Source organism: Streptomyces typhae, from assembly GCF_009755605.1.
Lineage (GTDB): Bacteria > Actinomycetota > Actinomycetes > Streptomycetales > Streptomycetaceae > Streptomyces > Streptomyces typhae.
In genome coordinates this window covers 197,435-311,603 of record NZ_WPNZ01000011.1, presented here as the reverse complement: position 1 = coordinate 311,603, position 114,169 = coordinate 197,435, and the positions used below count along the sequence as shown (strand labels likewise).

The following is a 114,169-nucleotide window of genomic DNA, read 5'->3' as shown; positions in this document are numbered from 1 at the left end:
CCTGGCCGCGACCTGGCGGCGCCTGATCGCCGAGGCCGAGGCCGCGGGCGGCACCGACCGCACCGCCCAGATCGAGGCCGCCCGCACGGTGTGGCGCACCGGTTTCATCGCCGAGGCCCTGGTGCGCCAGGCCACCCGTCCCACCCTGGACACCAGCGGCGAGCACCACACCGGCACCCTCACCGCCGCGGACCTCGCGGCCTGGTCCGCGGGGTACGAGGACCCCGTCACGTACGACTGGAGGGGCTGGACCCTGTGCAAGGCGGGCCCCTGGAGCCAGGGCCCCGCCCTCCTCCAGCAGCTCGCCCTGCTGCCGGACGAACTGCCGCCGCCCGGCTCCGCCGCGTACATCCACCTGCTCGTCGAGGGCTGCAAGCTCGCCATGGCCGACCGTGAGGCCTGGTACGGGGACGCCGCGCCGGTCCCGCTCGCCGAGCTCCTGTCCGAGGACTACAACACCGCCCGCCGGGCCCTGGTCGGAGAGCACGCCTCCCACGAGCTGCGGCCCGGCCGCCCCGGCGGGCGCGAGCCGCTCCTCTCCGCCCACGCACGGGCCGTCGCCGCGGGCGAGCGGCCCGACCTGCGCGCGCCCAACGACACGGCCGCCGCGGGCGCCGGGGAGCCGACCGTCACCAACGACGGCGGCACCCGGGGCGACACCTGCCACCTGGACGTCGTCGACCGCTGGGGGAACATGGTCGCGGCGACCCCGTCCGGCGGCTGGCTCCAGTCCAACCCCGTCGTCCCCGAACTCGGGTTCCCCCTCGGCACCCGGCTCCAGATGGCCTGGCTGGAGGAGGGCCTGCCGGACTCGCTCACCCCGGGCCGCCGCCCCCGCACCACGCTCTCGCCGTCCCTCGCGCTCAAGGACGGCGAGCCCGTCCTCGCCTTCGGCACCCCCGGCGGGGACCAGCAGGACCAGTGGCAGACCCACTTCTTCCTGGCCGTTGCGCTGCGCCCCGCGATACGCGGCGGGCTCGACCTGCAAGGCGCGATCGACGCCCCGAACTGGCACACCGAGTCCTTCCCCGAGTCCTTCTACCCGCGCGGGATGCGGCCGGGCAGCCTAGTCGTGGAGTCCCGCACGGACCCCGGGGCCGTGGCGGAGCTGCGGCGGCGCGGTCACGAGGTGACCGTGGGCGGCCCCTGGTCGGAGGGGCGGCTGTGCGCGGTGGCGCGGGACCCGCGGACCGGCGTCCTGTCGGCGGCGGCCAATCCGCGGGGGATGCAGGGGTACGCGGTCGGGCGGTGACCAGGGGGCGCGGGGGCCGCGCGAGGCGGCGGGCGGAGAGAGGAGTTCGTCCGGATTCCGTCCGTTGTTCACCCCTGGAGCCCGCGATGTCAGTGGCACGTGCTCTCATGGAGACATGATCGAAACACAGGCAATCAAGGAAAGCATCGACGACTTTCTCGCACGACAGACCGCCGACGTGGAGCGCGTGATCCGCAAGGCGGCCGCAGAAGAGATCACCCCGCGGTTCCGGCAGCTCGCCGACGACGACGTCACCCAGAAGAGCGCCCCGCACGACCTCGTGACCGTCGCCGACCGCCGCGCCGAGGAGTTCCTGACCCGCGAGCTGCCGGCCCTGCTCCCCGGCTCCGTCGTCGTCGGCGAGGAAGCGGTCCACGCCGACCCCGACTCGTACGGCGCCATAGCCGGCACGGCACCGGTGTGGATCGTCGATCCCGTCGACGGGACACGGCAGTACGTGCACGGGGACCCCGGCTTCTGCACGCTCGTCGCGCTCGCCCTGGACGGCGTGGTGCTCGCCTCGTGGACGTACGCCCCCGCGCTCGACGAGTGCGCGGTGGCGGTCCGCGGCAAGGGCGCCACCCTGAACGGCGAGCCCCTGCGCGCCGGGGCCCCCGAGCCCGGCCGCCCCCTGACCGTCGCCACGTCCCACCCGGACTTCACCACCGACGAGCAGAAGCGTTCCCTCCTCGGCCTGGTCGCCGACGGCTTCGCCCCGCGCCCCTGCGGTTCCGCCGGCCTCGAGTATCTGGCGGTGGCCCGCGGCGCCCTCGACGCCGTCGCGTTCACCTGGGAACTCGCGTGGGACCACGCGGCGGGCCTGCTCCTGGTCGAGGAGGCGGGCGGCGCGCACGCCACCCGCGACGGCGTCCCGTTCAGCATCACCGGAGGCAACGCCCTGCCCTTCACCGCGGCGCGTGACGAAGCCACGGCACGCCGGGTGGCGGACGTCCTCGCCCACGCGATCTGATCGTCCCCGGCGCTGTCGCGGGCGGCCGCGGCCCCGGCACCGCCGGTGACGCGGCATATCCTGAGCGGCACTGGCCACCGGCTGACGAAGGAGTCCGAAGGTGCCGTCGATGCTCGATGCCGTCGTCGTGGGGGCGGGCCCCAACGGTCTGACCGCTGCCGTGGAGCTGGCCCGCCGCGGCTTCTCCGTGGCCGTGTTCGAGGCCAAGGGCACCGTCGGCGGCGGTGCCCGCACCGAGGAGCTGACCCTCCCCGGCTTCCGGCACGACCCGTGCTCCGCCGCGCACCCGCTGGGCATCAACTCGCCCGCGTTCCGCGCCATGCCCCTCGACCGGTACGGCCTGGAGTGGCTCCAGCCGCAGCTGCCGATGGCCCACCCCTTCCCCGACGGCGGCGCCGCCGTCCTCGCCCGCTCCGTCGCCGAGACGGCGGCCTCCTTCGGGCCGCGGGACGCGGGCACCTACCGCAGGCTCGTGGCGCCCTTCACCGCGCGCTGGGACGCCCTCGTGCGGGACTTCATGGCGCTGCCCCTGACCGCGCTGCCCCGCGACCCCCTGCTGCTCGCCCGGTTCGGGCTCGTGGGCCTGCCGCCGTCGACGTGGCTGACGCGCCGCTTCCGGGACGAGCGGGCGCGCACCCTGTTCGCCGGGCTCGTCGCCCACGTCATGGCGCCGCTCGGCGGCTTCGCGACCGGCGCCGTCGGCCTGGTCTTCGCGCTCGCCGCGCACGCGCGCGGGTGGCCCGTCGCCCGCGGCGGCTCCCAGTCGATCTCCGACGCCCTCACCGGGTACCTCACCGACCTCGGCGGCATCGTCCACACCGACTACGAGGTCAAGCGGCTCGACGACCTGCCGCCCGCCCGCGCGTACGTCTTCGACACCTCGCCCACCGCCCTCGCGAGGATCGCGGGCCTCGGACACTCCTACGACGGCTTCCGGTACGGCCCCGGCGTCTTCAAGATCGACTACGCGCTCGACGGGCCGATGCCGTGGACCGCGCCGCAGGCGCGCGTCGCCGGAACCGTCCAGATCGGCGCGGACAGCGCCGAGATCGGCACGGCGCTGCGGGCCGCGTCCCGCCAGGGCGTCGCGCCGGAGAAGCCGTTCCTCATCACCGTGCAGCCGAGCGTCGTCGACCCCTCCCGGGCGCCCGCGGGCAAGCAGGTCTTCTGGGCCTACGGCCATGTGCCCCACGGCTGGGACGGCGACCTCACCGACGCCGTCGAGCGGCAGCTGGAGCGCTTCGCGCCCGGCTTCCGCGACCGGGTCCTCGCCCGCGCGACCGCCGGGCCGCCGCAACTCGCCACCCGCAACGCCAACTACGTGGGCGGCGACATCGCCTGCGGCGCGGCGAGCGGACTCCAGCTCCTGCTGCGCCCCCGCCTCACCGCCTTCCCGTACCGCACGCGGCACCCGGCCGTCTTCCTCTGCTCCTCGGCGACACCGCCGGGACCCGGCGTGCACGGCATGTCGGGGCACAACGCGGCGAAGGCGGTCTGGAAGCACCTGCGCGGCACGACGTGACCACCGGCCACGCGCCACCCCCCTCGCTCCGCCGGCCCCGGAGAGGCCGGCCTCCGGGCCGCACGACCGCCCACTCCCCGGAGAGGCCGGCCCCCGGCCCTCCGGGCCGCACGACCGCCCACTCCCCTCCACCCCAGGAGGCCCCGTGACCGCCCGCCTCACCCTCGTCCAGGGCGACCTCACCCGGCAGCACGCCGACGCCCTCGTGAACGCCGCGAACTCCTCGCTGCTCGGCGGCGGAGGCGTCGACGGGGCCGTCCACCGGCACGGCGGCCCCGACATCCTCGCCGCCTGCCGTGCCCTGCGCGCCTCCCGGTACGGCAGGGGGCTGCCGACCGGGCAGGCGGTGGCGACCACCGCGGGGCGCCTCGCGGCGGACCACGTCATCCACACCGTCGGACCCGTGTGGTCGGCCACCGAGGACCGCTCCGCGCTCCTCGCCTCCTGCCACCGCGAGTCCCTGCGCGTCGCGGCCGGGCTCGGAGCCCGCACGGTCGCCTTCCCCGCGATCTCCACCGGGGTGTACCGCTGGCCGCTGGACGACGCCGCGCGCATCGCCGTCGGCACGGTCCGGGACGCCCTGGCCGCGGCACCGGACGACTTCGACGAGGTGCGCTTCGTCCTCTTCGACGAGACCGCGTACGGGGCGTTCGAACGGGCCCTGGCCGACCGAGGCTGATGTCGTATTCCCGCCAGCCCGGCGCGGCCGGATCCCCGATGCTTGACCCATGACGATCGCGCCGCACCCCACATCCCGCGCCTGTGAGGCCCCCGGCCCGGGGGCGGCCCTCACGTCTTCCGCCCCGCCGGCCGCACAGCCGCGGGACGCCGCCGGGCGGGCGGAGGCGCAGGATGCCGCCGTGCCCGCGGAGGGCGGTGCCACTGCCCCGCACACCCCCCGTGCGACAACCGCCCCCGCGGGGATGCACGGGGACTTCGACCGGTGCGTGCGGGCCGTGCAGTCCAAGGACGCCCGGTTCGACGGATGGTTCTTCACCGCCGTCCTGACGACCAGGATCTACTGCCGGCCCAGCTGCCCCGTCGTGCCGCCGAAACCCGCGAACATGAGCTTCCACCCCAGCGCGGCCGCCTGCCAGCAGGCCGGGTTCCGGGCCTGCAAGCGCTGCCGCCCCGACAGCAGCCCGGGGTCGCCCGAGTGGAACCAGCGCGCGGACCTCGTCGCCCGCGCGATGCGGCTGATCGGTGACGGCGTCGTCGACCGCGAGGGCGTCCCCGGCCTCGCCCAGCGCCTCGGCTACAGCACCCGCCAGGTGGAACGGCAGCTCCGCGCCGAGCTCGGCGCCGGACCGCTCGCCCTCGCCCGCGCCCAGCGCGCCCAGACCGCGCGGCTCCTCATCGAGACCACCACCCTGCCGATGGCACGGATCGCCTTCGGCGCCGGCTTCTCCTCGATCCGCACGTTCAACGACACGGTCCGCGAGGTCTTCGCCCTCGCCCCCGGTGAACTCCGGGAGCGCGCGGCCAGGCGGCACACCGCGGGCCGGGGCCGCAGCGCCGCCGGAACCGAGGGCGCCACGGGCGGCCCGGGACCCGCGGGCACCCTCTCGCTGCGGCTGCCGTTCCGCGCGCCGCTGAACCCCGACAACCTCTTCGGACACCTCGCCGCCACGGCCGTGCCGGGCGTGGAGGAATGGCGCGGCGGCGCCTATCGGCGCACCCTGCGACTGCCCTACGGTCATGGCATCGTGGCCCTCACCCCGCACCCCGACCACATCGGTTGCAGGCTCACCCTCACCGATCCGCGCGACCTGACCCTCGCGATCAGCCGCTGCCGCCGCCTGCTCGACCTCGACGCCGACCCCGTCGCCGTCGACGGTCAGCTCGCCGACGACCCGCTGCTCGCCCCGCTCGTCGCCAAGGCACCGGGACGCCGGGTGCCCCGCACCGTGGACGAGGCCGAGTTCGCCGTGCGCGCCGTCCTCGGCCAGCAGGTCTCCACGGCCGCCGCCCGCACCCACGCCGCCCGCCTGGTCACCGCGCACGGCGAACCCGTCGACGACCCCGAGGGCGGCCTCACCCACCTGTTCCCGGCGCCCGAGGCCCTCGCCGCCCTCGACCCGGAATCGCTCGCGCTGCCCAGGAGCCGCCGCACGACCCTGACGACACTGGTGCGCCACCTCGCCGACGGCACCCTCCGCCTGGGGGTCGAGAACGACTGGGAGCGGGCCCGCGCCCAGCTCACCGCGCTGCCCGGCTTCGGGCCGTGGACGACGGAGGTCATCGCGATGCGGGCGCTCGGCGACCCCGACGCCTTCCTGCCGTCCGACCTCGGCATCCGGCGCGCCGCCCAGGCACTCGGCCTGCCGCACACCCCCGCGGCACTCACGGCGCGCGCGGCCGCCTGGCGCCCCTGGCGGGCCTACGCCGTGCAGTACCTGTGGGCCACCGACGACCACGCCATCAACCATCTCCCCGCATGAAGGAACTCACCGCCCCCACAAGGGCACTCACCGCATAAGGCATCCACCATGCACCGTCAGCACCACGTCATCGACAGCCCCTACGGGGCGCTCACCCTCGTCGCCACCGACGGCACCCTGAGCGGTCTCTACATGACCGACCAGCGCCACCGGCCCGCCGAGGAGACCTTCGGCGACCGCGACCCTGCGCCCTTCGACCCGACCGTCGCCCAGCTGGAGGCCTACTTCGCGGGCGACCTCAAGGAGTTCGACCTGCCGCTGCGCCTCGACGGCACCCCGTTCCAGCGCTCCGTGTGGCAGCAGCTCCTGGAGATCCCCTACGGCCGGACCCGTTCGTACGGCGAGCTGGCCGCGGCCCTGGGCAAGCCCGCGGCCTCCCGCGCGGTCGGCCTCGCCAACGGCAAGAACCCCATCAGCATCATCGTGCCCTGCCACCGCGTCATCGGCGCGGGCGGCTCCCTGACCGGATACGGCGGCGGGCTCGACCGCAAGAAGCAGCTCCTCGCGTTCGAGAGCGGGGCCTTCGCGGACGGCGTCTTCGCGAGCGGCGCGGCCGAGAGCGGCAGCACGCTGTTCTAGGCGCCACGCACCCCCGGGCCCCGGGGGGGGGCTACCGCCCCGAGACGGACGGCGCCGGGTCAGCCGGCCCGGCGTCCGTTCTCCAGCTCCACCGCCCCTGTACCCGCGGCCAGCGCGTCGAGAGCGGCGGACACCCGGCCGGCGAGCTGCGGGAGAAGGTGGTCCGAGAGGTCCTCGGGGGCGACGAGCCGCCAGGAGAGCAGTTCCTCCTCCTGGAGCCGGATCGCCTCGAACCGGTCGTCGGGCAGCACCCCGCCGTCGTACAGGAACGCCACCAGCGGCGGCCGCTCCGCCGTGCCCGACACCCAGTCCACGGCGAGCAGCCCGCCCGGCTCGACGTCCAGGCCGATCTCCTCCGCGGTCTCGCGGAACGCGCCCTGGCGCGGACTCTCGCCGTCGTCCGACTCCACGGTTCCGCCGGGCAGCGCCCAGCCCTCCCGGTAGTTGGGCTCGACGAGCAGGACGCGCCCCGCCCGGTCCCGGATGACGGTGGCGGCCCCGGCGAGGACGCGGGGGAGACCCGCGATGTATGTGGCGTAGTCGAGAGTGGTCACGGGGCGAAGCGTAGTCCGCCGTCCCGGGCACGGGCCGCGAGGTGATCGATCATCTCGGTGGCGAGCGGCAGGGACATCACCCGCCATGGGGCGACATTCCCCGCCATTGCGTCGAGGGTACGGGCCGATGGCCATGGGCAGCGGGCCCCTCCTGCGGTTATGGTCGCAGCGGCGCGACTGCCTTGACGCGAGCAAGGCCCGGAAAGCAAGGGGAATGCAAGGTGGCGGACGCTGCAGTGACGGCGCGGGACGGCGCGGGACACGGCGCCGGGAGCACGGGCCGCGGCCATGTGCTGATCGCCGCGGACAAGTTCAAGGGCTCCCTGACGGGCGCCCAGGTGGCGCAGCGCGTGACGGCGGGGCTGCACGAGGTGGACCCGGACCTGCCGGTGCGGGCGCTGCCCGTGGCGGACGGCGGCGACGGCACCGTCGAGGCGGCCGTGGCCGCCGGTTTCGAACGCCGGGAGGCGCGGGTCACCGGACCGCTCGGCGAGCAGGTGGCGGCGGCGTACGCGCTGCGGGAGGGCACCGCCGTCGTGGAGATGGCCGAGGCCTCGGGGCTGCAACTGCTGCCCGAGGGGACGTTCGCGCCGCTCACCGCGACGACGTACGGCAGCGGGGAGCTGCTGCGCGCCGCGCTCGACGCGGGGGCGCGCACGATCGTGTTCGGTGTCGGCGGCAGCGCCACGACCGACGGCGGAGCGGGCATGCTGGCCGCGCTCGGAGCCCGGTTCCTCGACGCCGACGGGCAGCCCGTCGGGCCCGGCGGCGGCCCGCTGCGGGAGCTGGCGTCCGCCGACCTGTCCGGCCTCGACCCGCGCCTCGCCAATGTCGACGTGGTGCTCGCCAGCGACGTCGACAACCCCCTGACGGGGCCGAAGGGCGCGCCCGCCGTGTACGGGCCGCAGAAGGGCGCGGGGCCCGAGGACGTGGCGGCGCTCGACGTCGCCCTCGCGCACTTCGCGCGGGTCCTGGCACGCGATGCCTCCCCGAGGGCCCTGGAGTACGCGGACGCGCCGGGCGCCGGTGCGGCCGGCGGCATCGGGTACGGGGCGCTCGTGGGCCTCGGGGCGTCGTTCAGGCCCGGCATCGAGGTGATGCTCGACGTACTGGGCTTCGCGCCCGCCCTTGCCGGGGCGGCGCTCGTCATCACGGGGGAGGGCTCCCTCGACGAGCAGACCCTGCACGGCAAGGCTCCCGCCGGGGTCGCGGCGGCGGCCCGCGCCGCCGGGGTCGAGGTCGTCGCCGTCTGCGGGCGGCTCGCGCTGCCCCCCTCGGCCCTCGGCGCCGCAGGGATCCGCCGCGCCTATGCCCTCACCGACATCGAGCCGGACGTCTCCCGCTGCGTGTCCGAGGCGGGCCCCCTCCTGGAACGCCTCGCCGCCGGCATCGCCAGGGACTTCCTGAGCTGACCCGCCCGAGCTGACCCGCCCGCTCGCAGCGGAGCGCGCAAAGGAGAGGGGGCCCGAACCATGTGGTTCGGGCCCCCTCCGGGCAACGTGACGAGCGCCGTTACGGCAGCTGCGCGGCCCGTGCCTCACGACGGTTGTCCCGGAAGTTGTTCACCCGGCGGGCCGTGGCGAACAGCGGGATCACCGCGCCGAGCACGAGCTGGAGCGCGCACCCGGTCTGGAGCAGCAGCTGCCCACCGGGCGCGTCGAAGGCCCAGGCGGCGAGCAGCCCCATCGCGGCGACGATCCAGGCGAGCATGGCGACCGCGAGCGGCCCGCGCGGCTTCGGGTACTCGACCCGGCTGACCATCAGCCAGGCGGTGCCGATGATCGCGAGGAGCGTGGCGACGAAGGGCAGCTCCAGAAGCACGATCGAGACCACGGTCAGCGCCCCGAAGGGGGACGGCATCCCCTGGAACACCCCGTCGCGCAGGGTGACGCAGGAGAACCGCGCAAGCCGCAGCACCACCGCCAGCAGGACCACGATCGCGCCGACGGCCGCCACCCGCTGGTGGGCGTCGTCGGCGACCATCCCGTACACGAGGACGAAGTACGCCGGGGCGAGTCCGAAGCTGATCAGGTCCGAGAGGTTGTCCAGCTCGGCGCCCATCGGCGAGGACCGCAGCTTGCGGGCCACGAGCCCGTCGAACAGGTCGAAGACCGCCGCGCACAGCATCAGGATCACGGCCGTCGCCGCGCTGTGACGGGCCATGCCCGACTCGTCACTGCCGGTGAGGTGCGGGATCAGGATGCCGGTGGTGGTGAAGTACACCGCCATGAAGCCGCAGGTGGCGTTGCCGAGGGTGAGGGTGTCCGCTATTGAGAGGCGCAGCGAGAGCGGCATGTCCTCTTCGGCATCGTCCACGCCGGTCACGCCGTTCACGCCGTTGTCCGGGGACTCGGGCACCCAGCCCGCCGGTGTCTCGGGATCAGTCACGGTCAATGCGAGTCACCCCAGCCACGGTCTTCTGCCCCACCTCGACGTCCACCTCGACGCCCTCGGGCAGGTAGATGTCGACACGCGAGCCGAAGCGGATCAGGCCGATGCGCTCGCCCTGCTCCAGTTTCGTGCCCTGGGGCACGTACGGCACGATGCGCCGGGCGACGGCACCGGCGATCTGGATCATCTCGATGTCGCCGAGCTCGGTGTCGAAGTGCCAGACAACGCGCTCGTTGTTCTCGCTCTCCTTGTTGAACGCCGGGACGAAACCGCCCGGGACGTGCTCGACGGACGTCACCGTGCCGGCCAGCGGCGCGCGGTTGACGTGGACGTTCAGCGGGCTCATGAAGATCGCGACGCGGGTGCGCCCGTCCTTCCACGGCATGATGCTCTGGACGACGCCGTCGGCCGGCGAGATGACCCGGCCAGGGGTGATCTCGCGCTCGGGGTCGCGGAAGAACCACAGCATGCCCGCCGCGAGCGCGGTGGTGGGCACGGCGATCGCGGCCGCGCCCTTGGAGCGGCGCGACCTGGCCAGGCTGAGTGCCGCGGTGGCGACGGTCGGCAGGAGCCACGGCGATGCTCCGCGCGCGAGGCGTCCACCGAGGAAGCTGACGCGAGGTGCAGAGGTTTGGCTGTGGGGCATGGATGACCTTCGTAGCGGATGATGCCGCACTGCATACGGGGGGACGGCGGCTTTCCCGGGATCGTATCGGTTGCGAGCCACAACTGGGCAAGCCAGGAAGCCGAGTCGGCCGCCGGAGCGTGCTGACTGGGTGTGATCTTCTTCTCGATAAAATCTCGAAGAAATCGCCCCAAGTCGGACATTCAGCCCTGGAATCGATACTCTTCGAGGAGTCGACGGCCAATGATCATTTTCTGGATCTCGGCGGTACCTTCACCGATCAGGAGCATGGGCGCCTCCCGGTAGAGGCGCTCGATTTCGTACTCCTTCGAGAAGCCGTAGCCGCCGTGGATCCTGAATGCGTCCTCCACCACTTCTTTGCAGTACTCGGACGCCAGATACTTGGCCATCCCCGCTTCGAGGTCGTTTCGCTCCCCGGAGTCCTTTTTGCGTGCTGCGTTCACCATCATGGCATGGGCGGCCTCGACCTTGGTAGCCATCTCGGCGAGCTTGAACTGAATTGCCTGGTGGTGGGCTATGGGCTTGCCGAAAGTGTGGCGTTGCTGGGCGTAGGAGATGCCCAGCTCGAAGGCACGCTGGGCGACACCGCAGCCACGCGCGGCGACATTCACGCGGCCGACTTCGACCCCGTCCATCATGTGGTAAAACCCTCGTCCGGTCGTTCCGCCGAGTACGCGATTGGCCGGAATGCGCAGGCCATCCATGATCAGCTCGGTGGTGTCGACGCCCTTGTAGCCCATCTTGTCGATCTTCCCGGGAATGGTGAGCCCCGGCCGCACCTCGCCGAAGCCCGACTCCTTCTCCACGAGGAACGTCGTCATCGACTTGTGCGGGGCCGTTCCCTCGGAGTGTCCTTCGTCACTTCTGACGAGAACGGCAACCAGCGTTGACGAACCGCCGTTCGTCAGCCACATCTTCTGACCGTTCAGGACATACTCGTCGCCGTCCCTGACCGCCTTCGACGTGATCGCCGCCACGTCCGAGCCGAGCGCGGGCTCCGACATCGAGAACGCGCCCCGCACCTCGCCCGTCGCCATGCGCGGCAGGAAGTACTCCTTCTGCTCCCGCGTGCCGTGCTGCTTGAGCATGTAGGCCACGATGAAGTGGGTGTTGATGATGCCGGACACCGACATCCAGCCGCGCGCTATCTCCTCCACGCACAGCGCGTACGTCAGGAGCGACTCACCCAGACCTCCGTACTCCTCGGGGATCATCAGGCCGAACAGGCCCAACTCCTTGAGCCCGTCGACGATCGCCTGCGGATACTCGTCGCGGTGCTCCAGAGCGGTCGCCACCGGAATGATCTCTTTGTCGACGAAATCCCTGACGGTGGACAGGATTTCCTGCTGGATATCGGTCAGACCGGCGGTCCGGGCGAGACGCGGCATGGCTACTTCTCCGTCTTCTTCTCCACGGGGGCGGGCTTCTCCGCGGGTGCGGGCCGCACTGCTGCGGCGGGCTTCTCCGCCGCGGGCGCGGCCGGCTCCGGCCGGCCGGGCTGTTCGCCGCCGCGCTCCTTGACGTACGTCTCGGTGGGCACCATCACCTTGCGGCGGAAGACGCACACCAGCGTGCCGTCCTGCTTGTATCCCCTGGTCTCCACATGGACGATCCCGCGGTCCGACTTGGACCTCGACGGCGTCTTGTCCAGGACCGTCGTCTCGCCGTACAGCGTGTCGCCGTGGAACGTCGGCGCCACGTGCTTCAGCGACTCGATCTCCAGGTTCGCGATCGCCTTGCCCGAGACGTCCGGCACCGACATGCCGAGCAGCAGCGAGTAGATGTAGTTCCCGACGACGACGTTCCTGCCGAAGTCCGTCGTGCTCTGCGCGTAGTTGCTGTCCAGGTGCAGCGGGTGATGGTTCATGGTGAGCAGACAGAAGAGGTGGTCGTCGTACTCCGTGACCGTCTTGCCGGGCCAGTGCTTGTACACGGCGCCAACTTCGAACTCCTCGTATGAGCGGCCGAATTGCATGATCCCTACGCCTCCGGGGCCTCGAACTTGCTGGTGCGCCGCATGCCGGCCGCGCGGCCCTTGCCGGAGACCACCAGGGCCATCTTCCGGCTGGCCTCGTCGATCATCTCGTCGCCGAGCATCGCCGAGCCCTTCTTGCCGCCCGCCTCGGACGTGCAGTACGCGTACGCGTCCAGGATCAGCTCGGCGTGGTCGTAGTCCTCCTGGGACGGCGAGAACACCTCGTTGGCGGCCTCCACCTGGCCCGGGTGCAGCACCCACTTGCCGTCGAAGCCGAGCGCGGCCGCCCGCCCCGCCACCTCGCGGTAGCCGTCGACGTTCTTGATCTGGAGGTACGGGCCGTCGATCGCCTGGAGGTCGTGCGTACGGGCCGCCATCAGGATGCGCATCAGGATGTAGTGATAGGCGTCCGCGGGGTAGCCGGGCGGCTGCTCGCCCACGACGAGGGACTTCATGTTGATCGATGCCATGAAGTCGGCCGGGCCGAAGATGATCGTCTCAATACGTGACGAGGCCGCCGCGATCTCGTCAACATTGACCAGACCCTTCGCGTTCTCGATCTGCGCCTCGATGCCGATCCGGCCGACCTCGAAGCCCATCGTCTTCTCGATCTGCGTGAGCAGCAGGTCGAGCGCCACGATCTGCTGCGCGTCCTGCACCTTCGGCAGCATGATGCAGTCAAGGTTGGGGCCCGCGCCCTCAACAACGGTCACGACGTCCCGGTACGTCCACTCGGTCGTCCAGTCGTTGACGCGCACGGCCCGGGTCTTGCCCGTCCAGTCGCCCTCGTTGAGGAACTTGACGATCGTGTGCCGTGCCTCGGGCTTGGCGAGCGGCGCGCAGGCGTCCTCCAGGTCCAGGAACACCTGGTCGGCGGGCAGGCCCTGGGCCTTCTCCAGGAAGCGCGGGTTCGAGCCGGGCACGGCCAGGCAGGAGCGGCGCGGACGGAGCCGGTCCACGGCACCGGACTGCGGCTTGGACGGGGTCATGCGGGGACCTCCAGGGGGTCGAGGTGGTTCGCTTTGCGGATCTCGTCGACGATACGGCCGATGATCTCCGTGATGCCGAAGTCCTTGGGGGTGAACACGGCGGCCACGCCCGCCGCCCTCAGGTCCTCGGCGTCGCTGCCGGGAATGATGCCGCCGGCGATCACAGGGATGTCGTGGGCGCCCGCGGCGCGCAGCCGCTCCAGGACGTCCGGCACGAGCTGCGCGTGCGAGCCGGAGAGGATCGACAGGCCCACTGCGTGCACGTCCTCCGCGAGGGCCGCGTCCACGATCTGCTCGGGCGTGAGCCGGATGCCCTGGTAGACGACCTCGAAGCCGGCGTCGCGTGCGCGCACCGCGATCTGCTCGGCGCCGTTGGAGTGCCCGTCGAGGCCCGGCTTGCCGACGAGGAAGCGCAGCTTGCCGGTGCTGAGGTCGGCGGCGGTCTTCTCGACCTTCTCGCGGACGAGGGCGAGCGGGGTGCCCGCCTCCGCCGTGACGGCCACCGGAGCCCCCGAGACGCCCGTGGGCGCCCGGAACTCCCCGAAGACCTCCCGCAGGGCCCCGGCCCACTCCCCGGTCGTCACACCGGCGCGTGCGCACTCCAGGGTGGCCTCCATCAGGTTGCCGGTGCCCGCGGCGACCTCCCTGAGCCGGTCGAGTGCCTGCCCGACGGTCGGGAAGTGGAACGGGTCGCCGAGGCCCTGCCGGTCCGAGGACTCCTGGCGGGTGGTGCGCCAGGCGCCGATGGCGTCCACGACCCGGGCCTCCACCTCCTTGTCGACCGTCATGATCGCCGTGTCCAGGTCCGCGGTGAGCGGGCTCGGCTCGGTCGCCTCGAAGGCGTTCACACCGATGATCTTGTCCTCGCCCGCCTCGATCCGCGCCCGGCGCTCCGCGTGCGAGGACACCAGCTGCGCCTTCAGATAGCCGGACTCGACGGCGGCCATCGCGCCGCCCATCTGCTCGATCCGGTCCATCTCCGTCAGGGACTCCTCGACGAGGGCGTCGACCTTGGCCTCGACGACGTGCGAGCCCGCGAAGATGTCCTCGTACTCCAGGAGGTCGCTCTCATGGGCGAGGACCTGCTGGATGCGCAGCGACCACTGCTGGTCCCAGGGCCGGGGCAGGCCGAGCGCCTCGTTCCAGGCGGGCAACTGCACGGCACGCGCGCGGGCGTCCTTCGACAGTGTGACGGCGAGCATCTCCAGGACGATGCGCTGCACGTTGTTCTCCGGCTGCGCCTCGGTCAGGCCGAGCGAGTTGACCTGCACGCCGTAGCGGAACCGCCGCTGCTTGGGGTCGGTGATGCCGTACCGCTGCCGCGCCACCTGGTCCCAGATGCGCCCGAAGGCCCGCATCTTGCACATCTCCTCGATGAACCGCACACCGGCGTTCACGAAGAACGAGATCCGCGCGACGACGTCGCCGAACTTCTCCTCGGGCACCTGCCCGGAGTCGCGCACCGCGTCGAGCACCGCGACCGCCGTGCTCATCGCGTACGCGATCTCCTGGACCGGGGTGGCCCCCGCCTCCTGGAGGTGGTAGCTGCAGATGTTGATCGGGTTCCACTTGGGGATGTGCGCCACCGTGTACGTGATCATGTCGGTGGTCAGGCGCAGGCTCGGCCCCGGCGGGAAGACGTGGGTGCCGCGCGACAGGTACTCCTTGACGATGTCGTTCTGCGTCGTCCCCTGGAGGCTCGCGATGTCGGCGCCCTGCTCCTCGGCGACGACCTGGTAGAGCGCGAGCAGCCACATGGCGGTCGCGTTGATCGTCATGGAGGTGTTCATCTGCTCCAGGGGGATGTCCTGGAACAGCCGCCGCATGTCGCCGAGGTGGGACACCGGGACGCCGACCCGGCCCACCTCCCCGCGCGCGAGGATGTGGTCCGGGTCGTACCCGGTCTGCGTCGGCAGGTCGAAGGCGACCGAGAGACCGGTCTGCCCCTTGGCGAGGTTGCGTCGGTAGAGCTCGTTGGAGGCCTCGGCCGTGGAGTGACCGGCGTAGGTGCGCATCAGCCACGGCCGGTCCTTCTGACGCTCGGTCATGTGTGGGTGCCCGCCCCTCAGATGTCGCGGAACCGGTTGATGGCGTCGATGTGCCGGGCGCGCTTGTCGTGGTCGCGCACTCCGAGGCCCTCCTCGGGCGCGAGCGCGAGCACGCCGACCTTGCCCTGGTGCAGATTGCGGTGCACGTCGTAGGCGGCTTGCCCGGTGTCCGCCAGGGAGTAGACCTTGGAGAGCGTCGGGTGGATCTTGCCCTTGGCGATCAGCCGGTTGGCCTCCCAGGCCTCGCGGTAGTTGGCGAAGTGCGAGCCGATGATGCGCTTCAGGGACATCCACAGATAGCGGTTGTCGTACTCGTGGAGATAGCCCGACGTCGACGCGCAGGTGGTGATGGTGCCGCCCTTGCGGGTGACGTACACGGAGGCGCCGAAGGTCTCGCGGCCGGGGTGCTCGAAGACGATGTCGATGTCCTCGCCGCCGGTCAGCTCGCGGATGCGCTTGCCGAAGCGCTTCCACTCCTTGGGGTCCTGGGCGTGCTCGTCCTTCCAGAACCGGTAGCCCTCGGCGTTGCGGTCGATGATGGCGTCGGCGCCCATGGCGCGGCAGATCCCGGCCTTCTGCGGCGAGGAGACGACACAGATGGGGTTGGCGCCGCCCGCGAGCGCGAACTGGGTGGCGTACGAGCCGAGTCCGCCGCTCGCGCCCCAGATCAGGACGTTGTCGCCCTGCTTCATGCCGGCGCCGTTGCGGGAGACGAGCTGCCGGTAGGCGGTGGAGTTCACCAGGCCGGGAGCGGCGGCCTCCTCCCAGCTCAGGTGGTCCGGCTTGGGCATCAGCTGGTTGGACTTGACAAGGGCGATCTCCGCGAGGCCGCCGAAGTTGGTCTCGAAGCCCCAGATGCGCTGCTCGGGGTCGAGCATCGTGTCGTTGTGCCCGTCGGACGACTCCAGCTCCACCGACAGGCAGTGCGCGACGACTTCGTCGCCGGGGCGCCAGGCGTTGACTCCGGGTCCTGTGCGCAGCACGACGCCCGCGAGGTCGGAGCCGATGATGTGGTACGGCAGGTCGTGGCGCCTGGAGAGGTCGCTGAGCTTGCCGTAGCGCTCCAGGAAGCCGAAGGTCGACAGCGGCTCGAAGATCGACGTCCACACCGAGTTGTAGTTCACGGAGGACGCCATCACAGCCACCAGGGCCTCGCCGGGGCCGAGTTCGGGCACGGGGACCTCGTCCAGGTGCAGTGACTTGCGCGGGTCCTTGTCGCGCGTGGCGAGCCCGGTGAACATCTCCGTCTCGTCCTTGTGCACGGTCACGGCGCGGTACGACTCGGGCAGCGGCAGTGCGGCGTAGTCGGCGGCCGTGGTGTCCGGCGACTGGATCGCGTCCAGGATTTCCTGCATGGGGTGCCTCCGGCGAAGGGCGCTTTCGAGGGAGCGCTCTGAGGGGTACGTCGGGGTGTTCCTTGAAGAGGGGTGGTGCCGTCGGTTCGGCGGAGGTGGTGCTGTGGCGGCGCCGTGGTGGGGCGCGCGGGGTGCCTGTGACGCAGGCGTCCGGGCGCGCTCGCCTGAGGCTCGCGGGGACAGTCGGCAGGGGGAGGTTCTCCCTCCGCCGGCCGCCCGGACAACATCAACGTATGACACCGCGTGCCAGTCGGCAAGACACTCAGTGCCAAGAGTTTGTCTCAGTTGTCGAGGGGGGCCTTCATCTGAGCGATGATCGATCATTGCAGGTCAGATGGGGTTTCGGCGCCGCCTGGGGGGGCCGGAAAAGCATCGGCGCCGCGCGCCTCGTCCTCAAACGCCGGACGGGCTGAAACCCACCGGACCTGGCGTGGAATTTCAGCCCGTCCGGCGTTTGAGGACAAGCAGCGCAGCGGCGATATGGAGGTGTCAGGCCCGGGTGCGCAGTGCCTTCTCGATGGTGCGCATGACCTCGTCGAGGGGGGCGTCCGTGCGGGCCACGGTCACGAGGACCTCGCCGCCGTCGGACACGGTGGCCGCCGCCGTGGTGGAACCCGTGTCCCGGCCGGCGGGGATCCCGGTGCCGAAGGTCCGCCGGACGATGCCGAAGGCGTGGTCGAGGTGGGCCTCCACGTCGCCCTGGCCGCCGGCGCGCAGCCACCGCCGCAGGACGTGGTTGTGGGCCGTCACCACGGCGGACGCCGCCACCTCCGCGAGCAGCGGATCGTCGTTGCCGTGGTGGTGCGCGTGCTCGTCGAAGTGGCCGAGGAGATAGCGCGTGAAGAGGCGTTCGTAGCGCGCCACCGAGGCGATCTCGCGCTCGCGCAGCGTCGGCACCTCCCGCGTGAGGCGGTAGCGCTCCACGGAGACGGCGGGCGAGGCCGCGTACATCTTCATGACTTCCTTGATGCCGCGGCACACGGTGTCGAGCGGGTGCTCGTGCGCCGGTGCCGCGTTCAGGACCGCCTCGGCGCGGATCAAGGTGTCGTCGTGGTCGGGGAAGATCGCCTCTTCCTTGGAGCGGAAGTGGCGGAAGAAGGTGCGGCGGGCCACCCCGGCCGCGGCGGCGATCTCGTCGACCGTCGTCGCCTCGTAGCCCTTGGAGGCGAACAGTTCCATCGCGGCGGCCGCCAGCTCGCGGCGCATCTTGAGCCGTTGGGCGGCGGCGCGGCTGCCCGCGGCGCTCTCCGGAGCGTCGGGCGCAGCTGTCGTACGAGAGGTCTTGGCGGCCTTGGGCATGCCCCGAACGTACTGCATGTGCGCAGCTGAGTGCGGATGCGGGACGGTGCTGCCCGACGGTTCGAGCAGCCCGCCCCAGTCCGCGCGCTCGGCGCGCACCGTCCTCCGTGCTCTGGGTCCGGGGTCCGCGCGCCATTCAGCGCCGGGCATATTCGCGGAAGCCACGGCCCGTCTTGCGGCCGAGGCAGCCCGCGGCCACCAGGTGTTCGAGCAGCGGCGCGGGCGCGAGACCCGGCTCGCGGAACTCGTGGTGCAGGACCTTCTCGATGGCGAGCGAGACGTCCAGACCGACGACGTCCAGGAGCTCGAAGGGGCCCATGGGGTAGCCCCCGCCCAGCTTCATCGCGGCGTCGATGTCGTCCAGGGACGCGTAGTGCTCCTCGACCATCTTGATCGCGTTGTTCAGGTACGGGAAGAGCAGCGCGTTCACGATGAAGCCGGCCCGGTCGCCGCAGTCCACCGGGTGCTTCTTGATCGACGCGCACACCTCGCGGGCGGTGGCGTGCACCTCGTCCTCGGTCAGGACGGTGCGCACGACCTCGACGAGCTTCATCGCCGGGGCCGGGTTGAAGAAGTGCAGGCCGATCACGTCGCCGGGGCGGGAGGTGGCGCGGGCGCAGGCGACGACCGGCAGCGAGGACGTGGTGGTGGCGAGGACCGCGCCCGGCTTGCAGACCTTGTCGAGCGTCGTGAACAGCTGCCGCTTGACCTCCAGGTCCTCCGCGACCGCCTCCAGGGCGAGATCGACGTCGCCGAACGCCTCGTACGACCCGCCCGGCCTGATCCGGTCCAGGGTCCTCGCCGCCGCCTCCGGCGTCGTGCGTCCCTTGTCGACGGAGCGCGCGAGGGACTTGCCGACCCGTGCCTTGGCCGCCGCGGCCTTCTCCTCGCTGCGGGCCACGAGCACCACGTCGTACCCGGCCTTGGCGAAGACCTCCGCGATGCCGGACGCCATGGTGCCGGACCCGGCGACACCGACGGAGCGGACCTCGCGCCCGCGCGCCTGCCGGGTGCCCTCCAGCGGTGTCGCGGAGTCCCGCACCACCTCGCCGCCGCCCGACTCCGCGTACGTGTAGAAGCCGCGGCCCGACTTGCGCCCCGTCAGGCCCGCCTCGCTGAGCTGCTTGAGGATCGGGGCGGGCGCGTGCAGCCGGTCCCGCGACTCGGCGTACATCGCGTCGAGGACCGTGCGGGCCGTGTCGACGCCGATCAGGTCGAGCAGCGCGAGCGGGCCCATCGGCAGACCGCAGCCGAGCCGCATCGCGGCGTCGATGTCCTCCCTGCTCGCGTACTTGGCCTCGTACATCGCCGCCGCCTGGTTGAGGTAGCCGAAGAGCAGCCCGTCGGCGACGAAACCGGGGCGGTCGCCGACGGCCACGGGCTCCTTGCCGAGCGCGTGCGCCAGCTCCGTGACGGCGGCGACGGCGGTCGGCGCGGTGAGCACGGACGACACGACCTCGACGAGCTTCATCGCCGGGGCCGGGTTGAAGAAGTGCAGGCCCAACACCCGCTCGGGGTGCGCGGACTCGGCCGCGAGCCGGGTCACCGAGAGCGCGTTGGTGCCGGTGGCGAGGATCGTGTCGGACCGCACGACGCCGTCGAGCTCACGGAAGACCTGCTGCTTGATCTCGTACGACTCCGGGACGACCTCGACGACCAGGTCGGCGTCGGCCGCGGCGCGCAGGTCGGTGAAGGTCCGGAAGCGGGCGAGGGCGTCCTCGCGCTCGCGCTCGGTGATCCGCTCACGGCGCACGGCGCGCGCCGTGGACGCCTCCAGGGAGGCGACGGCGTGGGCGGCGGCCCGCTCGCTGATGTCGATGCCGATGACCTCGCGGCCCGCGCGGGCGAGGACTTCGGCGATGCCCGTGCCCATCGTGCCCAGGCCGACGACGGCGACCGTGTTGAGGGGATTGACGGTGTTGATGGGGTGGCGAGGAGCGTCCATGGGTGGACTCCAGGAAGTGAGTGACGACTGAGGGCGCACGCGCACGGCGCGTGGCGAGGAGCGCGCCGGGCACGGGACGCGCGCGCGGGCGTGGTGACCACGCAAGCGGGCGTGAAGTGGCATACGGCGTGCGGGATGTGCGTGAGGGAAGAACCGGCGGGCCCTGTCCCGGAGCCACACCGTCCTGCGGTACATGCGTACCGGTACATGCGTACCGAACCGACAACACTCGCGACGGCTGCGTCACCAGGCCGTCATGAGCCGAGATGCTGAGAGGGAACTGCTCACGGGGAGTGTGCCCCGCTCACATGAGATTAACCCGTGAGTAACGAGCGCGCCAGCCCCCGGTGTCTGTGACCTCCGTCGCGACTAGGCTCGCTGCATGGATGCGGAGTTGCGGACGGTGACGGATCGCTTACGACGCGAGGCAGCGGCGTCGGGCGCGGTGGATCTGTACGGGAGACTGCTGGCGGTCGGTGAGCCGGACGAGCTCGCGGAGACGCTGCACGCCCCCGGACAGCCGCTGTGGGCGCGGGAGTTGGCAGCGGTCAGGCTGGGCCTCCTGGGGGACCGGAGGGCCTTCGAGTCCCTGGTCCTGCTGCTCAACCACCGGGATCCGCCGCGCTGCGCCGCCGCCGCGTACGCCCTGGCGCGCCTCGGCGACCCGCGTACCGCGCGCGCGGCGGCCGCCCTCGCGACGAACGAGCTGCGGGTGGCCTACGCCCTGCATCCCGTGCGGCTGCTCACGGAGCTGCGGGCCCCGGAGTCGGCGCCCGCGCTGATCGTCACGCTCCAGCGCCGTCTCACGCCCAACGACCCCTACGGCAAGGTCGCCCTCGCGTGCGTGGAAGGGCTCGGCGCGCTCGGGGACGCGCGGGCCATACCGGTGCTCACGGCCGCGTCCGGCAACCCGCGGCTCGCGGCGGCGGCCGCGGCGGCGCTGGCCCGGGTGACGGTGCGCGCGCAGGGGTCCTGAGGCCGCCCGGACCCGCGCCCGGCGGCCCGGTCGGCGGGCGCCACCCGGGGATCACCGCCAACGCCTAGATCTCCATCAGGAATTCGGGCGACACCAGGGCCGCGACCTGGACGGCCGACGCGGCGGGCAGGCGGGCGGGGTCGAGGAAGACGTCCCGTGCCGCCCGGACCGCAGGCATGTACGCCCCGTCCGTGCCGCGTGGGTGGCACCCGGGTCATGCCCGCCCCGCCCGTGCCACGTGGGTGGCACCCGGGTCACGCCCGCCCCGCCCGTGCCACGTGGCCGGGGTGTCAGCCGCGGGAGCCCATCATGCCGTGCAGGTCCGCTCCCGGGCTGCCGGTCACGTCCGGGCCGCCGCTCGCAGCGGGGCCGTTGTCCCGCACGCCCCGGGCCGCGCTCCTCGGCTTGGGCTCGGGCAGGCGCTCGCACACCGCGTCGGCCTCACCCGCGCTGCCGCGCGGCACCTCGCCGGACGTCAGATACCTCGCCAGATGCCGGTCCAGGCAGGCGTTCCCGCTCAGGGTGACGCCGTGGTTGCCGCCGCCCTGCTCCACCACCAGGCTGGAACCGCGCAGCTTGTGGTGCATCGTGACCGCGCCCCCGTACGGGGTGGCCGCGTCGTCGGTCGCCTGGAGCAGCAGCACCGGCGGCAGGTCGGGGTTCGACACGTCCACCGGGTCGCGGGACGGCACCTGCCAGAACGCGCACGGAGCGTTGTACCAGGCGTTGTTCCAGGCCATGAAGGGCGACTTCGCGTGCACCCGCCAGTTGTCACGGCCCCACCGCGCCCAGTCGCGCGGCCAGCCCGCGTCCCGGCAGTTCACGGCGGCGTAGACCGAGTAACTGTTCTCGCCCGCCGCGTCCTGCGCGCCGAGCCTCTCGTACGCCCGCACGAGCGGAGCCGTCTTCCCGCCGTGCGCGTACGCCGAGAACGCCTCGGCCAGCATCGGCCAGTAGCCGTCGAAGTAGCCGCCCGGCAGGAAGGTGTCCTCCAGCTCGGCCGCGCCGACCTTCTTGCCGGCCGGGCTGTGGGTGAGGGCGGCGCGCATGGCGTTCCACCGCGCCTGGACCCGCGCCGGGTCCGAGCCGAGCCGGTACTTCGCGTGGTGCTTGGCCGTCCAGGCGAGGAAGGCCTGGTGGCGGGCCTCGAAGGCGTGGTCCTGGGTGAGGTTGGCGTCGTACCAGACCTGGTGCGGGTCGACCACGGAGTCCAGGGCCATGCGGCGGACCCGGTCGGGGAAGAGCTTCGCGTACACGGCGCCCAGGTAGGTGCCGTACGAGTAGCCGAAGTAGCTGATCCGCTGCGCGCCGAGGCGTGCTCGAATCACGTCCAGGTCCCTGGCCGCGCTCACCGTGTCGATGAACGGCAGCACGTCCGCGTACTTGGTGGCGCATGCCTGCGCGAACGCGCGCGCCCGGTCGACGCCTGCCTTCTCCAGGGAGGGCGTGTACGGCACCGAGGCGGGCCTGACCGGGGCGAAGTGGCCGGGGCGGCAGTTCAGGGCGGGCTTGCTGCGGCCGACGCCGCGCGGGTCGAAGCCGATGACGTCGTAGCCCGCGGCCGCCTTCTTCGGCAGCGCGTCGGCGACGAAGCCGGCCATGGCCAGACCGCTGCCGCCGGGGCCGCCGGGGTTCACCAGGAGCGGGCCGCGGTAGTGCTTCGCGGTGTGCGGGATCCGCGAGAGGGCCAGCGTGATCTTCCGGCCGTGCGGCCGGTCGTGGTCGAGGGGGACCTGTACGGACGCGCACTGGAGCGTGGGGTGGTCCTTCGTGGCGCACTTCTTCCACGCGAGGTGGTGCGGGGTGTGCGCGGCGCGGGGCGCGGCCGGCGCGGTGGTGCCCGCGGCGGACGGGACCGCCGCGACCAGACCGGTCACCAGGACGGCGGCGCCGCACAGCGAGACGGCAGTTGCTCTCATCGAGCCTCCCAGGGCGAGGGTGCGGGGCCGCGAGGCCCACGACCCCCGCGGCATCGTTGCCGAAAGCCCGTCCGGAAGAAGCCGATCGATGCGGCAATGACCTGAAAGGAGCATGGCGAAGCCCGCGATGGCCCAGCGCGTTCGCCGGTCCGCCCGCACGGCTCGGCGCCGGCCCGTCACAGCAGCGTGAGCTGGGTGCCCTCCGGTGCGGGCAGCGGCTGCCGCGGCTCGGGTATGCGGCGGGCCGTGCCCGCGCGGGCGGGGCCGATGCCGAACTCGCGGGCCAGGTCGTGCACGTGGCGGGTGATCCGCCGCTGGTACCACTTCGGGGCGTAGGCGCCGTCCGCGTACAGGCGCTCGTACCGCCGCACCAGGTGCGGATGGTGCTCGGCGAGCCAGGCCACGAACCACTCGCGCGCGCCCGGCCGCAGATGCAGCACCAGCGGTGTCACCGACGCCGCCCCGGCCTCGGCGATCGCCCGCACGGTGGCCCGCAGCTGGTCCGGGTGGTCGCCGAGGAACGGGACCACCGGCGCCATCAGGACGCCGCAGCCGATGCCGTGCCCGCTCAGGGTGCGCACGACCTCCAGACGGCGGCCGGGGGCGGGGGTGCCCGGCTCGACCGTGCGCCACAGCTGCTCGTCCACGAAGCCCACGGACACCGAGATGCCCACGTCCGTGACGGCGGCGGCCTGCCGCAGCAGGTCGAGGTCGCGCAGGATCAGCGTGCCCTTGGTGAGGATCGAGAACGGGTTGGCGTGGTCGCGCAGCGCCTCGATGATGCCCGGCATCAGCGTGTACCTGCCCTCCGCGCGCTGGTAGCAGTCGACGTTGGTGCCCATCGCGATGTGCTCGCCGTGCCAGCGGGGCGAGGCGAGGCGGTGGCGCAGCAGCTCGGGGGCGTTGACCTTGACCACGATCTGGCTGTCGAAGCCGAGACCGGTGTCCAGGTCGAGATAGCTGTGCGTCTTGCGGGCGAAGCAGTACACGCACGCGTGCGTGCAGCCGCGGTAGGGGTTCACCGTCCACTCGAAGGGCATGCGCGAGGCCCCCGGCACCCGGTTCACGATCGACTTCGCCCGGATCTCGTGGAAGGTGATCCCGCGGAACCCGGGGGTGTCCGTCCTGGTGGTCACCGCGTCGGCGCCGAACAGGGCGGCGTCCGCCGCGGCCCCTCGCGGGCCGTCGGACAGGTTCTCCCAGCGCATGGCGCCTCCTCCGTGACAGTGAACAGCACCCACCACAGAATAGAACACACGTTCCCTTGATCGTGCGACCGTGATGCCGACCCCGATTTGGGGCGCCGGTGTGCGGGGTGGTTGGCTGACGGTCCCACCCGCGAGACACCTACAACTGCTGGAGGAAACGCAATGGCGCAGGTCGAGGCGGTCACGGAGCGCATCATCGCGGCACGGCCGGAGGACGTCTTCGATGCGCTGGCCGACTACAGCGGCACCCGTCCGAAGATCCTCTCCGAGCACTTCAGCGAGTACGAGGTGCGCGAGGGCGGCGACGGCGAGGGCACCCTCGTGCACTGGAAGCTCCAGGCCACCAGCAAGCGCGTCCGCGACTGCCTGCTGGATGTGACCGAGCCCACCGACGGCGAGCTCGTCGAGAAGGACCGCAACTCGTCCATGATCACCACCTGGCGGGTCACCCCGGCCGGGGAGGGCGCCGCGCGCGTCGTCGTGACCACGGTGTGGGACGGCGCGGGCGGCATCGGCGGCTTCTTCGAGAAGACCTTCGCCCCCAAGGGGCTCGGCCGGATCTACGACGCCGTGCTCGGCAAGCTCGCCGCCGAAGTCGAGAAGTAGCCCCGCGCACGGCGGACCGGCCGCTTCCGGTCCGCCGGGTCGCGGCGGGGCGGGCCGTTGCTGCGCGCCAAGCCGCGGCGGGCCGGGCCGTTCCCGCCCGCCGGGCCGCGGCGGGGTGAGCCGCTTCCGTCCCGCCGGGGCTGCGGCGGGGTGAGCCGCTTCCGTCCCGCCGGGGCTGCGGCGGGGTGAGCCGCTTCCGTCCCGCCGGAGCTGCGGCGGGGCGGACCACTCCCGCCCCGCCAACTCCCGTACCCCCTCAGTGTTGTTGCCCCGCTCACCGTTTCGAGTGGTTCTCGGAACGGCCCAGTTGTCCGCCGCAGGGCTCCCACCGGCGCGAACGCGCGCCGGTGCGCGCCCGGTGCGACTCGTTGCGCTTGCGCGGTTGTGCCTATGTTGTCGCGTAATGCGAGAAATGGGCGGCGCGGGCGCGACGAGGGGAGCACCAGGTGGGCGGGACGACGCTGGCGATGGGCGCCGGGCACGGTGAACGGGCGGTCGCCCACACCCCGTTGGGGGCCCCGGAGCAGGATCAGTCCCGGCAGCCGCCGCCCGCGCCACCGGACGCCGCGCGGCAGGCCGCGCACGGGCTCTCACCCGCCCGCGTCCGCATGGTCTTCTTCGGCCTCATGCTGGCCCTGCTGCTCGCCGCGCTCGAGCAGATGATCGTCGCGACCGCGCTGCCGAAGATCGTCGGTGAGCTGCACGGCCTGGACCGGATGCCCTGGGCGATCACCGCCTACCTGCTGACCTCCACCGTCGGCCTGCCCATCTACGGAAAGCTCGGCGACCTCTACGGCCGCAAGGGCGTCTTCCAGTTCGCCATCGTCGTCTTCGTCGTCGGCTCCGCGCTCGCGGGCTGGTCCCGCACCATGGACCAGCTCATCGCCTTCCGGGCCCTCCAGGGCGTCGGCGCGGGCGGTCTCATGATCGGCGTCCAGGCGATCATCGCGGACATCGTGCCGCCCCGCGCGCGTGGCCGCTACATGGGCATGATCGGCGCCTCCTTCGGCCTCGCCTCCGTCGCGGGGCCGCTGCTCGGCGGCTTCTTCACCGACCATGTCTCCTGGCGCTGGTGCTTCTACTTCAACGTGCCCTTCGGCCTGGTCACGCTGTTGGTCGTCGCCGTCGTCCTGAAGCTTCCCGAGCCCGCCGCGCGCGGCAGGTTCGACGTGCTCGGCGCCCTGCTCCTCGTCGCCGCCTCCACCTGCCTGGTCCTGCTGACCAGTTGGGGCGGCACCGAACACGCCTGGGGCTCACGCGTGATCCTCGGGCTCGCCGCGGGCGCCGCCGTCTCCACCCTGCTCTTCCTCCTCGTCGAACGCTTCGCGGCAGAACCGATCATCCCGCTGCGCCTGTTCCGTGACTCGGTCTTCACCCTCACGGGCCTGGTGGGTCTCGTCGTCGGAGTGGCCCTCTTCGGAGCGGCCAGCTACCTGCCGACCTACCTCCAGATGGTCGACGGGGCGAGCGCCACGGAATCCGGGCTCCTGATGCTCCCGATGATGGGCGCAGTAGTCGGCGCGTCGATCGTCGCGGGGCAGCTCATCAGCCATACCGGGCGCTACCGGATCTACCCGGTGCTCGGCAGCGCCCTCTCCGTGGTGGGCATGTACCTCCTCTCCCGACTCGAAACCGACACGCCCCGGCTCCAGTACAGCATCTGGATGGCCGTCCTCGGAGCCGGAGTCGGCCTGGTCATGCCGGTCCTGATCCTCGCCGTGCAGAACGCCGTGCCGCCGGCCGACCTCGGCACCGCGACCAGCGCCAACAACTACTTCCGGCAGATCGGCGGCAGCGTCGGCGCCGCGGTCTTCGGCACCCTCTTCGCCGACCGCCTCACCGACGCCCTCGCGGGACGGCTGCCCGCGGGCGCCGAGCTTCCCGACGCCGAATCCATCACCCCGCAACTCGTCCACGCGCTGCCCGCCCCGCTGCGCGAGGGCTACATCCAGGCGTACGCGGACGCCATGCCGCGGATCTTCCTCTACCTGGTCCCCGTCCTCGTCCTCGGCCTGCTGCTCGCCTGCTTCCTCAAGGAGACCCCCCTCTTGTCCAGCGCCGTGTCGCCCACAACCCCGCAGTCCCCGCAGTCACAGCAGGTCCCGCACGCCCCCGGCGCCCCGGGTCCCGCCTGTGCGCCCCCCGCCGAGGCCGCCGTCCCTGCCGCGCGCTCCGCGTACGCCGCGGGACTGCCGGTCTGCGGCACCGTGCAGCACCCGGACGGCACCGTCGTGCCGCGCGCCGCCCTGACGCTCATCGACGTCACGGGCCGTCAGATCGGGCGCGGCGCGAGCGGCGAGGACGGGCGGTACGCGCTGGCGACGCCGGGGTCCGGCTCGTTCGTCCTGATCGCCGCGGCGGGCGGCCACCAGCCGCAGGCCGTCACGGTCACCGTCGGCGAACGCCCCGTGGAGCTCGACGTGGTCCTCGGCGGCGCGGGGCGGCTCGCGGGCAGCGTCCTCACCGCCGACGGCACGCCCGTACGGGACGCCGCCGTGACCCTCACCGACGTGCGCGGCGAGGTGGTCGCCGCCACCCGCAGCGGACGCGAGGGCGGCTATGTGATCACGGAGCTGGTCGCGGGCGAGTACACCCTGGCCGCCAGCGCGCCCGCGTTCCGCCCCGCCGCGCTGCCCGTCAGCGTGCAGGCGTCCAGGGAGACCCGCCAGGACATCGAACTCGCCGGGGGAGCGGTGCTGCGCGGCACCGTGCGGGCCGGGGCCGGACGGCCCGTCGAGGACGCCCGTGTGACGCTCCTGGACGCCGCGGGCAACGTCGTGGACACCCTCACCACCGGCCCCGACGGCACCTTCCGTTTCATCGATCTCTCCTCCGGCGAGTACACGGTGATCGCGGCCGGATATCCCCCGGTCGCCACGGTCCTCCAGATGGCGGGCGGCGGCCGCACGGAGCGGGACCTGCAACTGGGACACGAGGACTGAGGGCTGAGGACCGAAGAGCCCGGGCCGCACCCCGCGCGGCCGCGGGGTGCGGGGCCCGCTCCGGCGGCGCCCCCGCCGGGAGGAATTCGCCGATAGCGCCGCACGGCGAGCCGCGACCGCCGTACGGTGGTCGAAGACGATGGCTGGGGACGATGCCGATCTTGCCGCGCCGCGGGAAGGAGCCGAGGCCATGGAGCGTGGGACCCCTGACGGCGAGCCGGCCGCGCACAGCGGTGTGTCCGGCCGTGTACCGCTGGCCGTGGTCGTCATCGACGGCACGGGACTGGTGTCCCACTGGAGCACCGGCGCGCGCCGCCTCTTCGGGTACGTCAAGGAGGAGGCCGTGGGCCGCCCCGCGGGCGATCTGCTGCCCGTCTCCGGAGCCCTCCCGCAGGACGACGCGCCCTACGGCGACCACGACGCGCTCGGCCCCGACCTCGGCAGTTCCCTCGACGGCCGTATCTCCTACCCCGCCGCGGGCCGCGCCCGGCTGACCCCCGCACCCCGCGGGCACGGGCGCATCGACGTCCTGTGGTGGGCCTACCCCCTCGTGGGCCCCGGCCCGGAACGGCTGCTCGTGCTCGCCGCCGACGCCGCCCGGCTGACCGCCGCCGGCGAGGCCGAGGGCGCCCCCGCCGGCCACATGGAGCGCATAGCGCCCGGGTTCGCGCTGCACACGGACTTCCCCGGCGCCGACGAACTCGCCCACCGCCTCCCCGACATCCTGCCGAGCATGAGCGTCGGCGAGAGCGCCCGCATCGTCGCGCAGGTCCTCGAACTGGGCTACCCGGTCCTGGAGTTCAGCCAGCACGACCGCGTGCCCGTCACCCCCGACTGGGGCGTGCCGCGGCGCGCCGAGCGGCAGGCCCGCAGACGGCGCGCCGAAGCCGCGGCCGCCGCCGGGCTCGCCCCCGCCCCGGACACCCACGACGCGGACGCCGAGGCCGAGGACCTCGAATACGCGGCGGTCCGCGAACACCTCGAATTCCTCAACGAGGTGAGCGGCCGCATCGGTTCCTCGCTCGACCTCGCCCGCACCGTCCAGGAGGTCAGCAAGGCCGTCGTGCCGCGCTTCACGGACGTCGCGGGCACCTATCTGCGCGAGCAGGTCGTCGCGGGCGAGGGCTTCCCCGACGGCGTGCCCGACGAGACCACGATGTGGCACCGCGTCGCCGTCGAGCACACCGACGAGCCCGGCCGCTGGGACGACGTCGTGCCGGTCGGCGAGTCCATGCCGTTCCCCGCGCACACACCGTTCTTCCAGTGCATGACGTCCGGCGACCCCGTCCTCGTACCGCGCATCACGGAGGAGATGGGCAACGCCATCGCCTCGCAGTTCGAGAAGCGCGACATCCGGCCGCTGATCAACCACCGGTCGATGCTGGTCGTGCCCCTGAAGGCACGCAACGTCGTCCTCGGCTTCATGATCCTGCTGCGCCACCGGGAGCGGCCCGTCTTCAACGACATGGACCGCGTCACCGGCGCCGAACTGGCCGCCCGCGCGGGCCTGGTCCTGGACAACGCCCGCATGTACACCTACCAGGAGTCGGTGGCCGACACCCTCCAGGACAGCATGCTGCCGCACATCGAGCCCCGCATGTCCGGCTGCGACATCGCCACCCGCTACCTCCCGGGCACGATGCTCGGCCGGGTCGGCGGCGACTGGTTCGACTCGGTGAAACTGCCCGGGGCGCGCACCGCCCTCGTCGTCGGCGACGTCATGGGGCACGGCCTCAACTCCGCCGCGATGATGGGCCAGTTGCGCACCGCCGTCCAGACCATGGCGGCCCTCGACCTGCCGCCCGCCCAGCTCCTGCGCAACCTCGACGACCTGGCGCAGCGGCTCGGCGAGCACTATCTGGCGACCTGCCTGTACGCGGTGTACGACCCGATCGCCGGCGAACTGCACCTCGCCAACGCGGGCCACATCCCGCCCGTACTCGTCCGCGCCGTGGACGGCCGCAGCGAGCTGATCGACCTGCCCACCGGAGCGCCCATCGGCGTCGGCGGCGTGCCGTTCGAGTCGGTACGGGTCCGGGTCGCCCCCGGCGACCGGCTCCTGATGTGCACCGACGGCCTGGTCGAAGTGCGCGGCGAGGACATCGGTGTCGGCCTCGCCACCCTCGTCGAGTCCGCGGCCCACCCGGCGGCGTCCATGGACGACGCCTGCGACACCATCATCCGGGCCCTCAACACGCGCGGCGGCCGCAAGGACGACGTGGCCCTGCTGATGGCCAGACTCAACGGCGTGGCCTCCACGGACGTCGGGCACTGGCGGCTCGCCCCCGACCCCAGCGAGGTCAGCAGGGCCCGCGACCTGGTCCGCGCCCGGCTGCGGGACTGGGGCCTCGACGACCTCGCCGACATCACGGTGCTGCTCGCCAGCGAACTCGTCACCAACGCCGTACGGCACACCCGCGGCGGCCGCATCGGCCTCCGCCTGGTGCGTTCCGGGCGGCTCCTGTGCGAGGTCGAGGACGACGACGCCACCCTGCCCACGCTGCTCAGCGCGGGCCCGGATGACGAGTTCGGGCGCGGCCTGCGCATCGTCACCCACCTCGCCAAGGAGTGGGGCACCAGCAGGACCAGCGGCGGCAAGACCGTGTGGTTCGAACTGCCCCTGCCGCGCCCGCGCCGCTAGGCCCCGCCGGCTGCCGCGCGTCGAAAGCGCGGGGAAGGTGTGCGCCGGTGACTTGTCGGGCGCCCCCGGGAGCGGTAGACCGATCTTGTCGCCGGTATCGGCGGCGCCAGTCGCATCTCCGGGGAGTCGGGCATGGGCGTCACCAGTCGGTACCAGGAGGCCTGGGAGGGGTTCTGGAGCGAGGCGCCCACGGAGGAGGGCGCCGTCCTCTGGGACTCCGATCCCGCCCTCGGGGCGGGCCGCCACCTGGCCCTGTTCGAGCCGTACATGACCGCTCCCGGGCTGCCCCTCGTGGACCTCGGCTGCGGCAACGGCAGCCAGACCCGCTTCCTCGCCGACCGGTTCCCGCGGGTGCTCGGCGTGGACCTGTCGGCCGCCGCCGTCGCCCACGCCAGGGCGGCCGACCCGGCGGGCCAGGCCGAGTTCCGCCAGCTCGACGCCGCCGAGCGCGGCGAGGTCGAGCAGCTCCACGCCGAACTGGGCGACGTCAACGTGTACATGCGCGGCGTCCTGCACCAGTGCGAGCCCGCCGACCGGCAGCCGCTCCTGGACTGCATCGCCGTGCTCGTCGGTGAGCGCGGCCGGGCCTTCGCCGTCGAACTCGCCGAAGCCGCGGGGCCCGTCCTGCGCGGTCTGGCCGCGGGCGACGGGGGGCCGCCGCCCAAGCTGGCCCCCGTCTTCGCCCACGGCATCGCGCCGGGCGATGTGGCCGACGCGGTCGTCCCCGAATTCGTCCACCGGGCGGGCCTCGAAGTGTTCGCGAACGGAGAACTCCCGCTTTTGACCACCGAGTTCGCCGCGGACGGCAGCCGCATCGAACTGCCCTCACGGTGGCTGGTGGCGGGGCGGCCCGGGTGATGCCGGTCGGGAGACCCCGGGCTCGCGAGGCGCCGGCCGTGCCCCCGTAATCTCCTTTATCCTGCGCCCCGGCCCCCACACCGTTCTCTTCCATCCGCCCGCCGGATGTCGCAATTTCGGTCTGGCCGCTACCTGTGCTTTCAGTACGCTGGGGCAGCGCGCAGCACAGCTAGCCGTCCACACGAGCGGAGAGCGAAATGGCCGCCGGTATCGCGCAAAAGGCAGATCAGTGGTTCAGCCTCGCGGACGTCAATGGCAATGGATACATCGAATCCGCTGATCTCCAGCAGCTTGCCGAGCGCGTGCTGACCTACCTCGGCTACACAAAGGAGAGCCCGAAGTGGCGCCGCCTGCACGAGGCCTATGCCAAGGCGTGGGAAATCATGTACGAACTGATTGACACGGACAAGGACAACAAGATCTCCCGGTCGGAGTTCCAGTCCTCTATGGAACGCCATGCCAAGCCGTCGACCGCGGACGGCCTGCTGCGTCCGATCACGGACGCGGAATTCGCCGCCGCGGACACGAACGACGACGGCTATCTGTCGCCGGACGAGTTCGCGGAACTGCTCCGGGCCTTCGGGCTCTCCACCCGTGACGCCCGGATCGGGGCGCAGGCCATCGACACCGACAGCGACGGCCGGATCAGCCCCGAGGAGTACTTCGTGGCGAGCCGCGACCTGTACTCCGACGCCTCGGTGGACGCGGCGAGCAGCCGGGTCTTCGGGCAGCCGCGGAGCTGACCGCGCCCCGGCACGACGGTGCCGCACGCGCCCGGGGGAGGCGCTGCCGCACTTCAGGGGGGAGGCTGGGTGGGGGCCCAGCCTCCCTTCCGTGCGCTCCTTGGCGGGCGGGTCCGGCACCGGGCGTCACCAGGTGACGGGCAGCGACTCGACACGCCGGATGATCAGGTCGGCCCGCCACGGCAGTTCCCGCTCGGCCACGGCGAGCTTCGGCTCAGGACCGTCGAGCAGCGTCGCGACGGCGACCCTGACCAGCATCCGCACCAGCGGCGGGCCCATGCAGTGGTGCTGCCCGTGTCCGAACGACAGGTGCGGGTTGCCCTCGCGGTGGAAGTCGAGGCGGTCGGGCGCCGTGAACCGCGCCGGATCCCGGTTCCCGGCGGGCAGCGCGGGGAGCACCTGCTCGCCCGCGCGCACCAGGGTGCCGCCCACCTCGACGTCCTCGGTGGCGTAGCGGGCGAACGTCACATGGGAGCGGAACGGCGCGTAGCGCAGCAGTTCGTCGACGGTGGCCGGTAGCAGCTCCCGGTCCTCGCGGAGTTCGCGCAGGTGCTCGGAGGGCCCTGCGCAGCCGGGGCTGTTGCGGCGGATCGGTGTTCAGGATGCTGTCCTGCAACGGGAGCGGGGTGATCCGGGCCTCGTCGGCGCCGGCCGGCGGAGTCCGGACGAAGCGCCGGTCCCGCAGGACGAACCGGATGTCCTCGTAGCGCGTCACCAGCCAGGCGTCGTCGCCGTACGGCGGGCGTATCCAGGTCAGCCCCTGCCGATTACGGCAATGCTCGTACGCGGAATCCACGTCGAGCCCGCAAGGCTGGCTGAAAGGATATTCCCTGGGTTCTGGGCGAGGTTCTCGCGACGCTACTCGCAGTGCTTCTCGGTGTGGTTCCGGTCGGGTGTCCACGAAACCTCCAGTGAGGATTTCGGACGGCTGCGGCCGAGAGAACTGTAGTGCGGCCCGGACCGCGGAGCGAGTGGCCCATCCGCATCGCATTGTGCGGCGTTCATGTTAGCCGGTTCCCGCAACTTCGCACGGCGGCGCCGAAGGATCACATTCGTCCGCGTGATCGCCGCGTCCTGGCGACGTGGCGTGAATCCATTCTTGACGTGCGAGACCGCCTCGACAAGGCTGACGCTCGGTTGCCGGACGTCCGCAGCGGACGCTCGGCCGCACTTCATCTGTGCCGAATGCACATTTTCATCAGGTTCGGATTCGGTATGCGAAAGAACCCTCCGAATTCGATGAGCATCGGTTCGTGGGGAGTTCTCATGGCTGACGCCGCGAACACGGACGCCGTGAACGCAGACGTCACGAACACCGGCGCCAAGAACACCGCCGCCGCGAACGCGGACGTCTCCGCCACCGCGGCAGAGCCGAGGTGGCGCGCGGATTACTCGCACCGGGAAATCGAGGAAACGTACGCCATGCTCACGGCGTTGGAGGAGGACGCCGCGGGTCCCGACCGGCACTTCGGGATGTGGCGGGGCGCCGACGACCGCACCCCGGTGGAGGAGGCCACCCGGCGCCTCACCGACCTCGTCGTCGGCAAGCTGGACGCCGCCGCGGGACGGACGGTCCTCGACGTGGGCTGCGGCAACGGCAGGCCCGCCGTGCGCATCGCGGAGACCACCGGCGCGAGCGTGGTCGGCGTCGACATCGACCGCCGCGCGCTCGCCGCGGCGGCGGCGTACGCCCGCAGTCGGCGGCCCGGCGCCGACGTGCGCTTCACGTACGCCGACGCCCTGCGCCTGCCGTTCCCCGACGCCTCGTTCGACGCCGCCCTCGCCTTCGAGAGCACCCCGCACTTCGACGTCGCGCGGCTGTACGGGGCTCTCGCCCGGGTACTGCGGCCCGGCGGCCGCCTGGTCGTCGAGACCCCCTACGTCCGGGGTCGCACGACCGAGGACCTCCTCGACCGGATCGGCCCCTTCCTCAGCATGCTGAACGCGGTGTCGCTCGACCCGCCCCACGAACACCTGGCGGCGGCCCGGTACGCGGGGCTCGACATCACCGAACTCGTCGACATCAGCCCCTGCGTACGGGGCTCCTTCAGCAGGCTCCTCGAGGAACTGGGCGCGCTGCACGGCCGGCTGACGGAACGGCTCGGCAGCCGGACGGCCACCCGGCTGCTCACCGCCTTCGCCGACTGGGCCGATGCGCCCCAGATCGGCGGCGTCGTCATGACCTTCACCAGGGCGTCGTGACCGCACCAGGACGTCATGACCTTCACCAGGACGGAGAACTGACATGGCGGACGTGACCGTCGTCGGCGCCGGCGTGATCGGCGCGGGCGTGGCGCGGGCCTGCGCCGCGGCCGGCCTGGAGGTCGCGGTGTGGAACCGCACCGCGAGCCGTGCCGACGACCTCGCCGCGCGTCACCCGCGGGTGCACGCCCACCCCACGGCCGCCGGGGCCGTCGCGAGTTCCCCCACCACCCAGCTCTGCCTGCTCAACTACGACATCACGCACCGCGTGCTCGACGAGTCGGGCGCGGACCTCGCCGGACGCCTCGTCGTCCAGCACTCCAGCGGCGTACCCGACAGCGTGGGCCCGCTGCGGGAGCGGGTGACCGGTGCGGGCGGCCGCTACATGGAGGCGGCCATCCTCAACTACCCCGACGCCATCGGCACCGAGGGCTGCTTCACCGTCTACGGCGGCTCGGCCGCCGACTTCGCCGAACTCGCGCCGGTGACCAAGGCGTTCGCCGGTACCCAGGTGCACCTGCACACCGAGCCCCGGTACGCGAAGGCGTACCACGTCGTGGCCAGCGCCTTCTACCACGCGTTCGTCAGCGGCTTCGTGGAGTGCGCGGCGATCGCCGAACTGCTCGACGTCGGGCTCGGCGAGTTCGCCGCCTCGGTCCCGCTGTACGACCCGGGCTTCGAGAACACCGTCAAGGTCGGCCTCGACCTGATCGAGCGCGGTGACTACACATTCGAGCAGGCGCCGCTGACCACCCACATCGACGCCCTGGAGAACCTCGCCCGGGTCGCGGGACACGCGGGGATCGAGCAGTCGTTCCTGACGGCGATGCGGGACCGGGTGCGCACCGCGATGGACCAGGGGCTCCGCCGCGAGCACATCGCCGTCCTCACCGAGCAGTTCCGTGCCCGCCGCGCCGCGGCGCCGCAGCCGGGGGAGCGGGCGTGACGCTCGCGGCCCCGGCGGCGCGGCGCGACACCGACGCGCCGGGGCTGTTCCTGAAGTGGGCGCACGCCGTACCCGACCGCATCGCCCTGATCCACCCCGGCGGCCGGGTCTGCTACGCGGAACTGGCCGAGCGGGCCGAACGCCTCGCCGCCCGGCTCACCCGGTCCGGGGTCCGCAGGGGCGACGTGGTGGGCGTCGTCATGGAACGCTCGCCCCTGCTGCCCGTGACCGTCCTCGCCATCTGGCTCGCGGGCGGCGCCCATGTGCCGCTGCCCGCCTCCTGCCCGGCCGCACGCAACCGGCTCGTGCTCGCCGAGGCCGGCGTGCGCACCCTGGTCGCCGACCGGGAACCCGACCGGGCGCTGCTGCCCCGGCGCGACGGGTCCCTGCGGTGCGTGCGGGTGGACCGGCCCGAACAGCCGCCGGTACGCGGCGAAGCCCCGTACCCCCCGAACCCCGTGACGCCCACGAGCCCCCTGGCGCGCCGCCCGCACCGCAACACGATGCCCCGCCGCCGGCCCGAGACGGCGACCGGCCCCGAGGACCTCGCCTATGTGCTGTACACCTCGGGCACGTCGGGGACGCCCAAGGGCGTCCTGGTGCCGCATCGCGCGGTGGTCGCCCTCGCGCACGGCCTGCGGCGGCTCTACGGCGACCTGGAGGGCGCACGCGTCCTGCAGTTCGCGCCGCTCACCTTCGACGTGTGGATCTGGGAGTTCGCCATGAGCGTCCTCAGCGGCGGCACCCTGGTCGTACCGGGAGCGGGCGGGCCCCCGCACGGCGGACCCGAACTGAGCCGGACCCTGCGCCGCTGGGACATCACCCACTTCTCGGCCGTGCCCTCCCTCCTCGCCACGCTCCCGGAGCGGGAGACGATCCCGGTCACCACCCTCACCTCGGGCGGCGAGCCGCTGCCCGACCACCTGGTACGGCGGTGGGGCGCGCGCACCCGCCTCTTCAACGCCTACGGCCCGACCGAGGCGGGGGTGTGCGCGACCGCGGGACGGATCCGGCCCGGACACGGCCCCGTCACCATCGGCAAGCCGCTGGCCGAGGCCACCGTGCACCTGCTCGACGAGTGGGGCACGCCGGTGCCGGACGGCGAGACCGGCGAGATCCACATCGGCGGGCCCGGCGTCGGCCTCGGCTATCTGAACCGGCCCGAGGACACCCGCGCGCACTTCCTGCCCGACCGCTTCGCCCCGCACGCCGGGCACCTGCTCTACCGCACCGGCGATCTGGCCCGCCGACTGCCCGGCGGCGACCTGGTGTTCCTCGGCCGCATCGACGAGCAGCTCAACGTACGCGGCTACCGCATCGAACCCGGCGAGGTGGAAGCGGCCCTGCTGCGCCACCCGGACGTCACCGGCGCCGTCGTGACCGCGACCGACCGCATACCGGGAGCCCGCCCGCACGTGAACCCGCCGGGCACCGGGACGGACCGCCTGACCGCCTACCTCCAGGTCGCGCCGGGACGCCCGGTCGCACCCGCCGACCTGCGCCGGCAGCTCGCTCCGCTGCTGCCCGCGCACCTGATCCCGTCGTCCTTCGTGATCCTCGACCGGCTGCCCCTGAACGCGCACGGCAAGGTCGACCGCGCGGCCCTGACCGCACCGACGGCCGCCGTGCCCACGGAGCCCGCCGTGCCCCCCGACCGGTACGAGGGCCACTCCGCCCGCGGGTCCCGGCGACCGCCCTCCGTCGAGCGCGCCGTGGCCCGGCTCGTCGGCGACGTCCTCGGCGTCGCCGACATCGGGCCCGACGAGGACTTCACCGACCTGGGCGCCACGTCGCTGGACCTGGTCCGCCTCCAGGCCGTCGTCGCCGACCGCTGGGGCATCACCCTCGCCGCCGCCGATCTCCTGGGAGCCCGCACGGTACGCCGGCTCATCGCGCTCCTGGAGCGCGGCGCCGCAGGCACGGAACCCGACCCCCTCCCCTGAAGCTGAAGGGCACAGAGCAGTGAGCCAGCCGCACCCGGGCGGGGAGAACGGCCGTCCCGACCCCGGCCCCGCCGCCGAGACCGACATCGCCGTCGTCGGCATCGCCTGCCGCTTCCCCGGCGCCACCGGACCCGAGGAGTTCTGGAGCCTCATCGCCGAGGGCCGCAGGGGCATCCAGGAACTCACCCCCGCACAACTGGCCGAGGCGGGCGCGGGCGCCGAGCGCGTCGCCGACCCCGCGCTGATGCCCGCGGCCGGCATCCTGTGGGACGCCGACCTGTTCGACGCGCCGTTCTTCGGCTACTCCGCACGCGAGAGCGCCGTCATGGACCCCCAGCAGCGGATGTTCCTGGAAGCCGCCTGGCACGCCGTCGAGGACAGCGGCCACGACCCCGAGCGCTTCCCCGGGACCGTCGGCGTCTACGCGGGCCAGACCGTCGGCACCCACCGCGGCGCCGACGGCTCGGCCTTCCTCGGCACCTCCGCCGACCTCCTGACGGCCGCCGACGACAAGGACTTCCTGCCGACCCGGGTGGCGTACAAACTGGGCCTGACCGGGCCCGCCGTGGCCGTGCAGTCGGCGTGCTCCACCTCGCTGGTCGCCGTGCACGCCGCCTGCCGGGCGCTGCACGCCCACGACTGCGACATGGCGCTCGCCGGGGGCGTCTCCTGGTCGCCGTGGCGCCGCCAGGGCTATCTGCGCCGGGCGGGCGGCGTGTGGTCCGCCGACGGCCACGTACGCTGCTTCGACCGGGACGCGACGGGCTTCGTCACCGGGGACGGCCTCGGCATCGTGGTCCTGCGGCGGCTCGCCGACGCGCGCGCCGACGGCGACCGCGTCTACGCGGTCGTCAAGGGCAGCGCCGTCAACAACGACGGCGCGGACAAGCTCAGCTACAACGCGCCCGGCATGGGCGGCCAGCAGGCCGTCGTCGCGGCGGCCCTCGCCGCGGCCCGCGTCCACCCGGACACCATCGGGTACGTCGAGGCCCACGGCACCGGCACCGCGCTCGGCGACGCCGTCGAGGCCGCCGCCCTCGCCCGCGCCTACCGGGCGGCGGGCGCGCGCGGCCGGGGCCGCTGCCTGCTCGGCTCGGTGAAGTCGAACATCGGGCACACGGACGCCGCCGCCGGAGTGGCCGGTTTCATCAAGGCCGCCCTGCTGGTGCGGCACGGACTCGTCCCGCCCATGCCCAGCGCCCCGTTCCACCCGAACCCCGAGATCGACTTCGACACCGGCCCGATCCGCCCCGCCGTCGCGGCGGAGAGCTGGCCCGAGACCGGCGGGCCGCGCCGCGCCGCCGTCAGCGCGTTCGGCGTCGGCGGCACCAACGCGCACGCCATCCTCCAGGAGCCGCCCCCGCCGCCCACCGCGCCGCCCGCCCGCGCCTGGCAGCTCGTGGCGCTGTCCGCGGGCGACGAGAGCGCCCTCGACGAGCTGGCAGGCGCCTGCGGGCGGGCGCTCGGTGACGTCACCGACGAGCAGTTCCCCGCCGTGGCCCGCACGCCGGCCGAAGGCAGGCGCCGGCTGCCCGCCCGCAGGGCGGGTGTCTACCGCGACCGCGCCCACGCCCTCGCGGAACCAGGCACCCGCCCCGGGCCGCCGCTGCCGCCCGCCGGGGGGCGCGCGGGAGAGGTGGCGTTCGTCCTGCCCGGAGGCGGCTCGCAGTACGCGGGCATGGGCCGCGGCCTCCACCGCGACGAGCCCGTCTTCCGGGAGACCGTGGACACCTGCCTCGCGCTGCTGCCCGAACCCGACGGGGAGACGGCGCGGAGCCTGCGCGGCTGGTGGGCGGGCGACGACGCCGGGACGGGCGCCGCGGCGCTCGGTGACACGGACGGTGGACCGGCCGGTGACGTGGTCGACGATCCGCGGACGGCCTTCCCCGCCGTGTTCATCACGCAGATCGCCCTCGCCCGGCTCCTGCGCGCCTTCGGCGTGACGCCGTCGGTCCTCATGGGCCACAGCCTCGGCGAGTACGCGGCCGCCCAGCCGGCAGGCGTGCTCTCCCTGCCGGACGCCCTGCGGCTCGTCTGCGCCCGGGGCGCGCTCCTGTCGGACCTGTCGGACATCGACAACGGCGCGATGCTCATCGTGCGCGCCGACGCCGCGGACACCGCGCCCTGGCAGCGCGACGGCGTCGGCCTGGCGGTCGTCAACGGGCCCGGCGCCTGTGTCCTCTCGGGGCCCGCGGAGGCGATCGGACGGACCCGGCGGCACCTGGCCGCGGCGGGAGTCGACTGCGGCCCGCTGCCCCTGGCCACGGCCGCGCACTCCACCCTGGTCGAGCCCGTGCTCGACCGCTTCCGCGAGGTGGTGCGGGACATCGCCCTCACCGCCCCGGACACCGAGCTGATCTCCGCCATGACCGGCACCGCCGACGCCCCCTTCACCGACCCCGAGCACTGGGTGCGCCACCTCAGGGGCACCGTCCGGTTCGACGCGGGACTCGCCCGGCTGCGGGAGCGCGACCCGCGTCTCGTCCTCGAAGTGGGACCCGGCACCACCCTGACGACGCTCGCCCGCGCGCAGGGACTGCCGCGTGCGGTGCCCCTGACGCGCCACCCCCTGGAGGAGCGGGACGACCGCGAGGTGCTGCTCGCCGGGCTCGCCCGCGCCTGGGAGGCCGTAATCGACGTCGACCTCTCCCCGCTGTGGCCGCGGCCGGGGCAGCGGCTGCCCGTGGCGCCCTACCCCTTCGCCCGGATCGCCCACCGGCCGGCGCGGGCCCCCTCGGCGGCGGACGGCTCCCGCCCGCGGGCCCCCGACTCCCCCTGATACGGCGTCGGTTGGCGGCGCGCGGTCGACCCCGCCCCGCCCCGCCCCGCGCCGACGACGCCGCCCACCGCTGGGTGCTCCTCGGCGACGACAGCGCCCTCAGCGCCGCCCTCGCGGAGCAGGTGGCCGCGCGCGGCGGCGAGGTCGTCACGGTGGTGCCGGGGTCCGGGTCCGGGCAGGACGGGCGGCGCGTCACGCTCGACCCGCGCGCCGCGGACCGGTACGGAGCCGCCCTCGAAGCGGCGGGCGCGGCACCGGACGTGCCGCTGCGGGTGGTCAGCCTGTGGGGCGGGGCGGCGTCCCGGGGCGCCTGCCCGCCGCTCGGCGAGGTGGCGGGCCTCGCGGCCGCGCTGTCCACCCGTACCGGGCCCGTCGAAGTGTGCCTGGTCACCCGCGGCGCCCTGGAGATCACCGGAAGCGAGCGGCTCGACCCGTGGGCGGCGCTCACGGTGGGCGCGGCGGGCGCGCTGCGCGCGGAGACGGAACCGGGCACCGTCACCGTGCGGCTCATCGACATCGAGCTGCCCACGGCCGGGCGGGGCCCGGACGCCTGCGTGCGCGACGACTTGTGCGGGGGGCCGCCGTACGGTGACGGGTACGGGGGTTTCTCGTACGAGGGCTTGCGCGGTGACGCGTACGGGGCTCCCCGTATGGGGACTTGCATGGTGACGCGTACGGAGACGCTTCGTACGGGTTCGGGTCGTACGGGGACTTGCACGACGACGCGTACGGGGGCTCTTCGGGGGGCTCTTCGTACGGAGACGCGCACGGAGGCTCCTCGTACGGAGACGCGTACGGGGCCTCCGCGTACGGCGACGAGGGTCGCGGCAGCGCGCACGCCGACGGCAGCGGCGCCGCCCACCCCGGCCTTACGGGCACCGAGGCCCCCGGCGCCCCCGGAAGCACGGACGCCGCCGTCACCGGTGCGGCCACCGTCGACGCCGTCGAACGCGCAGGGCCGCCCGCCGACCTGATCGCCGACTTCGCCCTGCCGGTGCCCCGCACCCTGTTCCTGGAGCTCCTCGGCGTCCCGGCCGAGGACAGCGACCGGCTCCACCACGACCTCGCCCTGCTGCTCGACTTCCACCCCCGGCACGTCGAGCAGCAGGGCGCGTTCGAGCGCTTGGACACCTACCTGGGGGCGCTGGTCGCCGACCAGCGGCGCACCACGCCCGACACCGTCGTCGGCCGGCTGATCCGCGCGCACGGCACCGAACTCGACGACGCCGAACTCACCGGCATCACCACCCAGCCCCTCCTGGCCGGGTACGCCACCGTCGCGGGCACCCTCGGCCTCGCCCTGCTGATGCTCATCGACGACCCCGGACAGGCGAAGCTGGTACGGGACGGCGACGCCCGCCCCGAGACCATGGCGGAGGAGGTGCTGCGCCATCTGTCGGTGGTGGCCTTCGGCAAGGTGTTCCTCGCGACGGAGGACGTCACCGTCGCCGGGGTGCGGATCGCCGCCGGGGACTACGTCCTGTGCCAGCTCCCCTCGGCCAACCGCGACCCGGCCCTCGCCCCCGGCCCCGACCGCCTCGACGTCACCCGCGCCCCGCCGCACCACCTGGCGCTCGGCCACGGCGCGCACTACTGCCTGGGCGCCGAGCCGGCCCGGATGGAGCTGCGCGTCTGCGTCCCCCGGGTGCTGCGCCGCTTCCCGGACCTGCGGCTGCAACGCCCGTTGCGGGACCTGCGCTTCACCCCGCTGAACGCCGCGTACGGCGTGGAGGCGCTGCCGGTCCTCTGGTAGCGGGTGGGGGTAACGTGGCCCGGCATGAAGATCCTCATCAGCGCCGACATGGAGGGCGCCACGGGTGTGACCTGGCCGGCCGACGTGCTGCCGGGCACACCGCAGTGGGAGCGGTGCCGGGCGATGTTCACCTCCGACGTGAACGCCGCCGTGCTCGGCTTCTTCGACGGGGGCGCCGACGAGGTGCTCATCAACGAGGCGCACTGGACCATGCGCAATCTGCTGCTCGAACAGCTCGACGAGCGGGCCGAGATGCTCACCGGACGGCACAAGTCCCTGTCGATGGTCGAGGGCGTGCAGCACGCGGACGTCGACGGCATCGCCTTCGTCGGCTACCACGCGGGCGCCGGCATGGAGGGCGTCCTCGCCCACACGTATCTCGCCAACCAGATCACCGGCGTGTGGATCAACGGTGTCCGGGCCAGCGAGGGGCTCCTCAACTCCCATGTCGTCGCGGAGTACGGCGTGCCCGTCGTCCTCGTCACCGGCGACGACCTGGCCTGCGAGGACGCACTCGGCTACGCGCCCGGGGCGCTGAAGGTCGCCGTGAAGGACCACGTGTCGCGGTACGCGGCGGTCTGCCGCACCCCGGCCCGCACGGCGGCCGACATCCGGGCCGCCGCCAGGGACGCGGCGGCCCTCGCCGTGCGGCACGAGCCGGTGGCCGACGGGCCCTTCACGCTGGCGGTCGAGTTCGACGCGGAACACCTGTCGATGGCGGCGACGGTCGTTCCGGGCGTGCGGCGCGTGGCGGAGCGGAAGGTCGCGTACACGAGCGACACCATGTACGAAGGCATCCGCACGTTCAAGGCGGTCACCACGATCGTCGACGCCGCCGTTGAGGAGCAGTATGGCTGACCAGATCGACCAGCGGGCCCTGGACGAAGTCGTCCGGTTCACCTCGGAGCTCATCCGCATCGACACCACCAACCACGGCGACGGCAGCTGCCGCGAACGCCCGGCCGCCGAGTACGCCGCGGAGCGGCTCGCCGAGGCCGGTCTCACCCCGCGGCTCCTGGAGCGCACCCCGGGCCGCACGAACGTCGTCGCCCGCGTCGAGGGCACCGACCCCGGCGCCGACGCGCTCCTGGTCCACGGTCACCTCGACGTCGTGCCCGCCGAGCCCGCCGACTGGAGCGTGCACCCGCTGTCCGGTGAGGTCCGCGACGGCGTCGTGTGGGGGCGCGGCGCCATCGACATGAAGAACATGGACGCGATGGTCCTCGCGGTCGTACGGAACTGGGCGCGGGCCGGGGTGCGGCCCCGCCGGGACGTCGTGATCGCGTTCACCGCCGACGAGGAGGCCAGCGCGCTCGACGGCTCCGGCTTCCTCGCCGACCAGCACGCCGAGCTGTTCGAGGGCTGCACGGAAGGCATCAGCGAGTCCGGCGCGTTCACCTTCCACGACGGCCGCGGCAACCAGTTGTATCCGATCGCGGCGGGCGAACGCGGCACGGGCTGGCTCAAACTCACCGCCCGCGGCACGGCCGGCCACGGCTCGAAGGTGAACCGCGACAACGCGGTCAGCAGGATCGCCGCCGCCGTCGCCCGTATCGGGGAACACCGCTGGCCGGTGCGGCTCACCCCGACGGTGCGGGCGGCCCTGGTCGCGCTCGCCGAGCTGTACGGCCTGGAGGCGGACCCGACGGCGCCCGGCTTCGACGTCGACGCCTTCATGGAGAAGCTCGGGCCCACTGCCGCGCTGGTGGAGCCCACGGTCCGCAACAGCGCCAACCCGACCATGCTGACGTCCGGATACAAGGTCAACGTGGTCCCGGGGGAGGCCACCGCCTATGTGGACGGCCGATATCTGCCGGGCGGCGAGGAAGAGTTCCGCACCACCCTTGACCGGCTCACCGGACCGGACGTCGACTGGGAGTTCCATCACCGGGAGGTGGCCCTCCAGGCGCCGGTGGACACGCCCACGTTCGCCGCGATGCGGGCGGCCGTCCAGGAGTTCGCGCCGGAGGGCCACGTCCTTCCGTACTGCATGTCGGGAGGCACCGACGCCAAGCAGTTCTCGCGGCTCGGCATCCGCGGCTACGGCTTCTCGCCGCTGCGGACGCCCGAGGGCTTCGACTACCAGGCGCTCTTCCACGGCGTCGACGAGCGGGTGCCGGTCGAGGCGCTGCACTTCGGCACCCGCGTGCTCGACCGCTTCCTGCGCACGGCCTGACCGGCACGGCCCGACCGACCCCTGGGGGAGATGAACGACATGGCTCAGACCAAGCCCTACGGCTCGTGGCTGTCCCCGATCGACGCCGCGCTCGCCGCGGTTCACGACGGCAGTCCCGCATTCGTCGGCTTCGTGGGGGGCGAGGCGTGGTGGACGGAGCCGCGGCCCACCGAGGGCGGTAGGCGGACCCTGGTGCGGCGCAGGACGGACGGCCGCGAGGAGTCGGTCCTCGCCGCGCCCTGGAACGTCCGCAGCCGCGTCATCGAGTACGGCGGCCTGCCCTGGGCGGCGGACGCCCGCGCCGGCGACCCGCGCGGACCGCTGCTCGTCTTCGCCGACTTCGCCGACCAGCGCCTGTACGCGTACGAACCGGACGTGCCCGCGGCCGAACCCAGACCCCTGACGCCGCTGTCCGGCGTCGGCGGCGGCCTGCGCTGGGCCGATCTGCGAGTGCACGCGGGCCGCGGCGAAGTGTGGTGCGTCCTGGAGGAGTTCACCGGCGAGCAGCCGACGGACGTGCGGCGGGTGGTGGCCGCCGTGCCCCTCGACGGCTCGGCCGCCGACGACCGGGGCGCCGTGCGGGAGCTGTCCGACGCACGGCACCGCTTCGTCACGGGACCCCGGCTCGCACCGGACGGCTCCCGGGTCGCGTGGATCGCCTGGGACCACCCCCGGATGCCGTGGGACGGCACGGAACTCCTGGTCGCCGACGTCCGCGCGGACGGCACCTTCGACGTTCCCCGGGTGCTCGCGGGCGGCCCCGATGAGTCGGTCGTCCAGGCCGAATGGGACCGGCAGGGACGGCTGTTGTTCGTCAGCGACCGCACCGGCTGGTGGAACCTGTACCGGGCGGAGGCCGACGGCACGGCGCTCGCCCTGTGCCCGCGCGAGGAAGAGTTCGGCGGCCCGCTGTGGCAGCTCGGCCTCAGCTGGTTCGCGCCCCTGGACAGCGGCCTGATCGCCGTCGTGCACGGCACCGGCGCCACCGCGCTCGGCATACTCGACCCCGAGACCGGTGAGGTCGTCGACGCGGCCGGGCCCTGGTCGGAGTGGTCGGCCTCGCTCGCCGTCAGCGGCACCCGCGTCGCCGGGATCGCCGCGAGCCCCCGCAGCGCCTACGAGGTGGTGGAGCTGGACACCCGCACCGGCCGGGCCCGTGTCGTCGGCGCCGCGCACGACGACCCCGTCGACCCCACGTACTACCCGGAACCACAGATCCGCACCTTCCTCGGCCCCGCCGGACGCGAGATCCACGCCCACGTCTACCCGCCGCACCACCCCGGCCACCTCGCGCCCGACGACGAGCTGCCGCCGTACGTGGTGTGGGCGCACGGCGGCCCCACCAGCCGCGCCCCGCTCGTCCTCGACCTGACCATCGCCTACTTCACCTCACGCGGCATCGGCGTCGCCAAGGTCGACTACGGCGGCTCCACCGGCTACGGCAGGGCCTACCGCAACCGCCTCAGGGACCAGTGGGGCGTCGTCGACGTCGAGGACTGCGCGGCTGTGGCGCTCGCCCTGGCCGACGAGGGCACCGCCGACCGGGCGCGGCTCGCGATCCGCGGGGGCAGCGCGGGCGGCTGGACGACGGCGGCCTCGCTGACGACGACCGACGTGTACGCCTGCGGCACGATCCTGTACCCCGTACTCGACCTCGTGCCCTGGCGCGACGGCGACACCCACGACTTCGAGTCGCGCTATCTGGAGACGCTGATCGGTCCCTGGGCCGAGGTACCCGGACGGTACGAGGAGCGGTCGCCCGCACGCCACGCCGACCGGATCACCGCGCCGTTCCTGCTGCTCCAGGGCCTCGACGACGTGATCTGTCCGCCCGCCCAGTGCGAGCTGCTCCTGGAGCGCATGGAGCGCAGCGGCGTGCCGCACGCCTACATCACCTTCGAGGGCGAGGGCCACGGATTCCGCCGGGCGGAGACGATGATCCGGGTCCTGGAGGCCGAGCTGTCCCTGTACGCGCAGGTGTTCCGCCTCGAACCGGCGGGCGGGACGCCGACGCTGGAGCTCGCCAAGTGACCGCGCCGACGGGCCCCCTGGCCCGGCCACGGCGGCTGTTCCCCGGCGCGCGGGTCGCGGTCGTCGCCCCGAGCGGGCCCGTCCCCGAGGACCGGCTCCAGGCGGGCCTCGACCTCCTGCGCGGCTGGGACCTGGACCCGGTCGCCGCCCCGCACGTCCTGGACCGGCATCCGCGGCTCGGCCACCTCGCGGGCACCGACGCCGACCGGGCCCGCGACCTGGAGCGGGCCTGGTGCGACCCCGCGGTGTCGGCGGTGTTCTGCGCCCGCGGCGGCTACGGAACCGCGCGGATGGCCGAGCTCGTCGACTGGAGGGCCCTGCGCGCGGCCGGACCCAAGGTGTTCCTCGGGTTCAGCGACATCACCACCCTGCACGAGGCGTTCGCGCTCCGGCTCGGCCTCGTGACCCTGCACGGGCCGATGGTCGCGGACGACGGCTTCCTGAAGAACGCGGCGGCCCAGGACCATCTGCGGCGCACCCTGTTCGAACCCGAGGCGGTGCGGGTCGTCGCCTCCCCGGGCCGCGCCCTGGTGGGCGGCGCGGCGCGCGGGACCACCCTCGGCGGCTGCCTCTCGCTGCTCGCGGCGGACCTCGGCGTGCCCGCGGCACGGCGGTCCGCGCGGGGCGGGCTGCTGTTCCTGGAGGACACGGGGGAGGAGCCGTACCGCATCGACCGCTGTGTGACGCAGCTGCTCCGCTCCGGCTGGCTGGACGAGGTCGCGGGGATCGCCCTCGGCTCCTGGGAGCGCTGCGGTCCCCGTGACGCCGTGCGCGCCGTCCTGCTCGACCGGCTCGGCGGTCTGGGGGTACCTCTCGTGGAGGACTTCGGTATCGGGCACTGCGACGGCGCGCTCACGGTGCCGTTCGGCGTGCCGGGCGAGCTGGACGCGGACACGGGAATGCTCCGACTGGACGTGCCCGCGCTCACCGCGTGAGCCACCGACCGAAACCTACCGGTCGGTAGGCGGTTGTCCTCTGCGTGAAGGTCCTCGCATTCCGTGCACTCCGAGCAAGCCGGACGTCCCGCCCCGGGACGGCGTCCCGGTCCCCGTCGCCGCCCCGGGCCGCGCCGCGGGGCACGCCCCCGCCCCGCCGGGGAGGGCGCCCCCCGCGCGGCGGGCTCACGGTGCTCGCCGCCCTCGCCGGGGCCGCGCTGCTCGGGCCGCCGCTGCTCGCCGCCCCCGCGGCCGGGGCCCGCGATGACGGGCGGCGCGCCACGCCGGCGGGCACCGTCGGACACCGCGTCACACCGCTGAAGTTCACCGTCCCCGCCGGGGGCCGCGACTGCACCGTCGACGCCGACCTCTACGTGCCCGACGGCGTCGACCGCCGCCACCGGGCGCCCGCCGTCCTCGCGACCAACGGCTTCGGCGGCAACAAGTCGGACGGCTCCACCGCCGCCATCGGCAAGGCGGTCGCGGGGCGGGGATACGTCGGCCTCGTCTACTCCGGGCTCGGCTTCGGCGCCTCGGGCTGCCTGATCTCCCTGGACGACCCGCGGATCGACGGCGAGGCGGCCTCCGGCCTCCTGGACTTCCTGGCCGGGCGGCGCGCCGCCGACGACGGCACCGTCGCCGACTTCGTCACCCAGGACGGCCGGGGCGACCCGCGCGTCGGCATGCTCGGCGGGTCCTACGGCGGCGCCGTCCAGCTCGCGACGGCCGCCGTCGACCACCGCGTCGACGCCCTGGTCCCGCTGATCACCTGGCACGACCTGGCGTACTCGCTCGCCCCCAACGGCGTCGCCGGGCCCGCGGCGGCGGACCGGGCGGTGCCGGGCGCGGCGAAGTGGCAGTGGATGAACGGCTTCTACCTGCGGGGCGAGGGCCAGCCCCTCGCCGTGCCGAGCCTGGATCCGACCCGCTTCAACTCCCTGGACTGCATCCACTTCGTCACCCAGGCGTGCGCGACCTTCCGCACCCTCAACTCCGGCCGCTACCCGGCGGCCGAGACCCGCCGCGTGCTCGACTACGCGCGCAGCGTGTCACCCGTCTCCTACCTGTCGAAGGTCGAGGCGCCCACCCTGCTCGTCCAGGGCCAGGCCGACACGCTCTTCAACCTCAACGAGGCGACGGCGACCTACCGGACCCTCACGGGGCAGGGCACCCCCGCCAAGATGATCTGGCAGGCCTGGGGCCACAGCGGCGGCATGGTCACCCCGCCGGCCGGGGAACTCGACCTCGGCGACGGCACCTTCGACACGAGCTACGTCGGCAGGCGCATCCTGGCCTGGTTCCAGCGGTACCTGCGCCACGACCGGCACGCGGACACCGGCCCCGACTTCGCCTACCACCGGGACTGGATCGACGACCCGGCCCGCGCCTACGCCGCCGCGCCCGCCGTCCCCACGCCCTCCAGGACCCTGTACCTGTCCGGCGACGGCAGGCTCGTCGACCACCCCCGGCACGTGGTCCGCGGCAGCCGCACCTACCGCAACCTGCCGGTGCCCACCAGCCACTCGGAGAGTTCCCTCACCGGCATGGTCGGCCTGCCCGACCCGCCGCCCCACGACGGCAGGCACACGCACCTGGGCTGGACGACGGCGCCGCTGTCCGCGCCCCTCGACGTCGTCGGCGCGCCCCGCGCGACCCTGCGGGTCCGCTCACCGGCGACCGAACGCGTGCAGCACTCCGGCGACGCCGCCGACCGGCTCGTCCTCTTCGCCAAGCTGTACGACGTGGCGCCGGACGGCGGCAGGACGCTGGTGCGGCGCCTCGTCGCCCCGGTGCGGGTGCCCGACGTGCGCAGGGCGTTCACGCTGACGCTGCCCGCGACCGTGCACCGGTACGGCAAGGGGCACCGGCTCCAGTTCGTGATCGCGGCCAGCGACGGCGCGTACGTCGGGAACCGGGACGTGAAGCCCGTGACCGTGGTGAACGGACCCGGGGAGCCGGGCGCGCTGCGGCTGCCCGTCGTGCGGTGAGCCGCCGCGGGGCCGAAGCCGGTGGCCGCTGCGGTGGCCCGAGCCGGCGGTCCGTCACCCGGACGGCCCACACCATCCCGCCTCCGGCCACACCCACCGCGCGGGATCCCCCGGCCCTGCCCATGCTGGACCCGGGGGAGCGGCCGGCGCTCCGACGGAACGGACGGAACGGAAGGGTCCCCACATGAGCCCCAAGAGCTCCACGGGCGGTTCGCAGAACCCGTCAGGACGGGGCGTCATCAGCGGGCTGATGACGCCCGGCCGGGTGGCCGTCGCCGTGATCGCGATCCTCACTCTGGTCTTCATCTTCGAGAACACCCGCAGCACCAAGATCCGGCTGCTCATCCCCGAAGTCACCATGCCGCTGTGGATGGCGCTGCTCGGCACCGGCCTGATCGGCGCCCTGTGCGGGGCGTTCTTCCTCAACCGCCGCCGGTGACGCCCGCACCCCGGTGACGCGCGGGCGCCCCGGGGCGCGGGACCGGCCCGCCGGGTAGCGTGGCCGGATGCTGCGCATGCACCCCGTCACCCTCGCCGAAGGACGCCGCGTGGGCATACGCCCCTACACCCGCGCGGACGGCGCCGAGTTCACCCGGCGGGCGCGCCAGAGCCGCGAGCTGCACCGTCCCTGGCTGTTCCCGCCGACCACCGCAGAGAAGTACGCCGGCTACGCCGACGCCCTCATCGAGGACCCCACCAAGGCGGGGTTCCTCGTGTACGAGCGCCAGGACGGCGCCCTCGCGGGGTTCATCAACATCAACAACATCGTCGAGGGCGGCTTCCGCAGCGGCGCCCTCGGCTACGGCGCGTTCGCCCACGCCGCCGGGCGCGGCTTCATGCGGGAGGGGCTCGGGCTCGTGGTGCGGTACGCCTTCGACGAGCTGCGCCTGCACCGTCTTGAGATCAACGTGCAGCCCGGCAACACCGCGTCCATCGCCCTCGCGCGCGGCGCGGGCTTCCGCCTGGAGGGCTACTCGCCCGAGTTCCTCTTCATCGACGGCGCGTGGCGCGACCACCAGCGGTGGGCCCGCACGGCCGACGGCCCGCGAGGCGGCCGGTAAAGGGCGTTGAGCGAGCGGGCGCCGGTCACGGAGGATGGCGGCATGAGAAACACCGTGCTGATCGACGCCCCCTCCAACCTGGGCCTGCGCCCGCCCGCCCCCGGTACCGTCCCCGGCTGCTACAAACTCGCCGGCGCCCTGCGCGAACGAGGCATCCTGCGCCGCCTGCACGCGGTGGAAGGCGGTGTCGTGGTGCCGCCGCGCTACGACCGCGGCGACTGGAAGGAGGGCGACGGCGTCTTCAACGCGGCCGCCATCGCCGCCTACACACCACGGCTCGCCGACCGCGTCGAGCGCCATGTGCGCGCCGGTGACCTGCCCGTCGTGCTCGGCGGCGACTGCTCCATCCAGCTCGGCGCGTCCCTGGCCCTGCGCCGCCTGGGACGCTACGGACTCGCCGCGATCGACGCGTCCGCCGACTTCCGCCACCCCGGCAACTCCGACCGCGTCGGCGCCGCGGGCGGCGAGGAACTGGCCCTCGCCACCGGCCGCGGCCAGGACGACCTCACCGACATCGAAGGCCTGCGCCCCTACCTGCGCGACGAGGACGTCAGGCTCTTCGGGATGCGCGACGAGGACGAGGACCGCGGCGAGCTCGGCGCCCTGCGGATACCCACGGTCACGGTCGGCGAACTGCGCCAGTGGGGCGCCGACGACGTGGCCCGCTCGGCGCTGCGCAGCCTGGAGCACACCGCCCTCGACGGGTTCTGGGTGCACCTGGACGCCGATGTGCTCGACCCCTCCGTGATGCCCGCCGTCGACGCCCCCGACCCGGACGGCCTGCACCCCGACGAACTCCTCGCCCTGCTGCGCCCGCTGGTGCGCTCCCCGCGCTGCGTCGGCCTCAACGTCACGATCTACGACCCCGACCTGGACCCGGACGGCACCGCGGGCGACGTGCTCACCGACGTCGTCGTGGCGGCCTTCGCCGAAGCCTGAACGGCCGGGGGCCTGGCCGGGGCGGCGCCCGGCGTGTTCGATGGTCACCGGACCGCGAACCACAGGAGGGCGCCTTGGCGACGACCGTACGGCGTGACGTACTGACCCTGCCGGCAGCCGGGTTGGGTCCCGACAACCCGCTGCCGCCGCTGGGGCCCCCGGCGCGGGCGCGCCGCGTCGAGATCCGGGACCGGGAGGGACTGCCGCGCGACATGGCGCGGCAGCTCGCCCACGAACCGCTGCGGTCCGTGCTGCCCACGCGCAGACGCGACGGCTACGGCCGCGAGCGCACGGCGACCGACATAGAGACGATCGTCATCGAGAACGAGCGGCTGCGCGTCACCGTGCTCCCCGGCCTCGGCGGTCGCGTCCACTCCCTGTTCCACAAGCCGACGGGGCGCGAACTCCTCTACCGCAACTCGGTGTTCCAGCCCGCGGACTTCGCGCTCAACGGCGCCTGGTACTCCGGCGGCATCGAGTGGAACATCGGCGCCACCGGCCACACCACGCTGTCCTGCGCGCCGCTGCACGCCGCCCGGGTGAGCGCGCCCGACGGCGGCGAGATGGTGCGCCTGTGGGAGTGGGAGCGGCTGCGCGACACCCCCTTCCAGGTCGACCTGTGGCTGCCCGCGGACTCCGACTTCCTGTACGTCGGCGTGCGCGTCCGCAATCCGCACGAGAAGCCGGTGCCCGTCTACTGGTGGTCCAACACGGCCGTGCCCGAGGAGCGCAGGGTGCTCGCCCCCGCCGACGAGGCCTGGCACCACGGCTACGCGCGCACGCTGCGCAAGGTCGCGGTGCCCGAGCACGACGGCGAGGACCGCACCCGCCCCGCGCGCGCCGAGTTCGCCGCCGACTACTTCTACGACGTGCCCGACGGGACGCGCCCCTGGATCGCCGCGGTCGACGCGGACGGGCACGGCCTGGTGCAGACGTCCACGCCCCGCTTGCGCGGACGCAAACTCTTCATGTGGGGGAGCGGGCCCGGTGGGCGACGCTGGCAGGAGTGGCTGACGGAGCCGGGCACGGGCGGGTACGCCGAGATCCAGGCCGGTCTCGCCCGCACCCAGCTGGAGCACGTACGGCTCGACGCCGAGAGCGAGTTCGCGTGGCTGGAGGCGTACGGACCGCTGTCCGCGGCTCCGGACGCGGCGCACGGCGACGACTGGGCGGCGGCCAGGGACGAGGTGGCCGCACGGCTCGCCGACGCGCTGCCCGCGGAGACGGTAGCCGCCGCGTACGAGCGGTGGCTGCCGCACGCCGACGCCGAACCCGGCGAGGTCCTCGCCACCGGCTCGGGCTGGGGCGCGCTCGAAGTGCTGCGCGCCCGGTACGAACTGCCCGGCACGCCGTTCCCCGAGGCCACGCTCGGCCCCGAGCAGAAGCCGTGGCGCGATCTGCTGCACAGCGGCGCCGTGCCCGAGCCGCGCCGGGTCGCACCGCCGGGACCCACCCTCGTCGCCCCGCACTGGCGGGACATGCTGGAGACCGCGCCCGCGCAGCCGCACACCGAGTACCACCTGGGCGTGGCCCAGTGGCACGCCGGGGACCTGGCGCAGGCGGTGCGCAGCTGGGAGCGGGGGCTCGCACTCGCGCCGTCCCGCTGGCCGCTGCTGCGCTGCCTCGCGGTGGCCGACCGGGAGTCGGGGCACGGGGAGCGGGCCGCCGACCGGTACGCGGAGGCCTTCGACGACCTGTGCGCGGAGCGGCGGGACGACGGCGCCGCATGGGTCGCGGCGACCGCGGCGCTCGGCCGTGAGGCACTGGACGCACTCCTCGCCGTGGGGCGCGCCGAGGCGGCCCGCGCCGTCTGGGCACGCCTGCACCCCGGTACGCGGGCGACGGGACGCTTCCGCCTCGCCGAGGCGCGGCTGCTGCTCGCGGAGGGCGACGCCGCCGCGGCGCTCGCCGTCTTCACCGACGGCTTCGAGGTCGCGGACCTGCGGGAGGGCGAGGAGACCCTCGGCGAGGTGTGGGCGGCCCTGTCGGACGAACCGCTGCCGGACAGATACGACTTCCGCATGCGGCCGTAAGGCCCACCGGATGCCGCCGTAGGGCCCTCCGGGCACGGCGCAAGGCCCTCCGGTTCCGCGTGCGGCCGGAGGGCCGGGGCTCTCAGGGTGTCGGGGTCACGTTGCGGTCGACGTACTCGAAGACCGCGCCGTCGGGGTGCATCGCGATGAGGTTGCGCCCGGCCGGCGTGGGCACGGGTCCGGCGACGATGTGCGCCCCGGACGCGCTGAGCGTCGCGAGGGCCTCGTCGACGTCCTTCACGGCGATCGTCGCGGCGACCTTGCGCAGCACTTCCAGCTCCGCCTCGGGTCCGCTCATGAGCAGAAAGCAGCCGACCGAGGCCACGGACACGCCGCCCCGCTCGAAACGCATCGCTGTGCTGCCCGTCAGCCGTTCATAGAACACGACGGACGCCTCCAAGTCCCTGACGCAGACACGCAGCACGGTTCCCAGGATCTCCATGGGGACGAGCCTAGTTGGCGGCGCGGCACCAGGAGATCCATTCCGCCCACCTCGCGCTCGCCGCGACGGCGTTCGCACGCCCACCCGTTACGCACCGCAAGTGGCGGGTACCCGGGGGGCCTTGACGGCTCCACACGGATGTCGCCATGGCTTCGTGACGGATGTCGCAATGGCTTCGTACAGGAAGGACGAGAACCATGCCGGTCCAGGACCACCAGAACGTGCCGCTTCAGGACAGGACGTTGGGCGACGTGCTGTCGCAGGTCGTCCGCGACGCGGTGCACGAGTCCCTGCGCCAGACGCTGCGTGACGAACTCCGCGACGAACTGCGTGCGGAGCTGTCCCACGCCGCGGCGAAGCAGCGCCGCAAGGCCGCGCTGTACGCCACTTCCGGCGCGCTCACCCTGTACGCGGGTGCCGCGGCGGCGCTCACCGTCGGCCTGGTGCTCGCACTCGGCCTGCCCGGCTGGGCCGCCGCGCTGATCGTGACGGCGCTGCTCGCCGGTGCCGCCGTGCTGACCCGCAACGCCGCCCGGCCGTCCCCGAAGGGCTCCCAGGCGGCCGCGCCACCGGTCCCGGCCGGAACCCCTGCGGCGACCCACGGCGCGCCCGCGGCCCCTCCGGTGCCCGCCGCGCCCTCGACCCCGGCGGCTCCCACGGGCGCGGCCCCCGCCGCGGCACCGGCGACTCCCGCGGCCCCCGCTGCGCCCGAGACGCCTCCGGCCGGCGCGCCGACCGGCGGCATCGCGGGCTTCCCGACCGTTCCGCCGGGCAGCACCCCGCAGCAGCCCGACGCCTCGGGCACGCGGGCGCGGTGACGCGCCGCCGACGACAGGTGCCGATCACCGGGTGAAGGCCGCTCGGGCGATCACCTCGGCCGCTATGGCACCCACCGGTCTGCCGTCCGTCGGCACCCGGTGGGTTCCTGGCGGCACCGAGGTGTCCAGGCGCCGCGCCATGTACGCGCTGCGGCGCAGCTGCTGGTCGAGCTCCGAACCCAACTCGCGCCCCATGAGGCGCTGTTCGACGGTGGCGTCGGTGGCGGTGAGCAGCACCCGGATCAGCCGGGGGCGGCCGAGCGCCTCGGTGAACAGCCACTCCTCGGACGGCAGCACGGCGGCCGTGTTGGTGTAGACGAGACGGCGGCAGCCCAGGGCCGCGTAGTTCGCCCAGAGCGCGGCGAGATTGCGGCAGGTGAGCCGCGAGCGGTGCGGATCGTCCGGCGGCGCGGGGTGCACCACGTCGAGGAGGTCGCCCTCGATCAGGGCGTGCCCCACGTCGGCGGCGCGCAGCCGGGCCGCGACCTCCCAGCCCACCGAGGACTTGCCCACGCCCGACCGCCCGCCGATCAAAAGCACGTCGGGTCCGCGCCCGTCAGGGGCGCGCTCCTCGTGTTCCGCGCCGTATGGCTCGTGGTGGTGCGTGCCGCGCGTCTCGATGTCCGCGCCGCGCGGCTCGTGTTCCGCGCCGGGTGTCTCGCGTCGCGTGCCGCGTGCTGGGTGCCGGTCCATGCTGCGTGAGGGTGCCAGTGCGCGGCGCCCTCACGCGACCCGATATTCCTCCACGTCCGCGGTGCGGAGCAGCAGGCCGTGGCCCGTGCCGCCGTCCGCGCGGACGGTGCCGCCGGTGGGGTCGAGGGCGCCGTCGAAGAACATCGACTCGATCCGGACGTGGTCGTGGAACCACTCCACGTGCCGCAGGTTCGGCACGCACGCGGCGACCGCCACATGCGCGTGCGGTGCGCCGCGCGCCGACAGCTCCAGGCCGTGCGCCTGGGCGACCGCGGCGGCCCGCAGCCAGCCGGTGAGGCCCCCGCAGCGGGTGGCGTCGGCCTGGAGGCAGTCCACGGACGGGATCACGCGGGCGAAGTACGGCAGGTCGGAGCCGTGTCCGCCCGCCACGACATCACTGACGAGCGCGTCGCGCACCAGCGCGAGCCCGTGCAGGTCGTCCGCGGCCACCGGCTGCTCGAACCAGCCCACGCCGTGCTCGGCGAGCACCCGCCCGATCCGCACGGCCTGCTTGCGCGTGTACGCGCCGCCCGCGTCCACGTACAGCTCGGCCTGCCTGCCGACGACGTCGCGGGCCGTGCGCACCCGCGCCACGTCACGGGCCGCGGCCCGCCCCCAGTCCTCCCCGATCTTGATCTTGACGCGCGGGATGCGCTGCCCGTGCACCCAGCCGTTGAGCTGGGCCGCGAGATGGGTGTCGTGGTACGTGGTGAAGCCGCCGCTGCCGTAGACGGGCACGTCCTTGCGGGCCGCGCCGATCAGCCGGGTCAGCGGCACCTCCAGGAGCCGCGCCTTGAGGTCCCACAGGGCGATGTCGAGAGCCGATATCGCCCGGCACGCAAGACCCTGGGAGCCGGTGTCGCGCACCGCCCCGACCAGCGCGTCGTGCGCCGCGGGGACGGCGAAGGCGTCCCTGCCCCGGAGTACGGGGGAGAGCACCTCGTCGACCAGGCCGACGGTGGCGGCGGGCGCGTAGGTCCAGCCGGTACCGGTGGCGCCGCCCCCGGTCACCTCCACCACGACGATCGTCGTGGCGTCCCACGCCAACGTGCCGTCGGCCTCCGGCGCGTCCGCCGGGATCGTGTACGCCGACACGGCGGGGGCCTCCACGCGGACGGGTCCGGAATCGGGCATGGGCGGCCTTTCGCTGGGCGGGTCGGCTGCGGTGCGGGACCGTGGAAGCACACGTGCGCCGGCGGGCCGGGCCCGGCCGGGTCCCGGCGAGACCTCCACGGCCTCGCGGGGACGGCCCTCCTTCCGGGTAGCCCGAAGGCGTGGCGGCAAACGGCGGTGTGTTTCACCTCCGTGCACCAGGGCACGCGGGAAGCTCGCGCCGGAGCACACCGGACGTACCGGACAACGCCGGAGGACTTTGTGAGCCGTACTTCCAGTCGCACCGCGGGCCGCCCCCACGTCGTGATCGTCGGCGCCGGGTTCGCGGGGTTCCAGGCCGCCCGCACCCTGTCCCGGCTGACCCGGCGCCGGGTCGACATCACGGTGCTCAACCCCACCGACTACTTCCTGTACCTGCCACTGCTGCCCCAGGTCGCCGCCGGTGTCCTGGAGCCGCGCCGGGTCACCGTGTCGCTCACCGGATCCCTGCGCCACGTACGCCTGGTGCTCGGCGAGGCCGACGGCGTCGACCTCGACCGGCGCACCGTGCACTACACCGGGCCCGAGGGGGAGAGCGGCGAGCTGGGCTACGACCGCCTTGTCCTCGCCGTCGGCAGTGTGAACAAGCTGCTCCCGGTGCCGGGTGTCGCCGAGAACGCGCACGGCTTCCGCGGGCTGCCGGAGGCGCTGTACCTGCGCGACCACGTGACCCGGCAGATCGAGCTCGCCGCGGCCGCGGGCGACGCCGAGACCTGCCGGTCGCGCTGCACGTTCGTGGTGGTCGGCGCCGGATACACCGGCGTCGAGGTGGCCGCGCACGGCCAGCTCTTCACCCAGTCCCTGGTGCGCCGCCAGCCCCTGCGGGCGGGCATCCGGCCGCGCTGGGTGCTGCTCGACATCGCCGAGCGCGTGCTGCCCGAACTCGACCGGCGGCTCTCCGACACCGCGGACCGCGTGCTGCGGCGGCGCGGCGTGGAGGTGCGCACGGGGACGTCCGTGAAGGAGGCGACGCGCGAGGGCGTGCTGCTCGACGACGGCGACTCCGTGCCCACCCGCACCCTCGTGTGGTGCGTGGGCGTGCGGCCCGATCCGCTGGTCGAGTCGGTCGGCAAACCGCTGGAGCGGGGCCGGCTGCTCGTCGACCCGTTCCTGAACGTGCCCGAGCATCCGGAGGTGTTCGCGTGCGGCGACGCGGCCGCTGTGCCGGACCTCGCCAAGCCGGGCCAGTACACGGCGATGACCGCCCAGCACGCCTGGCGGCAGGGCAAGGTCGCGGGCACCAACGTCGCCGCCTCGCTCGGCGTCGGCGAGCGCCGCTCCTACCGCCACCACGACCTCGGCTTCACCGTCGACCTGGGGGGCGTCAGCGGTGCCGCCAACCCCCTGGGCGTACCGCTGTCCGGGCCGCTCGCCGGGGCCGTGACCCGCGGGTACCACCTGGCCGCGATGCCGGGGAACCGGGTGCGGGTCGCCGCCGACTGGCTCCTGGACGCGGCCCTGCCCCGGCAGGGCGTACAGCTCGGCCTCGTGCGGTCCTGGAACGTGCCGCTGGAGTCGTCGTCCCCCGAACTCGCCCGCGTACCGGCGCCGGAGCAGACCGGGCACACGGACGACAAGCAGGCCGAGAAGAAGACCACCGAGAAGAAGACCAGCGACAAGAAGACCAGCGACAAGAGCGGCGACAAGAACACCGAGACGAAGAACACCGAGAAGAAGAACCAGGAGTGACGATGGCGGACAGCACGACGTACGGCGGCGACCCGGAAGGAGCCGGGGGCGCGGGGACCCGCGTGGCCGCCACCGACACCGACGAGCGGCTGCACGAGCTGGCGCAGCAGTTGCGCGTGGACTCCGTGCGGGCCGCGGACGCCGCGGGCTCCGGGCACCCGACCTCGTCCATGTCGGCGGCCGACGTGATGGCGGTGCTGCTCGCCCGGCACTTCCACTACGACTTCGCCCGCCCCGACCACCCCGGCAACGACCGCTTCGTGCTGTCCAAGGGACACGCGTCACCGCTGCTCTACGCCGCCTACAAGGCGGTGGGCGCCGTCACCGACGAGGAGCTGCTCACCTTCCGCGCGCAGGGCAGCCGCCTGGAGGGGCACCCCACGCCGCGGCGGCTGCCGTGGGTGGAGGTCGCCACCGGTTCGCTCGGGCAGGGCATCGGCGTCGGCGTCGGCATCGCGCTGTCCGGCAAGCGCCTGGACCGGATCCCGTACCGGGTGTGGGTGCTGTGCGGCGACAGCGAGCTGGCCGAGGGCTCGGTGTGGGAGGCCGCCGAACAGGCCTCGTACGAGCGGCTCGACAACCTCACCCTGATCGTCGACGTGAACAGGCTCGGCCAGCGCGGACCCACGCGCCACGAGTGGGACCTCGACGCCTACGACCGCCGTTTCGCCGCCTTCGGCTGGCACGTCGTCCAGGTCGACGGGCACGACGTCGCGGCTGTCGACCGCGCCTGCGAGGAGGCCCGCGCCACCACCGGACGGCCCACCGTGATCCTCGCCCGCACCGTCAAGGGCAAGGGCGTGGCCGCCGCCGAGAACCGCGAGGGACTGCACGGCAAGCCGCTGTCCGACGCGGAGGCGGCGGTGCGCGAGCTCGGCGGCAGCCGGCACGTCGGTGTCGCCGTCCAGGCGCCCCCGGCCGCCCGGTCCCCGCAGACCGTGCCCGGCGGCGACCTGGAGCTGCCCCGCTACGACATCGGCGACGAGGTCGCCACGCGGGACGCGTTCGGCCAGGCGCTGACCGCGCTCGGCTCCGCGCGCGGCGACGTGGTGGTCCTGGACGGCGAGGTCGGCGACTCCACCCGCGCCGAGTACTTCGCGAAGGAGCACCCGGAGAGGTACGTCGAGTGCTACATCGCCGAGCAGCAGCTCGTCGCCGACGCCGTCGGCCTCGCGACCCGCGGCTGGGTGCCGTACGCGTCGTCGTTCGCGGCGTTCCTCACCCGCGCCCACGACTTCGTGCGGATGGCGGCGGTGAGCGGCGCGGGAATCAACCTCGTCGGCTCGCACGCCGGAGTCGCCATCGGCCAGGACGGGCCGTCGCAGATGGGCCTCGAGGACCTCGCGATGTTCCGGTCCGTGCACGGCTCGACGGTCCTCTACCCGTGCGACGCGCCGCAGACGGCGCGCCTCGTCGCCGCCATGGCCGACCTCGACGGCGTGCGCTACCTGCGGACCTCGCGCGGCGCGAGTCCCGTCCTGTACGGGCCCGAAGAGGAGTTCCCGGTCGGCGGGTCCAAGGTGCTCAGGTCCTCCGCCGACGACCGGCTCACGGTGGTCGCCGCCGGGATCACCGTGCACGAGGCCCTGACCGCCGCGGACTCCCTCGCGCGGGCGGGCGTCCCCGTCCGCGTCATCGACCTGTACTCCGTCAAGCCCGTGGACCGGCGCACCCTGCGCGAGGCCGCCGAGAGCACCGGCTGTCTGCTGACCGTCGAGGACCACCGCCAGGAGGGCGGCATCGGCGACGCCGTCCTCGACGCGTTCTGCGACGGCGGGCCCGTGCCCCGCCTCGCGCGGCTCGCGGTGACCACCATGCCCGGCTCGGCGACGCCCGCCGAGCAGTTGCGCGCCGCCGGGATCGACGCCGAGTCCATCGCCGCGGCGGTGCGGCTCCTCGTCGAGCACGCGGTGCGCTGAGAACCAGTCAGGAGACACCATGACCACCACGGCGGCACGCAAGGTGCGGGCCGGCCGGCGCACCGTGGAGGTGCACCGGCCCGAGAAGGTGCTGCTGCCCCCGAACGGGGGCGCGGCGGGCGACGGCGAGGCGACCGGCATCACCAAGGGCGACCTCGTCGACTACTACCGGTCCGTCGCCTCCTACATGGTGCCGCACCTGCGGGGCCGCCCGCTGATGCTGGAGCGGCACCCCGACGGCGTGCCAGGACCCATGTTCATGCAGAAGGACACCCCGGACCACTATCCGGACTGGATCACCCGCGCCGAGGTCGCCAAGGAGGGCGGGACGGTCACGCACACGGTGTGCGACGACAGCGCCACCCTGGTCTACCTCGCCGACCAGGCCTGCGTGACCTTCCACCGGTGGCTGTCCCGCGCGGAACGCCCCGACCGGCCCGACCGCCTCGTGTTCGACCTCGACCCGCCCAAGGACGGCGACCCCGCGGACGTGTTCGGCACGGTGCGCGAGGCGGCACGCCGGCTCGGCGACGTCCTGGACCAGGTGGGCCTGGCGTCGGCCCTGATGACGACCGGGTCCCGCGGTCTGCATGTGATCGTGCCGCTCACGGGCCGCGACCACGTCGACGACGTGCGCGACTTCGCCAAGGAGGTCTCCGCGCTGCTCGCCGAGGCCGACCCCGACCGGCTCACCACGGCCGTGCGCAAGAAGGACCGCGGTGACCGCCTCTACCTCGACGTGCAGCGCAACGCGTACGCGCAGACCGCCGTCGCCCCGTTCTCCGTGCGGGCGAGGCCGGGCGGGCCCGTCGCCGTGCCGCTCGGCTGGGACCAGCTCGACGACCCCGGCACGCACGCCGCCCGCTGGACCGTCGCCGACGCCCTCGAACAGGCCCGCGCCGACCCCTGGGGCGGGCTGCTGCGTTCACCCCGCGCCCTCGGCCCCGCACGCCGCAAGCTACGGGCCCTGCGCGGCGCGTGAAGCACACCCCATGGGTTTGGGCGGCGTATGCGGGGTCACCCGGAGAAGGAGGTGACCATGACGCAGACGCCCCGCAACCAGAGCAAGAAGAAAGCCGAATCCGAGAACACCCCCGGCCCCGTCGCGGTGCTGCGCTCCGCACGTGAGCAACTGGCCGAACTCACCGGCCTGACCGCCGAGTCCGTGTCGTCCTTCGAACGCACCGACGACGGCTGGGACCTGGCCGTCGAGGTCCTCGAACTGGCCCGTGTGCCCGACACGATGAGCCTGCTCGCGACCTACGCGGTGACCCTCGACCCGCACGGCGAGCTGACCGGCTACAAGCGTGTGCGCCGCTACGAACGCGGCCGCGCCGACCCGTCCCGCCCCGGCGGCTGAGCCGCACCGGGCTCCGGCCGCAACGGCCCCCACGTGGGCTCATATCGCAATGATTCATCAGCAAGCGTACTGAACTGACGCATAGATCAGAGCAGTACGGCAATACGACGCATACCCCAGACACCCAAGGCAAGGAGGGCTGGCCGGCATGACCGTCGTCCCAGCACAGCAGTCCGGCGGTGCAGGTGGTACCAGTGGCCTGTACGACGTCATCGAACTCATTCTGGACCGGGGCCTCGTGATCGACGCCTTCGTCCGGGTCTCCCTCGTCGGCATCGAGATCCTGAAGATCGACGTACGTGTCGTCGTGGCGAGCGTCGACACCTATCTGCGGTTCGCCGAGGCCTGCAACCGGCTCGACCTGGAAGCGGGCCCGCACAAGAACCCGGGCCTGCCCGACCTGGTCGGCGAGGTCACGGAGTCCGGCGCGCGCGGCAAGTCCAAGGGCGCGCTCTCGGGCGCCGCGGAGACCATATCCGACGCCTTCAGCCAGGCCCGCGAGGAAGGCCGCTCCAAGGAGGAGGCCCGCCCGCGCGCCCGGCGCTCGACGTCGTCGCGCAGCCGGAAGGAGGAGCAGGAGTGACCACGTACATCTACGGCATCGCGGCCGCCACCCACCCGGCGCTGCCGGAGGGCATGGGCGGCATCGGCGAACCGGCGCGCAAGGTGCGCGTCGTGCGGCAGGGCGACCTCGCCGCCCTCGTCTCGGACAGCCCCGAGGACCTGCGCCCGAAGCGGCGCGACCTGCTCGCCCACCAGAGCGTCCTGGACGAGGCGGGCGCGGCGGGAGCGGTCCTGCCGATGCGCTTCGGCAGCCTCGCGGACGACGACGGAGCCGTCGTCGCGGTGCTCACCGAACTCGCCGACCACTACGAGGAGCGGCTCCGCGCCCTCGACGGCAGGGCCGAGTACAACGTCAAGGCCGCCCACGACGAGCAGGCCGTGCTGCACCAGGTGCTCGCCGAGAACCCCGAGCTGCGCGCCATGGTGGAGAGCAACCGGCGTGCGGGCGGCGGCAACTACGAGCAGAAGCTGCATCTGGGCGAGCAGGTCACCAACGCCGTGCGGGCCCGTGAGGTCAGCGACGGCGTCGAGGTGCGCCGCGCCCTGGAGCCGTGCGCGGAGGCCGTGAGCGAGGGCCCCGAGGGCACCGGCTGGCTGGCCAACGTGTCGTTCCTGGTGCGGCGCGAGACGGCCGACGGATTCGTCGCCGCCGTCGAGGAACTGCGCAAGAACCAGCCCCACCTGGAGCTGCGGGTGCACGGACCGCTGCCTCCCTACAGCTTCGTCGACATGGGCCCCGACCGGCAGGCCGGCGCCGCCGACAGCACGACCGGCGTGCGCTGAGCCCGCCGGTCGTGCGACCGGAAGGAGGTGGGTTCCGCCCATGGGACTCATCGGTGAACTGCTCGCTCTGCCGCTCGCTCCCGCCCGCGGCACCCTGTGGGTGCTCCAGCGGGTCGTCGACGAGGCGGAGCGGCAGTACTACGACCCTTCGGCCGTCCGCAAGGAACTCGCCCAGCTGACCGAGCGCCTCGAAGCGGGCGAGATCGACGAAACCGAATTCGACCGTCGCGAGGACGAACTCCTCGCCCGCCTCGGCCACGGACCTGTCGGCGACGTGGCCCGGACGGATGACCCGACAGCCGGCACAGGCAGGACAGTGACGTCATGAACCGACTGGCAGTGGGCCTCGCCGTAGGCGCGGGGTACCTCCTCGGACGCACGAAGAAGGCGAAGTTCGCCTTCGCCGTGGGCACCATGGTGGCGGGCCGCAAGATGCAGCTAAGCCCCGCGGGGATAGCCCGCGCGGTGTCCCAGCAGATGGAGAAGAACCCGCAGTTCAAGGAGATCGGCGACCAGCTCAAGCAGGATCTGCGGGGCGTCGGCAAGGCGGCGACGGGATCGCTGCTCGACCGGCAGATAGAAGGCCTCGCCGACCGGCTGCACGACCGCACCCTGGACGTCCGCGACCGGCTCTCGGGCGCCGTGCCCGACGAGGTCCCGGACGCGGACGAGGCGGCGGGCAAGGCGCGCGACGCGGGCGGCAGCGCGGGTTCGGCCGCGGGATCCGGCGCCCGCAAGGCGGGCTCGGCGACGAAGAAGGCCACGTCCGCCGCGCGCGGCGCCGCGAAGCCGAAGCGTACGGAGCGTACGAAGTCTTCGGACGACGCCGAGAGCGCCGAGGGCTCGGACCGGGCCGACGAGCCGGAGGAGCAGAGCGCCCCGCGTCCCAAGCGCAAGCGTGCCCCGGCGAGCAAGGCGCAGAGCGCGCGCTCACCGCAGAAGCGGAGCACGCAGAGCCGCTCCGCGCAGGCCCGCAGCACCGCGAAGAAGACGGCCCGCGCGAAGGGAGGCAACGATGGCTGACACCCGTCAGGGGTCCCGCGAGGACTCCGGCTCGGCGAATCCGCTGAGCGCCGCCGTCAACAGCCCCGCGGCGGACCGCCTGAAGGACGAGGCCAGGGCCTATGTGATGGCGCAGGCCGAACGCGCCCTCGTCGGAGTGGGCCGCAAGCTCGGGCAGACCACCAACAAGCTGAACGACATCGCGGACGGCAAGAGCCCCGGCTTCGGCAAGCTCGCCCTGGAGGGCGGCCGCAAGCTCGCCGAGGGCAAGGGCCCGCTGCGCAGCGCCGTGGAGCTCGGCGGCAGTCACCTCAAGGACTCCGTCAAGGGCGCCCTGAAGAACGTCACCGGCGGCCGCAAGAAGAAGGGCGGCGGCGGTCAGAAGCCCACCGTCATCCTGGAGTACGTCGACGTCGGCGTGCCGGTGCGCGAGGCCTACGACCAGTGGACGCAGATCCAGGAGTTCTCCACCTTCGCCAAGGGCGTCAAGGGCGCCACCCCGGCGGGCGACACGGACTCCGACTGGCAGCTCAAGGTGTTCTGGTCCAGCAGGAGCTGGAAGGCCCACGTCACCGAGCAGGTGCCGGACCAGCGGATCTCCTGGACGTCGGAGGGCGCGAAGGGCACCACCAAGGGCGTGGTGACCTTCCATCCGCTCGGCGACAACCTCACCCGGGTGCTGCTCATCATCGAGTACTACCCGAAGGGCCTGTTCGAGAAGACCGGCAACATCTGGCGCGCCCAGGGCCGCCGGGCCCGCCTCGACCTCAAGCACTTCGCGCGGCACATCACGATGCGCGGCGAGGCGAGCGACGGCTGGCGCGCCGAGATCCGCGACGGCGAGGTCGTGCGCAGCCACGACGACGTGGTCGCCGAGGAGGAAGAGGCCGAGGGCGCCGAGAGTGCGGAGAGCGCCCAGGACGCCGAGGGGCACGAGGAGCCGTACGAGGCCGAGGACGAGGCCGACGCACCCGAGGAGTCCGAGGAGCCCGACGAGGGCGAGCCGCGTGCCGAGGACGAGCCCGACGACGAGCCGTACGAGGGTGAGGCCGAGGAGACCGACGAGGACTCCGCGTACGAGGACGAGGCCGATGCCCCGTACGAGGACGACGAGGAGGAGCGCTACGAGGACGAGGCGGACGAGGCGGACGAGCCGGAGCGCTATGAGGACGAGGCGGACGAGGCCGACGAGGCCGAGGACGACGGCGAGGAGGACCCGCAGGGCGAGTACGCCTCGGCGGGTGGCCGCCGGAGCCGTCGATGACCACCGCGAGCCGCATGCCGTCGTCGTCCCTGGGCGCTCCCCAGGGTGGCGCCAACCTCGCCGACATCCTTGAGCGCGTCCTCGACAAGGGCATCGTCATCGCGGGCGACATCAAGATCAACCTGCTGGACATCGAGCTCCTCACGATCAAGCTCCGGCTCGTCGTCGCCTCGGTCGAACGGGCCAAGGAGATGGGCATCGACTGGTGGGAGGACGACCCGGCGCTGTCCAGCGGCGCGCGCCGCACGGAGCTGGCGCGCGAGAACGAGGAACTGCGCCGCCGTGTGGAGGAACTGGAACAGGGCACACGGGTGGACGGCGGCGCTCTCGGCCCCGGAACGGGGGAGGAGCGCGGTAAGAAGGCCGACCGCCGAGGAGAACGCGAACGTGACGGATGACCTGCGCTATGTGTACGCCGTGTGCCGCCCCCTGGACGCGCCGCTGCACGCCGATCTGACCGGCGTCGGCGGCGCGCCGCCGCGGCAGCTCGCCCACGACGGCCTGGTGGCCGTGGTCGGTCCGGTCCCCGAGCGGGACTTCGGGCGGGAGCAGCTGCACGCGCGCCTGGAGGACCTCGACTGGCTGGCGGCGACCGCCCGCGCGCATCAGAGCGTCGTGGCCGCCCTGGCCACCGTGACCTGTCCGCTGCCGTTGCGCCTCGGCACCGTCTTCCGTGACGACAGCGGCGTGCGCGCCATGCTTCAGGACGAGTCGGACCGGCTGCGCCGGATCCTCGACCGCATCGACGGGCAGGTGGAGTGGGGCGTGAAGGTGTGGCTCGGCGCGGAGAGCGCGGCCGAGGCCGCCGCCCCGCAGCCGTCGGGCGCGCCGGAGTCGGGCCGGGACTATCTGCGGCGGCGCCGGGCGGGCAACGCGGCGCGGGAGCAGTCCGCGGCGCGGGCCGAGGCGTTCGCCCGGCAGTTGCACGAGGACCTCTCCCGGTACGCGGCCGACGCGCGGCTGCATCCCCCGCAGAGCGGGCCGCTCACGGACGCGGGCTCCGGCCGCAACGTCCTCAACTCCGCCTATCTGGTGCCGCGGGCACGGTCCGAGGAGTTCCTCGAACTGGTCGGCCGCGCGGAGGGCACGCTGCCGGGGCTTCAGGTGGAGGTGACGGGGCCGTGGGCCGCGTACTCCTTCACGGACGACCCCGAGGCGTCATGAGCGGCGCGGGCGACCCGTTCGCCCAGCGGGAGATCGCACTCGTGGACCTGCTCGACCGGCTGCTCGCCGGGGGCGTGGTCCTCGCGGGTGACATCACCCTGCGCATCGCGGACGTCGACCTCGTCCGCATCGATCTGAAGGCCCTGATCAGCTCGGTCAACGCGCAGGTGCCGGCGCCGTGGCCGGAGGGGCTTGAGGGACTCGGGGGACTTGAAGGGCTGGAGAGGCCGGAGAGGGAGGCATCATGACGGCGAACGTGCAGAGGTCGACGCTCGACCTCGAACCCGACACCGTGGAACGCGACCTGGTCGCCCTCGTCCTCACCGTCGTCGAGCTGCTGCGCCAGCTCATGGAGCGGCAGGCGATCCGCCGCTTCGACACCGGTGAGCTGACGGAGGAGCAGGAGGAGCGGGTCGGTATGACGCTGATGCTTCTGGAGGACCGGATGAAGCGCCTCCGTGAGCGCTACGGGCTGCGGCCCGAGGACCTGAATCTGGACCTCGGGCCACTTGGACCGCTGCTTCCCAGGGACTGATCGCCACCAGCGGAAGCCGGTCGCCACCAGCGGAAGCCGGTCGCCACCAGCGGAAGCCGGTCGCCACCAGCGGAAGCCGGTCGCCACCAGCGGAAGCCGGTCGCTACCAGCGGTGCCACCGGGGCGCGGTCCCCGAAGCGGTCGGGCCCATGCCGCGCAGCACGATACCGAGCAGCAGGACGGCCGGCAGAATCAGCAGAATCGCCACCATCTCGTACACCTCCTGGCGTACGGGTGTCCCCGACCGGCCGCTCCACACGACGTGTTCAGGCCATCAGCGGGTCCGGGCCGCGCGGCGCCGCAGGCCTCAGGCCCGGCACAGCGCCTCCCCGTGCAGGACGACGAACCAGCCGTCCTCCGCCTGCCCCCACTCCCGCCACGCCGCCGCGACGGCCGCGAGGTCCCCCGCGTCCGCGAGCCCCGCCTGCGTCGCGCGCTCCGCGTACGCGGAGGCCACCGTGCGGTCCGCCCACAGCCCGCTCCACCAGGCCCGCTCCTCGGGCGTGCTGTAGCACCAGGTGCCCGCGCCCGCCCGGACGTCCGTGAACCCGGCCCGCAGGGCCCAGGACTTCAGGAGCCGTCCCGCGTCGGGTTCGCCGCCGTTGGCGCGGGCCACCCGCCGGTACAGGCCGAGCCAGTCGTCGAGCCCGGCCACCGGCGGATGCCACGTCATCGCCGCGTAGTCGCTGTCGCGCACGGCGACGATCCCGCCCGGCCTGCACACCCGGCGCATCTCGCGCAGGGCGTGCACGGGGTCGCCCACGTGCTGGAGCACCTGGTGGGCGTGCACGACGTCGAAGGAGTCGTCGGGGTGGTCCAGGGCGAACACGTCCCCGGTGGTGAACGTGACGTTGTCCAGGCCGCGCCCGGCGGCGGTCGCGCGGGCCTGCTCCAGGACGCCGGGGGCGCGGTCGATGCCCGTGACGTGTCCCCGCGGGACCAGGGCGGCGAGGTCGGCGGTGATGGTGCCGGGCCCGCAGCCGACGTCCAGGATCCGCCAGTGCGGCTCCAGCGCGTCCAGGAGGTAGGCCGCCGAGTTGGCAGCGGTGCGCCAGGTGTGCGAGCGCAGCACGGACTCGTGGTGCCCGTGGGTGTAGACGGCGGTCTCGGCGCGGGGCTGCTGCTGTGAAGGCGACATGGCCGCACTGTAAGCCGCACGTACCGCATCATGAGACCCCCGTCTCACGATGCGGTCATCGCACGGTTCAGGACGGCTGCGGCGGCCGGTAGACGGTCAGCGCCTCCGGCAGCTTGTCGAGCACCAGGTCGCCCTCGGCGTCGGAGAGTTCACCGTCGTGGGCGACCTTCGTGCCCGGCGCGAGACCGGACAGGCGCAGCCGGCTCGGGCGGACCGCGGTCTGGACGGGGGAGCGCTCCACCGGCGCGGTCAGGGCGGCGGCGAGCAGCCGGGCGCCGGGCCGGCGGCCGCCGTGCACGACGCGTACGTCAAGCAGCCCGTCGGCGAGGTCGAAGCGCCGTGCGGGCGTCGGGCCCAGACGGTTGTACAGGCAGTTGCCGGCGAACAGGAGCCACAGCGGCCGCCTGCTGCCGCCGATCTCGGCGTGCAGCGGCTGCTGGTCGGAGCGCAGGACACGAGCCGCGGCGAGCACCCCGGCGGGCCAGCCGCCGATCCGGTGCGACCAGCGTTCGCGCTCGCGCACCAGCTCCGGGTGGACGCCGAGGCTGAACGTGTTGAGGAAGTGCCCCTCCCCGGCCGCCGAGCGGAACCGGCCCACGTCCACGGCTATCGCGTCCCCTGTCTCCACGGCCCGCGCCAGGTCGCCCGCCTCCTCCACGCCGAGGTCGTACGCGAAGTGGTTGAGGGTGCCGCCGGGCAGCACGGCGAGGGGAACGCCGTGGCGCAGGGCCGCGGCGGCCGCCGCGTTGACGGTGCCGTCGCCGCCGCACACGCCGAGCGCGCGGGCGCGGGCCGCCGCCTTCTCCAACTCGTCGGGCAGGTCGTCGGGCGCACACGTCACCACTTCGGCGTGCGGCAGCGCGTCGAGCAGGTCGTGCACCCGCCCCGACGTCCGCGCGCCGCTGTTGACGACCACGACGAGGCCGCGGCCGCCGGGCAGGGCGGGCGCCTCGGCGCGCGGACGGCCCGGCGGCGGCAGCTGGTCGCGGGTGGGCACGAGACCGCGGACCGCGAACGCGGCGCCGGCGCCGAGGGCCGCGCCGACGAGCACGTCGCTGGGGAAGTGCACCCCGGTGTAGACGCGCGACAGCGCGACGGCGCCCGCCAGCGGGGCGACGGCCGCACCGAGCCGGGGGGACTCCAGGGCCACCCCGGCGGCGAAGGCCGCGGCGGACGCCGCGTGCCCCGACGGAAAGGACGTGGTGATGGGCTGCCGCTTGAGCCTGCGCACCATCGGCACGGTGTCGAGCACCGGCCGCGCCCGCCGCACCGTCCGCTTGCCGACGGTGTTGATGGTCGCGGAGGCGAGCGCGAGGGACGCCACCCCGCGCACGGCGGCCCGCCGCGCGCGGGGGCGCCGGGCCGCGGCGAGCGCCGCCGCCACGCCGAACCACAGCCGCCCGTGGTTCGCGGCCCTGCTGAGCCGGGGCAGCAGCGCGTCGGCGCCGGGCCAGTGCTGGGCGGCCACCGCGTCGAACACCCGGCGGTCCAGGGCCATCAGACGGTTCCCGGACCTGCTGCGCGGGGACGCGAGGAACGTGGCGGGCACCGCGGCCACCGGGGACGTCGAGACGGCGCGGGCGGCCAGGGAGGTCAGGGGCAGGTCGGCATCAGAGGTCATACCGGCCGCGTACCCCCGCCTCGCCGCCCGCAACGGCCCGGTGGCACGGCTCACGCGCCACAAACCGTTTGCCCCGCCCGCGGCGGCCCCCGGACAATCGCCCGCATGGGACATCTGGAAGCAGCGCACATCGAGTACTACCTGCCGGACGGGCGAGCCCTGCTCGGTGATGTCTCGTTCCGCGTCGGCGAGGGCGCGTCGGTGGCGCTCGTGGGGGCGAACGGCGCCGGCAAGACGACGCTGCTCAAGCTGATCGCGGGGGAGCTCCAGCCGCACGGCGGCACGGTCACGGTGTCCGGCGGCCTCGGCGTGATGCCGCAGTTCGTCGGCTCCGTACGGGACGCCTCCACGGTGCGCGACCTGCTGGTCTCCGTGGCGCAGCCCCGTATCAGGGAGGCCGCGCGGGCCGTCGACAAGGCCGAGCACGCCATCATGACCGTCGACGACGAGGCCGCCCAGCTCCAGTACGCGCAGGCCCTGTCCGACTGGGCGGAGGCGCGCGGGTACGAGGCGGAGACGCTGTGGGACATCTGCACCACGGCCGCGCTCGGCGTCCCCTACGACAAGGCCCAGTGGCGCGAGGTGCGCACGCTCTCCGGCGGCGAACAGAAACGCCTGGTCCTCGAAGCGCTCCTGCGCGGCACCGACGAGGTCCTCCTCCTGGACGAGCCGGACAACTACCTGGACGTGCCCGGCAAACGCTGGCTGGAGGAGCGCCTGAAGGAGACCCGCAAGACCGTCCTGTTCGTCAGTCACGACCGCGAACTCCTGGCCCGCGCCGCCGAGAAGATCGTCAGCGTCGAGCCGAGCCCCGGCGGCTCGGAGGTGTGGGTGCACGGCGCGGGCTTCGCGACGTACCACGAGGCGCGCCAGGAGCGCTTCGCGCGCTTCGAGGAGCTGCGCCGCCGCTGGGACGAGAAGCACGCCCAGCTCAAGCGCCTGGTCCTGGACATGCAGCAGTACGCGGCGCGCAGCGACGAGATGGCCTCGCGCTACCAGGCGGCGAAGACCCGGCTGCGCAAGTTCGAGGAGGCGGGCCCGCCGCCCGAGCCGCCGCGCAAGCAGGACATCACGATGCGCCTGCACGGCGGCCGCACCGGCGTACGGGCCGTGACCTGCGAGCAACTCGAACTGACCGGCCTGATGAAACCCTTCGACCTGGAGGTCTTCTACGGCGAACGCGTCGCCGTGCTCGGCTCCAACGGCTCCGGCAAGTCGCACTTCCTGCGACTCCTCGCGGGCGACCCCGAGCACCCGGTGCGGCACACCGGGGCATGGCGACTCGGCGCGCGCGTCGTGCCCGGCCACTTCGCGCAGACCCACGCCCACCCCGAGCTGTTCGGCCGCACCCTCCTCGACATCCTGTGGCGCGAGCACGCCCAGGACCGGGGCGCGGCGATGTCCCGGCTGCGCCGCTACGAGCTGACAGGACAGGCCGAGCAGCGCTTCGAGCGCCTGTCGGGCGGTCAGCAGGCCCGTTTCCAGATCCTGCTCCTCGAACTGCAGGGATCCACCGCCCTGCTCCTCGACGAGCCCACCGACAACCTCGACCTGGAGTCGGCGGAGGCGTTGCAGGAGGGCCTGGAGGCGTACGAGGGCACGGTGCTCGCGGTCACCCACGACCGCTGGTTCGCCAAGTCGTTCGACCGCTATCTGGTCTTCGGCGCCGACGGCCGGGTCCGGGAGACCTCCGGTCCGGTATGGGACGAGCGAAGAGTGGAGCGGGCTCGGTAGCTCGGGCGGTAGCGTGGCGAAACCACGCCGTACGCTGCGCAGTTGGAGATCTCGTGGTGGTGAGGACGTCCTTCGGGACCAGTGATGTGGACGAGGCGCGGGGCCTGCTCGAAACCGCCTTCTACAACAACTTCATGGATGTGCTCGACGACCCGCGCCCCTTCCGGGCGGACTTCATCATCGGGCAGCTCGGCGCACTCACGGTCGGGGACGTGCACTGCGGCGCGGATGTGCGCATGCGCTTCGGCGAACTCGGGTCGTACCACGTGAACGTGCCGCTCAGCGGGCACATGGCCTGGCGCCAGGGCCCCCGCGCCACCGTGCTCCGCACCGGGCCGCGCCGCGCGGCCGTCCTGCAGCCCCTGGGCGACACCTACCTCGACCGGTGGACGGGGGACTGCCGGGTGCTCGCCGTCAAGCTGGACCGGGCCGCCCTGGAGGAGAACCTGGAGCGGCTGCTCGGCAGGCCCGCCCGCGGCCCGGTGTCCTTCGACCCTGAGTTCGACACCACCCGGGGTCCCGGCCTCGGCTGGGTCCGCCTCGTCCGCACGATCGCGGACGACCTGCGCGCGGAGTCCGCGGCGCTGAGCCATCCGCTGGTGACCGCGCCGCTCCAGGAGGCACTGATGAACGGGATGCTGCTGGCCGCCGGGCACCGCTACCGCGACCAGCTCGCCGGGCCCTCGCGCACCTTGCGTCCCACCCCGGTCAAGCGCGCCATGGCCGCCGTGCAGGAGCGGCCCGAACACCCCTTCACCACCACCGAACTCGCCGCCGAGGCCCGGGTCGGCGTGCGCTGGCTCCAGGAGGCCTTCCGGCGGTACGTGGGGATGACGCCGATGGCGTACGTACGGGACGTGCGCCTGGCCCGGGTGCGGGACGAGTTGCGGGTGGCGGGGCCCGGCGAGCGCTGTGTCAGCGAGGTCGCCTTCCGCTGGGGCTTCACCCATCTGGGGCGGTTCGCCGAGCAGTACCGCGCGCGCTTCGGGGAACTGCCCTCGCAGACGCTGCGGAGCTGAGGGCGGGCCCTGTCGGCACGAGGGGCGCCGACGGGTGACGAGGGCCCCGCCGAAGCCAGGAGGTGGGCCAGCGGTGGGCCGGGGTGGCGGAGCCCTGGCGTCCGGAATCCGGAATCGCTGCGCTATCCGGACAGCGGGCGCGCTCAGCGGATCGTTGCCCGGACGGCCGCCCGCCTAAAGTGGCGTCGGCGCCGGATGGACCCGGTCGTCGTCGCGGGAGTCTCCTCGGAGTCGCCGCCGGGACGTCGACCGTGGACGGAACTCCGGCGCCTCCGGACCGGGGCAGGACTGCCGGGCCGGCATTCGGGTCGCGGGCCCGCGAACCCCCTTCCGGCAACCCCCCGTGCCGGCCGGGCCCGCCACTTCCGACGCCGCGCCGGTGCGCGAGGACTACGGCGTGCGACCCAGCAGGCTCAGGAGCTTCGTCTGCTCGTCCGCTCCCGGCGGCGGTTCCACGGCCGGGGCGAAGAGACCGCTCTTGCCCAGGTCGGACGCGTACGGTCGCACTTCGTGCAGGGCGGCGGCGACCAGGTCGCCCGGCAGCCGCTCGTCGGCGCCGATCGCCCGCGACAGGTCCCAGCTGTGCACGACCAGGTCGGTGACCATCTGCGCGCAGTAGGCGCGTGCCGGGGTGTCGCCGTAGGAGAGGTGCACCGTGCGGTCCAGGGCACCGGACTCGGCGAACGCGGCGCGCGCCGCGTCCGCCGCGGTGTCCCAGGACGCGACGGGGTCGGGCCCGGCCATGTCGCCCTCGAAGGCGTCCCCGACCTCCTCCATGGTGGCGCCGTCCCGCACGAGGGGCGGCACCCAGAGCTGTTCGACGAGGAGGTGCTGGACGAGGTCCCGCACCGTCCACTCGGTGCAGGGCGTCGACGCGCCCCACTGCTCCTGCCCGACGCCGTGCACCCGTTCCGTGAAGAGGTCGAGTGCCTGGCCGTGCCGCCGCAGCAGGGTTTCGTCCTTCGTGCTCATACCGGTCCGTCCCGTCGTTCTCAGCCGCCGGTCCCGCTGCGGCTACCGGTTGGCGGCGCGCGTGAACTCCTTCATGAACGCCTCGCAGAACGCCTTCAGATCGTCCGGCTTGCGGCTGGTGACCAGGGTGTTGGAGCCGCCGTCGCAGACCTTCACCTGCTCGTCCACCCAGGAACCGCCGGCGTTGCGGATGTCGGTGCGCAGGCTCGGCCACGACGTCAGGGTGCGGTCCCGCACCACGTCCGCCTCCACCAGCGTCCAGGGCGCGTGACAGATCGCCGCGACCGGCAGGCCCTGCTCGAAGAACGCGCGGACGAACGCCACCGCGTTCTCGTCCGTGCGCAGCAGGTCCGGGTTGGCGACGCCGCCCGGCAGGACGAGGCCCGCGAACTCGTCCGCCGACACCTCGCCGACCACTTGGTCGACCGGGAACGTGTCGGCCTTGTCGAGATGGTTGAAGCCCTGCACCGAACCGGCCTCCGTGGACACCAGGACGGGCTCGCCGCCGCCGTCCACCACGGCCTGCCAGGGCTCGGTCAGCTCCACTTGTTCGACGCCTTCGGGGGCTACCAGGAATGCGATGCGCATGTGTCGATGTGCCTTTCGGGGTTTCTGTTTACGGGTTTCCGTTCACGGACGGGGCTGGTGGCCGGGCTCGGCGCGGCTGATCTCGGCCAGCGCGGAGGTCGGGTCCTGCTCGACCGCGAGGTCGCCGATGCTCACCATGCCGACCGGTGTGCCGTCCTCGACGACGGGCAGCCTGCGCACCGCGTGGGTGCGCATCAGGAGCACGGCCTCCGACACGGTGTCGTCGGGGGCGACCACGACCGGGTCCGGCGTGCACACGGAGTGGACGCTGACCGTCAGCGGATCCGCGCCGTCGGCGACGGCGCGCAGGGTGATGTCCCGGTCGGTCAGGACGCCGATGACCTGACCGCCGCCCGTGACTATGACATCACCGATGTCCTGGGCGCGCATCAGCTGCGCCGCCTCGACCAGCGAGGCGTCGGGGCGGACCACGACGACCGCCGGTGTCATGACTTCCCGCACGTACTCCGCCATGGTCCTGAGCCCTCTCTTCCTTCACGTCCTCATTGCTGGTGGTTGCCGGAAAAGTTCGGTTCAACCCTTTTTGCTGCCGAAGAACTCCTGCGCCTTCGCCTTGAGTCCCTGCTTGACCATCGAGGTGCGGTCCGCGTCGCCCTTGAGGACGGCGGCCGCGGTCGACTCCAGCTGGTCCCAGGTGGCGTGCGGCGGGATCGGCGGCACCGCGGGGTCGGTCAGGAACTCCACCACCGCGGGGCCGTCCGCAGCGAGAGCGGTACGCCAGGCCTCCGTCACGTCCTCCGGGCGCTCCACGCGGATGCCCGTCAGTCCGATCGAGCGGGCGAAGTCCGCGTACGGCACGTCGGGCAGCGACTGCGCGGGCAGGAAGGCGGGCGCGCCGCCCATCGACCGCATCTCCCACGTCACCTGGTTCAGGTCCCGGTTGTTCCACACGCCGACGACCAGGCGGGGATCGTCCCAGCGGTGCCGGTACCTGGCCGCCGTGATCAGCTCCGCCATCCCGTTCATCTGCATCGCGCCGTCCCCGACGAGCGCCACCACGGGCCGGTTCGGGTGGGCGAACTTCGCGCCGATCGCGTACGGCACCCCGCAGCCCATGGTCGCGAGCGTCCCCGACAGGGAGGCCCGCATGTCGCCCCGCATCGTCAGATGACGCGCGAACCAGTTCGCGGCCGAACCCGAGTCGGAGGTGACGATCACATCGTCGGGGAGCAGCGGGTCGAGCGCACGGGCCACGAGCTCGGGGTTCACGGGATCGGCGGCGAGATCGGCCCTGCGCTCCATGACGTCCCGCCAGCGCGCCACGTTGGCGCGGATCTCCGCCTGCCACTCGCGGCCCGTCTCCCGGCGCTCCTTCGAGATCATCGGGATGAGCTGGCGCAGCGTGGCACGGGCGTCGCCGACCAGGTTCACCTCGTACGGGTAGCGCATCCCGATCATGTGCGGGTCGATGTCGATCTGCACCCCGCGCGCGCTGCCGAAATCCGGCAGGAACTGCGCGTACGGGAAGCTGGAACCGATGGTCAGAAGCGTGTCGCAGTCCCTCATCAGCTCGTACGAGGGGCGGGTGCCGAGCAGCCCGATCGCGCCCGTCACATGGGGGAGTTCGTCGCTCAGGACGTCCTTGCCGAGCAGCGCCTTGGCGACGCCCGCACCCAGCAGGTCCGCGATCTCCTCGACCTCGGCGCGGGCACCCGCCGCGCCCTGGCCGACGAGCAGGGCCGCCTTGTCGCCGGAGTTGAGCACCTCGGCGGCGCGCCGCAGGGCCGTCGGCGACGGCAGCGCGGTCCACGCGCTGCGGTCGAGGCTGGAGGGCACCATCTTGAACGCGTGCGTGGGCGGGCTGTAGTCCAGTTCCTGCACGTCAGCGGGGACGATCACGGCCGTCGGACAGCGGCGCGCGTACGCGGTGCGGATGGCGCGGTCGATGACGTTCGGCAGTTGCTCCGGGACCGTCACCGTCTCCACGAAGTCGCCGGCGACGTCCTTGTACAGCGTGTGCAGGTCGACTTCCTGCTGGTACGAGCCGCCCATGGCGCTGCGGTCCGTCTGGCCGACGAGGGCGAGCACCGGTACGTGGTCCAGCTTGGCGTCGTACAGGCCGTTGAGTAGGTGGATCGCGCCCGGACCCGACGTCGCCACGCACACGCCGAGGCGGTGGCCGAACTTGGCGTAGCCGACCGCCTCGAACGCGGCCGTCTCCTCGTGCCGGGCCTGGAGGAAGCGGGGCCGGTCGTCGGCCCTGCCCCAGGCGGCGAGCAGGCCGTTGATGCCGTCGCCGGGGTACCCGAAGACGCATTCGACGTCCCAGGCCCGCAGCCGTTCGAGGATGTGATCGGCGACCTTCGCGGTCATGTCGGTGTCCTCCAGCAGGTCCGGGGGTCCTCCGGGGCGGGCAAGCGCGGGGTTGCGTTGACCGGGTGTCCAGCGCGCAGGGCGGGAAACACCCGTCCGGGTCTCGTGTGCGCAGGGGTTTGTTTGGCGTTCCGGGTGAGGGGCAGGCGGAGGAACAGTGCTTCGGACCGGAGGCACGTCCGTGGGAGCGGTTTCGCTCATCCCCGGGTGTGCCCAGGTACGACAGGTGCACGCCACGCGCTTTCGCGCGCCCTCCCACGGTGACCGTTCCACTCCAAGCACCTGGCACCAAGGGAGTTGCACGCATCATGCGATCCGATGCAGCACGATCCGATGCAGCACGATTCCGGGACACGGCCGGGCACCGCGGCACCGCACAGCCCACGCGGTCCGAGCAGGTTCAGCAGGCCCAGCAGGTCCAGCAGTCCGTGCACGCCCACCAGTCCGAGCACCTCGCGCACGCGGAGCACCTCGCGCACGCAGAGCACGCCGCGCACGCAGAGCACGCCGCGTACGCAGAGCACGCCGCGTACGCAGAGCACGCCGCGCAGGGCGAGCAGACCGAGGCTCCCCGCATCCCCCGGCCCCGCTCCACGCGGCACCCGCACGACGACGCCCCCGACACCGCCGAGGCCTTCCGGCGGATCTGCGCACTGCCGCACGGCCCCGAGCGGGACGCGCTGCGCGAGGAGGTCGTGCGGGCCTGGCTCCCCATGGCCGAACGCCTCGCGGGCCGCTTCCGCGGCCGCGGCGAAGCCCTCGACGACCTGCGGCAGGTCGCGGCCCTCGGCCTGGTGAAGGCCGTCGACCGCTACGACCCCGAGCGCGGCAACGCCTTCGAGAGCTACGCCGTGCCGACGGTCACCGGCGAGATCAAGCGCCACTTCCGCGACCACATGTGGACCCTGCATGTGCCGCGCCGCGTCCAGGACCTGCGCAACCGCGTGCGGTTCGCCTGCCAGGACCTGTCCCAGACGGTGTCGGGGCGCGCGCCCACCGTCGCCGAGATCGCCGAGCGGGCCCGGATGACGGAGGAGGAGGCCGCCACCGGCCTGGAGGCACTCGACAGCTTCACCGCGCTGTCCCTGGACGCCGAGCTGCCGGGCAGCGACGACGGCTACGCGCTGCGGGACACCCTCGGCGGCCCCGACCCGGCCCTGGACACCGTCGTCGACCGCGAGGCCGTCAAGCCGTGCCTCGCCCGGCTGCCCGAGCGCGAGCGGGACATCCTCTACATGCGGTTCTTCCGCGACATGACGCAGAGCCGCATCGCCGAGCACCTCGGCATCTCCCAGATGCACGTCTCGCGCCTGATCAGCCGCTGCTGCGGACGGATGCGGGAGGAGGTCCTGCGCGACGCGGCCCGCCAAGGGCGCCCGGACGACGCGGGCGCCGGGCCCGTCGAATCCGTCGAGTCCGCGGCCGTCCGGTTCGGCCGCGGCGCAGACGCCGCACGGTCCGCCGAGGTGACGACGAACGCCGCATAGCCAGCGCGAGGTTACGACGAACGCCGCATAGCCAGCGCGACATGGCGTGACATCACGTCCACGGCGCGCGCCTCCGCCATCGAGAAGGCGAGGCGCGCGCCGGTGCGGAACAGGCTGACGACCCCCTCCACCGGGCCGTTGGCGCGCGTCGCGAGCGGCACGCACAGCAGGGACGTGACGTTCGCGCGGACCAGGATCGGGGCGCCGTCCGCGTCCCGCCCGAAGCCCTCCGGGGGGTCGGGCCGCACCTGAAGGGTGGGGGCGCCGCAGCGGGCCGCCTCCCGCACCAGTGGACAGTCGGCCGGGTCCTGCGCGAGGACGTCCGCGACAGGCCCGCCCTCGGGGCCGAGCACACTGCGCCGCCGGGGGCGCACGTCCCCCTCGTCGGCCACCACCCAGTCCGCGAACCGGCCGTGCAGGACCTCGGCGACCCGGCGGAGCACGGCCGCCGGGTCGGCGGGCGCCGTGAGCAGCGTGACCGTCACGGCGTCCGCCAGCTCCAGGAGTTCGGCGTGCCGGGTCGCCTCGGCGAGGTCGGGGGTGCGGCCCCGGACACCGCGCGGCAGGGGCTCGCGCGGTCCCGGCGGCTGCAGCACGACGAGGACCACGGGGCGGGGCTCGGTGCCGGGGCGCAGCGCCGTCAGGGTCGCCCGCACGGGCAGCTCGGGCCGGTGCTGGAGGCGCACCGTCAGGCTCCGGTCGCCCTCGCCGCGCGCGACCGCCGCGGCCTGTGAGCGGAAGGCGGGCCGGTCGGCCGGGGTCAGGAAGACGCTGAGCGGGCGCCCGGTCGCGTACCCGCCGCGCATCCCCGTCAGGTCCGTGGCCGCGGGGTTCATGCGCCGTACCACGGTCTCGCCGTCGACCAGCGTGACCGGAAGCGGGAACCGCTGGAAGACGGCGCGCAGCAGCCGCTGTTCGTCGCGGGTCGCCGACGCGCCCGCGGCGGGCCCTTCGGCGGTCAGCCGCTCCAGGCCCGGCCACAGCCGTTCCGCCGCGTGTTCCAGTTCGAACAGGGCCGCGTCGAGCATGGTGCCCAGATCCCCCGAGGGGACGGCGCGGGAAGCCTTCAACTCCGCGACCCGGCGCATGAAATCCGCCAGGTCCTCGCCGAAACGGTCGGTCTCCGCCATGCGTCGAACGTAGCGGCTGCCGCCGTTTTCCGGGGCCGCCGCCGGGAAACCGCATCGTAGGCGCGCCCGCGGGGACGGCGGAGGGCCGCGCGGGGCCGCGCGAGACGACCTCGGGCCGGGAAGGGCCCGGCCGGAAGGAAGGCGCATCACGATGCCGACACTTCGAGGAACGGACGGTCCGGAGTCCGCCCAGCCGGCCCGCAGGCTCTCGGAACTCGCCGAACAGGCCGTGCGCTGCACCGTCGCGTGCTGCGGCGCGGGCACCACCGTCACCGACGGCGGCACGGAGCAGCCCGCCGCGGTCACCCACCCCGACCTCGCGCGCCTGGTCGCCGTGCAGCTGCGCTCCGGCGACGGACCGATCCCGGCCGCCCGCGAGCGCGGCGCCCCCGTCGACACCGAGGACCTGCTGCACGACGAGCGCTGGCCGGAGTACCGCGCGCTGGCCCTGGACTCCGGGGTCCGCGCGAGCGTCACGCTGCCCTTCCGGCGGTCCGGGCTCACGCTGACGCTGAGCCTGTTCAGTTTCCGCCCCGGCGCCCTGGACGAGGCGGGCTGCGGCCCCGCGCAGGCGCTCGGTGACTTCGCGACGGCCGGCCTGGTCCGGGACCGGCACTACCGCGCGGCGCTCACCGAACTCGACCACCTGGGCGAGGCGCTGCGCACCCGCCCCGTCGTCGACCAGGCCTGCGGCATCATCATGCACGTCGCGAGCTGCGACGCCGACCAGGCGTTCACCCTGCTGCGCCGCATCTCCCAGCAGACCAACCGCAAGCTGGTCGAGGTCGCGGCGGCACTGGTGGAGACCAAGGGCCGGGGCCTTGAGCGGGAACTGAAGTCGGCCGCGCCGTGATCCCGGCCGCGCCGTGATCCCGGCCGCGCCGTGGCCTCGGCCGAGCTGTGATCCCGGCGGCGTCGTGGCCTCGGCCGAGCTGTGATCCCGGCCGCGCCGTGAAGTCGGCCGTGCTGTGATCCCGGCCTTTCCGTGCAGTCGGCCGAGCCGTGATCGCCGCGACGTGACGGCGGCCGGGGAGCGGACCGCGCCGCTCACCCGCCCGGAGGCCACACCGCGCGGATGACGCACCCCCACGCTCGAATGGCCTCATGCGCCCTTCTGCCCCGCACCTCGCCCTGACCCTCACCACAACCGCCCTGTGCGCCCTCGCCGCGACCGCGCCCGCGTACGCGGAGAACACCGCCACCGCCGAGGTGACGCCCCGGCACGCCGCCCCCGGCAGGCACGTCACCGTCTCGGTCACCTGCCCCGCCGCGGGCGACGCCCCCGCCACCATGGACGGCCACTCCCAGGCCTTCGAAGGGGGCACCGTCCGCCTGGAGCGCACCGGTCACCACCGGAACAAGCAGCAGCACCACCAGGACAACCGCAACAGCGGGGAGGACCCGCTCGGGGTCCCCGGCCCGGGGAAGGCGTCCGCGAACGCCCTGGAGCCCGGCGACGACACGACCCCCGGGGAGGCGCCCCCGGACGGCGGGAACACCTCGGACACCTCGTACGACACCGGTACGGAGACTTGGACCGAGACGGAGACGGAGACCGAGACGGAGACGGGGACGGGGACCGAGACGGACACCTGGACCGAGACCGAGACCGAGACCGAGACCGAGACCGGTACGGGGACGCGGACCGAGACAGGTACGGGGACGCACACCGAGACGGGGACCGGCACGGGAACCGGGAGCACCGGGACCGTCTACCGGGGCACCGCCCGTATCGCCGACGCCTCGGCCTTCGAGGGCGGCGGCCCGAACGCGGTGGGTCCCGAGTCGGAGTGGGCCGTCGACGGCACCTGCCACGGCGACGGCCGGTGGAAGGCGACGTTCACCGTCACCCGTACCGCCCACACCGCCACCCACACGGCCCCCGGCGTCTCCCGCGGCGTGCACGCGGGCCGCACCGGCGGCTTCACCGACTCGCCGCCCGCCCTGGCCGCGGGCGTCCTCCTCGTCGTCGTGGCCCTCGGGGCCGCCGTGCACCGGCTGCGTCGCGACCGCGGCTTCGGACGCTGACCGAAGGGCGGTCGAGGGCGGGTCGAGCCGCGGGCCACCCGCAGATGGAGCGGCGCCGCCGCGGGTACGCAGTTACCCGACGGCACAGGAACGGTCAGGGAGCGCACGGAGGTACCCATGCGGCGGACGGAGCACGAGGGCCGTGGCCGCGTGCGGTACGGCCCGCCCGCACCGGAGCCCTGCCTGCCGGTGCTCCCGGAGCTTGCCGCGGTGCTCGCGTCCGCCGCGGCCCGGGTCGAGGTCCAGCCGCCCGGCGGCGACCGCGGCCTCCTGGACGCGGCGTGCGGCTACTGGTCGCGGCGGGGCCTGCCCGCGGGCCCCGAGCAGGTGGCCGCCGCGCCCGGCGCCGCTCCGCTGCTGCTCGCGCTCGCCGCGGCCGTCGGCGGCGACGTCCTGCTGCCGCGCCCCTGCGCCGCCTGGTGGGGGCCCCAGATGCGGCTGCTCGGCAAGTCCGTCCACCACGTGCCGACGCCCGCCGAGTGCGGCGGCGTGCCCGACCCGTACGCCCTGCTCGAAACCGTCCGCCGCGTCCGCGCCGAGGGTGGCGCCCCGCGGCTGCTCGTCCTCTCGGTGGCCGACGACCCGACGGCCACCGTGCCACCGCCGGAGGTCGTGCACGAGGCCGTCGAGGCCGCGGCAGCGGAGGGGCTGCACGTCGTCAGCGACGAGACGTGGCGCGACACGCTGCACCGCCCGCGCGGGACGGTCCTGTTCGGCCCCGCCGAGATGGCCCCCGCACAGGTCACCGTCGTCTGCGACCTGTCCGGCGCGTTCCTGCCGCCAGGACTGCCCGCGGCGGTCGCCCGGTTCCCCGCGACCGGCCCCGGCGCTGCGCTGCGCGCCCGCGTCCTCGACGTGCTCGCCGCGCTCGGCGCGACGCCCACCGCGCCGGTCGCCGCCGCTGCCGCGTACGTGCTCGCCGAACCGGACGAGGTCACCGCCCGCCTCGCCGCCGCGGTGCGGCTGCACGCGTGCCTGGCCGCCGGGGCGCGGGACCGGGTGGCCGCGGCGGGCGGCCTCGTCCGGCCGCCGCGGGCGGGCCGCCATCTGTACGCCGACCTGGAGCCGCTGCGGTCCGCCCTCGCCGCACGCGGCGTCACCGACGCCCAGGAACTGGAGGACCACCTCCAGGAGCGCCTCGGCATGCCCGCGCCCGGCGGCCACCGCTTCGGCGACGACATCGCCGCGCTGCGCGTACGCCTGTCGACGGGACCGTTCCTCGGCACGGACCCGAAGGCGCGGCTCGCCGCGCTCCGCACCCCCGACCCCCTGGAACTGCCGCACGTGAAAAGGGCTTTGGACGTGTTCGGAGCGGCCTTCGGCGAACTCCGCGCAGCAGCAGAGCGATGGGAGCCTCCTCGGTGACGCAGCAGACTCAGCCGGTTCAGCGGGCGCAGGGAGTGGCGCAGGGAGTGGCGCAGGGAGGGGTGCAGGGAGGGGGTCAGGAGCCGCCGGGTCGGGCCGCCGCGCCGGGCGCCGCGCCGCCCGTGCCCTGTGCCCCCGGCACCGTACGCCTGTGGCCGAGGTCCTTCGCCGACCGGCTCACCGCGCCCCTGCCCGGACTGCGGGCCTTCGCGCGGTTCGCCCGCGAGGCCGCCCTGCGGCCCCGGCCCGAGGGGCTCGCCGACATTCCGCTGCTGCCGTACGAGCCGGGGCCGCTGCCGCGCGTGGACTCCCGTACGGTCGCCGTGACCTGGGCGGGGCACGCGAGCTGGGTGGTGCGCGTCGGTGGGCTCACCGTCCTCACCGACCCCGTCTGGTCCCGCAGGATCCTCGGCACCCCCGCCCGCGTCACCCCCGTCGGAGTGGCCTGGAGCGCGCTGCCCCGCGTCGACGCGGTGGTCATCAGCCACAACCACTACGACCACCTGGACGCGCCCACCCTGCGGCGCCTGCCGCGCGACACCCCCGTCTTCGTACCGGCGGGCCTCGGCCGCTGGTTCACCCGCCGCCGCTTCACCCGGGTCGTCGAGCTCGACTGGTGGGAGGGCGCCGAACTGGACGGAACCCGCTTCGACTTCGTGCCCGCGCACCACTGGTCCAAGCGGGGCCTTCGGGACACGTGCCGTTCGCTGTGGGGCGGCTGGATGCTCACCGACGCGGACGGGCAGCGGGTGTACTTCGCCGGGGACACGGGGTACGGGCACTGGTTCGCCCGGATCGGGGAGCGGTACCCAGGGATCGACCTCGCGCTCCTCCCGATCGGGGCGTACGAGCCGCGGTGGTGGCTGCGGGACGTCCACTGCGATCCGGAGGAGGCGGTGCGGGCCGCCATCGATGTGGGGGCGCGGCGGATGGCGCCCATGCACTGGGGGACTTTCCTGCTGTCGGCGGAGCCTGTGCTGGAGCCCCTGGGCCGGGTGCGGGCCGCTTGGCGCGGGGCCGGGCTCGATCCTGCGGATCTGTGGGATCTGCCGGTGGGTGGGTCCCGGGTGCTCGGGGGCTGAGGTCCTGTCGCGCTTGCGCGCTCGTCCTCAAGCGCCGGACGGGCTTGTTCGTTGCGCTTGCGCGCTTGTCTTCAAGCGTCGGGCGGGCTTGTTTGTCGTGCTTGCGCGCTTGTCTTCAAGCGTCGGGCGGGCTTGTTTGTCGTGCTTGCGCGCTTGTCTTCAAGCGTCGGGCGGGCTTGTTTGTCGTGCTTGCGCGCTTGTCCTCAGGCGTCGGGCGGGCTTGTTTGTTGCGCTTGCGCGCTCGTCGCTCAGACGCCGGACGGGCTGGAGTTCCTGCGCAGCCTGCGCCAGAGGGGCGGTGCGACGCTGATGACCACCGTCAGACCCACCGCCAGGGCCACGCCCTGCCAGGGCTCGTTGAAGAGGGCGCCGCCGAGGATGCCGATGAGCTGGTACGTCAGCGCCCAGGCCAGGCAGGCGGGGAGGTTGCCGCGGGCGAAGCGGCGTACCGGCATCTTCGCCAGGAGGCAGGCCAGCATGACCGGGATGCGGCCCGCGGGGACGAGCCGCGACAGGACGAGGACGAGCACGCCGTGGTCGTCGAGCTTGCCCTGGGCCTGCCGCAGCCGCTCCTCGGGAGCACGGTCACGGATGGCCTCCAGCCAGCGCGAACCGTTCTTGGAGCGCATGCCGCGCCGCCCGAGCCAGTACAGGCCCATGTCCCCGGCGAACGCCGCGAGCGAGGCCACGCCGAACACGACGAGCAGCGCGAACGGCGACGTGTCGGTCTGGTGCAGGGCCACCACGGCCGCCGAGCTCACCAGGGCGCCCGTCGGCACCACGGGCACCAGGGCGCCGACGACCACGAGCAGGAACAGCGACGGATAGGCCACCGCCTGCTGGGTGGAGTCCGGCGAGACCTGCGCCGCGGCGCCGAGGATCATCGGGTCGCCCCGGGGCGCACCGACTCGCCGTGCCCGAGCCGGTGCACGGCGACCTCCGGGGCGCGGCGGGCCGCCTGCCGCACGAACTCGTCGCCCGGACCGTGGAACTCGTGCGGACGCACCGCGTCCATGCCGATCGGCCAGTACGTGCCGTAGTGCACCGGGACCGCGCTGCGCGGCGCGATCCGGGACAGCGCCTCGGCGGCGCGCACCGGGTCCAGGTGCCCGTGCCCCAGGTAGGGGCCCCAGCCGCCGACGGGGAGCAGCGCCACGTCGACGGGGCCCACCTCGTCGGCCATCGCGTCGAACAGGCCCGTGTCCCCCGCGAAGTAGGTGCGGGCACGGCCCTCGACCACGTAGCCGAGCGCGGGGGAGCGGTGCGGGCCCATGGGCAGCCGGCGGCCGTCGTGGAGGGCGGGGACGACGCGCACGGTGACGCCGTTGCCGTCGCCGTTGGCGCGGGCCGTGTGCACCGGTACTTCGTCGCCCGGTGCGACCTCCGTGAACCGCAGGTGGGTCAGCCTGCGCAGGCCCGGCACCGAGCGGGCGGCGCCGCGCGGGATAAGGACGCGGGTGTCCGGGGCCAGGCGCGCCAGGGACGGCACGTGCAGATGGTCGGCGTGCAGGTGCGAGAGCAGGACGACGTCCGCGACGGCCGCCTGCGGGGGCGGCAGCGCGCCCCGCCTGCGGCGCAGATGCGCGAGGCGGCGCACGAACAGCGGATCGGTCAGTACACGGATGCCCGAGTCCTCGACCGTGCAGGTGGCGTGCCCCCACCAGGTGACCGTGACGTCCGGCTGCACCCGTTCCTCCTTCGTGTGACTGTCTCCGAGCCTACGGCCAGGAGTAGTGTCGACGGCTGACACCCGGGGTGGCCCGACGGCAGAGGTGAGGGGGACGTCATGGGACATGGGGACAGAGGCACCGCGCGCGCGGTACGGGTCGCGGCGATCGCCAGCCTGACGCCCCTGGAGGAGCTGGACGCCGACCCCTTCCTGGTGGACTCGCGCAGCCAGCACGCCATGTGCGCGCGCTGGGCCGCCGACCAGGGGTACGTGGTGACGCGCGAGCTCGTCGTCCACGGCCTGCGCAGCGACCACGCGGTCCTGTGGAACGACGTGGACGCCGGTCTCGTCGACCTGTTCGTGGTGCCGTGCCGACGGGTGTTCGAGCGGGCGCTGCGGTCCCCCGAGGAGTTCACCGAGGAGTGCGCGCGGCGGGGGGTGCGCGTCGAGACGGCGGGCCTGACCGAACCGGCGTACGACGCCCCCATGAAGGCGCGCGTCCACCGCCGCCTCTCCATGCCGACAGCGGGCTACGACGGCTCCTGAACCGCAGAGCCGGGCGCTGCGGCCTGCCTCCACGGCTCGGCGGTGCGGTCCCGCACCGCTCCGTCCCCCCGCCCGCCCGCGACGGTGAGGTCACCCCCTCACAGTGACGGGCGGGCGGGTGGGAGACCGCCGCGAAGCGGCGGGACGGTTGCCGACCCCGCAGCGGCCCCCAGGCCTGTGACACGCTGAAGGCAAGGTCGGAGGGCAAGGTCAGAGGCAAGGTCGAGGGAACGTGAGGCGGTCGGGCACGGTGCGGGACGGGCGATGGCGGCAGGCGGGCCGCACGGCATGGCGGAAGGCGGGCCGCACGGCGTGGCGAGTCGTCGCCGTGTGGGCGGTCAGCACGCTCACGATGCTCGTGCTCGCCGGCATCCTGCCGGACTTCAAGCTCCAGTCGGACGACGGCGACAGCGCCACCCGCATCGCGATCACCGCGGCCCTCGGCGCGGGCGCCTTCGGCCTCCTCTCGGCCCTGGTGTGGCCGCTCCTTGTGCGCGCGCTGCTCCTCGTACCCGCCCTGGTCCTCGGCCTGCTCACCTTCTTCCTGAACGGCTCCCTGCTGCTGCTCGCCCTGCGTCTCATCCCGGACGGCCGCGGCGACGCCAACGCCGAGACCGCGGTGGTCGTCGCGGCCGTGATGTCGGCCGTCGCGTCGGCGACCGGCGGCGCCCTCGCGGTCCGCGACGATGACGCCTACCGCCGCCGTCTGTACCGCCTCGCCGACCGCAGGCGCCGCCGCGCCGACGGCACGCACAGCCCGAGCACCCCGGGCATCCTGTTCCTCCAGCTCGACGGCGTGGGGCACGACGTGCTGACCGGGGCCGTCGGCAAGGGCCTCATGCCGACCGTGGCCCGCTGGCTCGGCGCGGCACCGAGCGCGGGCGGGACCTCAGGCAGGGGCGCAGGCGCGACCGCGACCGCGGCCGCGGCCGCGGAGAAGAGTGCGGCCCCGAGCGCGGGAACGAGCACCGCCGCGCCCACCCACCGCCTCACCCCCTGGCGCACCGACTGGTCGAGCCAGACCGGAGCGAGCCAGCTCGCCATCCTGCACGGCAGCAACCACGACGTCCCCGCCTTCCGCTGGTACGAGAAGGACACCGGCGAGGTCATGGTCTCCAACCGGCCCGCGTCCGCCGCCGAGCTGCAGCGCCGAGCCGTCGCCCGCACCGGCGACCCGGGGCTCCTCGCCGACGGCGGCGCGAGCCGCGGCAACCTGTTCGGCGGGGGCGCCGACCAGCTCGCCCTGGTCCTGTCGGTGGCCGCGAGGCGCGACCGGAAGAACCGTTCCCGCGCCGGCTACTTCGCCTACTTCTCCGACCCCGCGAACGCCGTCCGCACCGCCCTGTCCTTCGTCGCCGAGGTCGGCCGCGAGATCGCCGAGTCGACCCGGGCGCGACTGCGCCGACGCCGCCCGCGCGTGGGCCGCGGCGGCCTGTACCCCTTCATCCGGGCCTTCGCCACCGTCGTGGAGCGCGACGTCGTGGTCGCCGCCGTCATCGGGGACATGCTCGCCGGGCGCGCCGCCGTCTACGCCGACCTGGTCGCGTACGACGAGGTTGCCCACCACTCGGGGCCCACGAGCGCCGACGCCGAGAAGGTGCTGGCCCGCCTCGACCGGTCCCTCGCCCTGATCGAGCAGGTGGCCGACCACGCGCCCCGGCCCTACCGCATCGTGCTGCTCTCCGACCACGGCCAGAGCCCCGGCGAGACCTTCCGCGCCCGCTACGGCCTGACCCTGGCCGACCTGGTGCGCGCGGGCTCCGGTCTGCCCGTGCCCCGCCGTGCCCGGCGCACCCACAGCGGCGCCGAGGCCCGCTCGGCCGTGCGGGCCGCGCTGCGCAGGCCCGTCGAGGAGGGCGCGGGCGAGCACCACCCGCACCGCCACGCCGAACCCGTCGTCCTGGCCTCGGGCAACCTCGGCCTCGTGTCCTTCCCCGACGTGCCGCACCGCATGACCCGCGAGGAGATCGACCGCCGCCACCCGGCGCTCCTGCCGACCCTCGCCAACCACCCGGGCATCGGCTTCCTCCTCGTACGCAGCGCCGAGCACGGGGCGCTCGTGCTCGGGGCGCGGGGCGCCGAGGTCCGCCTTGACGGCGACCTGCGAGGGCCTGAGGACCTGGGGCCCCTCGCCGACTTCGGGCCCGGCGCCGTCGACGCCGTGCGGCGCACCGACTCCTTCCCGCACACGGCCGACATCATGGTCAACTCCTGGTACGACCCGCGGGACGGCGAAGTCCTCGCCTTCGAGGAGCAGATCGGCTCGCACGGCGGCCTCGGCGGCGCCCAGTCGCGCCCGTTCCTGCTCGCGCCGCTCGCGCTGTCCCCGGCGGTCGGGGACGGCGGCGAACTCGTCGGCGCCGAGGCGGTGCACGCCGTGCTGCGCCGCTGGCGGCAGGAGGAGCACGGGAGCCCGCCCACCGCGGCCGCCCCCGGTTCGGCCACCCCTGGTGCCCCGACGACCTCCAGCACTTCCACGGCGCCCGGTGTCCCTGAGCCGTCCGATGCTTCCACGGCGCCGGGTGTCCCTGCGCCGTCCGGCGTCTCCGCGGCGCCCCGCGCACCCGAGACCCCCGGCGTTCCCGCAGCTCTCGGCGACCCCACGACCCCCGTGGACATTCGCCGCCCGGACAGCGGACCCTCGACAGCTTTTCCGGTCGGTGACCGCGCCGCACCGGACAAAACACACTGATTTGGTGCAGCGTCCGGTGTGCCCGACCATGGCCGTGCGCTCGGCGATCCCGGGCGCACGGCACAACGAGAGGCGCACCACCCCATGCACGACACCGGAACCGTTTCCCCGTCGGCTCCGGCCCCCCACCAGGCAGAACTCCCCAAGCCCGGCCTGCCCGCGCAGTCCGGGGACGGCGACGACAGCAGGCACGCCCGGCGCTTCGGCCTCCCCGTCGCCACCTGTCTCGTCATGGGCAACATCATCGGCGGCGGCATCTTCCTGCTCCCCGCCTCCGTCGCGCCGTTCGGCACCATCAGCCTTCTCGCGTTCGCCGTCCTGACGGCGGGCGCCGTCGCGCTCGCGCTGGTCTTCGGGCGGCTCGCGCACCGCGACCCGCGCACCGGCGGCCCCTATGTGTACGCGCGCGCCGCGTTCGGCGACTTCGCGGGGTTCCTCGCCGCCTGGTCGTACTGGATCACGACATGGGTGTCGAACGCGGCGCTCGCCGTGGCCGCCGTCGGCTATCTCGACGTCCTCGTGCCGGTCGCCGACCACCGGTGGACCGCCTGTCTGGCCGCGCTCACGCTGCAACTCCTGCCCGCCCTCGCCAACCTGGCCGGTACGCGCTGGGTCGGTGCCGTCCAACTCGTCGCCACGGTCCTGAAGTTCCTGCCGCTGCTGCTCGTCGCCTTCGGCGGTCTCTTCTTCTTCGACAGCGGCAACCTCGGGCCGTTCCGGGCGAGCGACGAGAGCCCCGTCGGCGCGGTGTCCGCGTCCGCGGCCATCCTGCTCTTCTCGTACCTGGGCGTGGAGTCCGCCGCCGTCAGCGCGGGCGAGGTGCGCGACCCGCGGCGCAACGTCGGGCGCGCCACCGTCCTCGGCACCCTCGGCGCGGCCCTCGTCTATCTGCTCGGCACCCTGGCCGTCTTCGGCACCGTCGCGCACGACAGGCTCGTCGACTCCACGGCACCGTTCTCGGACGCGGTGAACGCCATGTTCGGCGGGGCCTGGGGCGGCACGGCCGTGGCGGTCGCCGCGCTCGTCTCCATGGTCGGCGCGCTCAACGGCTGGACGCTGCTGAGCGCCCAGGCCCCCTACGCCGCCGCCCGCGACGGCCTCTTCCCGAGCGCGTTCGCGAAGAAGCGGCGCGGAGTGCCGACCGTCGGCGTCCTGGTCACCGTGGTCCTCGCCTCGCTGCTCACCGTCTACAACTACACGGCGGGACCCGCGGGCGTCTTCGAGGTGCTCGTCCTCGTGACGACGTTCACGGCCACCGTGCCGTATCTGCTCGCCACCGCCGCGCAGATCTACTTCCTCGCCTCCGGGCAGGGCGAGCGCGTGGACCGGGGCCGCCTCGTGCGCGACTCGGTGCTCGCCGCCCTCGCGTTCGGCTTCTCGATGTGGCTGGTCGCGGGCGCCGGGTACGCGGCTGTCTACCAGGGCGTGCTGTTCCTCTTCGTGGGGGTGCTCCTGTACGCGTGGATGGCGGCCCGCAAGCAGCGGGCCGCCCTCCGCTAGCGCTCCCCACGACGCCGTCCGGCGCTCACCGGACGGCGCCGCCGGGGGGTCCTGCCGCGGCGTGCGGCGACCCCTACCGGGCCAGGGGTGCCGTCACCCAGCGCCGCGTCTTGTAGCCGCCCTCCTCGGGGCCGATCTCGACGAGCTTGCGGGCGGCCAGATAGGCCTCGTTGCCCACCATCTCGTAGCCGACCTGGAACGAGCCCGGCACGTCCCTGGCCTCGGGCCGCTGCTCCCGCGCGACCGCCGACGGGTAGTCGCCGCCGTCGCCCGCGCCCCGCACCGCGAGCTCGGCGAGCAACTGGTCCTGCGCCGCCGCGAGCGCCTCCTGGGGGTCGCGGGACTGCGGCGCCGCGGGGGTGCCCCCGGCCCCGGCGGGCGGCACGACGAGCGCGCTGGGCTCACGGGACTCGCCGGTCGCCGTGCGCGTGGACAGCTGGGCCTGCACGACCTTGCCGTCGTTGTCGAGGCCGACCCGGATCACCCCGCGGTCCGGCGTGATCACGGGCACGCCGTCGAAGGCCTGCCGGAAGGTGACGTGCGTCTGGAGGGACACCGGCGCCCCGGTCTCCGCGCCGTCCTTGGTGCCCGAGTTCTGCATCAGGTCGTGCACGCCGTCCACGATCAGCTCGGCTCCGTCGGCGTGCTGCTCCGCGAACGCCCGCGCGAGCTCGACGGCGCGGTCGGTGGGCAGCGCGGTGGTGTTGCGGTGGTTGGGCTCGGCGAGCCGCACCCAGCGCACCGCGTGCGGCCCGGTGGAGGCGACGCGGTCGCCGGAGCTGACGCTGAGCACGCCCTGCCGCTCGACCTGCGCCTCCTCCAGGGCCGCGGCGGGGAACTCCGCAACCCGGCCCGCCCGGGTCAGTTCGACGCTCGGGTCGCGCGGCGCGAGCTGGATCACCTGGGGGCTCTCCGGCGCCGCGGTGAGGTCGTCGGCCAGCGCAGCGCGGGCGTTGTACCAGCGCCAGGCGTACCAGTTGTCCGGCACCGCGTCGCGGAAGAGGGTCCGCTCCGTGTTGAGCCGGTTCACGGCCTCGGCCTGGGTGGCGCCGACCGCGACCACCGACGGGGCCTGGTTCTTCCAGATGTCCCAGCTCGCGTTCAGCCACGCGTCACAGAACGTCTGCCCGGAGCGCCACTTCTCCCAGAACTTCTTGCCGTAGTCCGGGTTGTCGATGCTGGTCGTCTCGAAGCCGAAGAGCATGCGGAAGCCCAGATTCGGGGTCGCCCACGTGCGGATCGGCGAGTGCCCGCCGAGGACCCGCAGCGAGAAGCACGTCGACCAGAAGATGTACCTGACCTTCTCGTTGCCGAGCGCCATACGGGTGGAGACGGCGTCGGTGCGCCCGTCCCAGGCCGCGCCGAGCGGGGCGTAGAACACGCCGTTGCCGTCCATGTCGCCGTGCCCGGAGTGGTAGACGGCGCACACCGCGTCCATGCCGTACCGGTCCTGCCAGTTGTCGAACGTCTCCTCGTACGCCCACACCTGGACGCCCGCGTCGGCGAACCAGAAGTTGCGGTCGTAGAACTGCTGGAGGTACGCGAGGAAGCCACTCGCGTCCTCGTGCGTGTAGCGCAGCGGTGACGCGGTGGCGAACTTCTCCACGCTGAACGCGCCCCACCAGCCGAACGTCGAGTCCCGCTCACCGGCCGCGCCGGGCTTCTCCGGCTGGAACGGAGACGGACCGCGGTCCGAGTAGATCATGCGCATGGCCTTACCCCCTGAGTGGTCTCCCCGACCTGAGTGGTCCCCCGACGGCGCGGCCAGGGCCGTGGCCGAAGCCCGTATGTCGAGGGGGCCTAAAAGTGTCACCGCCGCAGGGGGTTGCCCAGTTGCCATTCCGGCCATTGGCGCTGCGCACCGGGGGTGCCGGGCCGCCCCAGCGGCACCGGTGGCAGGGGCGCCCGGGGTGGTACGGGAGCGGGGGCGAACGCGCCCCGCTGGCCGGAACGGCGCGTTCGGGGCCGCACCACTGTTCGTAGCCCACCCCGCGCACCAGCGCGACCCCCTCGAACACCGCGCGGAGGAGGCGCCCCACGGGCCCGGGGCGCGGCGACCGGCGCGGGGCCGCCCGCCGCGCGGGGGCCCCGTCCCGCCGCACGGCCCGATTTCGCCGCGCGGGCCTACGGCACCCCCGCGGTGCCGCACCCGGGCGGGCCGGTACCCGGGGGTGCGCGCTGTTCCCCTCCGGAGTGTGATCGGATGTACCCCCAGGTACTTCACCGAAGGGATTTGGCATCGTGGCTACCACGCGCTCCGCACACACGGTCTGGGAAGGCAGCCTGACCGAGGGCTCCGGCACCGTGACCTTCGACTCCTCGGGGATCGGGCAGCAGGCCGTGTCCTGGCCGTCCCGCGCCGAGCAGGCGAACGGCAGGACCAGCCCGGAGGAGCTCATCGCCGCCGCGCACTCCAGCTGCTTCTCCATGGCGCTGTCCCACGGCCTCACCGGCGCGGGCACCCCGCCCACCAAGCTCGTCACGTCCGCCGACGTGACCTTCCAGCCGGGCACCGGCATCACCGGCATCCACCTCACCGTCGAGGGCGAGGTGCCCGGTCTCGACGAGGCCGCCTTCGTCTCGGCCGCCGAGGACGCCAAGGCCAACTGCCCCGTCAGCCAGGCGCTGACCGGCACGACGATCACCCTCTCGGCCAAGCTGGCCTGACGCTCCGCGCGAAGCCGCCGACCCGCACGACGGGCCGGCGGCTTCGTCGTGTCCGGGCCGGGCGGGTCGGGGCCGGCCGTGTCGGGGCCGGTTGTGTCCGGGCCCGCCGGGTACGAGGCGTGCGCGCAGGCGGCATTGACAACAGGCCGCTCAAGTTTTGTGCTGGAGAGTGCAGAAGCGCCGCGTCGGAAGGGGTTGTTGGACATGGCACGTGCGGTCGGGATCGATCTCGGGACGACGAACTCGGTGGTGGCGGTCCTGGAGGGCGGTGAACCCACCGTCATCGCGAACGCGGAGGGAGCCCGCACCACCCCGTCCGTCGTCGCGTTCGCCAAGAGCGGTGACGTCCTCGTCGGCGAGGTCGCCAAGCGCCAGGCGGTCACGAACGTGGAACGCACCGCACGCTCCGTCAAACGCCACATGGGCGACGCCGGCTGGCGCTTCCCGGAGGGCGGCGCCGCCGTCGACGGCACCCGCTACACCGCGCAGGAGCTGTCCGCCCGCGTGCTGCAGAAACTGAAGCGGGACGCCGAGTCCTACCTCGGCGAGGACGTCACCGACGCGGTGATCACCGTGCCCGCGTACTTCGACGACGCGCAGCGCCAGGCCACGAAGGAGGCCGGGGAGATCGCGGGCCTGAAGGTCCTGCGGATCATCAACGAGCCGACGGCCGCCGCCCTCGCCTACGGCCTCGACAAGGGCGACGACCAGACCGTCCTGGTCTTCGACCTGGGCGGCGGCACCTTCGACGTGTCGCTCCTGGAGATGGGCGACGGCGTCATCGAGGTCAAGGCCACCAACGGCGACACCCGCCTCGGCGGCGACGACTGGGACCAGCGGATCGTCGAGCACCTCGTACGGCAGTTCAAGAACGCGCACGGCATCGACCTCGGCAAGGACAAGATGGCCGTGCAGCGGCTGCGCGAGGGCGCCGAGAAGGCGAAGATCGAACTGTCCTCGTCCAGCGAGACCGACATCAACCTGCCCTACGTCACCGCGTCCGCCGAGGGCCCCCTGCACCTGACGGAGAAGCTCACCCGGGCCCAGTTCCAGGAGCTGACCGGCGACCTCCTCGACCGCTGCAAGGGCCCCTTCCACCAGGCCGTCAAGGACGCGGGCGTGCAGCTGTCCGCGATCGACCACGTCATCCTCGTCGGCGGCTCCACGCGGATGCCCGCCGTCGGCGACCTGGTGAAGGAACTCACCGGCAAGGAGCCGCACAAGGGCGTCAACCCCGACGAGGTCGTCGCCCTCGGCGCCACCCTCCAGGCGGGCGTCATCCGCGGCGACGTGAAGGACGTGCTGCTGCTCGACGTGACGCCGCTGTCCCTCGGCATCGAGACCAAGGGCGGCATCATGACCAAGCTCATCGAGCGCAACACCACCATCCCCACCCGCCGTTCGGAGACCTTCTCCACCGCCGAGGACAACCAGCCCTCGGTCGGCATCCAGGTCTTCCAGGGCGAGCGGGAGATCGCCGCGTACAACAAGAAGCTCGGCGTGTTCGACCTCACCGGCCTGCCGCCCGCGCCCCGCGGCGTACCGAAGATCGAGGTCACCTTCGACATCGACGCCGACGGCATCATGCACGTCTCGGCGAAGGACGAGGCCACGGGCCGCGAACAGCGCATGACCGTCACCGGCGGTTCGGCGCTGCCCAAGGACGACATCGACCGCATGGTCCGGGAGGCGGAGGCGCACGCCGAGGAGGACCGCAGGCGCCGCGAGGCCGCCGAGACCCGCAACCAGGCCGAGCAGCTCCTCTACCAGACCGAGAAGTTCCTGCGCGACAACGACGGCGAGGGCGAGCCCGGCGCGGGCGGCCGTGTCCCCGCCGACGTGCGGGCCGAGGTGGAGGCGGCGGCAGCCGAGCTGCGCCCGCTGCTCGACGGCGACGACACCGCCGCCCTGCGCGCCGCCGCCGAGAAGCTGGCCGCCGTCAGCCAGAAGATGGGCCAGGCGATGTACGCGGCCGCGCAGGCCCGCCAGGAGGGCAGCACGTCCGCGGACGCGCCGACCGAGGACGCGCACGCCGGGGCCCGGGGCGGCGCCGACGACGTCGTGGACGCGGAGATCGTCGACGAGGACGCCGCGCACGGCGACGCCCCCGGGGACGGCAGGCGTGACGACGGTCAGCCGCCGCGTCAGGGCGGGTGAGCGGAGCCCGCGGACCCCGCCGGAGGGCGGGTCAGCCCCGTGACTGGAGGTACTTGACCGTCGCCGGGTCGGCCGGGAGCAGCGTCTCGACGGCCAGCTCGGCGACGGTCACGTCCATCGGCGTGTTGAACGTCGAGATCGACGACACGAACGAGAGCACCCGGCCCTCGTGCTCGATCCGGCAGGGCAGCGCGAAGTGGTACACCTCCCCGTCCGCCGCCGTGTCCTCGCCGGGGTCCGCCACCGGATAGGCCGCCACCTCGTCGTACAGCGCCCGCAGCGCCGCCGACCGGCGCAGCGCGATCTGCCGCTCCATCTGGTGCAGCAGATGCCCGCGCCACTCGCCCAGATTCCGGATCCGCGACGCGAGTCCGCGCGGGTGCAGGGTGATCCGCATGGCGTTCAGGGGCGGTACGAGCAGGTCCTCGGGCAGGCCGTCGAGGAGCATCGCGATGCCCCGGTTGGCGGCGACCACCTGGTACGTGGCGTCGACGACCAGCGCGGGGTACGGCTCGAAGCCCTGGAGGAGCCGCTCCAGGCCGGCCCGCAGACCGTCCATCGCCGGGTCGTCGAACGGGGTCTGCGGGAAGCGGGGCGCGTACCCGGCCGCGAGCAGCAGCGCGTTGCGCTCGCGCACCGGCACGTCCAGATGGTCGGCCAGCTTGAGCACGAACTCCTCGCTCGGCTTGGAGCGGCCCGTCTCCACGAAGCTGATGTGCCGTGCCGAGGAGTCCGCGCGCAGCGCCAGCTCCAGCTGGCTGACGCGCCGCTCCTCGCGCCAGGCGCGCAGCAGGGCACCCACCTCGGAGGGGGCCTGCGCGGGGCTGTCTTTGCTGTTCCGGCGGTCGGACGCGACAGTGGTCATGTTCAGAAGGTAGTTCAGAAGACCGTGCGGAAGGCCGTTCCGGATCGGACGGCTGTTCCGGACGTGTGCGAGGAGGGGTGCATGCCGAATCCGTGGGACGCGCTGTCGTGGGAGGCGGCCGTGGCGTACCGGGCCCGGGTGCGGGGCTGTCTGCTGGGCGGGGCGGTCGGTGACGCGCTCGGCTACGCCGTCGAGTTCACCTCCCTCGACGGCATCAGGGCCGCGCACGGGCCCCGCGGGGTGCGGGGGCCGCTGCCGGACGCGGCGGGCGTCTGCCGGATCAGCGACGACACCCAGATGACCCTGTTCACGGCGGAGGCGCTGACGGCCGCGCACGCCCGTGAGCGCGCCAAGGGCATCGGCGGCGCGGCCCCGCGGCTCGTCCTCGACGCGTATCTGCGCTGGCTGGACACGCAGACGAAGCCCGCGCCCGCCCCGAGCGCCGCCCCGGCCGGGCATCCGGCCCCCGGGGGTCTCGGCGCGCAGTCCTGGCTGTACGCGCGGCGGGCCCCGGGCAACGCCTGCCTCAGCGGCCTCGCGCACGCGTACGCCCCCGACCCGCTGGTCGAGCTCGGCCCGCCCGGACCGGTCAACCCCGGCTCCAAGGGCTGCGGCACGGTGATGCGCTCGGCGCCCTTCGGCCTCACCCGCGCGCCCGCCGCGAGCGCCTTCGAACTCGCGGCCCGCTGCGCCCAGATCACCCACGGCCACCCCACGGGCTACTACGCGGCGGGCGCGCTCGCCGCGATCGTCGGCCATCTGGTCGCGGGCGACTCGCTGGAGGGCGCGGTCCTGCGCACCCTGCGGCTCCTCGCCCGGTACGCGGGGCACGAGGAGACGTCCGCCGCCCTGACCGCCGCCGTCGACCTCGCCGCCGCGGGCGAGCCGTCCGCGGAGCGGGTGGAGTCCCTCGGCGCGGGCTGGATCGCCGAGGAGGCCCTGGCCATCGGCGTGTACGCGGCCCTGGCCGCATCCGGCGCCGAGGAGGCGCTCCTGCTCTCCGTGAACCACTCGGGCGACAGCGACTCCACGGGCTCCGTCTGCGGAAATCTCCTCGGCGCCCTGCACGGCGACCACGAACTGCCGGGCGCGTGGGTGCGGCTGACGGAGGGCCGGGAGGTGATCGCCGCGGTCGCCGACGACTTGGCGGGGGAGTGCGGCGGGCGTCCGGCACACTGACCGCGACGCCGGCCGGGACATTGACCGGGACGCCCGCCGGGACATCGGCCGGGACGCCAACCGGGGGGTGCGGGTGGGCGTCGGCCGGGACATCGGCCGGGCCGTCGGCCGGGGACGCGTCTGCTCGGTGGGCGGCCGTTGTGGCAGGCTGAAGGACCACCCCCGTCCACGCAGGGAGGAGCGCGGCCATGCCCGCAGAACCGCTGTCGCAGAAGGAGATCGAGGACCGGCTCGCCGAACTCCCCGGCTGGTCCCTCACCACGGACGGTACGGGCACCGGGGCCGCGTCGGGCACGGCGGCCGCCGGGGGCGGTGCCGCCGCCCCCAAGCTGACCCGCAGCTACCGCCTGGCCTCGCACTTCGCCGCGGCCGCGGTCGTCGTGCACATCGCCCAGGTGCAGGAGGAGCTGAACCACCACTCCGAGCTGACCCTCGGCTACGACACGGTCTCCCTCGCCGTGTCCACCCACAGCGCGGGCGGCGCCCTCACCGACCTGGACTTCGCGCTGGCCCGCGCCGTCGAGGCGCTGGCGGCGGTCCACGGGGCGCGGTGATGAGCGGCGCGGCCACGGCCCATCGCCGGGAGCGCGGAGCGGGTGCCTGATGCTCGACTACGGCAAGGAGTCCGCCCGGTACGACGCCTCGCGCGGCGGTGAGCCGCGGGCCGTCGCCGCCGCCGACGCGGTGCTCTCGCTGCTGCCCCAGGGCACCGCCTCGCTGCTCGACGTCGCCTGCGGCACCGGTCTGGTCACCCGGCGGTTCGCCGCCCGGCGGGGGCTGCGGGTGACGGGTGTGGACGCGGCGTACGGCATGGCGCGGATGGCGGCCGAGCGGGTGCCCGGCGCGATCGTCCTCGGGGACAGCAGGCAACTGCCGTTCCCGGACGGCGCTTTCGACGCCGCGACGGCGGTGTGGCTGCTGCACCTGCTGGCGGGCCCCGACGAGGCGTCGGCCGTCGTCGGGGAGTGCGCGCGGGTGCTGCGGCCCGGCGGCGTCCTCGTCACCACCGTCGACAAGGCCGCCGCGCACAACGTGGGCAGCGACATCGACGCGGCCCTCATGGGCCGCCCGGTCCGCAGCCCCGTGGACGGGGCGCTGCGCGTCGGGCAGTACGCGGCCGCGCACGGCCTTCTCCCCGCGGGCCGGGCCCGCTTCCGCGGCCACGGGCAGGGCCGCAGCCCCCGCAGTACCGTCGCCGACCTGCACCGGGGCTGGTTCACCGGCATCCCGCCCGGCACCGCGTCCGCCGAACGGTTCGCGGCGCGCCTCGCGGCGCTCCCGGACCAGGACGTCCGGCGCCCGGACCCGGAGTTCACCCTGCACGCGTTCCGCAAACCGCCGCGCGCCTGACGCGCCCGCCGTCTGCCGAGGCGATCCTTTTGCCGGAACGGCAACGCGGCTGGCTGAAAGCGAGGGCGCGGGGCACGCTGGCAGCGTTCCCAGGCGAGAGTGCGAGAGAGGCAGCGACGATGACGGTGACGGGGCACGGGCACGGCCACGAGCAGGGCCATGGCCACAAGCAGGACCATGGCCACGGCCACGGCCACGGGCACGGTGACATCGACTGGGCCGTCATGGCCCCCGTCCTGGAGCAGAACGCGGAGGTCACGGCCCCTGTCTACCGCGAGGTGGCGGCCTGGCTGCGGGACGTCCGCACGGTGCACGGCGGCGGCGCGGCGGAGCGGGGCGACGACCCGGCCCTGATCGTCGACGCGGGCAGCGGCCCCGGCGTCGTGTCCTGTCTGCTCGCCGAGGCGTTCCCCGCGTCCCGGGTGATCGCGGCGGACCCCGAGGAGGCGCTGCTCGCCCGCGCGGCCGCCCGCGCGACCCGCCTCGGCCTCGCCGGCCGGGTCGGCACCCACCGCGCCGAACTGCCCGGCGGGCTCGGCGAGCTGGCGCCCGCCGACCTCATCTGGGCGGCCCGCTCCGTGCATCACGTCGGCGACCAGGTGGCCGCGCTGACCGCCCTCGCGGAGCGGCTCGCGCCCGGCGGTGTGCTCGCCGTCCTCGAAGGCGGCCTCGCGCCGCGCAGCCTGCCGCGCGACTTCGGCGTCGGCCGCCCCGGACTCCAGGCCCGCCTGGACGCGGCCAACGAGGAGTGGTTCGCGCGGATGCGGGCGGACCTGCCGGGCGCCAAGGAGACGACGGAGCACTGGCCCGCGCTGCTCACGGCCGCCGGGCTGCGGCACGTGGCGACGCGCAGCTTCCTGCTCGATCTGCCCGCGCCCCTCGACGACGCGGCCCGCGCCCATGTCGTCGCGACCTTCGAGCGCTACCGCGAGTTCGCCGCCGCGCCCGACTCCACCGCGGGCCTCGCCCCCGACGACCTCGCCGCCCTGGACCGCCTCCTCGACCCGCAGGACGAGGAGAGCCTGCACCGCCGCGCCGACCTGTACCTCCTGACGGCCCACACGGTCCACGTGGCGACGGCACGCTGACGCGCCCCGCGCGGTCGCCCCCGGCTCCCTTCGGGGGCGCTACTCCCGCAGCTCTTCGAGCCGCACCAGCGCGTCCCGCACCGCCTCCCGCTCCGCCTCCGTGAGCGCGATCCCCGCGGCCCGGTCGAGGAGCCTCGCCGCGAGGGCGTCGTCGCCGACCCGCTGGGCGATGTCCCCGCGCAGCACGAGCAGCCGCACGTGCTGCGCGGGGGTGGGCTGTTCGTCCTCCAGGGCGAGGGCGCGGTCGATGACCTTCGCGGCGCCCGGCAGGTCCTCCTTGGAGTCCACGAAGACGTCCGCGACGTGCAGCGCCCGCGCGAAGGTCTCCTTGGGCGCGGCCCTGTGCCCCTGGTCCTCGCTGATCGGCCTGCCGACGCGGATGCTGTTCCCGGCCGGGTCGGTCATCAGGAACTGCCGTACTCCGTACGACATGTCCTTCAGCGGCCCCATGCGCGGCAGCCCCCGGCGCGGGATCCTCCCGTACGCCGCCTTCAGGCCCGCCCGGAAGTCCGCGTACAGCGTGTCCACGTCGTCCGTGAGGATGTAGCAGCCCGAGATCGACTCGGCGGGGTCGTACTCCTTCATCCCGAAGAACTGAAGCTCCACGGCGCCGCGTTCGACCACGGCGTACGCGTACGGGCTCTTCTGGAGGTACGTCGTCTCGAACCCGAGCGCGGTGTAGAAGTCGACGACGGGCTGGATGGTCCGGCAGGGCAGCAAGGGAATGGTTTTCTCGGCCATGACCGTCATCCTAGTCAAAGTTGAATAGAGGGAGTGAGGGGTTGACGCCGGGCAGCTCGACGCATGTGTGGCGCGCACGTGTTGACCGCATGTGTGCGGGGGGAGGACGGTGTATCGACCGAGGGGGGGGTCGCACATGTCGCAGGGGCTTTTGCGCTGGGAGTCCGACGAGGGGCCGGTCGTCGTGGAGGTGGACACCCGGGACCCCGGGTACCAGTCCGTCGCGCGCGGGGTGGGCGCGCCCGGCGGGGTGCGGGACGTGGAGGAGCGGTTCGAGACGGCCCTGTCCCAGGTGCGCGGCGCCGCCCTGTCCGCGCTGCGCACGTTCCGCACGAAGGCGGTCGACGCCGACGAGATCTGCCTGGAGTTCGGGGTGAAGCTCAGCGCCGCCGCGGGCGCCGTCATCGCCAAGACGGCCGCCGAGGGGCACTTGACCGTCAAGCTGCGGTGGGCGCGCGGGGAGGGCGGGACACAGGACGAGCGGTGAGCGCCGCCGTGCAGTGCTGGCGCGCGAGGATCGGCGGTGCGGACGGAGCGGCCCTCGGCGCCGGGCTCCTGGTCGACCGCACGCGGCTCGTCACCTGCGCCCACGTCGTCCAGGGCCGCCCCGAGGTGTCCGTGACGCTGCCGGGGCTCGCGGACACCCTGCCCGCACTCGCGGGCGGACTGCCCGCGACGGTGACGTGGCGCGGCGACTGGCGGCGCCCGGGGGACCCCGGCGACATCGCCGTCGTCGAACTGGCTCAGCCGCTGCCGTCCGCCGTCGCGCCCTGCGTGTTCGCGCCGGCCGACGCGCTGTGGCCGGTCGCGGGCGACGCCCGCGCCGCCACCCGTGAACTGCGCGCCCTCGGCTTCCCCGACGGGCACGAGGCACAGGGCGCGTACGTCACGCTGCGCACCAGCGGGGACCGCACGCTCGGCCCCGAGTGGCAGGAGATCGAGGTCGAACAGGCCCATCTGCGCCGCCTCGACGAGGGGTTCAGCGGCGCGGCCGTGTACGACCCGGGGACCGGGCACGTCGTCGGCATGGTCACCGACGCCGTGCTGCACGGCGACCACGCCGGGTACATCGGCCGCATGATGCCCCTGCGTACCATCCGCAGGCACTGGGAGGGCCTGGACGACCTCCTCGACCTCGACTGGCTCGCACGGGACGCGCGGTGCGCGCTGCGCGCCCTGCTCGAAGGCGTCAAGCCGGGCGTCGGCCTCGAACACGTCGTGCGCGCGGCCTTCCCGACGTTCCGGCGCCCGCTGCCGCCGTTCCCCTCCACCTGGGCGGCCGTCCGCTACGTCGGCGAGTACGTCTCCGGCCACGACCGGCTGCTGCGTCTGCTCACCGCCCTCGTGCCGCACCTGCCCGACGGCACCGCCACCGCCGTGGAGGACTGGATGCGCGGCCGCCTCGACGGCTACGAACCGGGCACGACGCGCCACGGCCGCCCCCGGCAGCCGCGCGCCGGGCAGTCCGGCACGGTCAGGACCGGATCGGTGATCGTACGGCTCGACCCCGTCACCCGGGGCGCACGGCTCGAACTGACCGTGATCACGGCCGTCGACGGGACGGCGGTCGCCGGCACGGCCACCGAGCGGATCCGCCGCGACCAGGTGCGCGCCAAGGTCGAGGCGGTGCTCGCGGCCCAGGCACGGCTGCTCCACGACTGCGACTGGATGCTGGAGTTCGTGGTCCCGCAGGGCCTGATGCACCTGCCCTACGAGGAGTGGGAGCTGCGCGAGCCGGGCGCGTCCCGGCCGCGCCCGCTCCGGACCGTGCCCGTCGTCGTCCGCCACGTGGAGCGCCTGAAACCGCTGACCGTCACCCATCTGACCCGTGAGCGCTGGCGCACGGTGCGGGCCCGCGGCGAGACCCGGCCGGTGCCCGTCGCCTGCGCGCTGGGCTTCGGCTACGAGGAGTTCTACGGCTGGTTCGACGCCGAGGAGGACCTGTGCGCCCTCGCGTACGCCACCCACCCCGCGGAGGACGGACTCGCCGCGGCCCTCGACACCGGTGTGCCGATCATGCTGTGGCGGCGGTCCGCGTGCTGCGAGGGCAGGACCGGCGTGTGCACCTCGGACACGTTCCTGGAACGGCTGACCACGGCCGTCGGCACGAGCCACCCCGACCGGCTGCCCGTCGAGGTCATGCGGCTGCGCAAGGAGGCCCACTCCCCGTACACGGGCGACGCCGACCACTGCGGGCGGCGCCTCACGCTGTTCTGGGACGACCCCGCACGCATCCCCGATCCGCCGCTGGCCATGGGCGTACCGGGCGCCTGAGGCGCCGTGCCCCCGCGGCCGGCAAGCACAGGAGGAACCGCCATGCCGCCGACACCTCCCACCCCTGCGACACCGCCCACGCCACCCGCCTCGTCGGCATCATCGCCGCCGTCCCCCGACCCGCCGTCCCCTGGGCCGTCCGCTTCCGGGTCGTCGTCTCCTGGGCCGTCCGCTTCCGGGTCGTCGTCTCCTGGGCCGTCCGCTTCCGGGTCGTCGTCTCCTGGGCCGTCCGCCTCCGGGCCGTCGTCTCCTGGGCCGTCCGCTTCCGGGTCGTCGTCTCCTGGGCCGTCCGCCTCCGGGTCGTCGTCCCCTGAGCCGTCCGTCCGCGACGCGTCGTCCCCCGGCCCGTCCGCCGTCGACCCGTCCGGCGCCGAGCCGCCCGGCGCCGGGTCGCCACCTGCCGTGCCGTCCGGCGGCGATCGGTCCAGCGGTGATCCGTCCGCCGTCGGGCCGACCGGTGCCGAGCCGTCCGGAGCCGGGCCGTCCGGTGCCGAGCCGTTGCTGACGTCCTGGCAGATCTACTCCGGCAGCCGCCGCCCGCACGACGGCGTCGACCGGCTCCCCGCGCCGCCGCCCTGGCGGACCTTCACCGGCGGCCCGCCCCTGCGCACCCCGCAGGGCGACAGCGGCAACCAGCACGCCGCCGTCAGCTACCGGCCGGGCAAGGACGCCGTCCGCCAGGTCAACGCCGCCCTCTATCTGCGCAGGCCGCTGCTCGTGACCGGCGCACCCGGCACCGGCAAGTCGTCCCTCGCCTACGCCGTCGCCCACGAACTGCGTCTGGGCAGAGTCCTGCACTGGCCGATCACCAGCCGCGTCACCCTGCGGGACGGGCTGTACGCCTACGACCCGCTGACGCGTCTGTACGCCGCCGAGCGGGCGCGGCCCGGCGGAACCGGTCCGCAGCCGGACGACATCGGCGACTTCCTGCGGCTCGGCCCGCTCGGCACCGCCCTGCTGCCCTACGAACGACCACGCGTCCTGCTCGTCGACGAGATCGACAAGAGCGACATCGACCTCCCCAACGACCTGCTCACCATCTTCGAGAAGGGGTCGTACGAACTCGTCGAGCTGGCCCGCCGCGCGGAGCCCACCGCCAGGGTGATGACCGCCGACAGCACCACCGACCGCGTGGAGATCCGCGACGGCACCGTCACCTGCCGCGCCTTCCCCTTCATCGTGATGACGAGCAACGGCGAGCGCGAGTTCCCGCCCGCCTTCCTGCGCCGCTGCGTGACCGTGGACCTGAAGCAGCCCGCGGGCGTGGACGAGCTGACCGCCATCGTCCGTGAACACCTCGGCGGAGTCGTCGGCGCCGGCGAGGGGCGGCAGGACGACGCGCTCCCCGAAGGCGTACGACGGGTCGTCCAGCGGTTCTTCGAGCGGCGCGGCGGCGGTCTGCTCGCCAACGACCAGCTCCTGAACGCCATCTACATGTGCCACCACGCGTCGTTCACCGAGCGCCCGGAGACCGTGGAGGAGCTGGCGGACCAGGTCATGCCGTATCTGAGTTCCGAACCCACCCGGTCCGATGACGCTTGAGCGGCTCCAGGCCGCCCTCGCGGAGCTGGGGCCGCCGGTCACGCCCCTGGAGCTGGCGGAGATGGTGTGGCTGGCCGAACGCCTGCCACCGCCCGCGGGTACGGGTGCGGAAGGGGACGCCGAAGGGCGGCCGGTGTCCGGCGGGGCGCCCGGCGCGGGGCCGCGCGGAGGCCCGGGGCACTCGGGCCTGCACCGCCGCGGCTCCGGTGCGGAGGGGCGGCGCGCCGACGACGCGGTGGACGGTGCGGGGGAGACGGGCGACGGTGCGGGGTCGGGAGCGGGCACGGGGGCCGGCGCGGCCGAAGGCGGCGGACCCGGAGCCGATGCGTCCGGAGCCGGTGCGCCCGGGGGCGGTGCGACCGGAGTCGATGTGCCCGGTCCCGGATCGTCCGCCTCCGGGGCGGACGGTTCCGGCGCGGACGGGCGCACCGCCCTGCATCTGCCGCACGGCACCCCGCACCCCGGCAGCGACGCCGACGACGTCCTCGTACCCGCCCCGCAGGCCCTGCGCCACGAACTGGCCATCCAGCGCGCCCTGCGCCCGCTGAAACGCCGGGTCCCCGACCCGCGCCGCCGCATCCTCGACGAGCAGGCGACGGCGGAGCGCGCCGCCCGCAGGGCCGGGGCGCGCCCCTTCGCCTCCTTCGCGCGCGTCGCGCCCGTCGCGCCCGTCCTGGTTCCCGCGACCGACCGGCTCCTGAGCCTCGCCCTCGTCGTCGACATCGGCCCCTCGATGAGCGTGTGGCTCCCCCTGGTAGGGGAGTTGCGCGACGCCATGCACCGCACCGGTGCCTTCCGGGACGTCCGCGTCTGGCACCTCGTCGACGTGCCGGGCCGCGTCGGGCTGCGGATCTCGGCCAAGGGGCCCGCGATGGCGCCCGCGGCCGTGGTCGACCCGACCGGACGCCAGGTCGTCCTCGTCCTCAGCGACTGCTCGGGGCCGCACTGGTGGGGCGGGCGTGCGGGCCCCGCGCTACACCTGTGGGCGCGGCGCGGCCCCACGGCCGTCCTGCAACCGCTGCCCGAACGTCTCTGGCGGCGCACCGCCGCCCCCGCCGTGCCCGGCCGGGCGATCGCCTCCCGCGCGGGCGCCCCCAACACGGCACTGCGGTTCGCGCCCCACGACGGCCGGGTCCGTGCCCCCGGGGGCACGCTGCCCGTGCCGGTCCTCGAACTGTCCCCGGACTGGCTCGGGGACTGGGCGGGGCTCGTCATGGCCGTGGGCGACCGCCGCCGCGACACGGCCGTCACCCACGTCCGCGCGGACACCGTCCCGCACGGGCGGCCCCTCGCCGACGAGAGCGACCTGCCGATCACCGAACGCGTCCTGCGCTTCCAGGCCGCCGCCTCGCCCACGGCCGCCGAGCTCGCCGCGCACATCGCCCTCTCGGTGCCCGCGCTGCCCGTCATGCGGCTGATACAGCAGCGCGTGACGCCCGGGTCGCGGCCGAGTGACCTCGCCGAGGTGCTGCTCAGCGGGCTGCTCGAACCCGTGGAGCCGGAACGGGGCCTCTACCGGTTCGTGCCCGGCGCACGGGCCGCCCTCCTCGGCACCCTGCCCCGCCCCGAGTCCCTCGCCGCCGCCGACCTGCTGCACCGTATCGGCCGGGAGATCGAGACCAGGGCGGGCTCGGCGGCCCGCACCTTCCGCGCCGTCGTCCCGGTCGCGGCCGGCACGGGCACCCGCGGCCTCGGCGCCCCCGGCGAACCGTTCGCGCTGGTGAGCGAGGAGGCGTTGGAGGTGCTGCTGGTGCGGGCGACTCCGCTGCGGGCGGGTGGGCGGCACGAGGCGCCGGGGCCGCCGGGGCCGCCGGGGCCCGCAGTGCCGTCGGTGCCCCCGGCGTCCCCGGCGATCCCGGGGGCCTCGGTACCCCCGGGGATCGCGGAAGCGGCGGGGGAGGAGAGGGAAGCCCTGTGGGCACTGCCCCCGGCAGCCTCGGTGACCTGCCCGCGCGGCCTGACGAACCGGCCGCCGCGTGAGCTCCTCGTGGGCCGGGTGCGGGAACTGGCCGTCCTGGAGGGCACGTTCTCCTTGGCGTCCCGCGCCGAGGGCCCGGCCACGGTGGTCGTGACCGGGGTGGCAGGTGTGGGCAAGACGGCGCTCGCCGCGCACTGGGCGGCGGGCGTCGCGCGCGGCGGCGCGGCGCGTCCGGTGTGGTGGGTGCGGGCGCAGTCGCAGGAGACGATCGCCGAGGACCTCGCGCGGCTGACGCACGCCCTGCTGGGGGAAGACGACACCCCCCTGCCGGATCCCGCGCGAGTTTCCCGCGCGGCGGAGTGGGCGATCGGATGGCTCGCAGCGCACCACGGCTGGGTACTCGTCCTGGACGACGCCAAGGGGCTGAGCGAGGAGGACGGCGGGGCCGCGGGGCTCGACGCCGCGCGGGGTACGGGTACTGCCGGCAGTTGCGACGACGCCGAGGGCCAGGGTGCTGCCGAGGGGCTGGGCGGTACCGGGGGTGGGGGTGCTGCCGACGGGCTGGGCGGCGGTATGGGGCTGGGTGCCGCCGAGGGACACGACCCTGCCGACGTGCCCGGGGCCGCCCAAGGCCCCGCCGGCACCGGCAGCCCAGGCGCCTCGGGCGAACCTGGTGCCGCACACGAGTCGGACGTCGCACAGGCACCGAGCGCCGCACAGGCGTCGGATTCGGCACAGGCGTGGGGCGCCGCACACGAGTCGAGTGCCGCACAGGCACTGGGCGCCGCACACGAGCCGCGCATCGCACACGAGCCGCGCACCGCCCACGAGCCGCGCACCGCACACGCCCCGGACGCCGCACACGCACCCGGCGCCGGGCCCAGCTCCGGCCCCGGCGGGCCCAGCTCCGGCCCCGGCGGGCCCAGCCCCGGCCCCGGCCCCGGCGGGCCCAGCCCCGGCCCCGGCGGGCCCAGCCCCGGCCCCGCCGAGCCCAGCCCCGGCCCCGCCGAGCTCAGCGGCATCGCGCAGCTGCTGCGGCGGCTCGGCAGCGGTGGGCGTGTGCTGATCACCGCGCGGTACGCCGGGGGGTGGGACGGGGAGGTCATCGACCTCGGTGTGCTCGATCTGCCCGAGGCCGTCGAGCTGTTCCGGATCCGTACGGGCGGCGGCGCGGCGCCGGACGCCGTCTCCCTGCTGTGCGAGGAACTCGGCTGTCTGCCGCTCGCGGTGACGAGGGCGGCCACCACCGTCACCGAGAGGGGCGTCCCCCTCGCCGAGTACCGGACCCACCTCGCCCACCGCAGGAGCGAGGTCCTCGAAGCCGACGCGGCGCGTGACGAGGCAGCCCGCAAGGGCGGCGGCGACGGCGCCGGCGGGCAGGACGAGGTCACGGCCCGGCTGCGGGCCGCGGTGCGCGCCGTCGACGATCCGCTGGCGACCCGCATCCTGAACGCCCTGGCCTGGTTCGCCCCGGCCCCCGTACCGTACTTCGTCCTCTCCGGGATGGCGAAGGACCGCGAGGTGGCCCGCGCCGTGCGGAGGCTGCTGAGCCACGGCCTGCTCACCCGGGACGGGGCCACCCTGCGGATGCGCCGCCGGGTGCAGGCCGTGCTGCGCGCTCCGGAAGCCGCCCGGCCGCCGCATGGCGCGCCGCCCGGCCCGCCGCCGGACCGGGCGGCGACCCGAGAGGCCCGGATCGAGGCCACCGCCTGCCTGGCGGCGACGCTTCCCGGTGACGCCGACGACCCCGCGAACTGGCCGCGCTGGAGTCAACTGCTCCCGCACATAGAGGAGTTGATGAAGTGCGTGCCACCCGGTGAGGACACCGAACACTTCGCCTCCGTGCTCGCGGAGGCAGCGGGGTTCGTCATCGGGCAGGGCGGCACCGACCGGGGCCTCGCCATGCTGCGGCGCGCCGTGGAGGGGCGGCGGCGCATCTTCGGCGAGCAGGATCCGCGGACCCTCGCGGCGGTGGAGCGGCTCGGGACCGCGTACCGCGACGCCGGCCGTCCCGAGGAGGCCGCCGAGGAGTACCGCAGGACGCTCGCCGTACTGGCCGGTCCGCGGGAGCGGGCGTACGGCGACGTCCTGTCGCTGCGGCTGCAACTGGCCGCCGCCTACCGGGAGTCGGGCGATGCCGTACGGGCCGGGCGGGAGTTCGCCGACGCCCACGCCCTCGCCGCGGCGACGCTCGGCGAGGAGGACCCGCGCACCCTGCTCGCGCGGGCGGGCGTCGCGGGCTCCGCCCTCGCGGCCGGAGCGCCCCGCTCCGCCGCGCCCCTGTTCACGGACATGATCGAGGTGTGCGTACGGACGCTGGGGGCGGCCCACACGTTCACGCTCGCTGTTCGCGGCGAGCTGATCGCCGCGCTGCTCGCGGCGGGGGAGCCGGAGCGGGCCGCGCTGGCGGCGGAGGACGCCTACGCCGACTGCGTGAGCCTGCTCGGGGCAGGCCACGCCGACACGCTGCGCGCGGGCGAACGACTCACCGAGGCGCGACGGGCCTCGGGCGGGCCCCCGCCGGTCGGGTGACGTCGGTCGGGTGACGCGGGTCGGGTGACGCGGGTCGGTGAAAGCGACCGGCCCGCGCCGACCCCGTGAGGGGCCCGCGCGGGCCGGTCGCCCGCCCGGGGGTCGGCCGGTCGCCGACCCGGAGGGACTACGCCATCTGTGCCGGGTCCGGGCCGAGGCGCCGGTCCTCGTTCAGGGCGCTGATCGCGGCCATGTCCTCGGGATCGAGCTCGAAGCCGAAGACGTCGATGTTCTCCTTGATGCGGGACGGGGTCACCGACTTCGGGATGACCACGTTCCCGAGCTGGATGTGCCAGCGCAGCACGATCTGCGCGGGCGTGCGCCCGTGCTTCTGGGCGATGGCGACGATCGCCGGGACCTCCAGGAGGCCCTTGCCCTGGCCGAGCGGCGACCAGGCCTCCGTGGTGATGCCCTGCTGGGCGTGGAACTCACGGGAGGCGTGCTGCTGGAGGTGGGGGTGCAGCTCGATCTGGTTCACCGCCGGGACGACCGACGTGGCGTCGATGAGGCGCTCCAGGTGTTCCGGAAGGAAGTTGGAGACGCCGATCGCCTTGGCGCGGCCGTCGGCGAGGATCTCCTCGAAGGCCTTGTACGTGTCGATGTAGGCGTCCTTGGCCGGGACCGGCCAGTGGATCAGGTACAGGTCGACGTAGTCCAGGCCCAGCTTGGCCAGCGAGGCGTCGAACGCGCGCAGGGCCGAGTCGCGGCCGTGCTCGGTGTTCCAGAGCTTCGTCGTGACGAAGAGCTCCTCGCGGGCGACACCGGATCCGGCGATGGCCTTGCCGGTGCCCGCCTCGTTCTCGTAGGCGGCGGCCGTGTCGATGCTGCGGTACCCGGCCTCCAGCGCCGTCGCCACGGCCTGCTCCGCCTCGTCGTCGGGCACCTGCCAGACGCCGAAGCCGAGCTGCGGCATCTCGGTGCCGTTGTTCAGGATGATCGGGGGGACCTTGCTCACGAGCTCTCGATCCTTATACGTCGTCGGGTGGTACACCCATGGTCAACGATCAGAGGCCGTTGTGCATTCCTGGGAAGCCGTGCCGCATTCCCGGCGTGGCGTTGCCGCCGTGCGGCCCCCGGAGAATGGCTGGATATAGGTCCGTCCGTGTCGGTCGATCGGTCCGAACCATTGACCGCGTCTCCGCATGGCGCAACGCTGTTGCACGTCACTGAACGCAGGCCATCCATGTGAACACCCTATGTATCTGTGGAGCGTTCCGTATCAGTGGCTCCTGAACCCCCACTTTTTCAGGAAGGCAGGACACGCACATGAACACTCAGCAGGAGACCCCGGAGGCCGTCCCCGTCGGCCGCGTCGGCCCCTCCGGCCCCGGAGCCCCGGAAGGCGACCCCGGTACGGGCTGGCAGTCGCCCGGGTACACGGTCGTCGAGACCTCGCTGGAGGTCACCGCCTACCGCCTCGCCGACCGGTAGACCGGCCCCATGCTGCTGCAGGTGCTCGGCACCGCGGCGGGCGGTGGGCTCCCCCAGTGGAACTGCGCGTGCCCCGGCTGTGCCGGGGCACGCGCCCACCCCGAACGCCGCCGCAGGCACGCCTGTCTCGCCCTTCGCGCGGGCCCGGACCGCTGGTACGTCGTCAACGCCACCCCCGACATCGGCGAGCAGATCGAAGGGTGCCCGGACCTGCTGCCCGCGCCCGGACCCGCCGCCGACACCCGCCGCTCGCCGCTCGCCGGCGTCGTCCTCACGGACGCCGAACTCGACCACACCCTCGGCATCGCCCGGCTGCGCGAGGCCCGCGACGGCTTCGACGTGCTCGCCACCGCCCCGGTGACCGGGGCCGTCCGCGACCGCCTCGGCCTCGGCGCCGTGCTCGGGCCGTACACGAAGGTGCGCTGGCGCGAGCTCACCGGCACGGCGCGGGAACTGGACGACGGCTCGACCGTAACGGTGTCCGCCGTTCCGGTTTCGGCCAAACGCCCCCGCTACGCCGCGGGCACCGGCCCCGAGGCGCCCGTCTGGTCCGTCGCCCTGCGCCTGTGCGACACCGCCGGCGGCCGCACCGTCCTGTACGCCCCGGCCCTCGCCGCCTGGACCGACGCCTTCGAGGCCGCCGCACGCGAGGCCGACGTCCTCTTCGTCGACGGCACCTTCTGGGACGACGAGGAGCCCCGGCGGTCCGGCTTCGGCACGGACACGGCGACCGGCATGGGCCATCTGCCCGTCACCGGCCCCGGCGGCACCGCCGACCGCCTCGCCCGGCTGCCCGGACGGTGCCTCTACACCCACCTGAACAACACCAACCCGCTCGGCGACCCGGGCGCCGAGCAGCACCGTCACCTCGCCGACCTGGGGCTCGAAGTCGCACGGGACGGGATGGTGATCGAGCTGTGAGCACGACCGCGGACACCCCCGCGACGGCCCCCGTGCCCGCGGAAGCCGCACCTCCCACGCCCGCCGCGCCCCCCGGCGTCCCCTGGACCCCCGACGAGCTGACCGACCGCCTGCGTGCCGTCTCCGTCGAGCGCTATCACGACCGCCACCCCTTCAACGTACGCATGCACGAAGGCACCCTGACCCGGGCCGAGCTGCGTCGCTGGATCGTCAACCGCTTCCACTACCAGCGGCACATCCCCGTCAAGGACGCCCTGATCCTCGCCAAGTTCGACGACCCCGCGCTGCGCAGGAGCTGGATGCGGCGGATCAGGGACCACGACGGCGAGCGTCCTGGTGAGGGCGGTATCGAGCGGTGGCTGCGGCTCGGCGAGGCGGCGGGCATCGCGCGCGAGGAGCTGACGGACGCCTCCCGGGTGCTGCCCGGGGTGCGGCTCGCGGTGGACGGGTACGTCAACTTCTGCCGGCTGCGGCCCGCGCTCGACGCCGTCGCGGCCTCCCTCACCGAACTGTCCGCGCCGGACCTGATGCGGACCCGCATCGCCGCGTTCGAGCGGCACTACCCGTGGATCGACGCGGACGGCCTGACCTACTTCCGCGGCCGTGTCGGCCAGGGCGGCAGGGACGGGCAGGAGGCGCTCGCCCTGGTGCGCGCGTGGGCCCGTACCCGACAGGAGCAGGAGCGGGCCGTGGCCGCCCTCGCCTTCAAGTGCGACGTGCTGTGGTCGCTCCTGGACGCCGTGGACGCCGCGACCGCCGCGCCCGCCGTGGACGGAGCGCGGTCGTGAGCACGAGTGCGACGTCGACGCTGAGTCCCGGCTGGCGGCCCGTGGTCGCCCGTTCGGTCGTGTTCCGGCACGACCGGGTGCGCGGCGTCGACCTGTTGCTGCTGCCGGAGCGGGTCGTGGTGCTGCGCGGGGCGGCCGGCGGCATCGTGGCGCTGTGCGACGGCGAGCGCGACGTGGCCGCCATCGTCGCGGAACTCGCGCGCCGCCATCCGGACGCCCCCGTGGACACGGAAGTCCCCGCGTTCCTCGGGCGGCTGTACGACGAGGGGTGGCTGCGGTGACCGGCCCACCCCGTACGGGCGACACCACGCCCACCGGCCCGCGGCGGGGCGCGCCGCCGGACCCGGACCCGCCCTGGGCCCTGCTCGCCGAGCTGACCCACGGCTGCCCGCTCAGCTGCGCCTACTGCTCCAACCCGGTCGAACTGAACAGTCGGTCAGCAGAGCTGACCGCCGACGAGTGGGCGGACGTGCTGCGGCAGGCCGCGGACCTCGGTGTCGTCCAGACGCATCTGTCGGGCGGCGAACCGCTGTTGCGCCGGGATCTGCACCGGATCGTGGCCGCCGCGGACGGGGCGGGCATCCACACCCAGCTCGTCACCAGCGGGGTCTCCCTGCACGAGGACCGCGTCGCCGGGCTCGTCGAGGCGGGGCTGCGCAGCGTCCAGCTCTCCGTACAGCACCCCGAACCGGGCCGCGCCGCGCTCATCGCGGGCGCCCGCGCGAGCCGGGCGAAGGAGCGCGCCGCCCGGCTCGTCCGCGAGGCGGGACTGCCGCTCGGCCTCAACGCCGTCCTGCACCGCGCCAACCTCGACGCCCTGGAGGCCCTGGTGGACCTCGGCCTGGCCTGGGGCGCCGACCGGATCGAGCTGGCCAACACCCAGTTCTACGGCTGGGCGCTGCGCAACCGCGACGCGCTGCTCCCCGACCCGGGGCAGGTCGCGCGCGCCCGGCACACCCTGGAGCGCCTGCGGGCCGAACTCGCCGGGCGCATGGAGCTGGTCTGGGTCGCGCCGGACTACGTCGACGCCACCGCGAAGCCCTGCATGGGCGGATGGGGCGCGATCTCCCTGACCGTCACCCCGGACGGCACGGCGCTGCCCTGCCCGGCCGCCGCGGAACTGCTCGGCGCCGACGCCCCGTCCGTCCGTGACCGGCCGCTCGACTGGATCTGGCGGTCCTCGCCCGCGTTCACCCGCTACCGCGGCGAGGACTGGATGCGCGAGCCCTGCCGCTCCTGCGAGCTGCGCGCCGTCGACTTCGGCGGCTGCCGCTGCCAGGCCTTCGCCCTGACGGGCGACGCCGCCCGCACGGACCCCGCCTGCCACCGCTCGCCCGACCACGGCCTGGTGCGCGAGCTGGTCGAGGCCGCCCGCGGCCCGGCGACGCCGGACACCTACGTCTACCGCGAACCCGCACCGTCCGACCGCACACGAGCACCCCAGGAAGCACGGCCGCCCCAGCAGGCGGACCCCGGAAAGCAGAGGTGAGCGAGCGATGACGCCCTCCCGGAGGACCGTGCTGGCCGTGGCACTCGGCACGGCCGCGGCGGGAGTGCCGGGCACCGCCGCCGCCGCGGGTCCCGCGGTCCCGCCGGCGCGGACCGCCGCCCCCGCCGCCTGGCGGTTGCGCTGGGCGCCGTCCGCCCGTGACGTCGGCCTGCGCGCCTTCGAGACGCTGGAGGACGACCGCGCCCACTCCCACCCCTCGGCGGGCCCGCACATATCCGTCGACGGCGACGCCTACCGCTTCACGATGCACACCGTCGACCGCGACACCAGCGGCGACCGGCAGCGCCAGGAGGTCACCGGCTGCCGCACCGGCGACTCCTTCCTGACGTGGCGGCGGGGCCAGACCTGGCGGATCACCTACCGCATGTTCCTGCCTGGTTCGCTGCGGGCGACGACGACCTTCACGCACATCATGCAGATGAAGCAGCCGGGCGACGGCGGCTCGCCGATCGTGGTGCAGTCGCTGCGCCGGGTCGACGGCAGGCAGACGATCGAGCTGAAGATCTTCGGCGGGGACGTCCTGGTCGGCCGCACCGACCTGGAGCCCCTGCACGACAAGTGGACCGACGTCGACTTCCGGATCAAGGTCGGCGACGGTTCGTCGGGGTCCGTGCGCTGGATCCTGGGGAGCGGCGGAACGACCGTCGTCGACGAGTCCCGGACCGGTGTGGACACCTTCCTCGCCGACCGCGTACGGCCCAAGTGGGGCATCTACCGCTCCCTCGGCGACACCTCGGGCTCCCTGCGGGACACGCACCTGCTCCTCACCGCCCTGCGCGGCTACCAACTCGCCTGAGCGCAGCCCGACACCCCCCACCCGGAGGTACTCATGCACGGCTCCACGAGAAGCACGCGCACGACCCGAAGGACGGTTCCGGCCGCGGTCGCCGCACTGGCGGCGGGACTCCTGGTGCACGTCCCGGCGGCCGGCGGCGCGGCGGCGGCCCCGCCCGCCCCGGCCGGTGAACCCACCGGCGTCACGACCCTGTCGACCGGCTGGACCATACCCTGGGGCACCGCCTGGCTGCCCGACGGCAAGTCCGCCCTCATCACCGAGCGCGACGGGTTCGGGGTGTGGTCGCTCGCCGCCGACGGCTCGGGGAAGAAGCAGGTCGGCAAGGTGCCCGAGGCCCAGACCACGGGCGGCGAAGGCGGCCTGATGGGCATCGCCGTCGACCCCCAGTGGGCCGACAACCACCATGTGTACGTCATGCACACCGCGGCCGAGGGCAACCGCATCGCGCGCATGACGTACGACGGTTCGACCCTCGGCGAGTACACGGTCCTGCTCAAGGGCATCAAGAAGGCCAGGTACCACAACGGCGGCCGGCTCGCCTTCGGCCCCGACGGGCACCTCTACGCCACCACCGGCGATGCCCAGGACCGCCCCCTCGCGCAGGACAGGAACTCCCTGAACGGCAAGATCCTGCGCATGACGAAGGACGGGAAGCCCGCCCCCGGCAACCCCTTCGGCAACCACGTGTACAGCCTCGGCCACCGCAACCCCCAAGGCATCGCCTTCGACCCGCAGGGCCGGCTGTGGGAGGCCGAGCTGGGCGACGCCTCCCGGGACGAGCTGAACCTGATCAAGCCCGGCAGGAACTACGGCTGGCCCACCTGCGAGGGCACCTGCAATGTCGCGGGGATGACCAACCCCAAGACCACCTGGGCCGTGACGCAGGCCTCCCCGAGCGGGGTGGCCGTGGTGGACGGTGCCGTCTACATGGCGGCGCTCAGGGGGCAGCGCCTGTGGCGCGTCCCGATCAACGCCGACAACGAGAACGTCGGCACGCCCAAGGCCTTCTACGTCGGGCAGTACGGCAGGCTGCGCGCCGTGACCGCGGTGCCCGGCGCCACCGCGCTGTGGCTGTCGACCACCAACGCCGACAACATGGGCGGGCAGCCGGACGGCGTGGACAAGATCCTCCGCGCCACCATCGGGTAGCCGCCGGGGTGAGCCACCCACCGGGCCGTTGGGGCGGCCCGGCGGTGGTGCCGGGGTACGCGTCGCACGCGCGCGTGGCGGCGCGTACCCCGGTCGCCCCACTCCTCAGCCGCTGCCGCTGCCGCCGTGGGCCGCAGCCTTCACAGCCGCTGCCGCCGTGCGCGTCAGCCGCTGTACAGCGCGTCCACCTCGGCCGCGTAGGCCTGCTCGATGGCCTTCCGCTTCAGCTTCAGGGACGGCGTGAGCAGGCCGTGCTCCTCGGTGAACTGGTGGGCCAGTATCCGGAAGGTGCGGATCGACTCGGCCTGGGAGACCAGGGTGTTCGC

General features: G+C 74.0%; 98 protein-coding genes and 2 pseudogenes (2 of these 100 cut by a window edge). 69 read left to right on the top strand and 31 right to left on the bottom strand.

Annotated elements, in window-relative coordinates; genetic code table 11:
• The 6 genes from GPA10_RS21740 to GPA10_RS21715 form a co-directional block, all read left to right on the top strand.
• Positions 1–1,252: the 3' portion of a gamma-glutamyltransferase family protein gene (locus GPA10_RS21740; RefSeq protein WP_157166928.1), read on the top strand. 563 nt of this gene lie to the left of the window's left edge; only the last 1,252 of its 1,815 coding nucleotides appear in the window; its start codon lies beyond the left edge, outside the window; its stop codon occupies positions 1,250–1,252.
• A gap of 115 nt (positions 1,253–1,367) precedes the next feature.
• Entirely contained in the window at positions 1,368–2,222 is an 855-nt protein-coding gene (locus GPA10_RS21735; RefSeq protein ID WP_157166927.1) for an inositol monophosphatase family protein, read from the top strand.
• A 109-nt stretch (positions 2,223–2,331) separates the two neighbouring features.
• Positions 2,332–3,744 (top strand): phytoene desaturase family protein, encoded by a 1,413-nt coding sequence (locus tag GPA10_RS21730; protein ID WP_157166926.1) that lies wholly within the window; start codon positions 2,332–2,334, stop codon positions 3,742–3,744.
• Between the two features lie 145 nt (positions 3,745–3,889).
• Positions 3,890–4,423, top strand: coding sequence for an O-acetyl-ADP-ribose deacetylase (locus GPA10_RS21725; RefSeq protein ID WP_343041185.1), 534 nt, complete (start codon positions 3,890–3,892; stop codon positions 4,421–4,423).
• 244 nt (positions 4,424–4,667) lie between these two features.
• Entirely contained in the window at positions 4,668–6,185 is a 1,518-nt protein-coding gene (locus GPA10_RS21720) for an AlkA N-terminal domain-containing protein (protein ID WP_157166988.1), read from the top strand.
• A 48-nt stretch (positions 6,186–6,233) separates the two neighbouring features.
• Positions 6,234–6,764, top strand: a complete 531-nt coding sequence (locus tag GPA10_RS21715) for a methylated-DNA--[protein]-cysteine S-methyltransferase (protein WP_157166925.1) — start codon at positions 6,234–6,236, stop codon at positions 6,762–6,764.
• 59 nt (positions 6,765–6,823) lie between these two features.
• Here the strand turns inward: GPA10_RS21715 and GPA10_RS21710 are convergent, their stop codons facing one another.
• On the bottom strand, positions 6,824–7,318 hold the full coding sequence (locus tag GPA10_RS21710) for an NUDIX domain-containing protein (protein WP_058851251.1): 495 nt from the start codon (positions 7,316–7,318) through the stop codon (positions 6,824–6,826).
• A 236-nt stretch (positions 7,319–7,554) separates the two neighbouring features.
• Between GPA10_RS21710 and GPA10_RS21705 the strand changes: the two genes are divergently transcribed.
• The gene (locus GPA10_RS21705) at positions 7,555–8,730 is read left to right on the top strand and encodes a glycerate kinase (RefSeq protein ID WP_425505797.1); all 1,176 of its coding nucleotides are present in this window, start codon (positions 7,555–7,557) and stop codon (positions 8,728–8,730) included.
• Positions 8,731–8,830: 100 nt separating this feature from the next.
• On the opposite strand, the gene pssA is transcribed toward GPA10_RS21705, so the two are convergent.
• The 9 genes from pssA to GPA10_RS21660 all read right to left on the bottom strand — a co-directional run bounded on the left by pssA (position 8,831) and on the right by GPA10_RS21660 (position 19,966).
• The gene (gene pssA, locus GPA10_RS21700) at positions 8,831–9,712 is read right to left on the bottom strand and encodes a CDP-diacylglycerol--serine O-phosphatidyltransferase (protein WP_157166923.1); all 882 of its coding nucleotides are present in this window, start codon (positions 9,710–9,712) and stop codon (positions 8,831–8,833) included.
• The gene (locus GPA10_RS21695; protein WP_058851253.1) at positions 9,699–10,355 is read right to left on the bottom strand and encodes a phosphatidylserine decarboxylase; all 657 of its coding nucleotides are present in this window, start codon (positions 10,353–10,355) and stop codon (positions 9,699–9,701) included. Before GPA10_RS21695 ends, pssA begins: the two co-directional genes overlap by 14 nt.
• 182 nt (positions 10,356–10,537) lie before the next feature.
• On the bottom strand, positions 10,538–11,743 hold the full coding sequence (locus GPA10_RS21690) for an acyl-CoA dehydrogenase family protein (protein WP_157166922.1): 1,206 nt from the start codon (positions 11,741–11,743) through the stop codon (positions 10,538–10,540).
• A 2-nt stretch (positions 11,744–11,745) separates the two neighbouring features.
• Positions 11,746–12,330, bottom strand: a complete 585-nt coding sequence (locus GPA10_RS21685) for a MaoC family dehydratase (RefSeq protein ID WP_246259516.1) — start codon at positions 12,328–12,330, stop codon at positions 11,746–11,748.
• A 5-nt stretch (positions 12,331–12,335) separates the two neighbouring features.
• Positions 12,336–13,319, bottom strand: a complete 984-nt coding sequence (locus GPA10_RS21680) for an HpcH/HpaI aldolase/citrate lyase family protein (protein WP_157166921.1) — start codon at positions 13,317–13,319, stop codon at positions 12,336–12,338.
• The gene (locus GPA10_RS21675) at positions 13,316–15,367 is read right to left on the bottom strand and encodes a protein meaA (protein ID WP_157166920.1); all 2,052 of its coding nucleotides are present in this window, start codon (positions 15,365–15,367) and stop codon (positions 13,316–13,318) included. The genes GPA10_RS21680 and GPA10_RS21675 overlap by 4 nt, the downstream gene beginning before the upstream one ends.
• A gap of 17 nt (positions 15,368–15,384) precedes the next feature.
• The gene (gene ccrA / locus GPA10_RS21670) at positions 15,385–16,722 is read right to left on the bottom strand and encodes a crotonyl-CoA carboxylase/reductase (protein ID WP_058851257.1); all 1,338 of its coding nucleotides are present in this window, start codon (positions 16,720–16,722) and stop codon (positions 15,385–15,387) included.
• 489 nt (positions 16,723–17,211) lie between these two features.
• A complete protein-coding gene (locus tag GPA10_RS21665; RefSeq protein WP_058851360.1) occupies positions 17,212–18,021 on the bottom strand; it encodes a TetR family transcriptional regulator in 810 nt (269 codons plus the stop codon).
• Between the two features lie 136 nt (positions 18,022–18,157).
• Positions 18,158–19,966, bottom strand: a complete 1,809-nt coding sequence (locus tag GPA10_RS21660; protein WP_157166919.1) for a 3-hydroxyacyl-CoA dehydrogenase family protein — start codon at positions 19,964–19,966, stop codon at positions 18,158–18,160.
• Between the two features lie 382 nt (positions 19,967–20,348).
• On the opposite strand from GPA10_RS21660, the gene GPA10_RS21655 reads away from it, so the two are divergent.
• Positions 20,349–20,942: a HEAT repeat domain-containing protein gene (locus tag GPA10_RS21655; protein ID WP_058851259.1), complete on the top strand. Its 594-nt coding sequence runs from the start codon at positions 20,349–20,351 to the stop codon at positions 20,940–20,942.
• Between the two features lie 64 nt (positions 20,943–21,006).
• Here GPA10_RS21655 and GPA10_RS21650 read toward each other — a convergent pair.
• The 3 genes and pseudogenes from GPA10_RS21650 to GPA10_RS21640 form a co-directional block, all read right to left on the bottom strand.
• Positions 21,007–21,135: pseudogene (locus GPA10_RS21650) on the bottom strand (RidA family protein); the annotation flags it as partial.
• Positions 21,136–21,232: 97 nt separating this feature from the next.
• Positions 21,233–22,861, bottom strand: a complete 1,629-nt coding sequence (locus tag GPA10_RS21645) for an alpha/beta hydrolase (protein ID WP_157166918.1) — start codon at positions 22,859–22,861, stop codon at positions 21,233–21,235.
• Positions 22,862–23,037: 176 nt separating this feature from the next.
• Positions 23,038–24,069: an Rv2578c family radical SAM protein gene (locus tag GPA10_RS21640; protein WP_157166917.1), complete on the bottom strand. Its 1,032-nt coding sequence runs from the start codon at positions 24,067–24,069 to the stop codon at positions 23,038–23,040.
• 162 nt (positions 24,070–24,231) lie between these two features.
• On the opposite strand from GPA10_RS21640, the gene GPA10_RS21635 reads away from it, so the two are divergent.
• The 5 genes from GPA10_RS21635 to GPA10_RS21615 all read left to right on the top strand — a co-directional run bounded on the left by GPA10_RS21635 (position 24,232) and on the right by GPA10_RS21615 (position 31,859).
• The gene (locus tag GPA10_RS21635; protein WP_157166916.1) at positions 24,232–24,675 is read left to right on the top strand and encodes an SRPBCC family protein; all 444 of its coding nucleotides are present in this window, start codon (positions 24,232–24,234) and stop codon (positions 24,673–24,675) included.
• Between the two features lie 467 nt (positions 24,676–25,142).
• Positions 25,143–27,617, top strand: a complete 2,475-nt coding sequence (locus tag GPA10_RS21630) for an MFS transporter (RefSeq protein ID WP_157166986.1) — start codon at positions 25,143–25,145, stop codon at positions 27,615–27,617.
• Positions 27,618–27,807: 190 nt separating this feature from the next.
• Positions 27,808–30,258, top strand: a complete 2,451-nt coding sequence (locus tag GPA10_RS21625; RefSeq protein ID WP_157166915.1) for a SpoIIE family protein phosphatase — start codon at positions 27,808–27,810, stop codon at positions 30,256–30,258.
• Between the two features lie 132 nt (positions 30,259–30,390).
• The gene (locus tag GPA10_RS21620; RefSeq protein WP_157166914.1) at positions 30,391–31,116 is read left to right on the top strand and encodes a class I SAM-dependent methyltransferase; all 726 of its coding nucleotides are present in this window, start codon (positions 30,391–30,393) and stop codon (positions 31,114–31,116) included.
• A gap of 197 nt (positions 31,117–31,313) precedes the next feature.
• Positions 31,314–31,859, top strand: a complete 546-nt coding sequence (locus GPA10_RS21615) for an EF-hand domain-containing protein (protein WP_157166913.1) — start codon at positions 31,314–31,316, stop codon at positions 31,857–31,859.
• A gap of 126 nt (positions 31,860–31,985) precedes the next feature.
• Here the strand turns inward: GPA10_RS21615 and GPA10_RS42610 are convergent, their stop codons facing one another.
• The gene (locus GPA10_RS42610; protein WP_246259537.1) at positions 31,986–32,354 is read right to left on the bottom strand and encodes a cytochrome P450; all 369 of its coding nucleotides are present in this window, start codon (positions 32,352–32,354) and stop codon (positions 31,986–31,988) included.
• A gap of 771 nt (positions 32,355–33,125) precedes the next feature.
• Between GPA10_RS42610 and GPA10_RS21605 the strand changes: the two genes are divergently transcribed.
• The 15 genes from GPA10_RS21605 (at position 33,126) to GPA10_RS21535 (ending at position 52,645) form a co-directional block, all read left to right on the top strand.
• Complete coding sequence (locus tag GPA10_RS21605) at positions 33,126–34,061, top strand: class I SAM-dependent methyltransferase (protein WP_157166912.1); 936 nt, start codon at positions 33,126–33,128, stop codon at positions 34,059–34,061.
• 43 nt (positions 34,062–34,104) lie between these two features.
• Positions 34,105–35,007: an NAD(P)-binding domain-containing protein gene (locus tag GPA10_RS21600; RefSeq protein WP_157166911.1), complete on the top strand. Its 903-nt coding sequence runs from the start codon at positions 34,105–34,107 to the stop codon at positions 35,005–35,007.
• Positions 35,004–36,950, top strand: a complete 1,947-nt coding sequence (locus GPA10_RS21595) for an amino acid adenylation domain-containing protein (RefSeq protein WP_157166910.1) — start codon at positions 35,004–35,006, stop codon at positions 36,948–36,950. The genes GPA10_RS21600 and GPA10_RS21595 overlap by 4 nt, the downstream gene beginning before the upstream one ends.
• 19 nt (positions 36,951–36,969) lie before the next feature.
• Entirely contained in the window at positions 36,970–39,729 is a 2,760-nt protein-coding gene (locus GPA10_RS43745; protein ID WP_157166909.1) for a beta-ketoacyl synthase N-terminal-like domain-containing protein, read from the top strand.
• An 11-nt stretch (positions 39,730–39,740) separates the two neighbouring features.
• The gene (locus tag GPA10_RS21585) at positions 39,741–40,703 is read left to right on the top strand and encodes a KR prefix domain-containing protein (RefSeq protein ID WP_157166908.1); all 963 of its coding nucleotides are present in this window, start codon (positions 39,741–39,743) and stop codon (positions 40,701–40,703) included.
• A gap of 20 nt (positions 40,704–40,723) precedes the next feature.
• Positions 40,724–41,482, top strand: coding sequence for a cytochrome P450 (locus tag GPA10_RS43740; RefSeq protein ID WP_157166907.1), 759 nt, complete (start codon positions 40,724–40,726; stop codon positions 41,480–41,482).
• Between the two features lie 24 nt (positions 41,483–41,506).
• A complete protein-coding gene (locus GPA10_RS21575) occupies positions 41,507–42,340 on the top strand; it encodes a M55 family metallopeptidase (RefSeq protein WP_157166906.1) in 834 nt (277 codons plus the stop codon).
• Complete coding sequence (locus tag GPA10_RS21570; protein WP_157166905.1) at positions 42,333–43,658, top strand: M20/M25/M40 family metallo-hydrolase; 1,326 nt, start codon at positions 42,333–42,335, stop codon at positions 43,656–43,658. Before GPA10_RS21575 ends, GPA10_RS21570 begins: the two co-directional genes overlap by 8 nt.
• 30 nt (positions 43,659–43,688) lie before the next feature.
• Positions 43,689–45,689, top strand: a complete 2,001-nt coding sequence (locus GPA10_RS21565; RefSeq protein WP_157166904.1) for a prolyl oligopeptidase family serine peptidase — start codon at positions 43,689–43,691, stop codon at positions 45,687–45,689.
• Positions 45,686–46,624: a S66 peptidase family protein gene (locus GPA10_RS21560; RefSeq protein ID WP_343041184.1), complete on the top strand. Its 939-nt coding sequence runs from the start codon at positions 45,686–45,688 to the stop codon at positions 46,622–46,624. Before GPA10_RS21565 ends, GPA10_RS21560 begins: the two co-directional genes overlap by 4 nt.
• 191 nt (positions 46,625–46,815) lie before the next feature.
• Positions 46,816–48,612 carry a CocE/NonD family hydrolase gene (locus tag GPA10_RS21555; protein ID WP_343041183.1) on the top strand — a complete coding sequence of 599 codons (1,797 nt, stop codon included), beginning with the start codon at positions 46,816–46,818 and terminating at the stop codon, positions 48,610–48,612.
• Between the two features lie 184 nt (positions 48,613–48,796).
• Positions 48,797–49,051: a LapA family protein gene (locus GPA10_RS21550; RefSeq protein WP_198351666.1), complete on the top strand. Its 255-nt coding sequence runs from the start codon at positions 48,797–48,799 to the stop codon at positions 49,049–49,051.
• 67 nt (positions 49,052–49,118) lie between these two features.
• On the top strand, positions 49,119–49,673 hold the full coding sequence (locus GPA10_RS21545) for a GNAT family N-acetyltransferase (protein ID WP_246259515.1): 555 nt from the start codon (positions 49,119–49,121) through the stop codon (positions 49,671–49,673).
• Positions 49,674–49,715: 42 nt separating this feature from the next.
• On the top strand, positions 49,716–50,612 hold the full coding sequence (locus GPA10_RS21540) for an arginase family protein (protein WP_058851278.1): 897 nt from the start codon (positions 49,716–49,718) through the stop codon (positions 50,610–50,612).
• Positions 50,613–50,686: 74 nt separating this feature from the next.
• The gene (locus tag GPA10_RS21535; protein ID WP_157166903.1) at positions 50,687–52,645 is read left to right on the top strand and encodes a DUF5107 domain-containing protein; all 1,959 of its coding nucleotides are present in this window, start codon (positions 50,687–50,689) and stop codon (positions 52,643–52,645) included.
• An 82-nt stretch (positions 52,646–52,727) separates the two neighbouring features.
• Here GPA10_RS21535 and GPA10_RS21530 read toward each other — a convergent pair whose 3' ends face one another.
• Complete coding sequence (locus tag GPA10_RS21530; RefSeq protein WP_058851280.1) at positions 52,728–53,087, bottom strand: VOC family protein; 360 nt, start codon at positions 53,085–53,087, stop codon at positions 52,728–52,730.
• A gap of 197 nt (positions 53,088–53,284) precedes the next feature.
• On the opposite strand from GPA10_RS21530, the gene GPA10_RS21525 reads away from it, so the two are divergent.
• Positions 53,285–53,905, top strand: coding sequence for a phage holin family protein (locus tag GPA10_RS21525; protein WP_157166902.1), 621 nt, complete (start codon positions 53,285–53,287; stop codon positions 53,903–53,905).
• Between the two features lie 24 nt (positions 53,906–53,929).
• Here GPA10_RS21525 and GPA10_RS21520 read toward each other — a convergent pair whose 3' ends face one another.
• Positions 53,930–54,445 carry a hypothetical protein gene (locus GPA10_RS21520; protein ID WP_343041195.1) on the bottom strand — a complete coding sequence of 172 codons (516 nt, stop codon included), beginning with the start codon at positions 54,443–54,445 and terminating at the stop codon, positions 53,930–53,932.
• A gap of 183 nt (positions 54,446–54,628) precedes the next feature.
• A complete protein-coding gene (locus GPA10_RS21515; protein WP_157166901.1) occupies positions 54,629–55,732 on the bottom strand; it encodes an enolase C-terminal domain-like protein in 1,104 nt (367 codons plus the stop codon).
• 240 nt (positions 55,733–55,972) lie between these two features.
• Between GPA10_RS21515 and GPA10_RS21510 the strand changes: the two genes are divergently transcribed.
• The 13 genes from GPA10_RS21510 (at position 55,973) to GPA10_RS21450 (ending at position 66,030) form a co-directional block, all read left to right on the top strand.
• Positions 55,973–57,439 (top strand): NAD(P)/FAD-dependent oxidoreductase, encoded by a 1,467-nt coding sequence (locus tag GPA10_RS21510; protein ID WP_343041182.1) that lies wholly within the window; start codon positions 55,973–55,975, stop codon positions 57,437–57,439.
• Between the two features lie 2 nt (positions 57,440–57,441).
• Entirely contained in the window at positions 57,442–59,358 is a 1,917-nt protein-coding gene (locus tag GPA10_RS21505; protein ID WP_157166900.1) for a transketolase, read from the top strand.
• Between the two features lie 19 nt (positions 59,359–59,377).
• Positions 59,378–60,340: a non-homologous end-joining DNA ligase gene (gene ligD, locus GPA10_RS21500; protein WP_157166899.1), complete on the top strand. Its 963-nt coding sequence runs from the start codon at positions 59,378–59,380 to the stop codon at positions 60,338–60,340.
• 57 nt (positions 60,341–60,397) lie between these two features.
• The gene (locus tag GPA10_RS21495; protein ID WP_246259514.1) at positions 60,398–60,718 is read left to right on the top strand and encodes a gas vesicle protein GvpO; all 321 of its coding nucleotides are present in this window, start codon (positions 60,398–60,400) and stop codon (positions 60,716–60,718) included.
• A 148-nt stretch (positions 60,719–60,866) separates the two neighbouring features.
• Complete coding sequence (locus GPA10_RS21490) at positions 60,867–61,301, top strand: gas vesicle structural protein GvpA (protein ID WP_058851285.1); 435 nt, start codon at positions 60,867–60,869, stop codon at positions 61,299–61,301.
• The gene (locus GPA10_RS21485; RefSeq protein WP_058851286.1) at positions 61,298–62,065 is read left to right on the top strand and encodes a GvpL/GvpF family gas vesicle protein; all 768 of its coding nucleotides are present in this window, start codon (positions 61,298–61,300) and stop codon (positions 62,063–62,065) included. Before GPA10_RS21490 ends, GPA10_RS21485 begins: the two co-directional genes overlap by 4 nt.
• Positions 62,066–62,105: 40 nt before the next feature.
• Entirely contained in the window at positions 62,106–62,393 is a 288-nt protein-coding gene (locus GPA10_RS21480) for a gas vesicle protein GvpG (RefSeq protein WP_058851287.1), read from the top strand.
• Positions 62,390–63,088, top strand: coding sequence for a DNA primase (locus GPA10_RS21475; protein WP_157166897.1), 699 nt, complete (start codon positions 62,390–62,392; stop codon positions 63,086–63,088). Before GPA10_RS21480 ends, GPA10_RS21475 begins: the two co-directional genes overlap by 4 nt.
• Complete coding sequence (locus GPA10_RS21470; protein WP_157166896.1) at positions 63,081–64,331, top strand: SRPBCC family protein; 1,251 nt, start codon at positions 63,081–63,083, stop codon at positions 64,329–64,331. The genes GPA10_RS21475 and GPA10_RS21470 overlap by 8 nt, the downstream gene beginning before the upstream one ends.
• Positions 64,328–64,729, top strand: a complete 402-nt coding sequence (locus GPA10_RS21465; protein WP_058851290.1) for a gas vesicle protein — start codon at positions 64,328–64,330, stop codon at positions 64,727–64,729. The genes GPA10_RS21470 and GPA10_RS21465 overlap by 4 nt, the downstream gene beginning before the upstream one ends.
• Positions 64,719–65,495, top strand: a complete 777-nt coding sequence (locus GPA10_RS21460; RefSeq protein ID WP_343041181.1) for a GvpL/GvpF family gas vesicle protein — start codon at positions 64,719–64,721, stop codon at positions 65,493–65,495. Before GPA10_RS21465 ends, GPA10_RS21460 begins: the two co-directional genes overlap by 11 nt.
• On the top strand, positions 65,492–65,743 hold the full coding sequence (locus GPA10_RS21455) for a gas vesicle protein (protein ID WP_157166895.1): 252 nt from the start codon (positions 65,492–65,494) through the stop codon (positions 65,741–65,743). The genes GPA10_RS21460 and GPA10_RS21455 overlap by 4 nt, the downstream gene beginning before the upstream one ends.
• The gene (locus tag GPA10_RS21450; RefSeq protein WP_058851293.1) at positions 65,740–66,030 is read left to right on the top strand and encodes a gas vesicle protein K; all 291 of its coding nucleotides are present in this window, start codon (positions 65,740–65,742) and stop codon (positions 66,028–66,030) included. The genes GPA10_RS21455 and GPA10_RS21450 overlap by 4 nt, the downstream gene beginning before the upstream one ends.
• A gap of 307 nt (positions 66,031–66,337) precedes the next feature.
• On the opposite strand, the gene GPA10_RS21445 is transcribed toward GPA10_RS21450, so the two are convergent.
• Together GPA10_RS21445 and GPA10_RS21440 are read right to left on the bottom strand one after the other, a co-directional pair.
• Complete coding sequence (locus GPA10_RS21445) at positions 66,338–67,168, bottom strand: class I SAM-dependent methyltransferase (RefSeq protein WP_157166894.1); 831 nt, start codon at positions 67,166–67,168, stop codon at positions 66,338–66,340.
• 67 nt (positions 67,169–67,235) lie between these two features.
• Positions 67,236–68,789 (bottom strand): bifunctional phosphatase PAP2/diacylglycerol kinase family protein, encoded by a 1,554-nt coding sequence (locus GPA10_RS21440; RefSeq protein WP_157166893.1) that lies wholly within the window; start codon positions 68,787–68,789, stop codon positions 67,236–67,238.
• Positions 68,790–68,894: 105 nt separating this feature from the next.
• Between GPA10_RS21440 and GPA10_RS21435 the strand changes: the two genes are divergently transcribed.
• Both GPA10_RS21435 and GPA10_RS21430 read left to right on the top strand, forming a co-directional pair.
• Entirely contained in the window at positions 68,895–70,523 is a 1,629-nt protein-coding gene (locus tag GPA10_RS21435; RefSeq protein WP_157166892.1) for an ABC-F family ATP-binding cassette domain-containing protein, read from the top strand.
• Between the two features lie 53 nt (positions 70,524–70,576).
• The gene (locus GPA10_RS21430; RefSeq protein ID WP_343041180.1) at positions 70,577–71,542 is read left to right on the top strand and encodes an AraC family transcriptional regulator; all 966 of its coding nucleotides are present in this window, start codon (positions 70,577–70,579) and stop codon (positions 71,540–71,542) included.
• A 390-nt stretch (positions 71,543–71,932) separates the two neighbouring features.
• Here GPA10_RS21430 and GPA10_RS21425 read toward each other — a convergent pair whose 3' ends face one another.
• From GPA10_RS21425 to GPA10_RS21410, 4 genes are read right to left on the bottom strand one after another with little or no spacing between them, the layout of a single operon-like run.
• The gene (locus tag GPA10_RS21425) at positions 71,933–72,514 is read right to left on the bottom strand and encodes a TIGR03086 family metal-binding protein (protein WP_157166890.1); all 582 of its coding nucleotides are present in this window, start codon (positions 72,512–72,514) and stop codon (positions 71,933–71,935) included.
• Between the two features lie 42 nt (positions 72,515–72,556).
• Complete coding sequence (locus GPA10_RS21420; protein ID WP_058851298.1) at positions 72,557–73,102, bottom strand: type 1 glutamine amidotransferase domain-containing protein; 546 nt, start codon at positions 73,100–73,102, stop codon at positions 72,557–72,559.
• A 42-nt stretch (positions 73,103–73,144) separates the two neighbouring features.
• Positions 73,145–73,576, bottom strand: coding sequence for a CBS domain-containing protein (locus tag GPA10_RS21415; protein ID WP_058851299.1), 432 nt, complete (start codon positions 73,574–73,576; stop codon positions 73,145–73,147).
• Between the two features lie 60 nt (positions 73,577–73,636).
• Positions 73,637–75,436 (bottom strand): thiamine pyrophosphate-requiring protein, encoded by a 1,800-nt coding sequence (locus GPA10_RS21410; RefSeq protein ID WP_157166889.1) that lies wholly within the window; start codon positions 75,434–75,436, stop codon positions 73,637–73,639.
• 575 nt (positions 75,437–76,011) lie between these two features.
• On the opposite strand from GPA10_RS21410, the pseudogene GPA10_RS21405 reads away from it, so the two are divergent.
• Positions 76,012–76,800: pseudogene (locus GPA10_RS21405) on the top strand (RNA polymerase sigma factor SigF); the annotation flags it as partial.
• Between the two features lie 134 nt (positions 76,801–76,934).
• Here GPA10_RS21405 and GPA10_RS21400 read toward each other — a convergent pair.
• Positions 76,935–78,053, bottom strand: a complete 1,119-nt coding sequence (locus GPA10_RS21400; RefSeq protein ID WP_058851301.1) for a PAS domain-containing protein — start codon at positions 78,051–78,053, stop codon at positions 76,935–76,937.
• 151 nt (positions 78,054–78,204) lie between these two features.
• Here GPA10_RS21400 and GPA10_RS21395 point away from each other — a divergent pair, with 151 nt between their 5' ends.
• The 4 genes from GPA10_RS21395 (at position 78,205) to GPA10_RS21380 (ending at position 82,528) form a co-directional block, all read left to right on the top strand.
• A complete protein-coding gene (locus tag GPA10_RS21395; protein WP_157166888.1) occupies positions 78,205–78,906 on the top strand; it encodes an ANTAR domain-containing response regulator in 702 nt (233 codons plus the stop codon).
• A 251-nt stretch (positions 78,907–79,157) separates the two neighbouring features.
• Positions 79,158–80,081, top strand: coding sequence for a hypothetical protein (locus GPA10_RS41755; protein ID WP_198351664.1), 924 nt, complete (start codon positions 79,158–79,160; stop codon positions 80,079–80,081).
• A 117-nt stretch (positions 80,082–80,198) separates the two neighbouring features.
• Complete coding sequence (locus GPA10_RS21385; RefSeq protein ID WP_157166887.1) at positions 80,199–81,446, top strand: aminotransferase class I/II-fold pyridoxal phosphate-dependent enzyme; 1,248 nt, start codon at positions 80,199–80,201, stop codon at positions 81,444–81,446.
• Positions 81,447–81,508: 62 nt separating this feature from the next.
• Positions 81,509–82,528: an MBL fold metallo-hydrolase gene (locus tag GPA10_RS21380; RefSeq protein ID WP_425505796.1), complete on the top strand. Its 1,020-nt coding sequence runs from the start codon at positions 81,509–81,511 to the stop codon at positions 82,526–82,528.
• A gap of 248 nt (positions 82,529–82,776) precedes the next feature.
• On the opposite strand, the gene GPA10_RS21375 is transcribed toward GPA10_RS21380, so the two are convergent.
• Positions 82,777–83,412, bottom strand: a complete 636-nt coding sequence (locus tag GPA10_RS21375) for a DedA family protein (protein WP_157166885.1) — start codon at positions 83,410–83,412, stop codon at positions 82,777–82,779.
• A complete protein-coding gene (locus tag GPA10_RS21370) occupies positions 83,409–84,215 on the bottom strand; it encodes an MBL fold metallo-hydrolase (RefSeq protein ID WP_343041179.1) in 807 nt (268 codons plus the stop codon). The genes GPA10_RS21375 and GPA10_RS21370 overlap by 4 nt, the downstream gene beginning before the upstream one ends.
• 99 nt (positions 84,216–84,314) lie before the next feature.
• On the opposite strand from GPA10_RS21370, the gene GPA10_RS21365 reads away from it, so the two are divergent.
• The 3 genes from GPA10_RS21365 to GPA10_RS21355 all read left to right on the top strand — a co-directional run bounded on the left by GPA10_RS21365 (position 84,315) and on the right by GPA10_RS21355 (position 88,935).
• On the top strand, positions 84,315–84,743 hold the full coding sequence (locus tag GPA10_RS21365) for a hypothetical protein (RefSeq protein WP_058851308.1): 429 nt from the start codon (positions 84,315–84,317) through the stop codon (positions 84,741–84,743).
• Between the two features lie 352 nt (positions 84,744–85,095).
• Positions 85,096–87,435 (top strand): alkaline phosphatase family protein, encoded by a 2,340-nt coding sequence (locus tag GPA10_RS21360; protein ID WP_246259528.1) that lies wholly within the window; start codon positions 85,096–85,098, stop codon positions 87,433–87,435.
• A gap of 84 nt (positions 87,436–87,519) precedes the next feature.
• Complete coding sequence (locus GPA10_RS21355) at positions 87,520–88,935, top strand: amino acid permease (RefSeq protein ID WP_157166884.1); 1,416 nt, start codon at positions 87,520–87,522, stop codon at positions 88,933–88,935.
• Between the two features lie 73 nt (positions 88,936–89,008).
• On the opposite strand, the gene GPA10_RS21350 is transcribed toward GPA10_RS21355, so the two are convergent.
• Positions 89,009–90,646, bottom strand: a complete 1,638-nt coding sequence (locus GPA10_RS21350; protein WP_157166883.1) for a DUF6345 domain-containing protein — start codon at positions 90,644–90,646, stop codon at positions 89,009–89,011.
• A gap of 530 nt (positions 90,647–91,176) precedes the next feature.
• Here GPA10_RS21350 and GPA10_RS21345 point away from each other — a divergent pair.
• Positions 91,177–91,602 (top strand): OsmC family protein, encoded by a 426-nt coding sequence (locus GPA10_RS21345; protein WP_343041178.1) that lies wholly within the window; start codon positions 91,177–91,179, stop codon positions 91,600–91,602.
• A gap of 204 nt (positions 91,603–91,806) precedes the next feature.
• Entirely contained in the window at positions 91,807–93,759 is a 1,953-nt protein-coding gene (gene dnaK / locus GPA10_RS21340; RefSeq protein WP_157166882.1) for a molecular chaperone DnaK, read from the top strand.
• A gap of 31 nt (positions 93,760–93,790) precedes the next feature.
• On the opposite strand, the gene GPA10_RS21335 is transcribed toward dnaK, so the two are convergent.
• Positions 93,791–94,624 (bottom strand): helix-turn-helix domain-containing protein, encoded by an 834-nt coding sequence (locus GPA10_RS21335; protein WP_079086876.1) that lies wholly within the window; start codon positions 94,622–94,624, stop codon positions 93,791–93,793.
• A gap of 81 nt (positions 94,625–94,705) precedes the next feature.
• Between GPA10_RS21335 and GPA10_RS21330 the strand changes: the two genes are divergently transcribed.
• The 4 genes from GPA10_RS21330 (at position 94,706) to GPA10_RS21315 (ending at position 98,241) form a co-directional block, all read left to right on the top strand.
• Positions 94,706–95,803 carry an ADP-ribosylglycohydrolase family protein gene (locus GPA10_RS21330; protein WP_157166881.1) on the top strand — a complete coding sequence of 366 codons (1,098 nt, stop codon included), beginning with the start codon at positions 94,706–94,708 and terminating at the stop codon, positions 95,801–95,803.
• 188 nt (positions 95,804–95,991) lie between these two features.
• The gene (locus GPA10_RS21325) at positions 95,992–96,357 is read left to right on the top strand and encodes a 4a-hydroxytetrahydrobiopterin dehydratase (protein ID WP_157166880.1); all 366 of its coding nucleotides are present in this window, start codon (positions 95,992–95,994) and stop codon (positions 96,355–96,357) included.
• Between the two features lie 49 nt (positions 96,358–96,406).
• A complete protein-coding gene (locus tag GPA10_RS21320; protein ID WP_157166879.1) occupies positions 96,407–97,153 on the top strand; it encodes a class I SAM-dependent methyltransferase in 747 nt (248 codons plus the stop codon).
• A 119-nt stretch (positions 97,154–97,272) separates the two neighbouring features.
• Positions 97,273–98,241 (top strand): class I SAM-dependent methyltransferase, encoded by a 969-nt coding sequence (locus GPA10_RS21315; RefSeq protein ID WP_157166878.1) that lies wholly within the window; start codon positions 97,273–97,275, stop codon positions 98,239–98,241.
• Positions 98,242–98,280: 39 nt separating this feature from the next.
• Here GPA10_RS21315 and GPA10_RS21310 read toward each other — a convergent pair whose 3' ends face one another.
• On the bottom strand, positions 98,281–98,982 hold the full coding sequence (locus GPA10_RS21310; protein WP_157166877.1) for a bleomycin resistance protein: 702 nt from the start codon (positions 98,980–98,982) through the stop codon (positions 98,281–98,283).
• Between the two features lie 136 nt (positions 98,983–99,118).
• Between GPA10_RS21310 and GPA10_RS21305 the strand changes: the two genes are divergently transcribed.
• From GPA10_RS21305 to GPA10_RS43410, 4 genes are all read left to right on the top strand, one after another.
• Entirely contained in the window at positions 99,119–99,469 is a 351-nt protein-coding gene (locus tag GPA10_RS21305) for a CU044_2847 family protein (protein WP_063803688.1), read from the top strand.
• Complete coding sequence (locus tag GPA10_RS21300) at positions 99,466–101,256, top strand: VMAP-C domain-containing protein (RefSeq protein WP_157166876.1); 1,791 nt, start codon at positions 99,466–99,468, stop codon at positions 101,254–101,256. The genes GPA10_RS21305 and GPA10_RS21300 overlap by 4 nt, the downstream gene beginning before the upstream one ends.
• A 501-nt stretch (positions 101,257–101,757) precedes the next feature.
• Positions 101,758–102,798 carry an AAA family ATPase gene (locus GPA10_RS21295; RefSeq protein WP_157166977.1) on the top strand — a complete coding sequence of 347 codons (1,041 nt, stop codon included), beginning with the start codon at positions 101,758–101,760 and terminating at the stop codon, positions 102,796–102,798.
• Entirely contained in the window at positions 102,788–107,248 is a 4,461-nt protein-coding gene (locus tag GPA10_RS43410) for an SAV_2336 N-terminal domain-related protein (RefSeq protein ID WP_157166875.1), read from the top strand. The genes GPA10_RS21295 and GPA10_RS43410 overlap by 11 nt, the downstream gene beginning before the upstream one ends.
• Before the next feature lie 127 nt (positions 107,249–107,375).
• Here the strand turns inward: GPA10_RS43410 and GPA10_RS21285 are convergent, their stop codons facing one another.
• Positions 107,376–108,161, bottom strand: a complete 786-nt coding sequence (locus tag GPA10_RS21285; RefSeq protein WP_157166976.1) for an aldo/keto reductase — start codon at positions 108,159–108,161, stop codon at positions 107,376–107,378.
• Positions 108,162–108,514: 353 nt separating this feature from the next.
• Here GPA10_RS21285 and pqqA point away from each other — a divergent pair, with 353 nt between their 5' ends.
• The 7 genes from pqqA (at position 108,515) to GPA10_RS21250 (ending at position 113,843) form a co-directional block, all read left to right on the top strand.
• A complete protein-coding gene (gene pqqA / locus GPA10_RS21280; protein ID WP_157166874.1) occupies positions 108,515–108,679 on the top strand; it encodes a pyrroloquinoline quinone precursor peptide PqqA in 165 nt (54 codons plus the stop codon).
• Positions 108,680–108,688: 9 nt separating this feature from the next.
• On the top strand, positions 108,689–109,600 hold the full coding sequence (pqqB, locus tag GPA10_RS21275) for a pyrroloquinoline quinone biosynthesis protein PqqB (RefSeq protein WP_157166873.1): 912 nt from the start codon (positions 108,689–108,691) through the stop codon (positions 109,598–109,600).
• 98 nt (positions 109,601–109,698) lie between these two features.
• A complete protein-coding gene (gene pqqC / locus GPA10_RS21270; protein ID WP_157166974.1) occupies positions 109,699–110,388 on the top strand; it encodes a pyrroloquinoline-quinone synthase PqqC in 690 nt (229 codons plus the stop codon).
• Positions 110,385–110,669 carry a pyrroloquinoline quinone biosynthesis peptide chaperone PqqD gene (gene pqqD, locus GPA10_RS21265; RefSeq protein ID WP_343041177.1) on the top strand — a complete coding sequence of 95 codons (285 nt, stop codon included), beginning with the start codon at positions 110,385–110,387 and terminating at the stop codon, positions 110,667–110,669. The genes pqqC and pqqD overlap by 4 nt, the downstream gene beginning before the upstream one ends.
• Positions 110,666–111,877, top strand: a complete 1,212-nt coding sequence (gene pqqE / locus GPA10_RS21260; RefSeq protein WP_343041176.1) for a pyrroloquinoline quinone biosynthesis protein PqqE — start codon at positions 110,666–110,668, stop codon at positions 111,875–111,877. The genes pqqD and pqqE overlap by 4 nt, the downstream gene beginning before the upstream one ends.
• Before the next feature lie 7 nt (positions 111,878–111,884).
• Positions 111,885–112,694: a heparin lyase I family protein gene (locus GPA10_RS21255; RefSeq protein WP_157166872.1), complete on the top strand. Its 810-nt coding sequence runs from the start codon at positions 111,885–111,887 to the stop codon at positions 112,692–112,694.
• 33 nt (positions 112,695–112,727) lie between these two features.
• A complete protein-coding gene (locus GPA10_RS21250) occupies positions 112,728–113,843 on the top strand; it encodes a PQQ-dependent sugar dehydrogenase (RefSeq protein WP_157166871.1) in 1,116 nt (371 codons plus the stop codon).
• 164 nt (positions 113,844–114,007) lie between these two features.
• Here GPA10_RS21250 and GPA10_RS21245 read toward each other — a convergent pair whose 3' ends face one another.
• A protein-coding gene (locus GPA10_RS21245; RefSeq protein ID WP_157166870.1) for an AMP-dependent synthetase/ligase crosses the window boundary here: on the bottom strand, positions 114,008–114,169 show its 3' end. It continues 1,662 nt past the right edge of the window; 162 of the gene's 1,824 nt are visible here — the last part of the coding sequence; its start codon lies beyond the right edge, outside the window; the stop codon is at positions 114,008–114,010.

What these genes read in the sequence shown, in the direction of transcription:
- GPA10_RS21570 (WP_157166905.1), top strand. Translation starts at nt 42,333, where the DNA reads ATGGCTGACCAGATCGACCAGCGGGCCCTGGACGAAGTCGTCCGGTTC.
- GPA10_RS21675 (WP_157166920.1), bottom strand. Translation starts at nt 15,367, where the DNA reads ATGACCGAGCGTCAGAAGGACCGGCCGTGGCTGATGCGCACCTACGCC.
- GPA10_RS21350 (WP_157166883.1), bottom strand. Translation starts at nt 90,646, where the DNA reads ATGCGCATGATCTACTCGGACCGCGGTCCGTCTCCGTTCCAGCCGGAG.
- GPA10_RS21695 (WP_058851253.1), bottom strand. Translation starts at nt 10,355, where the DNA reads ATGCCCCACAGCCAAACCTCTGCACCTCGCGTCAGCTTCCTCGGTGGA.
- GPA10_RS21620 (WP_157166914.1), top strand. Translation starts at nt 30,391, where the DNA reads ATGGGCGTCACCAGTCGGTACCAGGAGGCCTGGGAGGGGTTCTGGAGC.
- GPA10_RS21505 (WP_157166900.1), top strand. Translation starts at nt 57,442, where the DNA reads ATGGCGGACAGCACGACGTACGGCGGCGACCCGGAAGGAGCCGGGGGC.
- GPA10_RS21515 (WP_157166901.1), bottom strand. Translation starts at nt 55,732, where the DNA reads ATGCCCGATTCCGGACCCGTCCGCGTGGAGGCCCCCGCCGTGTCGGCG.
- GPA10_RS21600 (WP_157166911.1), top strand. Translation starts at nt 34,105, where the DNA reads ATGGCGGACGTGACCGTCGTCGGCGCCGGCGTGATCGGCGCGGGCGTG.
- GPA10_RS21465 (WP_058851290.1), top strand. Translation starts at nt 64,328, where the DNA reads ATGACCACCGCGAGCCGCATGCCGTCGTCGTCCCTGGGCGCTCCCCAG.
- GPA10_RS21565 (WP_157166904.1), top strand. Translation starts at nt 43,689, where the DNA reads ATGAACGACATGGCTCAGACCAAGCCCTACGGCTCGTGGCTGTCCCCG.
- GPA10_RS21435 (WP_157166892.1), top strand. Translation starts at nt 68,895, where the DNA reads ATGGGACATCTGGAAGCAGCGCACATCGAGTACTACCTGCCGGACGGG.
- pqqA (WP_157166874.1), top strand. Translation starts at nt 108,515, where the DNA reads ATGAACACTCAGCAGGAGACCCCGGAGGCCGTCCCCGTCGGCCGCGTC.
- GPA10_RS21635 (WP_157166916.1), top strand. Translation starts at nt 24,232, where the DNA reads ATGGCGCAGGTCGAGGCGGTCACGGAGCGCATCATCGCGGCACGGCCG.
- GPA10_RS21360 (WP_246259528.1), top strand. Translation starts at nt 85,096, where the DNA reads ATGCTCGTGCTCGCCGGCATCCTGCCGGACTTCAAGCTCCAGTCGGAC.
- GPA10_RS21655 (WP_058851259.1), top strand. Translation starts at nt 20,349, where the DNA reads ATGGATGCGGAGTTGCGGACGGTGACGGATCGCTTACGACGCGAGGCA.
- GPA10_RS21395 (WP_157166888.1), top strand. Translation starts at nt 78,205, where the DNA reads ATGCCGACACTTCGAGGAACGGACGGTCCGGAGTCCGCCCAGCCGGCC.
- GPA10_RS21690 (WP_157166922.1), bottom strand. Translation starts at nt 11,743, where the DNA reads ATGCCGCGTCTCGCCCGGACCGCCGGTCTGACCGATATCCAGCAGGAA.
- GPA10_RS21490 (WP_058851285.1), top strand. Translation starts at nt 60,867, where the DNA reads ATGACCGTCGTCCCAGCACAGCAGTCCGGCGGTGCAGGTGGTACCAGT.
- GPA10_RS21385 (WP_157166887.1), top strand. Translation starts at nt 80,199, where the DNA reads ATGCGGCGGACGGAGCACGAGGGCCGTGGCCGCGTGCGGTACGGCCCG.
- GPA10_RS21715 (WP_157166925.1), top strand. Translation starts at nt 6,234, where the DNA reads ATGCACCGTCAGCACCACGTCATCGACAGCCCCTACGGGGCGCTCACC.
- GPA10_RS21335 (WP_079086876.1), bottom strand. Translation starts at nt 94,624, where the DNA reads ATGACCACTGTCGCGTCCGACCGCCGGAACAGCAAAGACAGCCCCGCG.
- GPA10_RS21415 (WP_058851299.1), bottom strand. Translation starts at nt 73,576, where the DNA reads ATGGCGGAGTACGTGCGGGAAGTCATGACACCGGCGGTCGTCGTGGTC.
- GPA10_RS21440 (WP_157166893.1), bottom strand. Translation starts at nt 68,789, where the DNA reads ATGACCTCTGATGCCGACCTGCCCCTGACCTCCCTGGCCGCCCGCGCC.
- GPA10_RS21730 (WP_157166926.1), top strand. Translation starts at nt 2,332, where the DNA reads ATGCTCGATGCCGTCGTCGTGGGGGCGGGCCCCAACGGTCTGACCGCT.
- GPA10_RS21285 (WP_157166976.1), bottom strand. Translation starts at nt 108,161, where the DNA reads ATGCCGCAGCTCGGCTTCGGCGTCTGGCAGGTGCCCGACGACGAGGCG.
- dnaK (WP_157166882.1), top strand. Translation starts at nt 91,807, where the DNA reads ATGGCACGTGCGGTCGGGATCGATCTCGGGACGACGAACTCGGTGGTG.
- GPA10_RS21630 (WP_157166986.1), top strand. Translation starts at nt 25,143, where the DNA reads ATGGGCGCCGGGCACGGTGAACGGGCGGTCGCCCACACCCCGTTGGGG.
- GPA10_RS21310 (WP_157166877.1), bottom strand. Translation starts at nt 98,982, where the DNA reads ATGGCCGAGAAAACCATTCCCTTGCTGCCCTGCCGGACCATCCAGCCC.
- GPA10_RS21325 (WP_157166880.1), top strand. Translation starts at nt 95,992, where the DNA reads ATGCCCGCAGAACCGCTGTCGCAGAAGGAGATCGAGGACCGGCTCGCC.
- ligD (WP_157166899.1), top strand. Translation starts at nt 59,378, where the DNA reads ATGACCACCACGGCGGCACGCAAGGTGCGGGCCGGCCGGCGCACCGTG.
- GPA10_RS21495 (WP_246259514.1), top strand. Translation starts at nt 60,398, where the DNA reads ATGACGCAGACGCCCCGCAACCAGAGCAAGAAGAAAGCCGAATCCGAG.
- GPA10_RS21575 (WP_157166906.1), top strand. Translation starts at nt 41,507, where the DNA reads ATGAAGATCCTCATCAGCGCCGACATGGAGGGCGCCACGGGTGTGACC.
- GPA10_RS21420 (WP_058851298.1), bottom strand. Translation starts at nt 73,102, where the DNA reads ATGCGCATCGCATTCCTGGTAGCCCCCGAAGGCGTCGAACAAGTGGAG.
- GPA10_RS21255 (WP_157166872.1), top strand. Translation starts at nt 111,885, where the DNA reads ATGACGCCCTCCCGGAGGACCGTGCTGGCCGTGGCACTCGGCACGGCC.
- GPA10_RS21720 (WP_157166988.1), top strand. Translation starts at nt 4,668, where the DNA reads ATGCACGGGGACTTCGACCGGTGCGTGCGGGCCGTGCAGTCCAAGGAC.
- GPA10_RS21365 (WP_058851308.1), top strand. Translation starts at nt 84,315, where the DNA reads ATGGGACATGGGGACAGAGGCACCGCGCGCGCGGTACGGGTCGCGGCG.
- GPA10_RS21525 (WP_157166902.1), top strand. Translation starts at nt 53,285, where the DNA reads ATGCCGGTCCAGGACCACCAGAACGTGCCGCTTCAGGACAGGACGTTG.
- GPA10_RS21665 (WP_058851360.1), bottom strand. Translation starts at nt 18,021, where the DNA reads ATGCCCAAGGCCGCCAAGACCTCTCGTACGACAGCTGCGCCCGACGCT.
- GPA10_RS21400 (WP_058851301.1), bottom strand. Translation starts at nt 78,053, where the DNA reads ATGGCGGAGACCGACCGTTTCGGCGAGGACCTGGCGGATTTCATGCGC.
- GPA10_RS21735 (WP_157166927.1), top strand. Translation starts at nt 1,368, where the DNA reads ATGATCGAAACACAGGCAATCAAGGAAAGCATCGACGACTTTCTCGCA.
- GPA10_RS21475 (WP_157166897.1), top strand. Translation starts at nt 62,390, where the DNA reads ATGAACCGACTGGCAGTGGGCCTCGCCGTAGGCGCGGGGTACCTCCTC.
- GPA10_RS21355 (WP_157166884.1), top strand. Translation starts at nt 87,520, where the DNA reads ATGCACGACACCGGAACCGTTTCCCCGTCGGCTCCGGCCCCCCACCAG.
- pqqB (WP_157166873.1), top strand. Translation starts at nt 108,689, where the DNA reads ATGCTGCTGCAGGTGCTCGGCACCGCGGCGGGCGGTGGGCTCCCCCAG.
- GPA10_RS21615 (WP_157166913.1), top strand. Translation starts at nt 31,314, where the DNA reads ATGGCCGCCGGTATCGCGCAAAAGGCAGATCAGTGGTTCAGCCTCGCG.
- GPA10_RS21445 (WP_157166894.1), bottom strand. Translation starts at nt 67,168, where the DNA reads ATGTCGCCTTCACAGCAGCAGCCCCGCGCCGAGACCGCCGTCTACACC.
- GPA10_RS21625 (WP_157166915.1), top strand. Translation starts at nt 27,808, where the DNA reads ATGGAGCGTGGGACCCCTGACGGCGAGCCGGCCGCGCACAGCGGTGTG.
- GPA10_RS21410 (WP_157166889.1), bottom strand. Translation starts at nt 75,436, where the DNA reads ATGACCGCGAAGGTCGCCGATCACATCCTCGAACGGCTGCGGGCCTGG.
- GPA10_RS21315 (WP_157166878.1), top strand. Translation starts at nt 97,273, where the DNA reads ATGACGGTGACGGGGCACGGGCACGGCCACGAGCAGGGCCATGGCCAC.
- GPA10_RS21330 (WP_157166881.1), top strand. Translation starts at nt 94,706, where the DNA reads ATGCCGAATCCGTGGGACGCGCTGTCGTGGGAGGCGGCCGTGGCGTAC.
- GPA10_RS21455 (WP_157166895.1), top strand. Translation starts at nt 65,492, where the DNA reads ATGAGCGGCGCGGGCGACCCGTTCGCCCAGCGGGAGATCGCACTCGTG.
- GPA10_RS21425 (WP_157166890.1), bottom strand. Translation starts at nt 72,514, where the DNA reads ATGAGCACGAAGGACGAAACCCTGCTGCGGCGGCACGGCCAGGCACTC.
- GPA10_RS21660 (WP_157166919.1), bottom strand. Translation starts at nt 19,966, where the DNA reads ATGGACGCTCCTCGCCACCCCATCAACACCGTCAATCCCCTCAACACG.
- GPA10_RS21530 (WP_058851280.1), bottom strand. Translation starts at nt 53,087, where the DNA reads ATGGAGATCCTGGGAACCGTGCTGCGTGTCTGCGTCAGGGACTTGGAG.
- GPA10_RS21320 (WP_157166879.1), top strand. Translation starts at nt 96,407, where the DNA reads ATGCTCGACTACGGCAAGGAGTCCGCCCGGTACGACGCCTCGCGCGGC.
- GPA10_RS21305 (WP_063803688.1), top strand. Translation starts at nt 99,119, where the DNA reads ATGTCGCAGGGGCTTTTGCGCTGGGAGTCCGACGAGGGGCCGGTCGTC.
- GPA10_RS21680 (WP_157166921.1), bottom strand. Translation starts at nt 13,319, where the DNA reads ATGACCCCGTCCAAGCCGCAGTCCGGTGCCGTGGACCGGCTCCGTCCG.
- GPA10_RS21685 (WP_246259516.1), bottom strand. Translation starts at nt 12,330, where the DNA reads ATGCAATTCGGCCGCTCATACGAGGAGTTCGAAGTTGGCGCCGTGTAC.
- GPA10_RS21450 (WP_058851293.1), top strand. Translation starts at nt 65,740, where the DNA reads ATGACGGCGAACGTGCAGAGGTCGACGCTCGACCTCGAACCCGACACC.
- GPA10_RS21645 (WP_157166918.1), bottom strand. Translation starts at nt 22,861, where the DNA reads ATGAGAGCAACTGCCGTCTCGCTGTGCGGCGCCGCCGTCCTGGTGACC.
- GPA10_RS21540 (WP_058851278.1), top strand. Translation starts at nt 49,716, where the DNA reads ATGAGAAACACCGTGCTGATCGACGCCCCCTCCAACCTGGGCCTGCGC.
- GPA10_RS21480 (WP_058851287.1), top strand. Translation starts at nt 62,106, where the DNA reads ATGGGACTCATCGGTGAACTGCTCGCTCTGCCGCTCGCTCCCGCCCGC.
- GPA10_RS21550 (WP_198351666.1), top strand. Translation starts at nt 48,797, where the DNA reads ATGAGCCCCAAGAGCTCCACGGGCGGTTCGCAGAACCCGTCAGGACGG.
- GPA10_RS21545 (WP_246259515.1), top strand. Translation starts at nt 49,119, where the DNA reads ATGCTGCGCATGCACCCCGTCACCCTCGCCGAAGGACGCCGCGTGGGC.
- GPA10_RS41755 (WP_198351664.1), top strand. Translation starts at nt 79,158, where the DNA reads ATGCGCCCTTCTGCCCCGCACCTCGCCCTGACCCTCACCACAACCGCC.
- GPA10_RS43410 (WP_157166875.1), top strand. Translation starts at nt 102,788, where the DNA reads ATGACGCTTGAGCGGCTCCAGGCCGCCCTCGCGGAGCTGGGGCCGCCG.
- GPA10_RS21470 (WP_157166896.1), top strand. Translation starts at nt 63,081, where the DNA reads ATGGCTGACACCCGTCAGGGGTCCCGCGAGGACTCCGGCTCGGCGAAT.
- GPA10_RS21640 (WP_157166917.1), bottom strand. Translation starts at nt 24,069, where the DNA reads ATGCGCTGGGAGAACCTGTCCGACGGCCCGCGAGGGGCCGCGGCGGAC.
- GPA10_RS21375 (WP_157166885.1), bottom strand. Translation starts at nt 83,412, where the DNA reads ATGATCCTCGGCGCCGCGGCGCAGGTCTCGCCGGACTCCACCCAGCAG.
- ccrA (WP_058851257.1), bottom strand. Translation starts at nt 16,722, where the DNA reads ATGCAGGAAATCCTGGACGCGATCCAGTCGCCGGACACCACGGCCGCC.
- GPA10_RS21250 (WP_157166871.1), top strand. Translation starts at nt 112,728, where the DNA reads ATGCACGGCTCCACGAGAAGCACGCGCACGACCCGAAGGACGGTTCCG.
- GPA10_RS21605 (WP_157166912.1), top strand. Translation starts at nt 33,126, where the DNA reads ATGGCTGACGCCGCGAACACGGACGCCGTGAACGCAGACGTCACGAAC.